This is a genomic window from Nonomuraea sp. NPDC052265, assembly GCF_044547985.1.
Lineage (GTDB): Bacteria > Actinomycetota > Actinomycetes > Streptosporangiales > Streptosporangiaceae > Nonomuraea.
The window spans coordinates 1-107,626 of the sequence record NZ_JBIUBJ010000011.1 but is presented as its reverse complement, the minus strand read 5'-3'; the positions used below and the strand labels follow the sequence as shown (position 1 = coordinate 107,626).

Below are 107,626 nucleotides of genomic sequence, written 5' to 3'. Positions count from 1 at the left end.
GGCGAGGCCGCGCGAGCGCAGGTGGGTCAGGCCGGCCAGGGTGAGCGCCCGGCCCAGGCCGGTGCCCTGCTGGGAGGGGTCGACGCCCACGACGTAGACCTCGCCGAGCGGCTCGTGCCCGTGCTCGGACGAGCCGTGGACCTTGGTCCAGTGGAAGCCGGCGAGCCGGTCGCCGCGTACGGCCAGGAAGAAGCCCTCGGGGTCGAACCAGGGCTCGCGCTCACGCCGGAGCAGGTCGTCGAGCGTCCAGGCGCCCTGTTCGGGGTGGTGGGCGAAGGCGGCGGCGTTCACCTTGAGCCACGCCTCCTCGTCCCGCCCCGGGACGAACGTGCGCAGCTGCACGCCTTCGGGAAGCGTGTGGGGCGGCAGCGGGGCGAACAGCGAGCGGCGCATCTGCCACAGCGAGCGCACGCGGTCGAAGCCGAACGACGCGGCCAGCGCCCCGGCGCCCGCGTGGTCGCCGTGCGCCCACAGCCGCACCCTGCCTCCGGTCAGCTCCAGTACGGCCCGCAGCAGCCGCGCGCCGTGGCCCTTCCGCCGGTGGGCGGGATGGATGACCAGCTCCGCGCTCGGTCCCTCGACCTCGTCGGTCGGGTCGACGTGCGCGTAACCCGCCGGAGTGCCGTCGTCGGCGTGCAGCAGGAGCGAGCGGGCACGGGGATCGCCGCCGTAGCGGAGATGGAGCATCACGTGCTCGTTGAGCGGGCGGACACCGTCCGCCTCGGTCGCCGCCTCGACGATGCGGAGAACCTGGGAGACCTCTTCGCCGTCGAGCCTTTCACAGATCTTCACAAGCGCACCCACACAAGGAACTCTAGGCGTACCAATGGCGAACAATGCCATTGGCTGTCCCGGTCAATCGTTACCTTTGCGACATTCGTTGCATAGAGAGACGTCGTAACGTCCCTGTCATGACGTCACGCACCCTCCTCCGGCTGTGCACGGCCGGCGCCGCGACCGCGGCCGGGATCGCCCTGGCCGTGGCGCCCGCGGTCGCCGCGACCAGCGGCGCGGCCGGTCACGGCCACGGAAACGGCGGGCCGACCGTCCCGGTCCGCCTGTTGAGCATCAACGACCTGCACGGCAACCTCGAACCGCCGTCCGGCTCCTCCAGCCGCATCCTCGACCCGGACGGGCCGCTGGTCGACACCGACGGCTCGCTGACCGGGCTCGCCGGAGGCAAGTACTCGATCGCCGGCGGCGCTTCGTACCTGGCGACGTACGTCAAGCAGGCGCGTACCGAGAACACGCTGCTCGTGGCGGCGGGCGACCTGATCGGCGCGTCCCCGCTGATCTCGGCCGCCTACCACGACGAGCCCACCCTGGAGGTGCTCGGCTCGCTCGGCCTCAGCGCGACCGCGGCCGGCAACCACGAGTTCGACGAGGGGTACGCCGAGCTCCAGCGCCTCATGAACGGCGGCTGCCACCCGGTGGACGGCTGCTCGCCCGCCGGCCAGTGGAAGGGCACGGACTTCGACTTCCTCGCGGCCAACGTCCTCAAGGAGGGGACGGACCGGTACGCCCTGCCGCCGTTCTACGTCAAGAAGATCAACGGCGTGCAGGTGGGCTTCATCGGCCTGGTGACGGCGACGACGCCGACCATCGTCACCGCCGAGGGCATCAAGGGCCTGCAGTTCACCGAGGAGGTCGCCGCGGCCAACCGGGCCTCGGCCTACCTGGCGCGAAAGGGCGTCAAGGCGCAGGTCGTCATCATGCACGAGGGCGACTCGACCACCCCGAACCAGAGCCCGGACGCCTGCTCGGTGAACACCGCCAACGCCGGCTCGCGCATCGCCAGGGAGCTGAACCCGCAGATCGACCTGGTCATCAGCGGCCACTCGCACCAGGCGTACATCTGCAAGACCAAGGACCCGGCGGGCCAGGACCGCTACTACACGCAGGGCTCGTCGTTCGGCCGCGTGCTGACCCAGATCGACCTGCGGATCGACAGGCGCACCAAGGACGTGGTCCGCTCCTCGGTCACCGCGGACAACAAGGTCGTCGCCCGTACGGTCACGCCGGACCCGCAGGTCGAGGCGCAGGTCCAGACGTGGCGGACGCGCAGCGCCGAGGTGGCCAACCGCAGGATCGGCGCGATCACCGGCGACGTCACCAACGTCGTCAACAACACCTCGGCCGCGACCACCAGGCCGGAGACGCCGCTCGGCGACCTCATCGCGGACTCCCAGCTCGAGGCAGCCAAGGCGGGCGGCGCCGAGATCGCGCTGATGAACCCGGGCGGCATCCGCACCTCGCTGACGTACGCGCAGTCGGGGGCGGAGGGCGACGGCGTCGTCACCTACGGGGAGGCGTTCGCCGTCCAGCCGTTCAGCAACCTCGTGCAGGTGCGGACGTACACGGGCGCGCAGCTCAAGGCACTGCTGGAGCAGCAGGTCTGGACGCCCAACCCGGCGACGGGCGCGATCAACCACCGGATGTTGCAGGTGTCGTCGTCGCTGACCTACACCTTCGACACCACCAAGCCGGTGGGGTCGCGCGTGTCGGACGTCAAGCTCAACGGCACGCCCGTCACGGACACGCAGTCGATCAAGATCGCCGCGAACAACTTCCTGATGGGCGGCGGCGACGGCTTCTCGGTGTTCACGCAGAGCACGGACACGTGGAGCGGGCCGATCGACCTGGACGCGTTCACGGCGTACCTGACCGCGCACTCGCCGATCAGCCCGTCGGCGGCCGACCGCGTCACGCTCGTCAAGTGATCCCCGGGCCGGGGGTCCCGCCGCGCGGGGCCTCCGGCTCCTCCCGCAACCGCACCAGCCACTTGCGCTCGACCTCCGCCGCCAGGTCGACGCCGTGGTGGCGGGCCATGAGCAGCACGTGGCACAACACGTCGGCCAGCTCCGCGCGGAAGCCGGCGTCGATCTCCTCCGGGGTCATCCCCCTGGTGCGCGCCTGACCGGCGCGCATGAGGTACGCCTGCGTCAGCTCGCCGACCTCCTCCTGAAGCTTGAGCAGGTACCAGGCGTCGTCGCGGACGATCCCGAGCAGCGCGGCGTAGCGGTCGGAGACGCGTTCGACGTCACGGCCCAGCCGACCCAGATCCATCAGCCGAGTCTAGGCGGGAACGGCCGTCGGACGGGCGACCCTCAGACATGGCCGGCAGGCGGGCGGCCGCTATTCGCGGTACAGCGGCAGGCGGGCGATGAGCCGGGCGCCCGGCTCGTGGTCGGCGACCTTGAGGGTGCCGCCGTGCGCGGCGCAGATCTCGCGGGACAGCGGCAGGCCGAGCCCGCTGCCGCCCTTCTCCTTCCGGCGGGCGGCCTCCAGCCGGGTGAACCGTTCGAAGACGCGCTCGCGGTCGGCGGGCGGGATGCCGTCGCCGTCGTCGGTGACCGAGACGCAGACCTGGTCGCCCTCCACCCAGACCTTGAGGTCGATCCGGCTCGCCGCGTGCCGGGTGGCGTTGTCCAGCAGGTTCGTCAGCAGCCGGTCGAGCTGGACGGGGGAGCCGAGCACGGGGGCCTGGGCGCACATGTCCACGACGATGGAGATCTTGCCGCCTTCGCGGCGGCGTACCTGCTCCTCGGCCAGGCGGCACACGTCGACGACGCGGCGGTCGGGGATGGCGCCGGCGTCCAGGCGGGCCAGCAGGAGGAGCTCGTCGATGATGCCGGTGAGGCGTTCGGCGGAGGCCAGGGCACGGGCGCCGGTCGCGGGCCAGTCGGTCTCCTCGGGGTAGGCGTTGGCGACCTCCAGCTGGGTGCGCAGGGCGGAGATGGGGCTGCGCAGCTCGTGGGAGGCGTCGGCGACGAAGCGGCGCTGGGTCTCGGCGGAGCGTTCGAGGCGGTCGAGGGTGTGGTTGGTGGTGGCCGCCAGGTCGGTGATCTCGTCGCCGGTCTCGGGGACGGGGACGCGCCGGCTGAGGTCGCGGCCGGTGATCTCGGCGAGTTCGGCGCGGATGCGTTCGACCGGGTGCAGCGCGGAGGCGACCACGACCCAGGTGATGCCGGCGACGATCACCAAGGCCATGGGCGTGCCGAGGAACACCATGGCGTTCAGCCAGGACAGCGCCCGGTTGACGTCGCTGAGGGAGGAGGCGCCGTACACCGTGACCAGCTGGCCGTCGGGGGTGTGCACCTGGATCGCCATGATCAGGTATTGGGCCTCCTTCTCGTCCCTGAGGCCGGTGAGCGTGCTCTCGGTGCTGTAGAGGGTCTCCGGCTTGTCCACCCGCATGCCGGACAGCTGCTGGCCGTGATGCAGGCCGGGGCTGGTGGCGAGGACGCGTCCGTCGGAGCCGATCACCTGGAGGAGCTGCACCCGGGCCGGGGCCTCCAGCGTCGGGGGGAGCTGCCCGCTGCGCGCCTCGCTGGCCACCCTCCGGACGGCCAGCTCCACCCGGGTCTCCACGAGCCCGTGCAGGTTGTCCGGGCCGAGGGTGAGGGCGAGTGTGCCCATGACGGCCAGGACCACCGCCGCCACCAATGTCGCGAGCGTGGTCAGGCGCCCGCGGATCGAGCGGGGAAAGAGCCTTTTCGCCATCCCCTGAGACCTACCCATAGGGATCTGAACAGGGAAAACCCCGGATCGAGATTCGGCAAGCGGCCCGCAAAGAGGGGTGTCCCGCCGGGCCGGTCCGGCGTCCCGCTCGAATAGTGGATCAGGTCGGAGGCGCGCGACAGCGGATCGCCCTGCCGGGGGCGCTCCCGGGCATCCACCACACATGGGCAAGGTGATCGATCTGTGCCGCACCACCACCTGAGCGGGGTCTGGGCCGCGCCGGCGCTCGTCGTGCTGGTCACGTACGTGGTGCTGGCCGGGCGGACGGCGTGGAGCCGGTGGCGTACCGCGAGCTTCGTCACCGGCTGCGCGCTGGTGACCGTGGCGCTCACGGATCCCGTCGTCTCGCTGGCCGTGACCGACTTCCGCGGCCGCGTGCTGCAACACCTGCTGATCGGCATGCTCGCGCCCCTGGCCCTGGTGATGGGCGCGCCGGTGACGCTGCTGCTGCGCTCGCTGCCGGTGGCCCGAGCCCGCCGGGTGACCTGGGCGCTCCGCGGCCCGGCCGTCCACCTGCCGGCCAACCCGTGGACGGCGCTGGCGCTCAGCGTCGGCGGCACGGCGGCCCTGTACTGCACCCCCCTGTACGGGCTCGTCCCCGCGCCTCTGGCGCACACGTACTTCCTGCTGGCCGGTTACCTGTTCGCCTGGGTCGTCGCCGGGCCCGACCCCGCGCCGTGCCGCCCGCCGGCGCCGGTACGGCCGGCCGTGCTGGGGGTGGCGATCGCCGTCCACGCGGGCCTGTCCCAGGCCATGTACGCCGGCCGACTGGACCTGCCGGTGCCGGCCGACCAGCTCAGTGGCGCCGCGGAGATCATGTGCTACGGCGGTGGCGGGTCGGAGCTGCTGCTCGCCCTGGCCCTGGTGGCGTCCTGGCGGCCCGGACGCGTCCCGGAGGCCGCCGGCGTGGAGCTGGTCGGCCCCGGGCTCACCGTCCGGGTGCCCGGGGAGCCCGAGCCGGTCCGGCGGGTCGCCGTCCCCGACCGGGAACCCCCGAGGCCACGCGGCCCGCTCACCCCCGCCGAGTACGGCGACGATCTGGACGAACCCGACCCCGCCGGCCTGTAGCCGTCCGGTCAGCGGGCGGCGGCGCGGGAGCGGCGGAGGTCGTAGAGGGCGGCGGCCAGGGCCACGAGCACGAACCCCAGCACCACCAGCAGGCCGTGCCGGAAGGCCGTCGGCCAGCCCTGCGGCAGCGAGCCGAAGAACGCCGAGCCCGCCGCCGCGATGCCGATCGCCGAGCCGAGCCGCTGCCCGGTCTGCAGCACCCCGGCGGCGCTGCCGCCGCCCTCGGGAGGCACCTCCGACAGCGTGATCGCCTGGTTGGGCGAGATCACCAGGCCGCTGCCGATGCCCGCGACCAGCAGCGGCAGCGCGGTCGCCGCGCCCACGCCGGTCCCCGGCACCAGCAGGGTCGCCGCCATGGTCGCCAGGAGGCCCGCGATCACCGTCCCGAGCCCCACCGCGACCAGCTTCCTGCCCGCCCGCCCGACGAGCCTGCCGCCGACCACCGACGACCCGGCGGACCCGAGCGCGAACGGCGTGATCGACAGTCCGGCCAGCAGCGCGCTGTAGCCCTCGCCGCTCTGCAGGTACAGGGTGAAGGCGAAGAAGATCCCGGTGAACCCGGCGAAGTAGAACAGGGCGATGGCCGAGCCTAGGCTGTAGGAACGCCTGGCGAACAGCGCCAGGTTCACCAGCGGTTCTCTGCGGTACAGCCGTTCCCAGAGCACGAACCCGGCCAGCACGAGCAACGCGCCCGGCACGAGCAGCCACTTGGCCTCGCCCTTCCACTGGTGCTGCTGGATGAACGGCAGCAGCAGGGCCGCCACGCCCACGCCGAGCAGCAGCACGCCGACCGGGTCCATGCTCTCCCGCCGCCCGGTCCGGGCCGGCCCGGGGGCGGGCAGCCACTTCCAGGCCAGCGGCAGCAGCGCGATCCCGATGGGCAGGTTGACCAGGAACACCCATCGCCAGCCCTGCGCGGCCCCGAACCCGGTGACCAGAGCCCCGCCGATCAGCGGCCCGGCGGCGGTGGACACGCCGATGGTCGCGCCGAGCGCGCCGAAGGCCCGTCCCCGTTCGTGGCCCAGGAACATCTGCTGGATCAGCCCGGACACCTGCGGGTTCAGCAGTCCGGCCGCCATGCCCTGCACGAGCCTGGCCGCGATCAGCACCGGCATGCTCCAGGCGAACCCGCAGGCCGCGCTGGCCGCCGTGAACAGCACCACGCCCCACATGAACAGCGTCCTGCGGCTCCTGGCGTCGCCCATCCGCCCGGCCGGGACCAGCAGCAGGCCGAATGTGAGCGCGTAGCCCGACAGCGTCCACTGGAGCCCGTCGTCCGAGGCGTGCAGGCCCGCGCGGATCGAGGGCAGGGCCACGTTGACGATGCTCACGTCCAGGCCCGACATGAACGCCGCCACCAGGCACACGCCCAGCGCCCGCCTGCGCGTGTCGAAACCGGATGCCTGCATCGCGACCTCTCTGCGGGACAGGGGCAGCGATCATGATTCCCCCCAGGGTGGGAAATATCGTCCTTGGCGGACAATGATTTCTTTGCCGGGCCCGCGTGAAGGAGCAAGTGATCATGGACACGATGGCCGTGGAGCGGAACGGCATCAACGCCGTCCCCGACAGCGAGCGGCACGGGAGGCCGTCCGATCTGTTCTGGCCCTGGGCGGGGGCGAACCTGTCCCTGTTCGGGGTGGCGTTCGGGGTGTACGTGGTCGGGCTCGGCCTCGGCGTCGTCCCCGCCGTCCTGACCGGCGCCGTCGGGTACGCCTTATCGTTCCTGCTGGTCGGCCTGGTAGCCGTCGCGGGCAGCCGGTCCGGCGTGCCGACGATGACGCTGGGCCGGGCGCCCTTCGGATACCAGGGCAACAAGCTGCCCGCGGTGCTGTCGTACGTCTCGAACGTGGGCTGGGAGATCGTGCTCGTCACGCTCTCCGCGCAGAGCGGCGCCGCCATCCTGCGGCGCGTGGCGCCCGGGATCCCCGAGACGACCGCCACCGCCGGCTGCTTCGCCGTCTCGGCGCTGGTCGTGATCGCCGTCGGCGTGTACGGCCACGCCATGATCATGGTCGTCCAGCGTTACCTGACGTACGCGTTCGTCGTGCTGACCGTCGTCTACATGATCCTCATGGCCCCCAAGCTGGGCGGCTCGCTGGAGACGACGGCGGGCCCCGGCGGCTGGGTGGGCGGTGTCATCCTGGCCATGACCCTGCTCGGCCTGGGCTGGGTCAACTGCGGCGCCGACTACTCCCGCTACCTGCCCGCCGGCTCCCGTCCCAGGTCGGTGGCCCTGTGGACGACGCTCGGCGGCGCGCTGCCGCCGATGGTGCTGCTGGTGTTCGGCGTGCTGCTGGCCGGCGGCGACCCGAAGCTGGCCGAGGCGGCGGGCGGCGACCCGGTGGGCGCGCTGGCCGCGGCGTTGCCGACCTGGTTCCTGCTGCCGTACCTGCTGACCGCGATCGGCGGCTTCCTGGCCGGGGCGATCATGGACATCTACTCGTCGGGGCTGTCGATGCTGGCGCTCGGCGTGCCGGTCCGGCGGCATCTGGCGGTGCTGATCGACGGGGCCCTCATGGTGCTCGGCGGCTACTACCTGCTGTTCGTCTCGGACAACTTCTTCGGCACCTTCCAGGCGTTCCTGGCGATCATCGGCGTGGTGATGGCCGCCTGGGTGGCGATCTTCCTGGTGGACATGTGGCGGCTGCGGGACGGCGGCCGGGCCTACGACGAGCGGCTGCTGCGTCCGGGCGCGCCCGCCCTCAACCCCGCCGGGCTGGTCTCCCTGGTGGTGGCCTCGGTCGTGGGCGTCGGCCTGATCACCTCCGCGGACGAGCACATCGCGGCGGTCGTCGGGTTCCTGATGAGCGACGAGCTGAGGAGCAGCACGTTCGGTGCGGCCAACATCGGCGTGGTGATCGCGCTGGCCGTGGCCGGGGCGCTCTACTTCGTCCTCACCCTGCGCCGCCGCTGACCTTTTCAGGACCGGAAGGCTTCCGTTACTGTTGGTGAGCAGTTATGGACTTTCCGTGGTTGTCTTCCGTATTGCGGTTGCTCAGGTGGTCCGTTCACGGCACCTTCTGGGCACTACTGGCGATCGCCCTGGCGGACGCGCTGGGCGAGGGGCGGTCCGCCGAGGTCGCCGGGGGCGCGCTGCTCGGCGTGCTCTACGGCCTGGGCCAGGTGCTCGAAGGCGCCCCGACGCACTTCGCCGGCCCGGCGCGGCCGTTGCTCGGGCGGGTGTGGCTGGGGCTGGTGACCGGGTGCTGGGCCGTCCTGGCGGTGGCGGCGGCGCCGTTCGTGTGGGCGGCGTTCCCGCTGGTGTTCGCGTACCTGCGGCTGCTGCCGCTGTGGGCGGCGACGTTCGGCGTCACGGTGCTGACGTCGGCGGCGATCATGGCGGCGGGATGGCACGCGGGCGAGCTGTCGGCGGCGCTCGTCGTGGGGCCCGCCGCGGGCACGGCGATGGTCACGCTGCTGGCCCTGGCCTACCGGGAACTGTGCGCCGAGGGCGCCCGGCCGCCGGCCGGATGACGGTCAGTCAGCGTCGGGCCGGCGCCAGATCTCGAACGGCATGGGGGAGCTCATGCGGTCCTTGAACTCGCGGGCCCTGGTCAGGCAGTCGGGGCAGACGGGCTCGGGCACCGACCGGGCCAGGGCCTCCGGGGCCGGCTCGCGCCGGGTGCCCAGCACCGTCCGGTCCGGAGGCAGGCCGGTCTCCGGGTCGATGGTCATCATGGTGACGTTCGCGGCGGTGTAGGGGAACGTGCGCTTGCACGCGAAGCAGGTGCCGATCGTGGTGATGTGGTCGTCTTCCATGGATCCGCCCTCCCTTCACCGCACCGTACCTCGCGGTCAGGGATTGCGGCGCAACGCCCACTCGACCGCGGGGCAGCGGTCCATCACGACGTCGAGCCCGGCGTCGAGGGCACGCTGCGCGGCCGCCTCGTCGATCACGCCGATGGGCAGCCACACCGCGCCCGCGCCGGCCGCGATGGCCTCGTCCACGACCTGGCCGGCGAACTCCGAACGCCGGTAGACCGCCACCACGTCGGGCTTGACCGGCACCTCGGCCAGTGACGTGTAGCCCGGCTCGCCCAGGACCGGCCTGCCCTCGGGGTGGACCGGGATGATCTTCTTGCCGCGCGCCTGGATGCGCCGGGCCTGGTCGTGGGCCGTGCGCTGCGGGTCGTCCCCCAGCCCCACGAACACCCACGTCCCGGCCTCGTGCAGCAGGTGCCTGATCACGCGCTGATCCGCGAAACGGTCGTCCATGCAGGCGTCAACACGCCGGGCGCGCGCGGGCTTCCCGGCCTACGCCTGGGCGGTCGGCAGCACGACCACCTGGCGCAGGTTGACGTGCCGGGCCCGGCTGACCGTGTAGCCGATCAGGTCGGCGATCTCCTCGGCGGTCAGCGGGGTGAACGCCTCGAACATCCCGGCGAGCTGTGCGCCCAGCTCGGCGTTGTCGATGTGGTCGCCGAGCTCGGTCGCGGTCAGGCCGGGTTCGAGGTTGGTCACGCGTACGCCCCTCGGCCCGAACTCCGGGCGCAGCGAGGCCGACAGGTGGGTCAGCGCGGCCTTGGTCGCGCCGTACACGGCGTAGTTGGGGAAGGTGACGTGCGCGCCGATCGAGGAGATGTTCACCAGGTCGGCCGTCCGGCCCGCGTCGGCGGCGGCCAGCAGGTCGGCCGTGAAGGCGCCGGTGACGCGGAGCACGCCGGCGACGTTGGTGTCCAGCATGCGCGTCCACTCGTCGAGGCGGCCGTCCTCGACGGGGTTCGGCAACATCACGCCGGCGGCGTTGACGACCAGGTCGGGACGGCCCAGCCCGGTGTGGACGATCTCCACGGCGGCGGCCACGCTCGCGTCGTCTGTGACGTCCACGGTGACGGGCAGCGCGGTGCCGCCGTCGGCGTTGATCTTGGCTGCCAGCTCGGCCAGCCGGTCGGCGCGGCGGGCGAGCAGGGCCACCTTGACGCCGTTGGCGGCCAGGAGACGGGCCGTGGCCTCGCCCATGCCGCTGGCGGCCCCGGTCACGACGGCGATGCGGCCCGAAAGGTTCTCGTAGTTCGTCATGGCTCTCACCCTGGCCGAGCCGGACGGACTTACCCAGCGCACGGCTTTTCCTGGTAACGGCGGTACTACCCTGAAGCGGTGGAAGGTGATTTGGGGCAGTTTCTCCGTTCTCGTCGGGCCCGGATCCATCCGGCGGACGCCGGGCTGCCCGCGTCGGGGCGGCGGCGGGTCAGCGGCCTGCGACGCGAGGAGGTCGCGCTGCTCGCGGGCGTGAGCGTCGACTACTACATCCGCCTGGAGCAGGAACGGGTCCAGAACGTCTCCGACGCCGTGCTCGACGCCGTCGCCCGCGTCCTGCGCATGGACGACACCGAACGCGCCCACCTGCGCGACCTGCTCCGCCCCGCCAGGCACGTGAGCAGGCCGGTCCTGCGGCCCGGACTGGGCAGGCTGCTGGACCTGGCCGACGGCATGCCCGCCTTCGTCCTCGGGCCCCGGATGGACGTGCTGGCCTGGAACGCGCTGGCCGACCGCGTCAGCGGCTTCGCCGGCGTCCCGGAGGGCCGGCGCAACCAGCTCCTCCAGGTGTTCCTGGCGCCGCACACGCGCACCCTCTACCGCGACTGGCCCGAGGTGGCCGCCGAGACGGTCGCCTACCTGCGGTTGTACGCCGGCCGCCACCCCGAGGACCCGCTGCTGGCCGGGCTGGTCGCCGAGCTGTCGGCCGCCCCCGACTTCGTCCGCCTGTGGGCCGAGCACGGGGTCGCCGAGAAGACGTACGGGACCAAGCGCATGCGCCACCCGGAGCTGGGCGACCTGGACTTCGAGTACGAGACCCTGGCCGTGCCCGGTCAGCCCGACCTGGTGATCGTCATGTACACCGCCGACCCGGAGTCGGCGACCGGCCGCACGGTCGCCCGGCTGCGGGAGGAGATCGGCTCCTCGCGGGAACTCGCCCGGTCCGGCCGTGGTTGACCCGGACCCCGGCCGGTGGGCATCGTGGGGCGGGTGACCGCCGATGACGTCGCTCTGACCAACCTCGACCAGCCGCTGTTCGACGGGTCGGGCGCCACCAAGCGCGACCTGGTCGACTACCTCGACGCGGTCGCCGACCGCATCCTCCCCGCGCTGCGCGGACGGGCGCTGTCGGTGCTGCGGGTACGGCCGGGCCAGGAACCCTTCATGCAGAAGAACCTGCCCAAATACGCCCCTTCCTGGATCAGGACGGTCAGCGTGTGGGCCGAGGCGTCCCGCAGGCAGGTGTCGTACGCGCTGTGCGACGACCGGCGTACCCTGCTCTGGTTCGCCAACCAGCGGGCCGTCGAGTACCACCCGGCGCTGTTCCTGGACGGCCGTCCCACGCACATGATCCTCGACCTCGACCCGCCCGAGGGCGGCGACTCCTTCCCGCTCGCCGTACGGGCCGCCCACCTGGTACGCCAGGCGCTCGACGACGCCGGGCTGGCGGGCGCGGTCAAGACCAGCGGGGCCAAGGGGGTGCACGTGTTCGTCCCCGTCCCGCCGGGCACGGCCATGGTGGACCTGGCCGCGGCCACCCGGGCCCTGGCCGCCCGCGCCGAGCGGTTCGACCCGGCGCTGGCCACGACGGCGTTCATCAGGGAGGACCGCGCCGGCAAGGTGTTCATCGACTCCACCAGGGCCGGTGGCGCGACGGTCGTGTCGGCCTACAGCCCGCGGGTGCGGCCGGGCGTGCCGGTGTCGTTCCCGGTCGCGTGGGACGAGCTCGACCGGGTCTCGCCCGCCGACTTCACCATCCACACCGCGGCCGGGCTGCTCGGCGACCGCGACCCGTGGGCCGAGCTCATGCCTGAGCCGCGCGAGCTGCCCGCCGACCTGGTCGCGGAGGGGCACACGATCCCGGTGGCCCGCGTCCAGGCGATGCACGAGGGCAAGCGTCGTGCCCGCGCCCGGCGAGCCGAGTCACCGTAGTGTCCGGATATTGACGCATTGGCGTAGGCCGAAAGACCTTCTCAGGGGTGCGTCGGCGGGTTACTTTCCGAATCGTTGCGGCTCGAGGGACTTCTCCGCATCTCACTCCCAGGGGAGCCTGCATGCGCAGAATCATCATGGCGTTGATCACCGCCCTCGCCATACCCGTCGCCATGGCGGTCCCGGCGAGTGCGGGCCCGCTCGACGACGTCTTCGCCAAACTGCTGGTGAAGCAGGTCGAGGGCGAGAACGTCCGGAAACACCTGGAAGCGCTTCAATCCATCGCCAACGCCAACGGCGGCACCCGCGCCGCCGGCACACCCGGCTACAACGCCTCCCGCGACTACGTGGCGGGCAAGCTGCGCAGGGCCGGTTACAAGGTCACGCTCCAGCCGATCAACTTCGTCCAGAGCTGGACCGAGAACAGCCCTCCCACGCTGGACCGGACCGCGCCGGACGCCAAGTCGTACATGCCGAACGAGGACTTCTCTACCTTCCAGCCCTCACCCGCCGGCGACGTGACCGCGCAGGTCCAGGGCGTGGACCTGACCCTGCCCCCGACCCCCGCGCCCAGCTCGACCAGCGGTTGCGAGGAGTCGGACTTCGCCGGGTTCGTCGCCGGGCGCATCGCGCTCATCCAGCGCGGAACCTGCGCGTTCGCCCAGAAGATCCGCAACGCGGGCCGGGCCGGCGCGTCCGGGATCATCGTGTTCAACGAGGGCCAGCCGGGCAGGACCGACGCGTTCCCGCTGGACATCGGCGAGTGGCGGGCGAACGTGCCCATGGTCTTCGCCGACTTCGCCGTCGGCAACGAGCTGGCCACCGGCACGCCGACCGTGCGGCTCAAGGTCGACGCCGACCTCGTCCTCGGCACCAACGACAACGTGATCGCCGAGTCCCGGTTCGGCGACCCGCGCAACGTCGTCATGGTCGGCGGGCACCTCGACAGCGTGACCGTCGGACCGGGCATCAACGACAACGGCTCGGGCAGCGCGACCATCCTTGAGGTCGCCGAGGAGATGGCGCTGTTCCCGGTCAGGAACAAGGTGCGCTTCGCGTTCTGGGCCGCCGAGGAGATCGGCCTGCTCGGCTCCGACCAGTACGTCGAGTCGCTGTCCCAGGCACAGCGCGACAAGATCAGGGTCTATCTGAACTTCGACATGGTCGCCTCGCCCAACTACGCGTACAAGCTGTACGACGGCGACGACTCCGACGGCCAGGGCTCGCCGGCCGGCCCGCCCGGATCGGCGCAGATCGAGCGGCAGCTCGCCGACTTCTACGCCTCCCGCCACCTGCCCACCGTGGGCACCGACTTCGACGGACGCTCCGACTACGGGCCGTTCATCGCCGTCGGCATCCCCGCGGGCGGGATCTTCACCGGCGCCGAGGGCATCAAGACGGCGGAGGAGGCCGCGCTGTTCGGCGGCGTCGCCGGACAGCCCTACGACGCCTGCTACCACCAGGCGTGCGACACGATCGCCAACATCAACGCGACCGCGCTCGACGTGGACGCCGACGCGGTGGCCGACTCCACGGCCAGGTTCGCCTTCGACCTGCGCGGCATCCCGCCGCGTACCGCCGCCGCCGCGAAGTCCGCTCTCACTTCGCAGTCGGCACGCTGAGCACGCGATCCCGGGCGGGCCGCCGCCCGCCCGGGGTCCTTCAGTGCGTACGGCTCGGGGAGCGCAGGGCGGCCACCGCGGCGGCGGGGTCGTCGGCGAAGAAGCGGATCGAGGTGACCTCGGCCCGCTTCCCCAGCGGCCGGACCGCGACGACCGGCTCGGTGAGCTCCACCGTCACGTTCGTCCGGGACGCGACGGCGACGCCCAGCCGCCCGCCGTCCACGCTGATCAGGCCGGTCTCGTTGTAGCTCTGGGCGGTCCGGACCGAGGCGATGAGGTCGCGCGGCACGCGGAGGTCGAAGTAGGCGGCGTACCGGACGCGCAGCTCGTCCTCGGTGACCACGTGGGGCCTGGTGACGCAGGCGGCGGCCATGAAGGCGACGAACATCAGGCCGTACAGGTCGCCGACCAGCACCGGGACCCGTATCGGCGCGGGCACGTCGTTCGCCACCAGCAACAGGTCCACGACCGCTGTCTCGACGGCCATCGCGAACGTCAACAGGCCCAGCGTGAACGCCTGCTCCTTGGCGTACGGCACGGCGGTCGCGCCCGCCGGGACGCCGTGCCGCCGCCTGGTCGCCCACAGCCCCACGCTGGTCAGGCCCGCCAGCTCGAACCTGAGAACCGCCCGCACGACGCCCATCATCACGTCTTCTCCTCTTTCGGCTCGGTCTCCGACAGCTTGCTGAACACCCGCCGGAGCACCTCCGCCTGCGCGGGCGACAGTTCCTCGGTCATCGCCTCCATCCACGACAGATCGGCCCCGGGCCCGGACGGCACCATCGCGGCCAGCTCGTCCGGGATGTGGGCGGCCATGTCCTCGGCGAGCGGCCCGACCCGCTCGTCCCCGGCCTGCGCGCCGGCCAGCTCGTCGAGCCGCCGGTACAGCGCGTGCCCGGCGTCGAGCCTCCCCGGGTCGGTCATGGGCCTCATCAGCTCGGCCAGGTTCGCCTGGCCCTGCTCGTCGGACAACATGGTGGCCAGGGTCAGCAGCTCGTGGTCGAACGCCCCGAAGACCGACCCCCCGCCGCCCAGGTCGCGCAGCACGGCCGCCGCGTCGGGGGACACCATCGACTCGGTGCTCAGGTCGGGCTGCGCGAGCAGCGCCGCCAGCCGCGCCCGCCGCGCCGCGATGGCCTCCTGCTGCCTGGCCAGATCGGCGTCCAGCTCCCGCAACGCCTCCCGGAAGTCCGCGCCCCGGTCGTCGGTCAGCGCGTCCCGCAACTCCTCCAGCGAGAGCCCGAGCCCGGCCAGATGCCGCACCCGCGCCAGCCGTACGGCGTCGCGCAGCCGGTACTCGCGATAGCCGTTGGGAAGACGTTCAGGCTCGGGCAGGAGTCCCAGGTGGTGGTAGTAGCGCACGGTACGGGTGGAAACCCCGACCAGCGCGGCCAACTCGCCGATCCGCATGCCCTCATTGAACAGTTTGACGTCGCGTCAAGGTCAAGCCGGTGGGGTTCCGGCTCTCTTGCTGCTCGGAAGGGGCTTCGGGGGTCTGTGTTGATCTTTGGGAGCCAGACGGGGAGCCACTGCTCTACCCGGCCTGCGGTTTGAAGATCTTGTCCATCACGACCGCGCCCCTGGTCAGGGCCGGCCTGATCTCTTGCCGGTAGACGGTCTCGGTCACGTGCGTTGACGAGTGACCGACGATGCGGGCGATCTCCTCGATCGCCACGTCGTGAGCTGAGAGCAAGGACACGAAACTGTGCCGAAGCTCACGCGGGCACCAGTTGGTGCCGATCCCCGCTGCATCTGCGATGAGTCTGAACTCCCGCCAGATGTAGTAGCGGTTCATCGGTGTTCCGTCTTCTCGACGGAACACGTGTGCGGTGTCTTCTCCTCGTTCTCCCGTCGCGAGGCGTTCTGCTGCCCTGGCCTTGTGCAGCTCGGTCAGCACTTGGACACCCCACTTGGGGACTTTGAGGACGCGGCGGGATTTCGGTGTTTTCGTGTCTCCGTTGACTCGCTCGGCGCGGTAAACCGCGACGGTTCCTGCTTTTATGTCTACCTCCGTCCACCTGAGCGCGCGTGCTTCCTCGGTGCGTATCCCGCAGAGCAGGCACAGGATCACATAAGCCTTGATCGGGCTTGTGAGTGCTGCGTGAATGACAGTCCGTGCCTGTGCGAGGTTCAAGGCTTTCGACGGGCGGCCTTGTTGCCCTTCCGGAACGTCGACGAGGCTCGCGACGTTTCGCTGAACTTTCTCTCTCTTCTGGGCGTGACGTATCGCCCATTTAACGATCTGATGGATGAGACGTAGCGTGCGGGTCGAGAGCTCTTCTGCTCTTTCGTCCAGCCAGTCATCAAGCTCATCGGCGGTGAGCTTCTTGAGCTTGATGCGGCCGATGTAGGGAGTTATCTGGTGCACAACCAGTGAGCGATAGCTCTTGATCGTGGACTCGGCTCTTCCCTTCAGGCCCTTCTCCAGCCAGTCGTTGATGCAGTCCTCCACGGTGTAGCCCTGCTCTGTCTTGATGCCTGCCTCTAGCTCCTGGACCAGTTCGATGAGCTTGTCTTTGACCTCAGCCTTGGTCCTGCCCTTCCGCTTGGGCCGTTGACGCTTGCCCTTCGCGTCGAATCCGAGCGACAGGGCTCCCGTGTACCCGTTCCCTTCTCGATAGATACTCGCTTGATATTTGCCTATGTAGACTGTCGCCATCCGCTCTCCTTTCGAGGGGCTACTTAGCGGGGCGTGTCCCGGCCGGCTGTCGAGGCGTACCACCCGTTTCGTGGTGACCGGGACTCTTCTTGTGGTGTTCTATGTATTCATCGATGGCCTTACGGATGACATGGGCCACGTCTCGATCCTGTCCGAGAGTGTGAGCCGGGCTGCATTGCAGTGCAGTGCACTTTCCATAATCAGTCTTGATCGATCTGTTCAAGCGATGTGATGAAGTCGGCCAGATGCTGATCGGTGATCCTTCTAGACCGCCCGATCTTTATGCTGTGAAGTTGGCGGGTTCTGATGAGCTGATAGATCTTGTCTCGGCCTACACCTAGTAGTTCGGCTACCTCCTCGACTTTGTATGCCTTCAGGTGCTTCGCCTCCCTTTGTCGGCTCTGACTTCTTCGGTGGGAGTCCACCTCAATGCGACTGGGTGCCGTCGCGGTGGAGTCGGCGAGCGTGGTTCCACAGTCGGCGGCCAAGCCTGAGGCGTAGGCCGGTGCTGTTGCAGCGGGGGCAGAAACGCCAGCCAGACAGCCCGAAGGGGTAGGGGATACGGCCGGTGCCGTGGCAGCGGCGGTGTTCACGGAATGGGCGGATGTAGCAGAGGACGGCGTAACGGAGAGTGAGCAGGATCGGGATGGCGATTGCTGCGGAAGCGATCAGCATGTCTGTGGGCAAGAAACCACCTCCTGTGGGGGTTCTGGAGCTAGCCGGCGGGCAGGCTGCTACCTGCTACATGCCTGGTCAGATGTCCTTTCGGGGTGCTAGCGAGGGTGCTTCCGGAAGCAGGCGCATCTGCTTCCGGAAGCACCACTCGGCCTACTCGGCGGAGCGGCTTTGGCTACGGTCCGCAATGGCTTGAGCGAGGTCGGCGCGGTAGATGCCGCGTCTGGTGTGCTTCTTGCCGTCGATGCGGCGGCCGATGGGACCGACCTTGACCTTGTGGGGCTTCAGGGCGCTGGTGAGCTGTTCGGAGCGCCACCCGCCGTAGACCTCTGGCCTCAACTCGGCCAACCGCTCAGACAGGATGGCGTTCCATGCAGCGTCGTCCCCGGCCGGCCAGACCCGCGCGAGATCTGCCAGCAGGTCATAGGCGGGCGGTTCGGGCCGGGGCCGGGTGTCGGGTTCGGGCATGGCGCCCGCCTTCACCCGCATCTCGATCGCGCGTGCGATCACCTGTTTGGCCTGGTCGCCGTTGACCTCGAAGCTTCGACGCGCACCGGGCTTGCCTATGCCGACGACCACGCCCCAGCCGGCGTCGCGCGGATCGGCATCGTCTCCCGGCTCGAACACGGTTGCCCGGTATCCCGCCTTGTACATGCCGGTGCCGAGGATCATGTCGTTGGCGACTTGATCGCGTACCGACATGCACACACGGGTGTTGATGTTGCGAGTGATCCCCGTGGGCAAGCTGTCCTTGTCCGGGATCTGGGTGTCCAGGAGCAGGATCACACCGAGCGCACGCCCTAGCTTGATCACCTTTTCGCACAGTTCCCCCGCCTCCGCACCGTGGTCCTTGTGCTGGAAGAGCTCTTGCGCCTCGTTCAGGAACACCACCAGCGGATGCAGGCCGCTGTCCTTGCGGGTGGCCAGCTCGGGGGTGACCTTGTTCTCCGGGGCCATGCCGAGCGCGTGGTAGTGGGCGATCTTCGCTGCTCGCTGCTGGCACTCGGTGTGATACAGCCACCTGATCAGGGCGGCGGCCCTGCCGATGGTCTCGTCGTCCTGGCCGTTCCCGTACTCGGCGCAGACGGGTTCGACGGCGCTGAAGTCGCCGACCCCCTTGAACTCATAGCCGCGCAACTCGGCGCGAGGGTCGAGAGCGGCGGCCAGCACCAGCAGTCGCAGAAGGTTCGTCTTCCCCGAACCGGGCTGTCCGCCGATCAACCAGTTCCGGAAGATCAGTACAGCGTTGACGATCTCCATACGCGGCGTGATGAACAGGGGGAACGACTTGAACACGTCCACGCTGCCGCCCCTCAGCAGCGGCCAGGACGGCGTCTGCATCTGGCCGGCGGGTTGGTAGCCGACCCACAGCGCCAGCCGTCCAGGATGGCCCTGGGCAGGCTCAGGCCACACTTGGTCCAGCGGCAGCCGCATCCCGGACGCCAGCTTGCCTCGGCGGGCCACGACGTCGGCGGCCTCCACGCCGAAGGGCAGATCCACGATGGCCAGATGCCCGGGTCCGTCCCGGTGGATCTCCTCCGGGAAGCTGATCGCATGCTGGTCCTTTGCGACAGCCTGATTGATCGCGGATATGCCGGTGCTGAGCAGGCCACGCCTGACCAGATCGGCGGTGAGCTTGCGATAGCGCGGCCCGTGGGTGACGTGGTCAGTGATCGGCTTGTCGGCCGGACGTCCGGCACGCGCCAGGATGGGCATCAATATGGCCAGCACCGCTGGCCATGCCCAGTCCGGCACTGTTACGTCCAGTGCGAGCAGGGTCGCCACCGACGCCACCGTCAGCAGGCACATCAGCAGCAGGATCGACCAGCGCCAGCGCGATTGCCGCTCTCGCTGCTTGTCCAGCTTCAGCCACGTCGCAGGGTCGTTGCGGTCTGCGGCGGCCTGCCGCAGCGCGTGGTTGCCCTCTTCAGCGCTCGCCCACCGCAGCACGCGGGCAATTCCGGAAACGATCCCGAACGGTGCATACACCCCCGCCTTGATTGCGTACTTGGGCAGGCGAATCGAGTGGTACCCGAGCACGTAGGCGGCATCCCTTGCCCACCAGGCGAGCATCGCGCGTCGACCGGCACTCGTGCGGATCCATGGCGGGACGATGGGGGCGCGCCCCTGTCCGGTCTGTGACCGGTCAGGGGGCGTGCCATCGTCGGGCGGATCAACCGGCGGCCCGGTCGCTGATCGATCTTCAGGAACCGACTCTCGATCGAAGAAGGCGTCCTCTTCCGCGCGTTGGTCGTCGTCCTGTCTGGGAGGAGCGCCGGCACTACTGGCCGAGTCTTGGTCGGGCGGACCTGTCCAGATGAACCCCGAGAGCGGGGCAGTGAAGGAGTGATCAGGCGTGTGGTCGGGGCCGGACTGCGGTCGTGTCATGAGCCGCAGTCCTTCCTGGTTGGCGCGAGAAGGCCGGCCTGCTCGGCAAGCTCGTCACGCAAGTAGGACAGAGGGTCGGGCTCGCCATCCGCGGCGGCGCTGAGGGCTGCTCGTATGGCTGCGATCAGGTTCGCGCGGTGTAGTCGCCTCCTGCTGATGTCGGTTCGGAGCCGAGAGATCTCCGCGACCAGAACGGGCGTGTCCTGTAGGGCAGCGGTAATGAGCTGCCAGAGGTCGGCGAGGGTGGAGGTGGAACGGGCGAAGTTGGCGAGTAGTTCGCGGGCGGTGTCGTTGCGGTCCAGGACCTCCTGAAGATCGGAGTCAGGGTAGGGAAGTCGGTAGGTCACTGAGGCATCACCTTCTTCGGTCGATGAACAGGTCAGGAACCGGATGTGATCCAGCCCAGGAACGCGCGTAGGGCGCGGTCGATCTCAGGGGCCAGCGTGGTCGCGGCCAGCAGAAAGCCGAACACCGCGCAGACGAGGGCCATCCACAGGCGCAGCTTCAGGTAACGCACGGCCAGCACCACGGCCACAGCGAGCAGCACCACCAGGGGAATCGAGACGGTCAAGTGTCATCACCCCCTTCCAGGCCAAGGCGTTGGATGTGGACGAACACCGGATCAGATGCCGTCGTGACGGGCCTTGCGGCGGCGCCAGCGGGAACGGGCACGGCACTTGACGCAACGCTTGCTACCGGACTCCAGCACGGCACCACAGGGGCACCCACGGGTCAGCGGGATAGTGCGCAGCAGTGATCACCTCCTTCGAGATGTGCCCTGGTGGGGGAGAGGCGTGGCTCTCGGGGGGCCCTCCTTGCGGCGGGCGTAGATGAGCACGGACCGAGCCGCGTGCTCGACTTCCGAACGGGGATCGCTGAACGGGTCCTGCCGGCGGTCGGCGCGGCGGATACCGCATGCCAGGACCACGAACACCATGAGCACGACCAGCGCGGACGCCAGTGCGAGGGTGACGATCAAGAGTGGGATGTCCACTCAGGCCCCCGGTGGAGGCGGATCGGGGCTGATGGAGTCGCGGTAGGACCACCAGGCATCCCACCGCGCCATGCCGGCGTCCATGATTGCGGTGACGCTGTATTCGACCGGGCCGAAGCACGTCGCGGCGCTGTAGTGGCCCTGGTCCGGGTCGCTGAGGTGGAGGTCCGAACCGATCAAGCGCGCGATGTGCTGGATCTCGGCCTTCTTCTCCTCGTCGGTGCCGAACAGGACACTGACGGCGACCTTGGATGCGTGCGGGACGGGCAGCTCCGGTCGAGCTTCCAGATAGCTCGCCAGAGCGTGAAGCCCTTCGATGAGGCGAGCCCGGTGACCGTCGGGAAACGTGCCGTACATCATCGGAGTTCAGCTCCTTTCGAATCGTGCGCGGCAGACAGTGAGCGCGTCCGGGCAGGTCTCCAGCGCGTCGGCCATGGCGTGAAGCGCGATGACCACCAGCAGGAGCAGCGTGGCGATGAGAACACCGGAGTTCAGCCCGTCCGTGGCGTTGTCCAGCAGTTCCGCCACGGTACGGAGAAGCGTGATCAAGCGGGAGAGTCGTGCCTCTTCGAGACCGATCACTGTTGATCACCTCCCGTCCGTCATCGGTGGCTTCATCTGCTGACCCCCTTGGCCGAGGCGCCGTGTAGGGGGCCCTACACGAAGCACCGTACAGGCCCCCCTACACGGCCGTCAAGGGGGGGCTGTACGAGTTGGGTATAGTCCCCCCTGTCCGGACCGCGTACGCTGGCGCGCATGGCTAAGGAAGGCGTGAGCGAGGCGGTACTGTCCGCGCTGGCTGACCTCGAACGCGCTTTCGATGCAGCGCTTATGGCGATTGATGCGGATACCGACCACAACCGGGCGTACAACGGCGCAACGGAGCTGGTGGAAACGCTGAGACGTCTCTTTGAGACCTCTGGCAACCAAAGAGCACTTTCAGCGGCCCGCATTTTCGAGCAAGAGGAGATGTCGTTGGCTGGACTTGCCGACCGCATCGGGGTATCGAAAGCACGTGCAGCTCAGCTGATCAAAACAGCCAAGGACACCAGGGCTCGAAACGAACGGGATGAACGTGTCTCGCTCGGTCTAACGAAAGTTGCGATATCAGCGGCGCATGCATCCCGGCTAGCCGCAAAAAAAGCCGAGGACTCCGACACCCAAGACGGAACAACGAAGGGAAACTAGGGTGAGCGAGCGGACAGAGGTAATCGTTGAAGTCTGGCCGGTATCGGCAGACGACATCGGGCTTTGGCTAGTAAGCGGAAAGGACGCATGGCGTTCCGACGCCGTTCGACAGGACAGCGATCCGCATACTGCCGTCACAGACCTTCTGTCCGCGAACGACGCTGAAGATGGAGTCAAGCTGTTGCATTCGACTTCATGGCGAGCGGAAGACACCGCAGTAGTTCTCACCTATGTCGCCGTTATCGGGTGCAACGCGTTCGTCCGGGATAAGTGGAAGAGTGCAGCGCCCATCAGTCCGGCCTTGCCGGACGCGGTAGGCAAGCCGATCCCGGTTGAAGCGACGGAAGCACCCATCCCGCGGTACATCGATGTACTCATGCATGGGCTTCGACACTTGCAGTTCCTTCTGCAAACGGACTCTGCCGCCCGGTCGGCGCTGTGCGGAAGGTGGCCGGACCATCTATCGGCGTTCCGGCCGGCACTCGCAGGGATGTATGACCACGAGCATGGACAGGAACCGATAACGCTTCCTGAAGGGCAGGAAGCTCGCTAACGATCTGCGCAGAAACGGAGGCGACAGGGGTGCAGGACGAGGAGAGGCTAGAAAAGCTCGACTTGCAGGTGCAAGCCGAGAAAGCCCGCAAGGATCACATACACTTGCAGCAGCGAGCCATAGAAGCTCTCAAAGGTCTGCTGGCACGAACGCTCAACGAAGATCTGCCGGTGATTAGCTGGTCGATTCACAGCAATCCTGCTAAGGAAGCCCTCACCGGTACATGTGACGCCGAGGAAGTCGGTCAGCGGCTCAGGGATTTCGAGGTATGGCGTGAAGCTCTCAATGCCACGCCGCAACCGGACGAAACAACGAGTCAGGGCGGAACGACAGTACACGCCGTGGTGACGGATAATTACTTGGAGCTTTCTATCTCGCTCGTTGCTGACGTCTGACTCGGGAGCAAGTCAGGAGAATCGCGGTGGTGGCAAACAGGAGAAGCCCTCAGATCTGGCACCTGACTAACGGCCAGGATGTCGGTCCAGTCTGAGAGTCCTCGTCGCCCCAGCGAGCGGGGGAGTGGCGTTACGGTCGGTTGAGGAGCCGGCACGCCGGCCAGAGGGGCTTACAGAGGTTAGTTCGCGGTTTCCCGCTTGAAGGGCGCTGCACCCAACCCCTGTAGCAAGTAGCGCAGGCATTTTGCGCACGAAAAGACCGAGTCGTTGCCACCTTGTCGCGCACAAGTATGTCCGCTGGACGGATCCTTGTGCGGCATATCATTTAGTATCAACTGTGCCAGGGTGAGAAGGAACCCTACCTGAACGATATGCGTTTTGATCTCCGGAGTACTGACCTTTCTCGCCGCTAGAGTGAGTAGGGCGCGTATTTCGGAAATTGCTATGCCCGCGACGGTGAGTACGCGATCCTCGTGCTTCAGGTTCTTCTGTGACTCGTTGAGCAGCATGTATCTTAGGGCTGATACTCCGTCGAGAGTGGCATGGGGGATATCGGAGACTACCCAGACATCGCAGTCCAAGCGATATGCGGTTACCGGCGTCGTGTGGCTGGCGATGTAGTCTTGCCTAGCAGTGATTCCCATTGACCTTGTCCTCCATGCATTCACTGGCCGCCCGAAGGAGCTGGCTAGCGCGGGATTTGGACACACCGAGCTTTGTTGCTAGGCCAGCTATCGACAGGTTGTCCGAGCGCCGCAATCGTGCAGCCGAATTAGCGCGAGCCAAGGCGGCAGCATCCGCCAATTCCCGCAGGCAATCCGCCAGTTGCGTTGCCATCTGATATGCCTGCTCGGAGTCACACATATCTCGGAGCGCCGCGTCGACCCTCTCGTAGGCACGTCGCACGGCAACGATGTCCGGAGTAAGCTCCTGAGAAGCTTCGTTATTGTCGTTCAAGCAATCACCCCCTTACGCTCTCTATGGATTAGTCCTTACGCGCCCTGGCGCGAGAATCTAAATAGATGTGCCACAGTGCAGTAGCGTTGTAGCCGTCGCGTATGTCATCGATACTTAGGCCGAAGCGGTCGAAGAACTCGACTCTGGACAACGCCGGTAGGGCTGCGTAGCGCTCTCCCAATCGGCTAGCGACATCGCGCCCAGGCAGTGCAAGTGCCGGGTCCTCCGATACCGCTTGCTCCCGCGATGCCTGCCGGTCTATGTAGTCGATGGCCTTAGTGATGATGTGAATATTTGTGCCGACTTCCTTGGCTATTTGAGCTGGATTTAGGCCCATCGCGCAAAGGTCGGCAATGTCATTCAGCACCGCGCGTGAGATTTTCGTCATGACAGGCACCCCGCCCAGCGGAGGCGACCAGTAGCGCAATGGGGGTTGGCGTCGGTGAGACGCGTGTCTCCGTCGCGCAGTCGGCCAAGAGCGGAAGCCGCGCGCCATCGAGCACCCAGGCCGTTCATGGGCTCGACTGTACTACACCATGCTATAGCTCACCAGGCATGTCGTATCTCGCTTGCCACGGTATCGCCTACCTAGCGTTGACCTGTGGCCGATCAAGAGCTGGCGTGGAAGCCCGGAATCCCCCGATGGGTTCAGGTTTATGAGGACATCAAGAGCAAGATCGAGGGCGGCGAGCTTGCGCCAGGAGATCAGGTGCCGTCTGTCCTGAGGCTTCAGCAGATCTACGGCATTGCCACTGCGACTGGCCAGAAGGTCCATCGGGCGTTGCGTAAGGACGGGCTGATCAGAACGGAGCCCGGCATGGGCAGCTTCGTGACGGAACGTCCGAGCGTAGGGTAGCGATGGGCCAGCGTCGGCGGGTGTTACCGTATGCCTCCGGCGGGGACGCTCCGGCTCCGGGCAGCCCAAGATCACGGCGAGCGGTCGATTAGTGGCTGTGGTGGAAGCCCGCCCGTGTGCCGTCGTCTAGCAGACCAGCTGCGGGGCCGCCTTCTCTCCATCACAGCCATGACATCGGACGCGCGGTCGGGGCAGCCTCGCGGCTGGCCCGCTATCTCGTGGCGGGGACGACGGCAGACGGCCACACCACTTGGTGCCTCCTATAGCCGGCGTGCCCTCTCAACGTGCTCTTCTAGTAGGGCCAACGTGTCCTCAAGGGCTTCTTTGTCTGACGGCAAAAAAGTGGTCGAATGGGCCAAACGGTTTCGGAACGAGCGCAGATTATGGAGCTGTGCACTCTCAACGCGATCCAACCCGGCGAGCCGTTCGTAACGACTTAGCGATACAAGAACATTATTTGGGCGTTCCCCTGTGTCATTTTCAATTCGATCGCGTATCGCTGTTTCTAGCTCTGCCCAGCGGACCATGAATTTGCCGACGATCTCATAATCAATTGTAAATTGTTCGGCTTGCTTTACGGTTGCATCACTCACCGTCGCGCCCAAATACTTCCGAGCATGAAGAAGGAATGATTTGACGCCGACTAGGTGAAATTTCTGGCCAGTCCTCTGTAGCATTTCCGACACAAGTTCAGGTCGAGGCCCTAGCATCTTGCCGTGCTGCTCGCGAGCCCAGTCCTCCTTGTGGTCGTTAGTAACCAGAAGAACCGACTTATTTCTGCGCCGAGCTTCTTCTAGAAGCTGTCTCCAAATCAAATAGTCGCCGATAGGGTTGTCGGACTTCTTTTTGTCGGCATAGCCCGGTGGAATCTTTTCGGCAATGCGACGCAATCCCTCTTTTCTTTCCTCCTCGACGTTGGGAAGCGGGGGCCCTACTTTGCCGTCAAGGAGGCTCTCGATCTGTCGAAGGATCGGATCGGTCCGTAAGGAGGTTTCTACTTCGAGATCGAATTTGAAGGAAGCCGCCGCCGCGTCAAAGAGGTCTGCGCGAGATTTCTCTATCAAAGATTCGAGTTCGGACATCTTGGATGGAGAGAGGCCGCGTCGGTTTCCAAACGCCCGTATGTGTTCAATAATCAACTTGTATGGGCCGCCAACATCTTCAAGCATTTTAGTTGTTGCACTAGAGCATTCTTTGATTACGTCGAGTCGTCGTTCGAGCAGCTCGCGACCAACTTGATTCGCGACCCATAGTCGGTCGTTAAGCAAACGTATTGACGCAAGATATTCTTCGCGAGCCTGATTGTTAAAACGATAGAGGTCGAAGAGGGCGTTCGTGTCGAAGGAAATCAATCCAGAAACCATGAAATGCTTGACGTCTTCATCGGTTGGAGGGAAATAACCGGGAAAATGATCTCGTAGCCCGCCCGGTTCGCCTAAGGCGTCAGCATGGGCGTTCGTGTCGGTCATGAACCTAGCCTAGCCACAACGCAAGGAACACGCCCAAGGATCGGCGATACGAGCAGCGTAAGCACCGTATCTGCCCAACATTCAGAGCGTGATTGGCTGACGAACTGGTCGGGGCCAAGTAGGGAGCCACGCAAGGCGAACGAGTCTGAACGGAGCTGGACTCTGATGTCCCGCCAACGGACTGTCGGGACCTCTCCGAGCTCACCTGAAGGCGGGATCCTAGTTCTAGTCCTCTTGCGGCAGCTGGGTAGTCCAGTGGGTGATCACGCGCACGGCACGTCCGGGGCGCATGACATCACGGTCACGCGCGAGACGTCGAGAAGCTCTGAGAGCCAAACTTGCTGGTCGCAACAGGTGCAACGACTGTGCCACAGCTTATGTCAACCCTAGGAACGAACCCAGCCCGAGGCCGGCTTGTCACTTCCTTAGCCCTGTGCGAGATAAAGATCGTAGAAGGTGACCTTTCAGGAGGGCGGCCCCTTGCCGTTGCACGATGGAGCGACGGCACACGGGATGGCGAGGAATTCGGTCGCCGTCCTCACAAGGAGAACTCCAGACAAGCTGAAGTTGTAATCTCAACGCGACTTGTGGGATAGTGGCTCGCAACCCAAGCGAAGGCGTGCAGGAAGGCGAGCTTCTTTGTCACGCCTGTTCGCTATGCGATCCCTGGAGATCTCGGGGTTGAGTCTCGTCACCGCTGCGGCCCTGGTCGTATGTGTGACCGCTGCACTGTTCTTCGCCTATCGGGCAGTACGGATGCTGCTGCAGCAAAAGGTGCACCATGGCAGTGTTGGTGTCAAAATCCTTGGTTTCGTCCAAGTAAACCTAAGCTTCGGTGATCACGAGGACTCTTCTGCTGTTCTTGACAACGAGACGCCATCTGCCCAGGTTGGGCCCGGTAACGAACAGGGAGCGATAGAGCCAGAATGCCAGAACGAGTGACCAACTGAGTGACATCCGGGGCGCTCGACGAAGTCTGATCGTACATGTCAGTGCACTGTGATCATTGTTTGCGCCCTGCGTATACGTCTGATCACATAGTTCATAATGCTTGCTTCGCGCCGAAGAGGTCACTGGTCGATCCGGTATCGCCCACCGCGGCCACGGGCCACAGCCCAATACGGGATGTGCTTGGTTCGGGGCGTTCATGGGAGCTGGCTGTAGAGGTTAGCCCGTTCAGTTTACGTCTTCCCGGCAGTCGTCTTCTTGCCATGTAAGGCCGTCGCTACCACAGTCGCAGTTCGGTGTACCGGTCGCGTCTGCAGATGATGACGGAGAAATCGCACGTCTCGTCCGGGTACTCAGACGTCCCGGGGGAGGGGCATCAGCTCCCGGCTGGGGGAGCCAGGGAGGGGAGCCAACGCCCGCCGACCAGGGGCGACGGCTCTAGACGGGCAGAGACGATGGGGCAGGTGGAAGGCTCCCCGTTCGACTCCTTCAGACCATGTCAGACCCTGTTCCCCTGCCGTCGCGTCAAGGTCAAGCGGGCCTCAGGTGGTCCGGCTGCCGAAGGGGGCGCGTTCGGTGGGCTTGTCGAGGAGTCGTAGGTCGCTTCGAGGCCGTCGACGGCCCAGGAACGTCTGGTCCGGCCCGTTCGTCGTCATTGCGTGACCCTCTCCCCGGAACTTGACGAACGGCTGCGCGAGGCGTCCGCCCGGATGCACCGCGCCGAACACGTCCGGCGCCTGCGCAGGACCGCCGCGCAGCAGATCGCGGACGTCCGCGAGGCCCTGGAGGGCCTGGAGTTCGAGCTGGTCGAGGAGGAGCGCGACGTCGCCCGGCTGGAGGGCGGGTTGTCCGCCGTCCTGGCCCGCATGCTGGGCAACCGGGAGGAACGGCTGGAGCGCGAGCGCGCCGAGGTGGTGGTGGCCAGGGAACGCGTGGACGGTCACCGCGTCCGGCTCGCGCAGCTCGAAGCCGACGTCGCGGCGGCCGACGCCGAGCTGGCCGTGCTCGATCCCGCCTCCCGCGAGTACGCGCGGCTGCTGGTCGAGAAGGAGCAGCAGCTCATCCGGAGCGGCGATCCGCGTGCGCGTGAGCTGGCCGACCTCGGCGCCGCGCTCGACCGGCTGAGCGCCGAGGTGCGCGAGTGCGACGAGGCCCATCAGGCCGGGCAGGGCGCGCACGAGGCGCTCGCCGTCGTGCTGCGCCTGCTCGACTCCGCCAGGACGGCCTCCACCTTCGACATGTTCGGCGGCGGCCTGATCGCCGACGCCTTCGAGCACGACAGGCTGACCAGCGCCGACAAGGCCGCCTGGCATGCCCAGCGGGCTCTGGACGTCTTCTCCCGCGAGCTGGCCGACACCGGGATCGCGGCCCGGCCGGTGATGCCCAAGGTGGACACGCGGTGGTTCGTGGACGCCTTCTTCGACAACATCATCAGCGATGTGCTCAAGCATCAGCGCATCGAGAAGACCCGGGCCGAGGTGCAGAAGCTGGCGCAGTGGGTGCGCGAGACCAGGGCGCACCTGAGGGGGCGGCGCGTCCAGTTGCTGGCCGAGCAGTCGCGGCTGCTGACCAGGCGCGCGGAGCTGCTGCGTCCCGCGTAGCCGCTCGTCGGGCGCCACCGATCACTGTCGTCACGGCCACGACCGGCACCCTCTACGTCAACCGGGCGAAGTACGACGCCCCCAACGGCTGCCACACCCCTCGGCCACGGCCCCACAGCGTTGTGCGGGGTCGTGGGCCGTCGTCGTTCCAGGGAAGGGTGCGTCTCACATCGAGGTGGCGCCGGAGGCGAGGGCGACGATGCCGACGACGGTCATCAGGAGCGTCGTGCCGGGGTGCATGGTGATCGAGATGCGGATGTCCTGCTTCTTCCAGGCGAGCCAGACGCCGGGGTAGAGGAAGACGAGCTTCGACAGGACCGTCCAGGGAGCCCAGAAGTGGTACACGGAGAACAGGAGGGTGTTGAAGATCGGCGCCCACTTGCCGAGTTGCGGCAGGCGGGGGAGCAGGAAGCCGCGGAAGTAGTACTCCTCGATCAGCGGCAGGGTGAAACCGGTGAACGGCCCGCAGGCGAGCAGCGTGGTGAGCACGACTGCCTGCGGGTAGCCCTGGAGGTAGGTGGTGCCGTCGGGGCCGGCGCCCTGGTAGTCCACCCAGGTGAAGAACCAGTCGTAGACGAGGTTGTCCAGCGGGGTCAGCGAGAGCGAGACCACGGTCATCCACACCAGGCACGCGGCCCCGAGCCAGATGACCTTGCCGCGTGAGACCGGCCTGTCGCGGTAGCGGACGACGCCCTTCATCGTGAAGCGGCCGGTCTGCTTCTTGCCCAGCCACAGCAGGAACAGCTGGAGCGGGAAGAGCACGACCGCGAGGGCGATGGCCCACGCCGCGAAGATCGGCGCGCCCATCGTCCGGACCAGCGGGGCGGCGGCGAACGCGTACACGGCGACGATGGCCGCGCCGGGCACCAGGTGCAGTGCGATGGAGAGCGGGACGGAGTGGCGGTCCGCGAGGAGCTTCGCGACGAAGCCTGTCGGCTGGGCGGCGGCCGGGGGCCGCGTTGCGGTGTCCATGACGGCAATCGTGGCCGGGGGACCCGACACGGCCCTGACATCGTTCTGACACGGCTTCGAGCCCCGTGAAAGGCGCAGGTCACGAGGGGGCGACGGGGGAGGCGCTCACGGTTTGAGCAGCCACAACGCGGGCCTGGTGTCCTGGGCCCACCGCTCGGAGCCGATGCCGCCGAGCGCGTAGATCTCGCTGCCCGGAGAGCAGGTGCCGGTGAGGTTCGTCATGGGCGGTCCCAGCCGGTCGGTCAGCACGTCCGGCTTGGGGGACGCGGTGGTCGCCGGGGTGGCCGGGGACACCGGTGGCGCGGGCCTGCCCGTCGCGCATGCCGCGAGCAAGAGGACACCGGCTAATGGGGCCAACCGCCGCACTCTGGCCTCCTTGTGTCGTACCTGGATTCGTGACCGCTTCAGTTGTAGCCGCAGGTGGCTCACATCGTTCAGGCGGACAGGCTCGCGGGCCAGCGGCCGGTGGTCTTGGCGGCCTCGATCGCGGCGTGGCCCGCCGGGCGCATCCGGCCGGCGGCCGTCAGCGCCTCGGCCTTGGCGACGTTGATGCCGGACCAGGGGCTCCGGCGGGTGCGCGGCGAGTAGCGCTGCAGGTAGTAGTCGCCGTCGTACGCCCTGCGGTGGCTGTCGATCCAGCCGTGGCACAGCGCTTCGTCCAGGGCCTCGTCGAGGGTGACGGTCGTGGCGTCGCTGTTCTTCTTGGCGATCAGCAGCCAGACGTCGGAGGCCGTCTCGTGGTGTTCGGCGAGCCAGGACTTCCAGGCGGCGGCGTCGTCCAGGCGCAGGGCGTCGTCGGTCATGGTGGTCAGCCCTTCCGGCCCGCGAGGACGTCCAGGTAGTGGTGGTTGATCATGATGCCGAGGATGTTGCCGAACGGGTCGCGCACCGAGGCGGTGACGAACCCGGGGCCGCGCCCGGTCGGCTTGTCGAACGGGGTGGCGCCCATCTCCAGCAGCCGCTCCCAGGTCGCCTCCAGGTCGTCGACGGCCCAGTAGGCGATGGCCCCGCCGTCCTCGGTGCTCCAGCCCCGCGGGGCGAACCGGGCGTCGATGACGCCGAGCTCGTGCTGGTAGTCGCCGACGCGGAACTCCACGTAGGCCGGGTCGCCCTGCTCGGGACGCTGGAAGTAGGCCGGCACGCCGAGGAGGTCGGCGTACCAGTCGCGGGCGGCGGCGACGTCCTGGGCGTAGAAGCTGATGGTGGTGAGTCCGCGAAGCATGTCCGTGGCCTTCCGTTCGGCGGCTTGTGAGATCGACACTTCCAGGCAAAGTGCTCACCGAATGAGCACTTTTTCTGGCATCGTCGAGGACATGAGAGCGGATCGCCTGGTGGCCGTCCTGCTGCTGATGCAGTCACGCGGGCGGGTGACGGCGGCGGACATCGCCGCCGAGATGGAGGTCTCGGTCGCCACGGCCCGCCGTGACCTGGAGGCCCTGTCGGCGGCGGGGATCCCCGTCTATCCGCAGGCCGGACGCGGCGGCGGGTGGGCGCTGCTCGGCGGCGCCCGTACCGACCTGTCCGGGCTCAAGGCCTCCGAGGCGAGGGCGCTGTTCCTGCTGCTCGGCCCGGCCGCCGCGATCGCGCCGGAGGCCAAGGCGGCGCTGCGCAAGCTCGTGCGCGCCCTGCCCTCGACGTTCCGGCAGGAGGCCGAGGCGGCGGCGGACGCGGTCGTGATCGACCCGGTCCGCTGGGGCGAGCACCGCCGTACGCGGCCCGTGCTGGTCGATCTGCTGGAGGACGCGGTGGTCCGGCGCCGAGCGGTCCGCCTCACCTACTCCGGACGGGAGCGCGTCATCGCGCCGTACGGCCTCGTCGACAAGGACGACACCTGGTATTTGATCGCCGGAACCCCCGACGGGCAGCGGACCTTCCGCGTCGACCGGGTCACCGACGCCGAGGTCACGGAGGAACCGGCCGAACGTCCGGCGCACTTCGACCTCGCGGCGGCCTGGGACGAGGTCGTCACCGCGATGGAGGCGCGGCGCGCGACGACCACCGCCACCGCGACCGTCGAGGCCCGCTACCTGCGTGTCCTGCGCGACCGCTTCGGCCGCCACTGCGAGGTGATCCACGAGGAGGAACAGGGCGGCCGGGTCCGGATCGCGCTCACCGCGCCGACCGCGCTGGACATCGCCCGCCAGCTCGCGGGCTGGGGCGACCTCGTCGTCGTGGAGGGCCCGCGGACCGTCCGGGACGAGCTGGCCAAACTGGCCGCGCAGCTCACCACGTTGTACGCCCGGTAGCGCGGCCCGCCACGACGCGGGTGGTGGCCGCCTGGGCCGCGGCGGGGAAGGCGCGGGCGGTGAGGACGAGACCGAGGCCGGCGGCCGTGCGGCGGAAGGTGTCCGTGTTGATGACCGTGGACGGAACGGTAGAAGTCGTCCCCTGGCTGGGCGTCAAAGCGTTCCTTGATTCGGTGTCCCCCTCTGGGGTGATTTTTCGCGATCGGGGCATCCGTCGCCGTCAGTGGCTCCGGACGAGGGCGAGCATCTCGTCCACCGACCCGGCCGGATCGTTGATCGGGAACTGCACCGCCCGGACGACCGCGTCGGGGTCGACCAGCAGGGTGAGGCGCTTGAAGCGGTCGGCTCCGGCCGTGCGGAAGGTGGGCAGCAGCAGCCCGGCGGCGAGCCTGTCGTCCTGGTCGGACAGGAGGGGATAGGGCAACCTGGCGTGCGTGACGAAGGCGGCCAGCTGGTCGGGCCGCTGGGTGCTGACGCCCCGGATCGCGGCGCCCGCCGCCTCGAAGTCGGCGAACCGTGACGCGTAGGTGAGGGCCTCCAGGGTGCAGCCCTTCGTGCCCGGGATGTCGCCCCAGCCGGGCGGGTGGTCGAGGGCCCCCGGGGCGAAGGCGCCGGGGAAGAAGGAGAGCACGGTCCAGACGCCGCCCGGCGCGTTGGGCGTGACCGGCTCGCCGTCATGTCGTTCCAGCACGACGTCCGGCAGCCTCCGGTTGACCAGGTCGTGCACGCGACGGCTCTCGGCGGAGCCGTCCTGGCTGGTCGCGGTCAGGGCGCCGTCGCCCATCACGTGCCGGGTGCCCCAATCCTGCAGGGCGATCAGCGTGGGCAGCAGACCTTCACCCTTCGCCGTCAGGACGTAGTCGTGGCGCGGCGGGCGCGTGGAGTAGGGCCGCCGTTCGAGCACGCCGTGCTCGACGAGCTTGGCCAGGCGTTCGGCCAGGGCCCGGCGGCTGACGCCGAGCTCGCGCTGGAGGCCGTCGAAGCGGGTGGTGCCGCCGGCGATGTCGCGTACGACCAGGAACGTCCACCAGTCGCCGATCACGCCGAGCGCTTGCGCGATGCCGCAGTCGGAGTCGGGTAGATCGGCGCGCTTCACGTGCTCCAGTATAGTGCGTTCCAGTTTGGAACTTACTAGGTGAGGAGTGCGGGGATGGGGATCGACAGCGGAGGTGGGGCGGCCGTCTTCTGGCGGTGGAGGGCGTCGGCACGCTGATCGGCGCGGCGTTGACGAGCCGGCTCACGTCCAGGTTCGGCACCGCCCGCACGCTGATCGCCGCGGGCTTCGTCTCGGTGGCCGGGGCGCTCGTCATTCCCCTCGGCAGCGGCTGGCAGGGCTTCGCCGCGTTCGCCGTCGGCAACGTGGTGTTCGCCGCCGGGGTCGTGGTGCTCAGCGTGGTGACACGGACGTACCGGCAGCTCGCCGGCCCGCCCGAGCTGCTGTCGCGGGTGATGGCCACGGTCCGGTTCGTCTCCTGCGGCGCGATCCCGGTCGGCGGGCTGGTCGCGGGGGTGATCGCCGGTATGCTCGGAGCCCGGGCCACCCTGATGATCTTCGTCGTCGCGGCCGTCTGCGTGCCGCTGGTCCTGCTGGCCTCACCGATCCGGCACCTGCGGGACCTCACCGACCATCAGTGGAGCGAGGAGACCGCCGGCACGCATGATGTATCGATCACATGATGATTCGCGGATGTGGCGGTGACGTTATGGCGATCTTGCGGCGACAGGATCACACCCATGAAGCGCATCCCCCTCTTACTCTCCGCCGCCGCGCTGCTGACTCTGGTCGCCACGCCGGCCCAGGCCGCCGCGCTCCGCCCGATCGTCGTGCAGCCCTACGCCGACCTCACCGAGGGCGTCACCGTCGCGCCGGACGGCACGATCTACGTCGGGCTGCTGACCAAGGGCGAGATCAGGAAGGTCGACAGCACGGGCACCGACAGCCTGCTGGCCGCCCTGCCCATCGGTGAAGGCAAGCTGAACGGCCTGGCCACCGACCGCCACGGCAACGTCTACGCCGCGCTCAACTCCGGCCAGGCCGCCACCAACGGCATCTGGCGGATCACCTCGTACGGCGAGGCCAAGCTCTACGCCGCGCTGCCGATCGGCTTCGCCAACGGCCTGACCTTCGGCCCCGACGACGCCCTCTACGTCACCGACACCACGAACAGCGTGGTCTACCGCGTGGCCGACGGCAAGGCCGCGGTCTGGGCGAAGTCGTCCCTGTTCGTCGGCTCGGACGGCACCGGGGCGAACGGCATCGCCTGGCGTTCGGGCGCGTTCTACGTGGCCGTGTCCGACGAGGCGCAGATCATCCGCATCCCGTACGGCAAGGGCGGCAAGGCGGGCGTGCCGACGGTGTACGTCAAGGACGCCAAGCTGGCCGGCGCCGACGGTCTGGCCTTCGACGTGCGCGGCCAGCTCTACGTGCCGAGCTACACGGGCAACACCCTGAGCATCGTCCGCACCGGCGGCGGCGTGGAGGTCCTGGCCGACAAGCTGGACAGCCCGGCCAGCCTGGCCTTCGACGGCAAGGCGCTCTACTTCGTCAACATCGGCGGCAACGGCGCGCCCAGCCTGATGAAGACCAAGGTCAAGCTCCCCGGCCAGCCGCTGCTGCGCGGCTGACCCCGCTCTCGCCGCCTCCGGCCGGCGGGCCGATCAGGCCGAGGAAGGCCGTGGCCGCCGCGGACGGGTGGGCACCCCAGATGAGGTGCTCCACCCGGGCCGGGGCGTCGTCGAGCCGGACGAGGCCGAGGTTCGGGAATCGGGGGGCGTACGCGGCGGGGAGCAGGCCGACGCCGAGGCCGTGCCGTACCAGGTCGACCATGAACTCGGCGGAAGAGACCTCGAAGGCGACCTCGCGGTGCACGCCGGCCGCCGCGAACGCCACGTCCGACTGGATGCGCCCTGCGTGACCGGCGCGGAAGTCGATGAACGGCTCGTCGGCGAGGCCGCGCAGGTCCGTCCGGCGACCGGCCAGGGGGTGGTCCGGCGCGACGATCGCGACCAGCTCCCCCCTGGCCAGCGGGCGGCTCTGGACGGCCTTCGGCTCCGCGCGGGTCGGCAGGCCCAGGAAGGCGACGTCCGTCTCGCCCCGCCGGACGCGTTCGATCAGGTCCTCGCTGCCGGCCGAGATGAGCGTGATGCGCACCCGCGGGTGCAGGCGGCGGAACTCCTTCAGCACGACCGGCAGGTCCACGGCGGCGACCGTGGGGATCGCGCCGACGGCGAGCCGGCCGCGGATCTCCCCGCTGGCCGCGGCTACGTCGGTCCGCGCCCGCTCGGCGGCCTCCAGGCAGGCGCGGGCCGCGGGCAGGAACGCCTCCCCGGCCGTCGTCAGCCGCACGCGGCGGCTGGTGCGCTCGAACAGCCGGGAGCCCAGTTCCCGTTCCAGGGCGGCGATCTGGTGGCTGAGCGCCGACTGCACGACCCGGCAGCGCTCGGCGGCCCGGGTGAAGTTGCTGGTCTCCGCGACGGCGAGGACGTACCTCAGCTGCTGAAGCTCCATGTATCAATCGTGTCATGCGATCGATCGCGATGAAAACTATGTGTTGGACTCATCGATCGAGCGTCGGCAGGCTGGTCGCATGACGCAAACTCTTTCTCCGCAGGCGGCACGCCCGGCCTTCAGGGCATGGGCGGGGGTCGCCGCGATCACCGCCAGCCTCTTCGTCTTCCTCACGACCGAGTTGATGCCGGTGGGCCTGCTGACCCCGCTCAGCGAGGACCTGGGCATCTCCGTGGGCGCCGCCGGATTGATGGTGACGTTGCAGGGCGTGTCGGCCGGCCTGGGCGTGCCGTTCATCGTGGCGTGGTCGAGACGGGTCAACCGGCGGGTGCTGCTGTCCACCTTGCTCGTGGTGCTGGCCTTGGGAAACCTGGTGACGGGCATCGCACCGGACTACGCGGTGATCTTGACGGCGCGGCTGCTGCTGGGCTTCGCCAGCGGCGTGTTCTGGGCCATCGGCGTGAGCATGGCGATGCGGCTCGTCCCGGAACGGCACGCCAGCCGGGCCGCCGCGGTCGTGATGTCGGGCATCTCGATCGCCACCGTGGTCGGCATCCCGCTCGGTACCTTCCTGGAGAGCCTCACCGACTGGCGCACCACGTTCCTCATCTGGAGCGGCCTGAGCGCGGTGGTGTTCCTGACGGTCGCCGTCGTGATCCCGTCGCTGCCGTCGGCCAACGCGATCTCGGTCCGCGAGGTGTTCGGGCTCCCGCTGCGGAACGTGCCGCTGCGCATGGTGCTGTTCACGGTGGTGCTGTTCGTGCTCGGCCACTTCGGGGCCTACACCTTCGTCCGGCCCTTCCTGGAGGCCAACACGGGCGCGTCCCCGCTGTTCGTCATGGGGGTGCTGATGGTGTTCGGGGTCGCCGGCGCGATCGGCAACTTCGTCGCCGGGCACGCCGTGACCCGGAGCCTGCGGGGCAGCTTCGTCACCGGCGCCGCGGGGCTCGTGGTGGCCATGCTGCTGCTGCTCGCGGTCGGCGACGGGGCCACGGGATCGATCGTGGCGCTGGTCGTCTGGGGGCTGTCGTTCGGGGCCGTGCAGCTCGCCCAGGTCAACATGACGCTCGCCGCCGCGCCGGAGACCTTCGAGGCCGCCATGTCGCTCAACACGATGGCGTACAACACCTCCATCGCGCTCGGCGCGCTCTTCGGCGGGCTGTTCGCCGACCACCTCGGGGTCACCAGCGTCGTCTGGTTCGGCGTGGCGCTGACGGCGGCGTCGCTGCTGCTCAACCTCGCCACCGGCCGGCGGACCTCGCGGTCCGTCCAGCCGGTCGCGTGAAGGAAGCGGACGTCCGTCTCACGGCAGTCGCCGCGCGGCGGTCGCCTCCCACGTCCGCAGGTACGATTCCGCGCCGCTCGCCAGGTCACGGACGATGTCCTGGCCGGCGAGCAGGCGCATGTCCTCGATCCAGTCGGGGACCAGGCCGTAGTTGGCCACGCCGTCCACGTTGACGTCCCAGACCCGCTGCCCGGTGCGCTGCCGGTCGAGGCGCACGCTCCCGTCGTAGGACGCGAACGGGTACGTCACCGGGTTCGCGGCGTTGCCCGCACGCGGGGCCGGCAGGCGGCCCATGCCGTTGACGTCCAGGCCGTAGCCGTAGCCGGGCACGTTGTACTGCTGCCGCAGCGGCGCCGTACGCCGCCACTCCGCGACGAAGTCCGTGGAGTTGTGGCCGTACTGGGTGATCATGCCGCCGAGGGCGTAGATCCGGCTGAAGAAGTTCGGGTCGGCCCAGCTGTGGGAGGAGATCACGCCGGGATAGCGGGCCGCCTCCAGCAGGCCGAGCGTCTGGGCCGCGGCCTTGACGCTCATGTGGTCGATCTCCACCATCATGCCGCGCCGCATCAGGCCCTGCACCATGTACGTCCCGAGCGAGGTCAGCCCCCGGGTGTTGCAGTGGGGCGCGGGCGGATACAGCGGCAGCGAGACGCCCGGCGGCAGCAGCCGCGCGATCTGGTCGGGCAGCACGCCGGCCGGGTCGATGGTGTTGTCGTGCTCGGGCCCGGTGCAGGTGCGGGCCTGCCAGAACGAGCCGGTGGCCAGCAGGTTGCCGACGTTGACGATCGCGCCCTGGGTGCCGGAGTCGAAGCGCACGCCGCACAGCGCGTTGTCGTACTTGTGGCAGACGAACATGCTGCGTACGCCGAGCGCGTACATCTCGTCCAGGCCCCGGTCGATCTGGGCCTTCGTGCACTGGGGGATGCCGAAGATCTGCCGGCAGCCGAACGGCTCCGACGTCTCGATCCCGAGGACGACGGCCAGCTTGCCGGCCGCGGCCACGGTCCTGGCCTCGGCGGGGCCGTTCACGATGCGGAACCAGCCCCGCCCGGGGCCGCCCGACTCGGCGTCGATGTGGTCCTGCAGCTCGCGGGCCCGCTGGGCCTGGAGGCGGATGGAGGTCATCTCGTCGCAGGAGTACTTCTTCAGCGGGTAGATCGCGCAGAGCTGCCGGTTGGCCACCAGGTCGTTGACCAGCACCCGGAGCCCGCCCCGCCAGGCGCGCTCGACCCAGGTGTAGTACGCCTGCTGGTGGGTCAGCGAGTCGTTGGCCGGCCAGTCGCGGAAGGTGGGATAGCCCACCGGGTCGTGGGTGCCGGTGGGCTTGCCGGTCCTGGTGAAGTTCTCGTACCAGGCCAGCTCGCCGTTCGGATAGTGGTCGGGACAGTCGGTCAGCGCGTGCTCGATGCCGTCGGGGTCGAACGGCTCGCCGCACATCAGCATGCCGCCGAACGCCTCGTACGAGAACAGGTGGCTGTGGCCGTCCACGAAGCCGCTCACGGCGGCGGCGGCGTGCGCGGCGGCGGTGGGGACGGACGGCGCGACCAGCGCGCCGGTCAGGAGAAGGACGGCTGCGGCCGCCCTGCGGGTGAGACGGTGGAACATGGGACCACCTCCCAGGCTGCGGTACCGGGGTCGCCGCAAGCATCCACCGCCGGAGGGGCCCCGGCAAGACCGAACATGAGCTGATCTCATCTAAATCCGCGACCGAAACGTCAGGCCCCCACGTCGTCGGCCACGCGGCGGAGGCAGGCGTCCACGTGCGCGACCCCGACGGCCACAGCTACGAGTTCTTCGCGGCCGTTCCATGAGTTTTCCGCATGGGAGCCGTTGAACCGCGTCCGCGCGGGACGGCGTACACCCTGACGACGAGAACCCGGCCAGAGGACGGCGATGGACAGTCAGGGATGGGGTGGCGGGCTGGCCCTCCGGCCGCGCGACTACCTGGGGATGGGCGAGCCGCTGGCCGACGTGGTCGCGGCGGCGGGACCGTACGGGGGCGGGGCGCTGCACCGGCTCGCGCTCGGCACGGCCGCCACCATGGCCAGGCTGCATCTGACCGGTATCGCGGGGCTGCGGCTCGGGCCGCACAACGTGCTGGTCGGACCGCTCGGCGAGGCGTCGTTCGCGCCGGGCCCGAGGAGCAGCGAGCTCCCGCCGGCCGACGTGCGCGAGTGGGCCGACGTGATCGTCTTCGCAGCCGCCGGGCATCCGGGGGGCGAAGCCGTCCTCGACCGGTTGCCGCCCGTGCTGCGCGGTCTGATCGACCGGTGCCGCGACCCGGACCCCGTCGCCCGGCCGACGGCGATGGAGCTGGTGCGCGTCCTGCTCGGGCATTCGGCCTCGGCCCGGCACGCCTCGGTACGCGAGCTGCTGCGCGAGGCCGAGGCGGTGGCCGGTCCGGACCAGCCGGCGCGTCCTGAGGTCCGGCCGCGAGCGGCGGGCCGGCACGGTCGCGTGTCGTCGGCCGAATGATCGGCTTTTATCGCTGAATCAACAGGTGGGGTGATTGATGCAAATCCCGTATCTTGTTCCTCGCCCGTGACTAGGGCAATAATTCAATATCAGTAGTTGTCTGGGCGACATTTCATGATGTACGCAGCGCGAGGAGTCGCCGCGTGAATCATCGTGTGACCGACGAAGCCATGGTCCGGGCCCTGTACCGCGAATACGGGTCCCCGCTGATGGCCTTCGCCGTCCGGTTGACGGGCGGGGACCGGCGCTGGGCGGAGGACGTCGTCCAGGAGACGCTGGTTCGCGCCTGGCGCAACCTCGGGGACCTGCGGACCGACAACGGCTCGTTGATGCCCTGGCTGGCCACCGTGGCCCGCCGGGTCGTGATCGACGACCGGCGCCGGGCCGGGACGCGTCCCCTCGACACCGTGGAGGAGGTCCCCGAACGCGCGAACGCCGTGGCCGCCGAGGACGACCGCCTGCTGCGTGAGATCGTGGTGACCGACGCCATGCTCGCGCTCTCGCCGGCGCACCGCCAGGTGCTCACGGAGACCTTCCTGCGCGATCGCACGCTGCAGGAGGCCGCGGAGACGATCGGCGTGCCCGTGGGCACGGTGAAGTCCCGCGTGTACTACGCGATGCGGGCGTTACGCATCGCATTGGAGGAAAGGGGGGTGGGGCTCCCATGAACGAGGTGCACCACGAGGACGTCGCGGCGTACGCGCTGGGGCTCCTGGACGACGACGAGCGCAACGCCTTCGAACGCCACCTGCACGGCTGCCCGAGCTGCGCCGGCGAGGTCGGCGCGTTCGCGGCCATGGGGGAGCTGATGCGCGGCGTCGACCCCGACGACCTGCGCGCCGAGCCGGTCGAGTCCCCGGTCGAGTCGCTGATCGTGCGCCGGGCCGCCGTGGAGCGCCGCCGCCGGACCCTCCACCGGGGGCTCATGTCGGCCGCCGCGTGCTTCCTCGTCGCGACCGGCGTCTTCCTCGCCGTCAACGCGGCCGCCTCGGGCCCCGACCCCGACAGCGTGCACAGCCCCGCCCGCGCCCTGCTCATGACCGGCCGCACCTACCCGGTCAGCGACCCCGCGACCGGCGTGTCCGGCGTCGTCGGCGTCGAGGACAAGGGCTGGGGCACCCACGTGGCGCTGGAGCTCAAGGGCGTCAAGGGGCCGCTGAAGTGCCGGCTGGTGGCCTTCGGCGACGACGGCCGCTCGGAGACCGTGGCGAGCTGGGGCGTACCCGACAAGGGGTACGGCGTGCCCGGTGCCCCCGACCCCCTGCTGCTGCACGGCGGCACCAGCCTCACCCAGGACGACCTGAACCACTTCACGATCGAGACCCTCGACGGCCGGATCCTCGCGACCGTCCAGGTGTGACCGCCTACCATCGAGCGATGCGCATCGACCTGCACAGCCACAGCACCGCCTCCGACGGCACGCAGCCGCCGGCCGACGTGGTGCGCCGCGCCCGCGAGCGCGGCCTCGACGTGCTGGCGCTGACCGACCACGACACCGTCGCCGGGCACCGCGCGGCCGTCGAGGCGCTGCCCGAGGGCCTGACGCTGGTGCCGGGCATGGAGTTGTCGTGCCGGCGGGCCGGGCAGAGCATCCACATGCTCGCCTACCTCTTCGACCCCGCCGACCCCGAGCTCCTGGCCGAGTGCGAACGCATCCGCCAGGCCCGCGAGGAGCGCGGCAGGCTGACCGTCGAGCGGCTGGCCGAGCTGGGCGTGCCGATCACCTGGGAGCAGGTGTCCACGCTGGCCGGCGGCAGCCCGGTCGGACGTCCGCACATCGCCCGCGCCATGGTCGCCGCCGGGGCCGTGGCCGCGCCCGAGGAGGCGTTCACGCCCGAGTGGATCGGCACGGGCGGCCGCGCGCACGTCACCCGCTACGCCCTCGACCCGGTACGCGCGGTCCGCCTGGTGCGGGCCGCCGGCGGGGTGCCCGTGCTGGCCCACCCGAAGGCGTTCAGGCGCGGCGAGGCGGTGCCCGACGAGTGGATCGCCGAGCTGGCCGCGGCCGGGCTCTTCGGCGTGGAGGCCGACCACCTCGACCACGACGACGAGGCCCGCGCCCACCTGCGCCGCCTCGCGGCCACGCTCGGGCTGGAGGTGACCGGGTCGAGCGACGACCACGGCGAGCTCACCGGCCACCGGCTGGGCTGCGAGACGACCGACCCCGAGGTCTACGCACGCCTGGTCAGCCAGGCGAAGGGCGCCGCCCCCGTCACGGCGCGCTGAAAGGCGCCGCCGGGCCTGTCACCGCGCGCTGAAGGGCGCCGGGCCTGTCACGGCGCCGTGAAGTGGGTGGTGAACCAGTCGCGGGCGTGTTCGGCGACGCTCTCCAGCGCGCCGGGCTCCTCGAACAGGTGGGTCGCGCCGGGCACGACCGTCAGGCGGTTGTCGGCGCGCAGGTGCCGCTGCGCCTCCTCGTTCAGGTCCACCACGATCGGGTCCCGGCCGCCGACGATGAGCAGGGTGGGCGCGCGTACCGCGGCCAGCCGCCCGCCGGCCAGGTCGGGCCGTCCGCCGCGCGAGACGATCGCCGCGATCTCGTTGTCCGGCTCGGCCGCCGCCCACAGCGCCGCCGCCGCGCCCGTGCTCGCGCCGAAGTAGCCGATCGGCAGCCCCGCCGCCTCCTCCTGCTCGCGCAGTTCCTCGGTACGCCGCAGCAGCCGCCCGGCCAGCAGAGCGATGTCGAACACGTTCGCCCGGTCGGCCTCCTCCTCCGGCGTGAGCAGGTCGAACAGCAACGTCCCCAGGCCGCCTCTGTTCAGCATCTCGGCCACGTACCGGTTGCGCGGGCTGTGCCGGCTGCTCCCGCTGCCGTGCGCGAACACCACCACCCCTCGGGCGGCGTCAGGGACGACCAGGTCGCCGGTCATGCTTCACCTCCGACGGGCGCGCTGCCCCGCTGCGCCACAACCTTGCCGCTACCCAGGCACGGCGACCTCTATTCACCGTCCGAATGGGCATTGACCTGGGAGTATGGACAAAGAGCCGGGGCGCGAGCAGCAGAGCGCCGGCGCGCCGCTCGGGCGGATCCTCTCGGGCGCGGCGGCCGGGCTGGCACGCCTGCGCGCCCAGGGGTTCCGCGAGTGGCTGGGGGCCGAGCGGGACGCGTTCGCCCAGACGGTCAAGGTGACGCTGGCCTGCGTGTTCGGGTGGTGGCTCGCCACGTTCGCGCTGAAGGTGCCGCTGCCCGTGCTGGTGCCGATCGGGGTGCTGCTCACGGTCTCGGCGACCGCCTACAGCACGGTCGTACGCGGGCTCCAGCAGGTCGGGGCGGTCGTGGTCGGGGTGGGGGCGGCGACGGGGCTGATCTGGCTGATGGGCGTCAACGCGCTGACGCTGGGCGTGCTGGTGGCGGCCGGGCTCGTACTGACCCGCCTGCTCAACCTGCCGGCCCAGAACGTGCAGATCCCGATCACCGCCCTGCTGGTGCTCTCGCTCGGCCGCGTGTACGGCTTCGCCCGCCTGGCCGACGTCCTGCTCGGCGCGGCCATCGGCATCGCGGCCAACCTGCTCATCCTGCCGCCGCGCTTCGTCGAGCACGCGGCCAGGCAGTTGTGCGACATGTCGGCCGAGCTGGCCGACCTGACCCAGGACATGGCCGACGGGCTGAGCGGCCACTGGACGGAGGACATGGCCCGCGATTGGCTCGACCGCGCCCGCGAGCTGTCCCAGCGCCTGGAGGACACCAAGGACACCGCCGACCAGGCGGCCGAGTCCCTGCGCCTGACCTTCCGCCGGCGCCGCCGCTACGACCGGCGTCTGCGCCAGTCGGCCGAGGCGGCGACCTGCCTCGACCACGCCGGGCACCAGCTCAGGAGCATCGCGCGCGGGCTGGTGGACCTGATCGCCGGCGCCCGCGGCCTGCCCGGCGAGAAGGCCGCCGACCTGCCCGAACCCCTGGCCGACGAGCTGCGCGCGCTGTCGCGCATCTTCCGCGACTTCGGCCTGATCCAGGTGGGCAAGGCCACGTCCAGGGACATGGCGGACCTGTGCGCGGCCCTGCGCGAGGGCGAGCACCAGCAGCACCACCTGGCCGCCGAACTGGCCGGCTCCCGCCCCAAGGGCCCCCTCTGGCCCCTGTACGGCGCCCTGCTCGACGACTGTGCCAGGATCCGCCACGAGTTCGACCCAGACACCGGCCCCCACCGGTCCGCCTTCCCTCCCACGGGCCCCCGACCCGTGTCGTGATCCCCCGGTGATCGAAGACGGCGGGGCGCCACCGCGGGGGTGACGGCCCGCCGTGCCCCCGTTCAGGCCAGGAGCAGCGCGGTGACGAACTGGAGCAGGTGCCAGGCCACGTACGCGGCCAGCGAGCAGAACGCCCACTCCTTGCTCCTGCCCACCCGCGCCACCCAGACCAGCACCTCCACCGGTTCGGACCGTGGCTTGACCGCCCGTACCGCGAAGTACGCCGCCATCAGCCAGGCCGCCCCCGACGCGGTGATCAGCCCGACCGAGAGGGCGAGCAGCACCCCCGGCCCCGGCGGCGGGTCACCGGGGGAGAGCTGGCGGGTCCAGGCGGCCAGCACCCCGGCCAGCAGGCCGAGCGTCACCCGCCGGTCCCTGCGCGCCGATCGCTTGAGTGACTGCAGGTCTCGACGCATATGGTTCTTGAGCATCCGGATCACCTCCGTGTCGTCGCTGGTGGCACCAGCTAACGAGAAGGTCCGGAGAAGATCTGCGACCTCACTTCCGAGATTTCCCGACTTTTAGCGGTGTTTCACGGCAGCTCCCGCAGGTCCAGCGCCGCCCGGCGGCCCTCGAAGACGTCCCCCACCTCGTCCAGCGTGCGCACCGCCTCCGTCAGGTGGGCCACCGCCGCCTCGCGGTCCCCGAGCCTGGCGGTGATCAGGCCGAGCGCCCGCAGCGCGCAGCCCAGGTCACGCCGCGTCCCGCACTCCAGGTGCACGTCCCTGGCCTGCGTGGCGTGGGCCAGCGCCTCCTCGGCCCGGTCCAGGTCGAGCAGCACCATGGCCAGCGTCGTGAGCGCCGACGCCCACCGGTCCCTGGTGCCCCTCTCCTTCTGCAGCTCGGCGGTCTCCCTGGCGTACTTCAGGGCCGCCGCGGGCTCGCCGCCCGTGTGCAGCGCCTGCGCGACCGACAGCAGCGCGCTGGCCCTGTCGTCGCCCGTCTCCTCCCGGAGCGCCAGCGAGGCCCGTGCCGCCCACAGCGCCTGCTCGTGCCACCCCAGCGACAGGTACGTGTACGCCAGCGTCTCCTGCACGTCGGCCTCCGCCCGCCGGTTCCCCAGCCCCTGGACCAGGTCCAGCGCCTCCAGCGCGTACACGAAGGCCACCTGGGGCAGGCCCTGGCGGCGTCGTACCCGGGCCAGCCGGTTGAGCATGCGGGCCTCGACGGGCTCGTCGCGGATCACCCGGCTGATGACGAGCGCCTGGTTCAGGTAGTCGTCGGCGCGCAGGTAGTCCGACAGCCGCCAGTGGACCAGCCCGATGTCGCCGAGCGTCTCGGCCTTGCCCTGCTCGTGGTGGAGCTCGACCTGCACCGTGAGCGCCTGTTCGTAGCAGGCCAGGGCCTCGTCGTAGCGCGAGCCGTTGCGCGCGATCCGGCCCAGGGCGCACAGGGCGCGCCCGCATCCGTGCTGGTCGCCGGTGGCCGTGTACCCGGCCAGGGCGCGTTCGGCGTCGCGCCGGGCGTCCTGCTGAAGGCGGAGCCGGTCGTAGATCTCGGCCAGGCACAGCAGCGTCTCGGACTCGGCGTGCTCGTCGCCCAGCTCGTGGCAGATCGACAGCGCCTCCAGGCCCTCCGACAGCGCCGCGTCCGGCTCGCCCAGGCTCTGCCGCACCCGGGCCGAGACGATCAGGCTCTGCGCGGTGCCCCTGCGGTCGCCCAGCTCCTCCCGTACGCGCAGCGCCTGGCCGGCGTACCGCAGGGCCAGGTCGTGCTGTTCCTGCGACAGGTGCAGCAGGGCGAGCGTGTGCAGGCACTCGGCCACGCCGGCCAGGTCGCCGATCTCCCGGTGCACCTCCAGCGCCTCGCCCGCGCGGCGCAGCGCCTCGTCCCTGTTGCCCGCGATGCCGTGCACCTCGGCCAGGTCGTTGAGCGCGCGGGCCAGCCCCGCGCGGTCGCCGAGCGAGGTGAAGTCGGCCAGCGCCTCGCCGATGAACCTGGCCGCCAGCGTGGAGGGCCCGATGTCGCGGTGGATCGAGCCGAGATGGCTGCGCATGAGCGCGACCGCCCGCCGGTTGCCCACCTGGATGGCCGAGGTCAGCCCGGCCTGCTGGACCTCCAGGTTGTTCTCGTAGTACCGCAGCCTCCTGAACGGCTCGAACACCGCCTCGGCGAGTTGCCAGGCCATCCCGTACGCGCCGCTCTCCTCGGCCAGCCGCACCGCCGAGACCAGCGAACGCCGTTCGGCCTCGAACCACTCGCGCGGCGTGTCCGGATCGGTCGCGACCGCCAGGTAGTGGTCGAGCAGCCGCACCCTGGCCTCGCGCACCCCCGCCTCGGCGTGCCGGCCCAGCTCCCTGGCCTGCCACTTGACCAGGTCGTGCACCCGGTACCGCGCCCCGGGCAGCGGCTCGACCAGGTACGCCCGGTGCAGCCCCTCCACCGCCGCCACCGCCTCGCCCACCGGCACGCCCAGCGCCGCCGCCAGCACCTCCGGCGCGAAGTCCCGCCCGGGAAGCAGCCCGACGTGCCGGAAGGCCCGCCGCTGCGCGGGGCTCAGCGACTCGTACGCCAGGTCCAGCGCCGACCTGAACGCCTCCTCCGGGTCCCCGGCCAGCGGCCGGTCCGGCGTACGCAGCTCCGCCACCCGCGACCGCACGTTCAACGCCGGATCCTCGGCCAGCTTGGCCGCCGAGATCCGCAACGCGTACGGATGGTACGAGCACACCCGGGCCAGCTCGGCCAGCGCGTCCCGGTCGGCGGCCCGCGGCGAGCCCTTGCCGAGCACCGACACCAGCAGCGCCACCGCGTTGCCGGGGTCGAGCACCGACAGGTCCATGAGGTCGGCGTGCCCGGTGGCCCGCAGCGGCGCCATCCGCGTCCTGCTGGTCACCAGCACCACGCAGTCCTTGCCGCCCGGGAGCAGCGCCCGCACCTGGGCCGGGTCGGCCGCGTTGTCCAGGACGAGCAGCAGCCTGCGCCCGGCGATCCTGCTGCGGTAGAGCAGCATCAACTCGGCCTCGTCGGAGGCCGGCATGTGCTCGCCGACGCCGAGCGAGCGCAGGATCTGCCCGAGCGCCTCGGCCGAGCTCATCGGCGGCTGGGTCGGCGACTGGCCGCGCAGGTCGATCATGATCTGCCCGTCGGGGAACCGGTCGGCGTGCAGGTGGCCCCAATGCGTCACCAGCGCGGTCTTGCCCACCCCGGTCAGCCCCTGCACGACCATGGTGTTCGTCCGGCGCGGCCGGTCCAGCCAGGCGGTGAGCAGGTCGAGGCTCTGCTGCCGTCCGGTGAAGTCGGACACGTCGGCGGGAAGCTGGCGCGGCTTGGGCAGCTCGCCGACCGGCAGCGGCCCGGCCTGCGCGCCCGGCCGCGTGAGGAACGGCGTCACCCGGCCGCGCCACGGCTCGGCCAGGTGCTCCCAGGCTCCCGCGGCCTCGCGCAGCGCCACCGGATCGGCGATCCGCAGCTTCCGGTAGCCCGGCCGCACCAGCCAGCCGCGCCTGACCCATTGCGTGAGCTGCCGCTGCACGACGTCCGGCGCGCTGCCCACGAGGTCGGCCAGCGTCTCCATGGACAGCGGCGGCGCATCGGGGGAGGCCAGCCCGTACCGCTCGTCCAGGTGCAGCAGCCACACGGCCAGCCGGGCCGCGACCGGCGCGCGGGCCAGCGCCTCGTGCCTGCGGGCCGCCAGGTTCCTGGCGAACAGCTCCTGGACGAGCGCCGTCGCCACGGCCGGGCCCGCCGAGGCGTGCTCGCGTAACCGCCGCAGGTCGATCGGAAAGGCCCGGACCTCGGTCAGGGCGTCCACCTTGACGCGTTCCGCCGGGCTCCAGAAGGCCAGCTCGCCCACGAGGTCGCCGGGGCCGCGCAGGTCGTGCACGACCTCCCGGTCACCGCCGGGGACGTGCTCGCGGGCGTACCCGTGGTCGATCAGGTGCACGCGGTTGACCGGCCGGACCGGCGAGCAGATCAGCTCGCCGCGGCGGAAGAGGCGGGGGCTCGCGCCCTCGTCCACGAGTGACCTGAACAGACCCACGCCGCCACCACCAATCCGGGGACGGCGGTGTCCTCGACATGACAGGTTGGAAACAGTCCCAACGACAAAGTGTCACATCGGGCGAACACGGGTCAACGGATCACACGTGCGCGGAATCGCTCCGGTCGGGCACGAACCGGTAGCCGACGTTGCGGACGGTCCCGATCAGCGACTCGTTCTCGGTGCCGAGCTTGGCGCGCAGCCGCCGTACGTGCACGTCGACCGTCCTGGTGCCGCCGAAGTAGTCGTAGCCCCAGACCTCCTGCAGCAGCTGGGCGCGGGTGAAGACCCGGCCGGGATGCTGGGCGAGGTACTTCAGCAGCTCGAACTCCTTGAACGTCAGGTCGAGCACGTTCCCTCGCAGCCGCGCGGTGTAGGTGGCCTCGTCGATCGACAGGTCGCCGCTGCGGATCTCGTCGGGGACGTCCTCGGCGCCGGCCTGCGACCTGCGCCCGGTCGCCATCCGCAGCCGCGCCTCCACCTCGGCGGGCCCCGCGGTTTCGAGCAGCACGTCGTCGACCCCCCACTCGGCGGTCATGGCGGCCAGGCCGCCCTCGGTCACCACCACCAGCAGCGGGCAGTCGATGCCCGTGGTGCGGATCAACCGGCACAGGCTCTTGGCCTGGACGAGCTCCTTGCGCGCGTCGACGATGACGGCGTCGGAGGGTGGCGTGTCGATGAGCGCCGACACCTCGGCCGGCGACACCCGGACGGAATGGAGCAGCAACCCGAGCGCCGGCAGCACCTCGGAGGACGGCTCGAGGGCGTTGGTCAGCAGCAGCAGGTTGCTCATTACGGCCTCCTCAAACACGCAAGGACCCGGGGGCGACGTCGCCCAGGTCCTGTACGCGAGGATATCCCACGGCCTGGTCGCGTCCATTGCGCGTCCACCAGGTGAACAGCGGGTCCTTTGAAACATGCGTGTTAAGGACGGCGCACAATAGAGCGAAGTCGATTGTGAGGCAACGCATGGCCACTGGAAAAGTACGTTATTGGGCGGCGGCCAAGGAGGCCGCCGGAGTCGCGGAAGAGTCGTTCGAGGCGACAACTCTTGAAGAACTCATGACGAAAATCACAGAAAACCGGGCCGAACTCGCCCTGGTGGTCGGCCGCTCGTCGTTCCTCGTCGACGGCGCTCCCGTGGGCAGACGCGCCCACGACACGGTCGTGCTCGGCGAGGGCGTCACGGTGGAGGTGCTGCCGCCGTTCGCCGGCGGGTGATCGTCAGCTCCGGCGGGGAAGGAGAACCGCCGGATCGATAGGCTCGAAACCCCCGCCGACAGGGAGCCCCATGCGCAAGCTGATCATCTTTCTGATCGTGCTGGTCGTCCTTCTCGTCGTCGTCGACCGCGTCGCCGTGGCCGGCGTGGAGCGCGACCTCGCCAACCGGATCGCCGCCGCCTCCGACCTCAGCGGCACCCCGAAGGTGACCATCGAGGGCATCCCGTTTCTCACTCAGGCCGTCTCGGGGCACTATCCCGAGGTACGGTTCGATCTCGGCACCCTCACCTACGGAGGCGTGCCGGTGAAGAACCTGCGCGGCGCCGCCTACGACGTGACCGCCCCCCTGTCCGACGTGCTGCAGAACCGAGCCGACGTCCGGGCCGGGCGCGTCACCGTGAGCGGCACGCTCACCCGGGCCACGATCGACAAGTACGCGCCCCGGGGCATCAAGATCAGCGGCAACGGGCGGCGGCTCGTGGCGTCGGGAGAGGTGACGGTGGGGGCGCAGAAGATGCAGTTCAACGCGGAGATGCGGGTCGACGTGGCCGACGGCGCCATCAGGCTCCAGGCGGAGAAGATCCAGGGCGTGCCCGACCAGCTCGCCCACTTCGTCACCTACACGATCCCGTTCAAGGGCGGGCTGCCCTTCGACGTGAAGATCACCGGGGTCCAGAGCGTGGCCGACGGATTGGAGTTCTCGGCCGAGGCGTCTGACGTGCCGATCCGTGGATGAGCCTGAACCGCTGCGGCCCCCCGTACGTGATGAGGGCGTGAGCGCAGCAGGCACCGCGGACGAGGAGCTCGTACGCACCCTCTTCGACGAGCACGCCGGGCCACTCTACGGATACGTGCTGCGACTCACGGGTGATTCCGGACGTGCGGAGGACGTGGTGCAGGAGACGCTGCTGCGGGCCTGGCGGCACCCCGACGCCCTCTCCGGCCGTCCCATCCGGGCGTGGTTGTTCACGGTGGCGCGTAACCTCGTGGTCGACCAGCACCGGGCCAGGAAGGCCAGGCCGCAGGAGACCGGCGACGAGGCGCTCGCGGTCCTGCCGGCCGACGACGAGCTGGAACGGGCGGTCGAGTCGTGGGCCGTGGCCGAGGCGCTGGCCGCGCTGCGGCCCGAGCACCGCGAGGTGCTGCAGGAGGTCTACTACCGGGGGCGATCGGTGAAGGAGGCGTCGGCGACGCTGGGCATTCCGCCGGGCACGGTCAAGTCGCGCACCTACTACGCGCTGCGCGCGCTCAAGCTGGCACTCGAAGAGCGGGGGCTGGCGCCGTGACGACCTGTGAAGAAGTGCGCATCGCCATGGGCGCGCACGCCTTGGGCGCGCTCGAACCCGACGAGGCGCTGGAGATCGACAATCACCTGGCCACCTGCGAGACCTGCGGCGCCGAGCTGCTCGAACTCGAAGGCGTCGCCGCCTTCCTCGGCAAGGTGTCCGAGCGCGACGTCGAGCTGGTGGCCAGCCCGCCGCGCCAGGTGCTCGACCGGCTGCTCAACGCCCGCGCCCGGCGGTACCGGCGCGGCCGGCTCATGCTGGCCGTGGCCGCCTCCGTCGCGGTGATCGCCGTGGGCGGTACGGTCTGGACCGTCACCCGGCAGGACGTCCCGCAGCAGAGCGCGGCCGCGCCCGCGGCCGCCCCCCAGTCATCGGTGGCCGGGAAGTCGCCGGAGACGGAGGGCTTCGTCGCCAGCGACGCCGCGCCCGACGCCCAGCTCAGGAAGGCCGTCCCGTCGCCGAGCGCGATGCCCACGACGGCCGGGCGCACCGGCGACGGCCGGGCGTTCAAGGGCGAGAACCCGGCCAAGGACTACTACGCCACGGTCTACGCCCTGCCCGGCGCCGGGAACACCGAGCTGCTGGTGACCGTGCGGAACGTGCCGGTCGGCACCGACTGCAGCCTGGCCGTCTACGACGACAGGGGTCGGCGGGAGCTGGCCGGGAGCTGGACCGTCAGCCGCGAGACCTACCGCAAGGAGACCGTCTTCCAGATGGAGACGCCGGTGCTCATGCGGGACATCACCCACTTCGAGGTCGTCGACGGAACAGGACGCGTCCTGGTCAAGGTCGACGGCCCGGCGCGGAAGTAATCGCGGGCGGTCATGGTTGCAGCCTGAGGTGACGGGCCTGTGGATCGCGCTGGCGACGCTGGCGCTCGGAACGGTGATCGGGGTGGTACGTCTGCGCCGCGACGGACGGGTGCGCGCGGCGGCCGGGGAACGGCTGACCGCGGACATGCTGGGCGCCGCCATGGGCGAGCGGGCCACGCTGGTGCAGTTCTCGACCGCGTTCTGCCAGCCCTGCCGGGCGACCAGGCGGGTGCTGGCCGACGTGAGCGCGCTCGTGCCGGGGGTGGCGCACGTCGAGATCGACGCCGAGTCCCGGCTCGACCTGGTGCGCCGGCTCGACATCATGCGCACGCCCACCGTACTTGTGCTGGATCCGTCAGGGAATGTCGTCAAGAAGGCGTCCGGCCAGCCACGGAAGGCCGACGTGCTGGCCGCGCTGGCGGTCGCGATCCCCTCCGGGGAGTCACGGCCGTCTCACGAACTGTCTCAGAACTCGGACGAGATGTGACAGATGGCGAGACGACGAGTAGTGTCGATGCCATGAACCCGTCGACAGAGCTGCTCACGAAGCGGCGCGCGGTTGATTTCTGCCGCGTCGCCACCGCGCTCTGTCGCGCTGCCTGAGGACGGTCACCGCGGACATCTGGTCCGCCCCATCCGACCCCTTCGGGAGCATCCTGCGATGCGTGCTGATCCCAGAGCTCTGCGCTTCGGCGCGGCCGTCACCACCCTGGTCCTCGCTCTCGTCCTCGTGACGGGCAGCGGGTGGCTGCTCGCCGTCCAGGCGGTGGTCTTCGCCCTGGGGATCGCGCGGCGCTCGCCGTACACGATGCTCTTCAAGGCGCTCGTCAGGAGCGCGCCGAAGGAGACCGAAGACGCTCGCCCGCCGCGGTTCGCGCAGGGGGTCGGGCTGCTCTTCGCGGTCGCGGGGCTGGCCGGGTTCGCCGCCGGGATCACACCGCTGGCCCTCGGGGCCACGGCCGCGGCTCTCCTCGCCGCCTTCCTCAACGCAGCCTTCGGATTCTGCCTCGGCTGCGAAACGTACCTGCTCACCCGCCGTCTACTGCCCGCCGCCAACATGGAGGTTTCCCAATGAGCCGCTCCGCCGCACTGGTGGACGCCGACTGGGTCGAGGCCAACCTCGACACCCCTGGCGTCGTACTCGTCGAGGTCGACGAAGACGTCAGCGCCTATGACAAGGGCCACATCCGTGGCGCCGTGAAGGTCGACTGGCGGCAGGACCTGCAGGACCCGGTCCGCCGCGACTTCGTGGACAAGACCGGTTTCGAGGCCCTGCTGTCGGACCGCGGCATTTCCAACGATGACACCGTCGTGCTCTACGGCGGCAACAACAACTGGTTCGCGTCCTACGCCTACTGGTACTTCAAGCTCTACGGCCACCAGGACGTCAAGCTGCTCGACGGCGGGCGCAAGAAGTGGGAGCTCGACTCCCGCGAGCTGGTCCGCGACGTCCCCGAGCGCGCCAAGACCCAGTACGTCGCCCAGGAGCAGGACAGCGCGATCCGCGCCTTCCGCGACGACGTGGTCTCCGCGATCGGCAAGCTCAACCTGGTCGACGTGCGCTCGCCCGACGAGTTCACCGGCAAGCTGCTCGCCCCGGCCCACCTCCCGCAGGAGCAGGCCCAGCGCGGCGGCCACGTGCCCACCGCCCGCAACATCCCGTGGTCGAAGGCCGCGAACGACGACGGCACCTTCAAGTCCGACGACGCGCTGCGCGCCCTCTACGGCGAGGCCGGCGTCGACTTCGGCAAGGACACCATCGCCTACTGCCGCATCGGCGAGCGCTCGGCGCACACCTGGTTCGTGCTGCACGAGCTCCTCGACCAGGCCAACGTGAAGAACTACGACGGTTCGTGGACCGAGTACGGCTCGCTCGTGGGCGTGCCGATCGAGCTGGGAGAGGCCCGCTGATGACCACTGCACAGGGTTGCGGAGCGCCGGAGCAGACCATCGCGCTGCCGGCCGGGATCGATCTGTCCAACCAGGCCGTCATCCAGGGCGTGGTGACGGGCGCCACCACCGCCTACGCGCGGCTGCTCGACAACTCCGGTGAGTTCACCGGTGAGGTCGTCGTCTCCGACGACGGCGTCTTCCGCTTCTTCGCCGCTCCCGGCGACTGGACCGTCCGCATCATCGCGGGCGGCGGCGTCACCCGGGACGTTCAGGTGGAGGCCAGGCTGGGTGAGGTCTCCCAGCTCGCGGTCGCCGTCTGAGCTCCACAGCGCCAAGGCGGGGCCCGTGTCCACACCGGACACGGGCCCCGTCCGCGTTTCGGGCGGACGCAACGAAACCCGGCGCGGCGGTGTTGTAGAGAGCGTGAGTGGAACCGACTGTCTCGACCCGGTGCGCAAGGCGCTCCTCGACGACCTCGACGAGGGCTTCGCCGAGCTGTACGCCGCCCACCGCGGCCTGGTCTTCTCGACCGCGCTGCGGTTGAGCGGGCGCTGGGCCGACGCCGAGGACCTCACCGCCGAGGCGTTCCTGCGGGCGTACCGGGCCCTGGCGGGCTACGGGCCCGACCGCGTGGCCGCGTTGCAGCCGCGGGCCTGGCTGATGACGATCCTCATGAACATCTGGCGCAACTGCGCCAGGGCGAAATCCCGCAAACCGCCGCCTGACCTGCGTGACGAGCCCGTGGACGAGCCCGATCCCGCCCAGGACGTCGAGGCGGCGGCGGCCCGCAGGGAGACCGGCGACGAGCTGTCGGAGCTGCTCGGCCTGCTGCCCGAGGAGCAGCGGGCCGCGGTGGTGCTCAGGCACGTCGTCGACCTGCCGGTCAGCGAGATCGCCACCGTGCTCAGGATTCCGCAGGGCACGGTCAAATCGCACGTGTCGCGCGGGCTGCGGCGGCTTCGCGAACTGGGAGGTGCCCGATGAACAATGATTCGCTACTGGCCGGGCTGGCCGGGCTGGCCACCGACGCGCCCGCCGGGCTGCTCGACCGGATCGCCGCCCGCTGGGTGAGCGTGCCCGCGCCGATCGGCGAGCTGCGCGTGGCCTTCACCGACCAGGGCGTGGCGTACGTGCACGCCGGCGACGACTTCGCCGCCTCGTTCAGGAGACGCTTCGGTCGGCCGCTGCTGGCCGCCGACCGGCCGCCCGCCGGGCTGGTGCCGGCGCTGCGCACCGGCCGTCTCGGCAAGGTGCCGCTGGACCTGCGCGGCGTCAGCGGCTTCCAGCGTGACGTGCTCGACGCGGTCAGGACGATCCCGAGGGGCGAGGTCAGGCCCTACTCGTGGGTGGCCGCGCAGATCGGCCGGCCGCGGGCCGTACGCGCGGTCGGGACGGCGCTCGGCGGCAACCCGGTGCCGCTGCTCGTGCCGTGCCACCGGGTCGTCAGGTCCGACGGCGTGACCGGCGACTACGTGTTCGGCCGGGCGGCCAAGGAACGGCTGCTGCTGGCCGAGGGCGTCGATCTCGACCGGGTGCGCGCGCTGGCCGGTGAGCGGGTGTTCTACCTGGCCAGCGACACCACCGGCGTGGTGTGCTTCCCGACCTGCCACAACGCCCGCCGGATCACCCCCGCGCACCGGCACGGCTTCCGCAGCCTCGCCCAGGCCAGGGCCGCCGGCTACCGGCCGTGCCGCACCTGCCGGCCCGCTCAGGTGGGCGGCTTGGCCGGGTAACGCATCAGGAGGGTCGCGCGCACGACGTCGGGGCCGTGCGCGCGGTAGCCGTGGGGGACGTCGGAGAGCCAGGAGATGTGGTCGCCCGGCCCGGCCGTGAGCGGCTCGTGGATCGGGCCGGCGCTGAGCGTGCCGCTGAAGACCGTGACGTGCTCGCTGACGCCCTTGTGGTGGGCGGGCGAGGTCTGGGTGACGCCCGGCGGCACGCGGATGCGGTAGAGCTCGTAGGTGACGCTGTCGTCCTCGAAGACCTCCAGCAGGTCGGCCTCGATGGCGGTGCCGCGCATGGTCTGCGGCTCGGGCGGGGAGTCGAGTATCGCCCCGATGGGCACGCCGAGCTGCGCGGTGATCGCCCAGAGCGTCTCCAGCGTGGGGTTGCGGGTGCCGGTCTCGACGCCGGACAGCGTGGCCTTGCCGATGCCCGCCCGCTTGGCGAGCTCGGACAGCGAGACCCCGCGCGCCTGGCGCAGCCGCCGCAGCCGATCACCGACGACGGCGGGGTCCTGGTCGAACGCGGGCAGCGGCTCCATAACGCCATCGTGCCGCACGGCTCGTCCGATGTGGACCGCCGATCCCTTGTCTCCCGCATTTGTCACTGCTCCGGAACGGCTCGCGGACACGCTGGTCACCGGGTGTCCGCGGGTTGCGGCTGCGGCGTAAGGGGCAGACCGCTACGATTCAGCAGATGTCCGGATCGACAGGTGTGATGGCGCCGCCCCGACCAGGGTCTACGCCGGCTCAGCGGATGCCGTCGCCGTACTCGCTGCCCCTGCACGCGCTGCGCCTCGCGGGGAGATGCGCGCTGCCGCTGATCCTCTGGTACGCGGCGGGCCAGGTCGTGCGCTTCGCCCTGCTGTACGCCGCCACCGAGCTCGCCTACGGCGACCTGCGGCAGGTCCGGCTGGTGGGCACGGTCACCTTCCTGACCCTGATCGTCCTCGCGGTGATGACGGTCACCACGGGCATGCTCCACACCCTGCGCGGCGCGCTGTGGGAGATGCGCGCGAGGAGGAACGAGGGCGTCGAGGACGAGCGCTTCTTCAGGGTGCTCGACCGGGTGGCCCCCGCCTTCGCGGTGCTCTACCTGTCGTGGGGCTGGCACGTGGAGGACGCGCGCGACCTCCAGAAGATGGACATGAACCACCACTTCTACGACATGACGTCGGCGTCCTGGTTCGGCGAGGAGACCCACGTCGGCAAGGGCCTCACCGACCTCGACTGGCGGGTGTCGCTGGGCGCGATGGTCGTGCTGTTCGGCCTGAAGTGGCTGTTCGCCAAGCTCGTGGAGCAGGGCAAGGGCAAGCTGTACGGCTTCGGCGCCGCCTTCTCCGAGTTCGCCTTCGTCTTCTACGGCCTGAACGCCACCGTCGCCATCGCCGGGCTGCGCTCGGACTGGGTGCAGCACCGCAGCGTGGTCGCCGGCACGGAGGACCTGGTGGAGCAGGCGGAGAAGAGCGTGCCGCTGTGGGAGACGGTCACGGGCGCGGTGAGCGACTTCTGGCCGTACTTCATCGACGGCGTCGCCGTCCCGCTGGCCTGGCTGACCGTGGCGATGCTCGTGTTCGGCGCCTTCTCCGACGAGACCCGCAACCTGGTCAAGGGCACCCGGTTCGAACGGGGCGTGGACCGGCTGGAGGACAGCCACGACCTCACCAAGAGGTCGTTCGACCAGCTCACCGGCGGCTTCCGGGACCGCTGGCTGCCGCTGGCCAACTCCCTGCGGATGATCGTGAAGGGCGGCGCGCCGCTGTTCGGCATGATGTGCCTGTGCTACGTCGTCCTCACCGTGGGCGCCCAGTACGCCGAGCGCGCCGTGGTGACGCTCGTCGGCTCGCAGGCCGAGTGGGCCTGGGCCTACAAGCAGGGGCCGGTGACGTTCGTGAGCGGGATGGTCGTGACCGTGCTCACCATGGCGCTGCTGGCGGCCACGTACGACCTGGCCGCCACGCGGGCCCGGCTCAAGGGCGAGCCGCTCAGCGACGTCTGAACCGCAGCACGTCCGCCTCCGGCTTGCCCGCCTTCTCGCGCTTGAAGTAGTCCGCCGTGGGGGTGTCGGAGCGGTAGTCGCTGGGCGTGAAGGAGAGCTCGACCTCGTTCGCGACCGGGGTCGGCACGATGGCCATGCCTTCGATCTTGTACTCCTTGCCCAGCTCCAGCCGGTCCGTCGGGCGGTCGCCCAGCTCGAACTCCACCGTCCAGGTCCGGCCGGCGTGGTCCTCCAGCCTGGCCTTGCCCGGCGGGGCGGTCATGGTCGCGCTGCCCTCGTCGATCAGCTTCTGCGTGATGTCCACCTTCAGCCAGGTGACCTCGGGGCCGTGCTTGCTGCCCTGGGGGGCCGGGACCGGGTTCAGGGCGGCCTTCCACTCGATGTCGTGCACCTTGCCCGACCGGCCGGGGGCGACATCGATCTCCGTGGTCTTGATCCCGTCGGTGACGGTCGTGTCGTAGAAGACGTAACCGTCGTAGGTGTTGAGGCCCATGGCCACGACGGACGCCACGGCGGCGCCCACGGCGACCAGGACCAGCCGGCCGCGCCTGGGCTGCGGCGGGTCCGGCGGCGCCGCCGGCGGCTGCTCCGCCGGCGGCACGGACGCCGCGCCGGGGGCCCGCTGCGGGGACGGCATGCTCATGCCGGGGCGGATGGCGGGCAACGGCTGCGTGCTGCCGCCTCCGGAGGACTCGCGCGGGGCGGGCGGCCAGACCTGCTGATCGGGGTGCACGAACCGGCCCCGTCCCGGCCCCTGCTGCCCGAACCCGTGCCCGGCGGACGGCTGCCCCGCGCCGGGCAGGCCCTGGCCGGGCCGTGGGCCGCCGTGACCGGCAGGCGGCGTCCCGTGGCCTGCGGGAGGGGTGCCGTAGCCGGGGGGTGGCGTGGGGTGGTTCGGCGGCGGGCTCGGCGGCGGGGTGGCGCGGTCGCGCGGGGCGCCCGTACGGCGGCGGCGCGGCCTGGGTGGCCTGGCGGGCAACGGCGCCTGCGGCGACGGCGGTCCCGCCTGCGGTGCCTGCGGTGCCGCCGGGGGGCCCGGGGGCGTCGCGGGGTCCGGTGACGCCGGGGGAGGCGGGAAGGCCGACGGGGGCGGGGGCGGGTCCTCGGACTGGTGGTCGGTCTTGGGGGCGAACCAGTCGCGCTCGTTCGTGCTCACAGTGCGATCACTTCTTGACGGTGGAGTAGACGGCCTGCGGCGAGGCCGCGAGCTTGCGCGCGGCCTCCTCGTCGAGCCCGAGGTCGATCTCGACCTCCGGCTGGAAGGGCTCCACCACCACCTCGGCCGGCAGCCCGAAGACCACCCGCGCCCCCGGCAACGCCGATGGAGGAACCTCGAAGAAGAACCGCCCGCTGACCCAGATGTCGGGCTGCACCCACGTGTTGGCCAGCGTCAGAGGGCTCGCCACGCGGTCGGTGGCGTCGAACTTCTTGCCGTCCGTGGTCAGCAGCTCCGGCTGACCCAGGTGGTACGGCTTGAGGCTCGACTTGGCCGAGGCGTTGACCACGAGGAACAGGTTGTCCGTCGTGATGGTCCGGTCGCTGTCCTGGATCGTCCTGGTCGCCAGGAACGAGTCGAGCCGTACGGTGAACCGCCGGGCGTCCACGCTCTCGCCCTTGACGCCGGTGTAGGTCACCTTGGCGCTCGCCTCGTTGGCGGACAGGTGGAACGTCTGGAGCCCGACGGCGGCGGCCGCCAGCAGCAACCCGGCGCAGGCGTTGAGCAGCGTGGAGCCGCCCCCCTGCCGGCGTCCGGTACGGCGGTCGCCGCGGTCGGGGACGGCGGAGGAGCGCGGCTGGGTGGCGGTCATGCCCCCTCACCCGCCTGGACCGGCAGCGTCACACGGGCCTTGACCACGGGGAAGAACTTGTCCTCCTTCTCCTCGGCGACCATCTGCCAGCGCAGCCGCTCGTCCTCGAAGCCGGGGGCGTACTCGAAGGTGGCCACGTCGAACGTGACCTTGTCCGGCGGCCGTTCGGTCGCGCCGAGCCGGTAGCGGACGAGGACCTGGCTGGTCACGCCCGGATGGAGCTGCCGGGTCTCGTCGCCCTTGTCCACGGCGTAGACGAAGGGCCCCGACTCCTTGGAGAACTTGGGGCTGATGGAGACGAGCGAGTCGGCGAAGAACTGGCCGAGCCACGCCTTGTCCGGCTTGGCCGGGTCGGGAGGCAGGCCGACGCTGGACGTCTCGTCCCCCTTGTTGGTGACGTCGAAGACCAGTTCCACGAACCGTTTGTCCTCGTCGAACTGGGTCTTGGCCCTCTCCACCTTGACCCGCGACTCGACGAAGCGCGTGGAGTAGCGGCCCTGGTCGAGCGTCGCGCCCTGGCCGAGCAGGTCCGGGCCCTTGTCGGGGGCCTCGTTCAGGCCGCCCAGCAAGGCGGTGATGCCGACGGCCGTGACCGCCACGAGAGCCACGATGGGCACCACCACAGGGCGTGTGGGTCTCGTGCTGCCGCCGGAGGGTTCGGTCATGGGTATGGATGGTAATAGGTCACGCTTGCCCCATCTGCCGCAATGCTCCCTTCTGGTGGGGGGAATTGCCGCGAACTCTGCCGCTACGGGGGTGGAAGCTCATACGCTGTCACGGAGCGGAAAAGGGCTGGCCCCTGCAACTAACGACATATCGCGGCCGGAGGGTCACGTGGCGGACGTGCATCCCGAGCATGCCCAGCTCCAGGCGGACCGCATCTACCTGGGGTGGCAGTACATGCTGCTGCATCCCGACCCCGGACCGCCGCCCAAGCGCCCCTCGCCGGTCCAGGAGCCCACGCCGGCCGCGGAGACGTCCGAGCGCGCGGCGGCCGAGGCGCTGCGCCGGGAGCGGCTCCAGGAGGACATGCTCAACCGGCCCGTACGCGTCATCCGGGTCATCAGCCTGACCGTGTCCGTGCTGATCCTCGTGGCCGCGTTCAGCGGCTACCTGGGGTGGTCGTTCGCGCTCCTCGGGCTGGTCGCGGCCGGAGGCGTGGCGGGCATCTGCACCTACGCCCTGCTCCAGGGCGACCGGGCCGTCCGCTACCGGGTGCTCGAACAGCAGGCCAGGGACGACCGGCAACGTCAGGAACGTGACAAGGAACTGTTCCGCGCCCAGGAGGAGCACGCCCGGCGCTACCGCGAGTGGCAGGAGTCCAAGGAGCGCCACGAACGCCAGCTCACCTGGTACGCCGTCGCCGTCCCCGACGAGATCGACCGCATCGACGTGGCCGGCGGCACGCTCCCCGGCTGGTCCGCGCTGATCACGCTGCTCGGCGCCACCCGGCTCTACAGCGGCGGCCACCTCACCGTGCTCGACCTGTCGGAGGGCGCGATCGCCAAAGACCTGATCGAGCTGGCCCGCAAGGGCGGCGACGACCCGCTGGTCTGGGTGCTGCCGGTCGACCTGCCCAAGCTCGACCTCGGGGCCACGCTGAAGCCTGAGGCGTTCGCCGACGTGCTGGCCCACGTGGTCAGCGTGAGCGAGGAGCACCGCACCACGCGCGACCTCAGCTTCGACAACGCCATCCTGGAGCGGGTGCTCGAAGTGCTCGGCGAGAACGCCACCATCAGCCAGGTCACCGCCGCCCTGCGGGCCCTGGCGCAGGTCGGCGACCCGCGGGACGACCTGCGCTTCGGCCTGATCACCGCGACCCAGCTCGAACGCATCGGCACGCTGTTCGGCCGCGGCGTGAGCGACCGGGTGGTGATCGAGCGCGCCTGGGCCCTGGAGTCGCAGCTGCGCAAGCTGGAGACGCTCGGCACCCAGGCGGTGCGGCTGCCGCCCGCCCGGCTGCGCGTGGTGAGCATGGACCGGCAGGCGGGCGTGTTCGGCAACCGGGTGCTCGGCACGTACGTGGCCACCGCGCTCACCCACATCCTGCGCCAGTCGCCCGCCTCCGACCGGCCCTGGTACCACACGATCATCGTGGCGGGCGCCGACAAGCTCCGCGGCGACGTGCTCGACCGGCTCATGGACGCGTGCGAGACCTCCCGTACGGGCCTGGTGCTGACGTACCGGAGCCTGACCCCCACCGTGAAGGAGCGCCTGGGCCGCGGCCACGCGGCGGTGGCGTTCATGCGCCTCGGCAACGCCGAGGACGCCCGGGTCGCCAGCGAGCACGTCGGCACCGAGCACCGGCTGGAGCTGGCCCAGCTCACCGAGACGATCAGCGACGCCCTGCCGGGCCTCGACGGCGGCTACACCTCCACCATCTCCCAGGTGGACGACACCAGGCAGGACCGCGGCGACGACGGCCGCGCCGACCTGGTGGAGGACATCACCGAGTCCACCGAGTGGGGCAGGACCGCCGACAAGATCTCCGAGACCGAGCGCGTGCTGCACCGTTCGCGCGAGTTCCTGGTCGAGCCGCACCAGCTCCAGCAGCTCCCCACGACGTCCGTGATCGTCACCGACGCGACCGCCCAGGGCCGCCGGGTGCGGCTGGCCGACGCCAACCCGGCCATCCTCACCTTCCCCAGGACCACGCTGGGCGACCTGGAGGAGGTGCGCGAGGCCGTGCTGGCCCTTGAGGCGAAGGACGACGAGGGGGCCGATGCGGAGCCGCCACCCAACCTCGGGCCACCACCGCCACGCCTTGACTGGCGCAAGGGCAGGCAATGACCTGGTCAAGGGCGTGGTGAGGAGCCGACGATCAGCGGGACTTTACTGAGAACCGACTGTGGGGGAATTGAAAGATGCAGCCGAGTGTCTCGCTGAGCGGGCCCTGGTATCGGATCCAGTCGATCGCCGCACCCTCGCGAAGCTCGTCGGCGGAGTGGGATTTCGTCACGGTGCTGCCCGCCGTGCTGTCGGCGGCGCAGCGTGACCGGCCGTTCGTCATCGGGTGGCTGTCGCGAGGTTCCGGCGCGCCGCTCGAACTGATCACCAACGCCGGCCCGCTCTCGCCGCCGCGCCAGCCGCGCCGGGCGACCGACGTCCCCGGCCTGCCGACCGGGCCGCAGCCGCTGCTGTTCCCCGGGGGCGCGCGGGGGATCGAGCTGGATGAGGAGTACCTGGCCGACCTGGCCGACCTGGTGTGGACGCCGTGCCCCGGCCGCCAGGCGCCGCCGCTGGGCGGGCGGGGGCGCGAGTTCGCCGGGTCCGACCCCGACGAGCTCAGGCGGCCCACGTTGTTCGAGTCGACGCTGGTCACGCTCATGTCGCGGCCGTTCGCCTGGCTGGTCGTGGCCGAGCCGACCGACCTGCTCGACGCCGAGGTGGCGCACCTGCGCACCCAGCTCAACGTCCTGCGGCAGTACGGCGACGCCTCAGAGCGCTCCCGGTTCGACGCCGAGCGGGCCGAGCGCCGCATGCAGGAGCTCGACGCCTTCCGCGAGGCCGGCCTGTGGAACGTGCGCGTGCTGGCCGGCGGGGCCACCGCCGAGGAGCTGCGGCAGATCGCGCCCGTGCTCGTCGGGTCGGTCGAGATGAGCCATCACCCGTACCGGCTGCGCAGCGCGCACGGCGCGGTCTACGCGCTGTCGGAGGCCCTGGCCGTCACCATGCAGGACCCGGCCGACAGCGCCGCCGCGCCCTTCGCCGCCACCGCCGGGGCCCTCGCCGCGCTGGCCGGGCTGCCCCGGCGCGAGGTCCCCGGCGTACGCGTGCTCGACTCCGGCTTCTTCGACGTCACCTCCGAGGCCGACGGCGGCGAGCTGGAGCTGGGCGAGATCCTCGACGGCCAGGACAGGGGGGTGGGCAGCTTCCGGGTGCCCCTGGCCACGCTCAACCGGCACGCGTTCGTCACCGGCGCGACCGGCTCGGGCAAGTCCCAGACCGTCCGGCACCTGCTGGAGCAGCTCAGCGAGGCGCGCATCCCCTGGCTGGCCATCGAGCCGGCCAAGTCCGAGTACGCGGCCATGGCCGGCCGCATCGCCGACCCGGTGACCGTGATCAACCCTTCGGCCCCCGAGGGCGTGCCGCTCAGCGTCAACCCGCTCGAACCCGAGCCCGGCTATCCCGTCCAGGCCCACATCGACATGATCAGGGCGCTGTTCATGGCCGCGTTCGACGCCGAGGAGCCGTTCCCGCAGATCATGTCGCTGTCCCTGCAACGGGTCTACGAGGCCACCGGCTGGGACGTCGTGACCGGCGGCGCCGTGCCCGGCTCGAACGTCCCGCCCAGCGTGCCGACGCTCGAACAGCTCCAGCAGCACGCCATGGACGTCATCAAGGAGATCGGCTACGGCCGCGAGGTCCAGGCCGACGTGGAGGGCTTCATCTCGCTCAGGCTGCGGTCGTTGCGGGTCGGCTCGGCCGGGCGCTTCTTCGAGGGCGGCCACCCGGCCGACATCGGCGGCCTGCTGGAGCGCAACGTCGTCCTCGCCATCGAGGACGTCGCCAACGACGAGGACAAGGCGTTCCTCATGGGCACGCTGATCATCCGGATCGTCGAGCACCTGCGCATGCGGGCCAGGAAGGAGAAGTCGGCCGGGCTGCGGCACGTCATCGTGATCGAGGAGGCCCACCGGCTGCTGCGCGACCGCGGCCACGGCCGGGCCTCCACCCACGCCGTGGAGCTGCTGGCCGGCCTGCTCGCCGAGATCAGGGCGTACGGCGAGGGCATCGTGGTGGCCGAGCAGATCCCGACCAAGCTCGTCTCCGACGTCGTGAAGAACACCGCGCTGAAGGTCGTCCACCGGCTGCCCGCCGAGGACGACAGGAAGCTCGTCGGCGCGGCCATGAACCTCAGCGACGAGCAGTCCAGGCACGTCGTCTCGCTCCAGCCGGGCTCGGCCGCGGTCTTCGCCGACGGCATGGACCGGCCCTTGCGCGTGCGGGTCCCGCTGGGCGAGTCGCGGGAGAAGCCGCTGCCGGGCCCACAGCCGCCCATCCGCGGGCGCAGGTCGGCCGCCTGCGGGGCGCAGTGCCGGACCGGCCAGGCGTGCACCCTGGTGGAGCTCAGGGAGGCCGACGTCCTCGCCGACGGGCCCGACTGGGCGTGGCTGCGCATCTGGTGCGACACGGTCGTGCTGGCCTTCGTCAGCAACCGGCCGCTGCCCGGCGTGCCGCGCGCCCTGTCGTCGGCCTGGGCCGAGCTGCCCGCCCGCCGCCGCGAGTGCCTGCTCGCCACGCTGGTCGAACGTGCCGTCCAGCGGCGGGCCTGGTCGCTGCGGAGCTGGTTCGACCCGGCGCTGCTCACCGAGAAGGCCGCCGAGGTCGCCGCGCGGCTGCTGTCGGGGGCCGAGGCCGGCGGCGACCGTCCCGGCGCGTCGTGGGTGATCCCGCAGGTGCGCTGGCTGCACGAGGTCGACCGGCTCTTCCCCTACGGCCAGCCCGCCCCCAACCTGCGCAGCCCGGCCCCGCCCATGGAGTACGCCCTGTTCCGCCAGTCCAACGGCAACGGCGCCGCCGACCTGGTGCACGCCGAGCTGCTCGGCCACCGCGCCAAGGCCCTGCGCCACCACCCGCTGTCCATGGAGGTGGACCACAACCGGGCCCTGGCCTGGCGGGTGATCCTGGGCGACGACGAGAACGAGGGCGTGCAGCGCGACATCACGAACGTCGCGATCGGCATCGAGGCGTCGGCCAGGATCAGGCACGTGGGCCAGACGATGGGCGCGGGCTGGCTGGAGGGCGTGCTGTCGTGGCCGCAGCGGTTCGTCCTGCCGTTCGAGCACGGAGGCGCCCCCGAGATCGCCTTCGTCGAGGCCCCCTCGGCCTGACGCCCGGCCCCGGGGCGGATACGTGATGCTTCGCCCGGGCTACCAACCGGGCCGCGTTTTCGTGTGCAACTCCAGAGTACGACTCAACGGCGACTAGGATCCATGTGCATGACCCAGCTTCCTCTGCGGGCTCAGCTCGCCAGCGCCCTGGGACGCAGTGCCGCCACGCTCTCGCGGATGACCGGGCGCGGTGACGGCTCGGTGATCGGCGGCAGGGTCGGCCTGCTGCTTGAGCCCGACCTCCTGCGCAAGCTGGCCCGCGACCGCAAGCTGGCCCTGGTCAGCGCCACCAACGGCAAGACCACCACGACCAGGCTGATCACCTCCGCGCTGCTGGAGATGGGCGAGGTCGCCACCAACGCCTTCGGCGCCAACATGCCGGCCGGGCACGTCTCGGCGCTCTCCCAGCACAAGGCCGCCCCCTACGGCGTGCTGGAGGTCGACGAGAAGTACCTGCCGGAGGTGCTCGACACCACCGGCGCGGGCGTCGTCTGCCTGATGAACCTCAGCCGCGACCAGATGGACCGCGCGGCCGAGATCTGGCTGCTCGCGCAGAAGTGGCGCAGGGCGCTGTCCGGCAGGCCCACCCACGTCATCGCCAACTGCGACGACCCCCTCGTCACCTGGGGGGCCTCCACGGCCGCCAAGGTCACCTGGGTCGCGGGCGGGCAGCGCTGGAAGGAGGACTCCTGGTGCTGCCCCGAGTGCGGCGGCCCCCTCGACCGCAAGGACGCCGACTGGTCCTGCCGTGAGTGCACCTTCCACCGTCCCGAGCCGCAGTGGGCGCTCGACGACGACGTCGCCGTCGACCCGCGCGGGCAGCGCTGGCTGCTCGACATCCAGCTCCCCGGCCTGGCCAACCGCTCCAACGCGGTGATGGCGCTGGCCGTGGCCGAGGCGTTCGGGCTGCCGGTCGACCGGGCGCTGCCCCGGCTGCGCGAGGTCACCTCGGTGGCCGGCCGCTACACCACGGTCGAACGCGAGGGCCGCCACGCGCGGCTGCTGCTGGCCAAGAACCCGGCGGGCTGGCTGGAGGCGTTCGACGTCGCCGACCCGCAACTGCCGATCATCCTCTCGGTCAACGCGCAGGGCCCCGACGGCCGCGACACCTCCTGGCTGTGGGACGTCGACTACCGCATCCTGCGCGGCCGTCCGGTCTTCGTCACCGGTGAGCGGCGGCTCGACCTGGCGCTCCGGCTCGACGTGGCCGACGTGCCCTTCACGTTGTGCAGCTCGTTCTCCGAGGCGCTGGCCATGCAGCCGCCCGGCCGGGTCGACGTGATCGCCAACTACACCGCCTTCCAGCTGATCCGATCGGAGTTCGGACGTGCCGTCTGACAGCGCCCTCAGCATCGTCTGGATCTACCCCGACCTGCTGAGCACGTACGGCGACCAGGGCAACGTGCTCGTCCTGGAGCAGCGTGCGCAGCGCCGGGGCATCGAGGTCGAGACCGTCTACGTCCGCTCGGCCGACCCCGTGCCGGAGACCGGCGACATCTACCTCATCGGCGGCGGCGAGGACCGTCCGCAGATCCTGGCCGCCCAGCGCCTGCGCCGTGACGGCGGGCTCCAGCGGGCCATCGCCCGGGGCGCGGCGATGCTGGCCGTGTGCGCCGGCTACCAGATCATGGGCAGCACGTTCGGCGGCGAGGAGGGCCAGCCGGTCGACGGCATCGGCCTGCTCGACATCTCCAGCACGCGCGGCCCCGCCCGGGCCGTGGGCGAGCTGGTCGCCGAGGTCGACGCCGCGCTCAACCTGCCCACGCTGACCGGCTTCGAGAACCACATGGGCGTCACGCACCTGGGCCAGGGCGTGCGGCCGCTGTCCAAGACGGTCGCCGGGGTGGGCAACGGCGACGGGTTCGAGGGCTGCTACGCGGGCCACGTGGTGGGCACGTACCTGCACGGCCCCGCGCTGGCGCGCAACCCCGCCCTGGCCGACCTGCTGCTGTCGTGGCGCGTGGGCGACCTGACGCCCCTCGACGACTCCCGTTACGAGGCCCTGCGCCAGGAGCGGCTCAACACCGTGCTGTCCGGCTGACGGGCCTAGTAGACCAGGGCCTGGGCGCCTTCGCTGACGGCCTCCTCGACGAACGCGGGCGCGCCGGCGATGCGCACGCCCTCGATCACGTCGTCGACCGTGATGCCCCGGCGGGCGGCGCACTGCGTGCAGAGCGTCACCCGGCCGGCCGCCAGCACGGCTTCCAGCAGGTCCGCCAGCGGCGCCGCGTGCGGCAGGCCGAACTCCTTGGCCCTGCCCGGCAGGGCGAACCAGGACGACTCGCCGGTCAGCCAGAGCGAGACCGGCACGCCGCTCGCCAGCGCGGCCGCCGCCACCGTGAAAGCCTGGTTGCATCGCTCAGGAGCGTCCGCCCCCGCGGTCACCTTGATCACCAATGAACGTGCCATGGCGTCACCCTAACCCCGCCGCACGTGGCCCCACACGTACGGATCGGCCTGGGCGCTGCCGAACGGCGACCAGGCGAGCCGCGTCTGCCCGGTCCTGTCCTTGGTGTCGGAGTCGTAGACGAGGACGTTCGCTCTCAGCGCGGTGGGCGGGGCGGGCAGCAGCGCGAGCGGGATGCGCACCTCGACGCCGTACCCGCCGTGGTGGGCCGCCGACGCCACGCCTACCCGGGGGGCGGGGCCCTGGCGGGCGTCGGCGTCACGGGCGGCGCACGGCCCGCCCTGGGCGGTGTAGGGCAGGACGCCCAGCTTGAACGTGGTCGAGGTGTCGTCGGAGTCGCCACGCGGGTCGAGGGCGATCTCGACCGCGTCGGTGCGCCAGTGGCGCTCGCACTCCTCAAGGGCGGCGCCGCGCGCCTCGTCGGTGACCTCGACCTGGACGTAGAGGTCGTCGCCGTGGCGGGTCAGCCGGGCGGTCGCGGCGCAGTCGGCCGCCTGGCAGCGTTCGCCCTCCCAGTGCGCGAGGCGCAGGGCGGGGCCGGCGTACTCGCCGGGCGAGGCGAGGCCGTCGAGCACGGGAGCGCGCCGGGCGACCGGGAGCGTGGTGGCGGGCGGCCGGGGATAGTCCGGCTGTGCCCGGTCGGCCAGCCAGGGCAGGCCGACCGCGCGCGCCCAGTCGCGGAACTCGGCGTACAGAGGGCGCAGACCGGCCTGCGCGACGACGGGGGCGGGCACCGGCCGCCCGCCGTCGAAGACGACCGAGAACCAGTCGCAGCCGAACGGCCCGGCCACCTTCGCCGGCCGGGAGGCGAAGCCCTGCGTGCGGTACGCGCGCTCGGCGTCGCGCTCCCGCTGGGCCCACGTGGCGCGGTGGCGCGGCGACCAGGCGCCCTCCCAGACGCCGAGCTGCGGCAGCCCGGTGGCCGGGTCGCGCATGCCGGCCGTCGCGCAGCCGGGGCCCACGGGGCCGCGCAGCCCCCAGTTCTGGGTCAGCAGCCGGGAGGCCCGCCAGGGCGCGCCCGTCCCCGGGAACGCGGCCGGGTCGGCGGCCAGCCGGAACGCCTCGACGGCCAGCCGGGCGGCGAGCTGGTGGCCGCCGTGCTGGTTGAAGGGCCGCGGGTCCATCGTCACCACGGTCGTGGGCGTGGTGGCCCTGATCGTCTCGACCAGCCGTCTGAGGGTGCCCGGCCCCCACGCGCGGGCGGTCAGGGGCGCCGACAACGTGTACCAGAAGTCCGGTCTGTCCAGGTAGAAGACCTCGCGGATGCCCGCGTGCGCGACCGCCTCGCGCTCCTCGGCCTCCCTGATCCGGCCGAGCGCCGCGCCCTTCTCCGGCCCGGCGGCGTTGCCGCCGCCCTCGCCGCGGGTGACCGTCACGACCCCCGTGGTCAGCCCCAGGCGTTCGCGCCACTGCCCGAACGTGGACAGCGACTGGTACTCGTCGTCCGGATGGGCGCCCACGAACAGCACGTCCACGTGCGGCGGCACGGCCCAGGCATCCAGCATCGCGGCTCCCCCCGATGGAACGTCTCCCCGATCCAGAAGGTTAACCACCGGCGCTAGGCTTGGTGAGCATGGAAGAACCTGAGGTGCACCCCGCTCTGGAGCAGATCGCGTTCCTGCTCGGCCGCTGGGAGGGCGCCGGCGTGGGCGGCTATCCGACGATCGAGAGCTTCAACTTCGGCCAGGAGATCGAGTTCGGCCACAACGGCAAGCCGTTCCTGACGTACGTCAGCCGCACCTGGCTGCTCGACGACGACGGCAACCGGGTCAGGCCGCTGGCCACCGAGTCCGGCTACTGGCGCCCGCAGCCCGACCGGCAGATCGAGGTGGTCCTCGCGCACCCGACCGGCATCGTCGAGATCTACATCGGCGAGGTCGTCTTCCGCAAGATCGAGCTGCGCACCGACGTCGTGGCCCGCACCTCCACGGCCAAGGAGTACACCGCGGGCCACCGCCTGTACGGCCTGGTCAACGGCAACCTCATGTGGGCCTACGAGATGGCGGCCGTCGGCCACCCGCTCACCGACCACATGTCGGCCGAGCTGAAGAAGGTGTCCTGAGCATGACCTCGCCCTTCACCCCCGAGGCCGTCGAGGCGATCAAGCGCCACATGAACGACGACCACACCGGCGACGCCCTGGTCATCGTGCGCGGGCTCGGCGGCCGGCCGCGGGCCGCCTCGGCGGTGACCAGCGACGTCGACGCCGAGGCGATGGAGTTCACGATCGACGGCGGCGAGCGGGTGCGCGTGCCGTGGGGCGAGACGCTGACCGAGCGCGCCCAGGTGCGCAAGGCGGTCGTGCGCCTCTACCGGGCGGCCTGCGCCGAGCTGGGGATCGAACCCCACGGCGAACACTGAGGGGAAAACAAGAAGGGCCCCGGGCGACACTCCGCCTGCCGAGCAGACGGGCCGGATGGACCATGGTCGGGATGCGTCATCCCGCCCTCCGGCTGCCAGGGGCCCCGGTGGTTGTCTCGGATTCGCTTGCGACACGAGACAACAGTCCGCAGCGCTAGCGGACAACCACCTCGCTAGCCCGACTATGACTATCCATTATTCGGACCACCTCCTTTCCGCGTACTCATGAAGCTATGCGGTCGCGCGCGGCGGGGGCAAGTAATTATCGGACGGCCGCGAACAGGCGATCGTGCGCTTTACACTCGGGGGCATGACCGAGACGCAGTGGCACGAGGAACTCCGCGCCAAGGGCTACCGGGTGACCCCGCAGCGGCAGCTCGTGCTCGAAGCGGTCAAGGATCTGGAGCACGCGACGCCCGAGGAGATCTGCACCAAGGTCCGCGAGACGGCGCGAGGGGTCAACATCTCGACCGTCTACCGCACGCTGGAACTGCTCGAAGAGCTCGGCATGGTCACCCACACCCATCTCGGCCACGGCGCGCCGACCTACCACCTGGCGGCCGAGGCCGACCACGTCCACCTGGTGTGCCGGGGCTGCGACGAGGTCTTCGAGGTGCGTCCCGAGCTGGCCGAGGGGCTGGTGAAGGGGCTCGACGAGGAGCTGGGGTTCGCGGCCGACGTCCATCACCTCACGGTGTTCGGGCGCTGCCGCAACTGCCGCTGACCTCCGGCGTCGGGCGCCGTCGCGCGGGCGGATAGCCTTGAGGGCATGCGTAGCCCTCTGCTCGATCTCCCCGGCGCCGTCGCGGCCGACGGGGTGGACGCCGACGTAGCCGCGCACTATGGCGACCTGTTCGCCGAACAGCGCGCGCTGGCCAAGGGTGAGGCGGTCGTCGACCGCAGCAACCGCGAGGTGGTCCGCATCTCCGGCGCCGACCGGCTGAAATGGCTCAACGACCTGACCTCGCAGAAGCTCGACACGCTGACGCCCGGCCAGTGGACGCAGACGCTCGACCTCGACCTGCAGGGCCGCGTGCTGCACCACCTCACGCTGGTCGACGACGGCGAGAGCGTGCTGGCGCACGTCGAGCCCGGCACGGCGCAGAGCCTGATCGACTATCTCGACCGCATGAGGTTCATGCTGCGCGTGGAGGTGTCGCCGGCCGACGACCTGGCGGTGCTCTCCACGGCCACCGAAGACTTCCTGGTGCCGCGCGCGGAGCTGGCCGGCCATCTGGGCAGGCCCCTGGCGGGGCTGTGGGCGTACGAGGCGCTGCGCATCGAGGCGCACCGGCCGCGGTTCGGCTTCGAGACCGACCACAAGACGATCCCCCACGAGGTCGACTGGATCGGCTCGGCGGTGCACCTGAGCAAGGGCTGCTACCGCGGCCAGGAGACGGTCGCCCGCGTCCACAACCTGGGCCACCCGCCCCGCCGCCTGGTGTTCCTGCACCTCGACGGCAGCGTCGACACCCTGCCCGTGCACGGCGACCCGGTGATCTTCGAGAGCCAGGAGGTCGGCGTCGTCGGCTCGGCCGCCCGCCACCACGAGCTGGGCCCGATCGCGCTGGCCGTGGTCAAGCGCACGGTCCCGGTCGACGCGCCGCTGCTGGCCGGTGGCGTGGCCGCCGCCCAGGAGGTCGTCGTGCCGCCGGACGCCGGCCGCAACGTCAGCATCGACCCCTCGCTGCGCCGCCGGATCCGCTGACCCCGCTAGGCGTCGATGTCGAGGACGAGCGTGATCGGCCCGTCGTTGACCAGCGAGACCTTCATGTCGGCGCCGAAGCGGCCGGTCTCCACGTGGGCGCCGAGCGCCCTCAGCTCCTCGACCACGGCCTCCACCAGCGGCTCGGCCACCGGCCCCGGGGCCGCGGCCTGCCAGGTGGGGCGCCTGCCCTTGCGCGCGTCGCCGTAGAGGGTGAACTGGCTGATCACCAGGAGCGGGGCGGAGACGTCGGAGCAGGACTTCTCGCCGTGCAGGACGCGCAGGCCCCACAGCTTGGCGGCGAGCTTGGCGGCCTCGGCACGGGTGTCGGTGTGCGTCACGCCGACCAGGACGAGCAGCCCCGGCTCGTCGACCGCGCCGACCGTCTGCCCCTCGACCTCGACGGAGGCCGAGCTCACTCGTTGTACGACTGCTCGCATGGCATCTCATTCTGGCGCAGAAAGAACTGTTCGTAGACTCGTGCCGAAAGGGGGCGCGTAATGTCGCTGATTGTCGAGGTTGTCCGGTCGGGGTTCGTGGAGTCCACGCACCACGCCCGCATGTTGACCGTGGACGCGCGGGGTGTGCCCGTGGAGACGCGGGGAGCGGTGCACGTGCCGGCCTCGCCGCGGTCGTCGATGAAGCCGCTGCAGGCGCTCGGCATGATGCGCAACGGCCTCCGACTGGAGGGGGAGCTGCTGGCGCTGGCCTGCGCCTCGCACTCCGGCGAGGCGTTCCACGTGGACGGCGTACGGAACATCCTGGCCGGAGCGGGCCTGGAGGAGTCCGCCCTGCTGTGTCCGGAGGACCACCCGTTCGAGCGCACCTCGACCGAGTTCGGCAGGGTCTACATGAACTGCTCCGGCAAGCACGCCGCCATGCTGGCCACCTGCGTGCTCAACGACTGGCCGCTCACGACGTACCTGGAGCCCGCGCACCCGCTCCAGCGCGCGATCCGTGCGACGGTCGAGGATCTGACCGGCGAGCGGGTGGCCGCCTCCGGCGTGGACGGCTGCGGCGCGCCGCTGTTCTTCGTGTCGATGCTCGGGGTGACCAAGGCGTTCAGGGCGTTCCCGCTGGCCGCGGAGGGCTCGTTCGAGCGGCGGATCTTCGACGCCATGCGGACCTATCCCGAGTGGACGTCCGGCACCGACCGGCCCGAGGCCAGGCTCATGCGGGCGATCCCCGGGCTGATGCTGAAGGCGGGCGCGGAGGCGTTCGACGCGTTCGCGTTCGAGGACGGGCGGGCCGGCACGATCAAGATCGAGGACGGCTCCCAGCGGGCCCGCGTGCCCGTCACCGTGGCGGCCCTGCGCTCGCTCGGCCTGGACGCCCCCGAGCTGGCCGAGCTGGCCAGGCCGGCGCTGCTGGGCGGCGGCCGGCCGGTGGGCGAGCTGCGGATCCGCTAGAGGGTGCGGAACTGACGGCTGGCGGAGATGGCCCCCGAGGTCGTCGTGGTGAACGTGCGCATCGACCCGGCGAACTTGGACAGGTCCCACTCCGCCGGCCCGTGGTACCAGTAGAGGTTGTCGGTCTGGTGGCCGTTGCCGGTCACCGAGGCCACCACCCGCGCCCAGTGCTCGACCCCGTCGAAGATCACCGCGTACGGCAGGTAGCGCGAGAACAGCTCCACCCGGTGCTGCTCGGGCACCTCGCCCAGGTCGCCGGAGAACAGGTACTCGCGGAAGCCCATCGTGTGCGCGAGCGCGGCCGAGCCCTTGGCGGTCTTGGCCGGCATGTACTGGCCGCCGACGGCCAGTGCGCCGCCCGCGATGACCAGGGCCAGCCCCAGCAGCCCGTACGTGGTGAACCAGGCCAGCCCGGCCGTGGCCAGCAGGCCCAGCCCGATCAGCACGACGCCGATCGTCGTCCAGCGGGTGCGCTCGGTGTCGGGACGGCGGGCGAACCAGCCCTGCGCGACCACGTCGGTGTAGAGCGCGTCGCGCACCTTGCCCAGATGGCCGGTGAACGAGCCGGACAGTTGTGAGAGCAGCACCGTGTCCCGGCCGTCGAAGACGGCGTCGTACAGGGCGCGCTCGTACGGCAGCAGCGAGTTGGCCGGCGCGTTCGGCAGCCTGACCAGCATCCAGTCGGGGGCGTCGTAGGTCTGGCGGGGCTGCTCGTCGATCCGCAGGTAGCCGCGGACGGCCAGGTCGACGATGGTGGCGGTGACGTCGATCACGTCGGCCTGCTCGTCCACCAGCGTGCCGATCTGGCCGGGACGAACGCCGTCCGGCGGGGTGAAGTGCCCGTTCTGTATGGGATCGACCGCGCCCTTCTCGTGGCCCGCGACCCGGGCGTCCCGGCCGCGCGTCCAGTAGAGCAGGCCGACGCCGCCGAGCAGCAGCACGAGCAGACCGGCCAGGGCGCCGCCGGTGACCAGGTCGAGGGTGAACGCCGAGGCCAGCGAGAAGCGCTTCTCCAGGATGGGCGCCCCCGAGCTGGAGCCCTTGGGGTAGCCGACGACCACCGTGAGGGCCTGGCCCGGCGCGATGTTCTCCTGCTCGAAGTCGGCCCGCGTTGCGGAGTGGTCCATCGAGGCCGAGGTGCAGCCGATGGCCGAGGTCAGGTCGCCGGCGAAGCACGACAGGTTCTGCACCTGGCCGGGCCCGTTGACCTGGACTGTCGCCTTGGTCACGGGGACGTTCCAGCCGCTGACGGCGAACCAGCGCAGCTCCTCGACCCCGCCGGAGGTGGCCACCACGCCCTTGACGTCGTACTCGACGGTCGCGGCCGTCACGCTCAGGACGTCGCCGTCGAGCTTGCCGCCCTTGACGTTGGTGACCTGGTAGACGCGGTCGTTGTCGTCGTCGAAGCGGGTCCTGGTGAGCAGGGTGCGCCTGAGGCCGCCGGAGTCACCGGTGATCTTCTCGACCACGTGGAGGGTGCCGTCCTTGGCGAGCGTCATCGTCACCTGGTCCGTGATCCCGGCCTCCGCCAGGGCGGGGGTGGCCAGCAACGTCAGAGCGGTGGCTCCCAGGGCGGCCAATGTGAGTCTGAAACCCGTCATGGCGGGACATCGTAGCGGTTGCGGGTGTCAATCCAGGGTGATGGCCTCGGCCGCCCGGCGTACGCTCTCGGGCGAGGCGGCCATGCCGGGGTTCTCCAGGGCGAGAGCCTGGTTCAGGGCGACGTACGGCCGCATGCGCCGCTCGTACCGGTCGAAGGCACCCTTCGGGGCCCGGCCGAGCTCCTCGGCCAGCACGTACGCTCCCACCATGGCCAGGCTGGTGCCCTGCCCCGACAGCGGCGAGGGGCAGTATCCGGCGTCGCCGATCAGCGCGACCCTGCCCTTCGACCAGCGGTCCATCTCGACCTGGGCCATGGCGTCGAAGTAGAAGTCGTCGGCCTTCCACATGGCCTCCAGCAGCTCGGGCGCCTGCCAGCGCAGCCCCGAGCAGTGCTCCTGGACCAGGTGTTTCTGCTGCTCGACGTCGCGGTGGTCGTAGTCGAGCGGGCCCGCGGCGAAGCCCATGTTGACCTTCATCACCGCCGGCTCGCGGTCGCTGAACAGGCCGAACCCGGCCTCGCCCTCGCGGTGCCAGACCTGCCAGTGGTCCAGGCCGAGGAAGTTGTCGGCGGTGTAGATCGAGACGTACATGCCGAGGTGCCTGAGGAAGGGCTGCTCCGGGCCGAAGGTCAGCTTCCTGACGTTGGAGTGCAGGCCGTCGGCGCCGATCACGTAGTCGTAGCGGTCCCGGACGCCGCTGTCGAAGGTCACGTCCACGCCTGCGTCGTCCTGGGTGAGGGTGGCGATGGAGTCGCCGTACCGGCAGGGGGCGTCGGCCACGGCGTTGACGATCGCGGTGAGGTCGTCGCGGGCGATCTCGATGTCCGGGCTGTCGAGCAGGCCGCCGCTGACCGTCTCCTCGGTGCTGCGCATGATCTCGTTGCCGTCGCCGTCGTACATGGACATGCCGCGCATGGTCGTCCGCGCTGCCCTGACCTGCTCCAGGACGCCCATGCGATCGGCCACGGCCAGGGCGGCACCCCGGATGTCGACGGCCTGGCCGCCCTTGCGCGGGCGCGGCGCGCGCTCGACGAGCGTGACCTCGAAGCCGCGCCGCCGCAGCCAGTGGGCCAGGACGGGACCCCCGACGCTCGCCCCCGAGACGAGAACCTTCATGATGCCGCTCCTTGCTGTTGACGTTGTACGCAAACCTGAATGTACGGCGTACATACAGCAGCTCACAAGGCATCGCTGATAAGATCTGTACTAGTACAGAGAGAGGGGTGTGATGACGGCTCCGCCTTACGCGCGCATCGTCGAGGACATCAGGCGGCGCATCGCCGACGGCCGGCTGCGCCCCGGCGACCGGGTGCCCTCCACCAGGCAGCTCGCCCGCGACTGGGAGGTCGCCCTCGCCACGGCGGCCAAGGCGCTGACGGTGCTGGCCCAGGAGGGCGTGGTGATCGCCGAGCCGCGCGTCGGCACGATCGTGGCCGAGCGCCGCGGCGGCGGGGCGCGGCGGGCCCCCGTCCCGTCCGGCGACGACCTGAGCCGCGACCGCATCGTGGCCGCGGCCGTCGAGATCGCCGACGCCGACGGGCTCGCCGAGCTGACCATGCGCGGCGTCGCGGGCCGGCTCGGGGTGGCGACCATGTCCCTCTACCGGCACGTCGGAGGCAAGGACGACCTGGTCATGCTCATGATCGACCAGGTGATCCGCGAGTTCCCGCTGCCGGACCCGCCGCCCGACGGATGGCGGGCCAGGCTGGAGACCGCCGCCCGGGTGCAGTGGGCGGGCTACCGCACCCACCCGTGGATGGCCAGGGTCACCTCACTGACCAGGCCGCTGCCCTCGGCCAGCCTGATCGCCCACACCGAGTGGGTCATGCGCACGCTGGAGGGCTCGCCCCTCGATCCCGTGAGCAAGATGCACGTGCACACCCTGCTGTTCAGCTTCGTCCAGGGCCTGGCCGCCAACATAGAGATGGAGCAGCTGGCCCAGGCCGCGACCGGGCTGACCGCCGACGAGTGGATGACCAGCCGGGAAGGGGAGCTCCAGGCGCTGGCGGAGTCGGGGCGGCTGACCGCCTTCTCCGGCGTCATCGAGGAGCTGGGCGGCGAGTTCGACCTCGACCTCGACCGGCTCTTCGCCTTCGGCCTCGACGCGCTGCTCGACGGGCTCGCCGGGCTGGTGGAGGGGCGCTAGTCGGAGATCGCGATGCGCAGCCGGCGGAAGCCGCGGCCCTTGCTCTCGATCTTGGCCACCTTGATGCGGCCGATCTGCTTGGTCGAGGCCACGTGGGTGCCGCCGTCGGCCTGCGTGTCGAGGCCCACGATGTCGACGATGCGCACGTCCTGGACGGTCTCGGGCACCAGGTTCGTGGCCGTGCGGATGATGTCGGGGATCTCGAACGCCTCCCGCCGCGGCAACACGCGCACGTCGATGCGCCGGTCGGCGACGATCTCGGCGTTGCAGGCGTCCTCGACGGCCTCCTTGAAGCCGGGCGGCACCTCGGGCAGGTCGAAGTCCATGCGGGCGCTGAGCTCGTCCATGTTGCCGCCGGTGACCAGGCAGCCGTAGTCCCTGAACACCACGCCGCACAGCACGTGGAGCCCCGAGTGCGTCCGCATGAGCGCCGACCGGCGGGCGTCGGCCACGGCCGCCTCCACCACCGTGCCGGCGGGCGGGATCGGGTCGCCTTCGGCGGGGATCAGGTGGAGATCGTCGCCTTTGCGCACCCCGACGATGCGCGTCTCCACACCCTGCCAGACCAGAACTCCGTGATCGGCCGGCTGGCCGCCCCCGCCTGGATAGAATGCCGACCTGCTCAGCACGATCCCCTCAGGCGTCGCGTCCAGCACGACGGCTTCGAAGTCGCGCAGGCTCTGGTCGGACAGTTCGAGCCGCTGCGTGCGTCCGTGGAGGTCGGCGGTCATATCGGCAGCCTAATGCCCCGGGGTGATAATGCGTGGCCTGATGCTTCGAGGAAGAATCGCCCCGGTCGTCGCGATAATGGGGATTTTTGCTGGAGTTTCGGCATGTAGTAGTGCAGTGGCCAATACGCCGCCGCAGCGGGCGCCCCAGGCCGCCCTTCCGGCTCGTCCGGCGGTGCCCGTGATGATGTTCGTGGGCGACAGCTTCACGGTCGGCTCCGGCCCCGTGCCGCCCTGGCGGACCTATGCCTCGGAGTCGGCGCGCCTGCTCGGCTGGCAGCCGGTGATCGCCGGAGCCGGTGGCACCGGCTACCTCAACGAGGGCAAGGTGGGCCGCACGTTCCGGCGGTCGTTCGAGGAGGAGCTGGCCTGGCGGCCGGCCCCCGACGTGCTGGTCATCTCCGGAGGCCACAACGACCAGCGCTGGAGCACCGGGCGGGTGCGCGAGGCCGCCGCCGGCCTGCTCGCCGAGGTGCGCCGCCGCTGGCCGGTCACCAGGGTCGTCATGGTCGGCCCGATCTGGCTGGAGGACACCCCGGCCAAGGCCTACCGGGTGCGCGACGCCCTGGCGGAGGTGGCGGACGCCGCGGGTGTGCCGTTCCTCGACCCGATGCGCCGCAAGTGGGTGACCGGCAGGCCGTCGGAGACGGTGCTGCCCGACGGCGTGCATCCCACGTTCGTCGGGCACGAGCGCATCGCCGCGTGGCTGGCGGCGGAGCTGGCCTGATCTACCAGGGGCCGTAGGGGCCGCTGTTGCCGCGGCCCATGCCCTTGACGGCGGGCTTCACGTCGACGATGTAGATCGTGGCGGCGATGACGGCCAGGATGGAGAACAGGCCGATCCCGTTGAGCCCGATGAACGTGATGCCGCCGACCTGCATGAAGTCGTTGAAGTAACCCAGCGCGCCGCCGCCGGACAGCAAGGTCGCCAGCCCGAGGATGAGCAGCCAGATCTTCTTCTGCAGCTTGCCCGCCGAGACGAACGCGTTGGTCGGCACGCGTGCCGCGTGGACCAGCGCGTAGACCGACATGCCGAGGATGACGGCGGCGAGCACCAGGAAGAGGAAGTTGAAAACGCCGTTGATCATATTCATGTTGCTGGCTCCACCCAACGCCGCGATGAAATCGGCCCCAGCCTAATAGGCGTCCCCGACAGGCGGGCACCGGAAGAGAAAAGGGCCCGCCTCCGGGGAGGCGAGCCCTTCTGCTCGGTCAGGCCTTGGCCCGAGGGGTACGGGTCGTCTTCTTGACGGGCTCGGCGACGGGCGGCTCGGCGGCCTCCGACACCTCCTCCAGCTCAAGGGCGGCCTCGCCGGTGGTCTTGCTGACGACCTTGCGGCCACGGCTGGCGAAGTCCTCGTAGACCTCGGTGGCCTTGTTGCTCAGCTGGTCGGCGTACTCGCGGGCCTTGTCCGGGAACTCGCGGACGAAGCCCTCGGCCTTGTCGGCGTACGCACGGGTCTTGTCGGGCAGGTCCCTGGCCAGCTCCGAGCGGCGGGACTGGAGCTGGCGCAGCTGCTCGGGCAGCTCGCGCAGCTTCTCGACGGCGAAGTCGCCGGCGCCCGCGAACGCGTAGAAGGGCTTGGAGTCGGTGAGCTTCTTGACCTCGGTGGCAAGCGTCATGGGTTAACCTTCCTTGGTTTCCTGGGTGACGGTCCCGTTGCCGGGGGAGGCCGCGTAGGGCTCGAGCGCGGCGAGATACTCCTCGGGCAGCGGCGGCTCGTCGTCCGCGGTGGAGTCGTGCTGAGGGCGGGCGTTCTGGGAGGTCTGCTCGCCCTCGGTGCGGTTCTCCTTGCGGAACGATTCGTAGATGTCGATCAGCACCTGGCGCTGCCGCTCGGTGAGCAGCGTGTCGGCGTTGATGGTCGTGATCACGTCGCTCGGCGGCTCCCGATCCTCGATGAGGCCGGCCTGCACGTAGAGCGCCTGCGAGGAGATGCGCAGACCCTTGGCGATCTGGTTGAGGATCTCCGCGCTCGGCTTGCGCAGCCCGCGCTCGATCTGGCTCAGGTAGGGGTTGGAGACCCCCGCCGCCTGCGCGAGCTGGCGCAGCGAGATCTTCGCCTGTTGCCGTTGCTCACGGATGTATTCGCCGATCGAGCCGACTTTCGGTAGTGCCATGCCCACAGTCTGCCGTCCTGTGCTTGCAATTGCAAACGGGATGGCTAACACCTGCAAGCAGTCAGAGCTGGTAGACCCACAGGAAGGGGGTGGTGGTGAGCAAGCTCACAGAGAGGGCGAGGTAGCCGTACCGGACAAATGCTGACAATTCCGGCCCTGGCTTGATCAGGCGGTCCACCCGGGCCATGACGTTGTGCGCGTGCACGCCGAGCATGCCGTGCGGGGTCGGCATGGCGCCGGCCGTACCGAACCTGAGCAGTGCCGTGGCCAGCCTGCGCGGCGAGCAGTAGCGGCGGGCACGGTCGTCGGCGGCCATCTCGATCAGCAGCTCCACCTGCGCCTGCGCGTCGGCCACGACCTTCGACCAGGGCAGCGCCCGGCGCAGCGCGGCGAACGGCAGCAGCACCAGGTCGTGCCGCTCACGCACGTGGGCGGCCTCGTGCGCCAGCACGGCCGCCATCTCGTCCTGCGACAGCAACTCCAGCGCGCCCGCGCTGACCACGACCTGCGAGCGCAACCCCGGCACGCAGTACGCCGCCGCGCTGGGATGGTCGAGCACCCGCACCCCCGGCACGCCGGGGTCGTCGCGGGAGATGAGCGCGAGCAGCACGCGATGCCGCCGCCGCGCGCGCAACGCCTGCACGCCGGCCGTCAGCAGCACCACGACCAGCACCGCCAGCGAGGTGAGACCGGCGATCATGGCCAGGACGTGCAGCGGGTCCCACGCCTCGGACGGCGTCTCCCCGCGCGCGAAGGCGATCAGCCCCGGCAGCACGCCCACGCCGTAGGGCAGGACCGCGTAGGCCAGCATGGCGCCGGTGGTGGCCAGGCCCCAGGCCACGCCCAGGGACTGCCAGACGATGATGGCGAGCCTCGGGGCGCGGGAGGTCCACCGGGCCGTCGTGAAACGCCAGGAGCCGAGCGCGCACGCCGTGGCGAGCGCTGCTAGCACCGCTGCCGTGATCACTCTTCCTCCAGCTCCGTGAGGGCTCTCCGCAGGATCTCCGCCTCCGGGCCCGACACGGCCTGGGCGAAGCGGGTCAGGGCGGCCGAGCGGTCGCCCGTCAGGTCCAACGCCTCAAGCATAAGCTCGGCGATGTAGGCGTCACGGCTCGCGGCCGGTTCGTAACGCCACGCGCGGCCGTCCCTGGTGCGCTCCAGGAAGCCCTTGCGCGTGAGGCGGTCGAGTACGGTCATCACCGTCGTGGGGGCGAGGTCGCGATCGGCTATGAGCCTGCCGACCTCGCGGGCGGTCAACGGGTTGTGCTCCGCCCAGAGGATGTCCATGATGCTGCGCTCAAGCTCGCCAAGACCCTTCACGCCCTTCAGGGTAGCTCTACAAAGCGTCGAGCTGGCATCCGGGAGCGGCAAGTGGCGGCGCGAAACCCCGGCTGGCAGGCTCGGTGAGATGAAAGTCACGTTGGTGCAGGGCGACATCACCGAGCAGCGGATCGACGCGATCGTGAACGCGGCCAACTCCTCCCTGCTCGGCGGCGCGGGCGTCGACGGCGCCATCCACCGGCGCGGCGGGCCGGAGATCCTGGCGGAGTGCAGGCGGCTGCGCGCCGGGCAGTTCGCCGCGGGCCTGCCGACCGGCCGGGCCGTCGCCACGACCGCCGGGCTGCTGCCGGCCCGCTGGGTGATCCACACGGTCGGACCGGTCTACTCCGGGTCGCAGGACCGCTCCGAGCTGCTGGCCGCCTGCCACCACGAGTCGCTGCGGGTGGCGGACGCGCTGGGCGCGCGGACGGTGGCCTTCCCCGCGATCTCCACGGGCATCTACGGCTGGCCGCTCGACGACGCCGCGCGCATCGCCGTGACCGCCGTGCGCGCGGCCGGGACGTCGGTCGAGGAGGTCAGGTTCGTGCTGTTCGACGCCGCCGCCTACGAGGTGTTCCGCGCGCGGCTCTCCTCCTGACGCGGGTCCACCGCCGACCAGGGCAGGGTGAGCTCGCCGAGCCGCCACCTCGCCGGGCCGCCGAGCGGCGGGCGCACCGCCACCGGCCACTGCCCGGCCAGCAGCCGCACGGACGCCAGCCAGCGCTGCCGCAGCCCGTGCACCCCGTAAGGGGCGCTGACCGCCCATGCATGGTCGAAGTCGCGCAGGAACGCATGGATGCGCTCACCCGGCACGTTCCGGTGGATGAGGGTCTTCGGCAGGCGGTCGGCCAGGTCCGAAGGCCGCTCGAAGGCGTCGAAACGGGCGGAGAACGTCAGCGTGCGCGGGCCGTCGGGGGACAGGCCCACCCAGACCGCCCGCCGTCCGGTCTCGGAGGAGGTGCCCTCGACCAGCACGCCGCCGGGGGCCAGCTTGCCGCGGAGCACGTCCCAGTAGTGCCACGCCTCCGCCTCGCCGTACTGGCGCAGCACGTTGAAGGCGCGTACCAGCGTCGGCGGGCGCGGGACGGGCAGCTCGAAGCCGCCGAGCGCGAAGCTCAGCCCTTCCCGTTCGTACGGCTTGGCCGCGGCCACCCTGGCCGGGTCGATCTCGATGCCGACCACCTCGACGTCGGGCGTGACCGCGCGCAGCCGGGTGAACAGCTCAAGCGTGGTCGTGTGCGAGGCGCCGTAGCCGAGGTCGACGACGAGCGGGCGTACGGCGGCGCGCAGGGCCGGGCCGTGCACGGCGGCCGTCCAGCGGTCGACCCGGCGCAGCCGGTTGTGCCACGTCGTGCCGCGCGTGATCGCGCCGACCGGTCTGGCCATCCGGCTCAGCCACCGCTGACGCGGTGCACCTTGTGCTGGGCGGCCTGGGCGCGCGGCCTGATCACCAGGCGGTCGATGTTGACATGGGACGGGCGCGTCACGCACCAGGCGATGGCGTCGGCCACGTCCTCGGCGGTCAGCGGGCCGGGCACGCCCTCGTACACGCGGGCGGCGGCCGTCTCGTCCCCGCGGAAGCGGGTGACCGCGAAGCCCTCGCTCCTGACCATGCCCGGCGCGATCTCGACCACCCGGACCGGCTGCCCGACCAGCTCAAGGCGCAGCGTCTCGGCCATCGCGGACTGGGCGTGCTTGGCCGCGCAGTAGCCACCGCCACCCTCGTACGAGACCAGGGCCGCGGTCGAGGTCAGCATCACCAGCACGCCGTCGCCGGATTCCACGAGTTTGGGGATCAGCGCCTGGGTCATGCGCAGGGAGCCGAGTACGTTCGTGTCGTACATCTGCTGCCAGTCGTCCAGAAGGCCGTCCGTGACCGATTCCATGCCGAGCGCGCCACCGGCGTTGTTGACCAGCACGTCGCAGCGGTCGAGCGAGCTCACCAGCGCGTCAACCGACTCCTGAGAGGTCACGTCAAGCGTCACCGGCCTGATCGAGGGCACCTCCGCGGCCAGCTTGTCCAGCCGGTCGCGGCGCCGTGCGCCCGCCATCACCACGTAACCTTCAGCGGCGAGCCGCCGCGCGGTCGCCTCGCCGATCCCGCCGCTCGCACCGGTCACCACTGCCGTTCTCTGCATGCCCCTCATCCTGCCAGGGCGGACGCGGTGCGACCCGCGGCAGGGAATGCCGAAAAAATCTGGATAGTTGTATTCCGCTTGGAGGTGATGTCGAGTGAGGCGACGACGGGTCAGCCGGGTCGCGACCATCAGCATGCACACATCGCCATTGGACCAGCCCGGCACGGGCGACGCCGGTGGCATGAACGTGTACATCGTCGAGTCGGCCAGGAGACTGGCGCAACTCGGCGTGGAGGTGGAGATCTTCACCAGGGCCACCGCCCGCGACCAGCCGCCCGTGGCCGAACTCGCCCCAGGTGTCCTGGTACGTCACCTGACGGCCGGGCCGTACGAGGAGATGGACCGCGCCGACCTTCCTGGCCAGCTCTGCGCGTTCCTGTCCGAGGTGCTGCGCACCGAGGCCATGTACGACCCCGGACGCTACGACGTCATCCACTCCCACTACTGGCTGTCCGGGCAGGTCGGCTGGCTGGCCAAGGAGCGGTGGGGCGTGCCGCTCGTGCACACCATGCACACCATGGCCAAGGTCAAGAACCTCCTGCTCGCCCAGGACGACAAGCCGGAGCCCCACGCCCGCGTGGTGGGCGAGGAACAGGTCGTCGAGATCGCCGACCGCCTCGTCGCCAACACCGCCGACGAGGCCCGCGAGCTCATCGACCTGTACGGCGCCCCCAAGCAGCGCGTGGCCGTGGTGAACCCCGGCGTCAACCTCACCGTCTTCCAGCCCGCCTCGCAGGGCGCCGCCCGGCAGCGGCTGGGCCTGCCGCAGGACGCGCGCGTCCTGCTGTTCGTGGGCCGCATCCAGCCGCTCAAGGCCCCCGACGTGCTGCTGCGCGCGGCCTCGCGCATGCTCATCGACGACCCCTCGCTGCGCGGCCGCCTGGTCGTGGCGTGCGTCGGCGGGCCGTCCGGCAACGGGCTCGCCCGGCCGTCCATCCTCACGGAACTGGCCGGTGAGCTGGGCATCTCGGACGTGGTCCGGCTCGTGCCGCCGGCCCCGCAGGAGGAACTGGCCGACTGGTACCGGGCGGCCGACGTGACCGTGGTGCCGTCGTACAGCGAGTCGTTCGGGCTGGTGGCCCTGGAGTCGCAGGCCTGCGGGACGCCGGTCGCCGCGGCGGCGGTGGGCGGACTGCGCACCGCGGTCCACGACGGGGTCTCCGGGGTGCTGGTGGACGGGCACGATCCCGACGAATGGGCCCGCGTCCTGCATCGTCTCGTCACCACGCCGGAGTGGCGCGAGCAGTTGTCGCGGGGGGCCCGTACGCACGCGGCCGCCTTCGGCTGGCAGGCGACGGCCGGGCGGCTCATGGAGGTGTACGCGGGCGCCGTCGCGAATCTGCACAAGGTGCCCGTGGCACTCAACTTCTAGCGGGCTTCATGGCCGTACGCCGCGCGCTCCTAAGCTGTACCCCATGCGCGATGTCGTCGAAGCCGCGCTCAAGGCCGCGGACGTCTCCTACGACGAGCCGCGGCCCGGGGCGTTCCTGGTCAAACTGCCCGGACAGCACAAGCTCGCCACCATGACCTGGCTGATCGTCGGCGAGCGGGTGCTGCACGTCGAGGCGTTCTTCTGCCGCCAGCCGGACGAGAACCACGAGGAGTTCTACCGCTGGCTCCTCGGCAGGAACGGCGGCATGTACGGCGTGCACTTCTCCCTCGACCCCGTCGGCGACGTCTACCTCGTCGGCCGGGTGCCGCTGGCCGCCGTCAGCGAGGAGGAGATCGACCGGCTGCTCGGCTGCGTGCTGACGTACTCCGACGACTGGTTCGACCGGGCGCTTGAGCTGGGCTTCGCCTCGTCCATCAGGCGGGAGTGGGAGTGGCGTGCCAAACGCGGCGAGTCCCTGGCCAACTTGCAGGCTTTCGCCCGTTTCGCCGACCCGGGGCAGTGACCTCCTGCCGCTCGGCACGGCGGCCATAGGATTGGCCGCATGGCGACTTTGGTGCTGCTACGGCATGGTGAGAGCGACTGGAACGCGAAGGGCCTGTTCACCGGTTGGGTGGACGTCAGCCTGTCGGCCAAGGGCGAGGACGAGGCCAGGCGCGGCGGCCGGCTCCTGCAGGAGGCCGGTCTGCGGCCGGACGTCCTGCACACCAGCCTGCTGAGCCGGGCCATCCAGACGGCCCAGCTCGCCCTGGGCGAGGCCGACCTGCTCTGGCTCCCGGTCAAGCGCAGCTGGCGGCTGAACGAACGCCACTACGGGGCCCTCCAGGGCAAGAACAAGGCCCAGACACGCGAGGAGTTCGGCGACGAGCAGTTCATGCTCTGGCGCCGCTCGTACGACGTGCCGCCGCCGCCCATCGCCGACGACGACGAATACTCCCAGGCCGGCGACCCCCGCTACGCCCTCCTCCCGCCGGAGCTCATGCCGCGTACGGAGTGCCTGAAGGACGTCGTCGACCGCATGCTCCCGTACTGGTACGACGAGATCGTCCCCGACCTGGCGGCCGGGCGTACCGTCCTGGTGACCGCGCACGGCAACTCCCTGAGGGCGCTGGTCAAGCACCTCGACGGCATCGGCGACGAGGACATCGCGGGGCTCAACATCCCTACGGGGATCCCGCTGGCGTACGAGTTGGACGCCGACTTCAGGCCGAAGGTGCGCGGCGGCCGCTACCTCGACCCGGAGGCCGCCAAGGCCGCCATCGAAGCGGTGGCCAACCAGGGCCGCTGACGCCCCACAGCTTCTCGGGCGCGCTCCGCGCCATGAGCGCAAGGACTTCGTTCCCGGAGCGAGCCCGGCCCTCCAGCCAAGGGCTTCGCCCCGGGGCGCTTCCGCGTGGCCGGGGCTCAGGGACGTCCTGCGAAGGCAAGCTCCCGCGTGAGGGGACTCCCATCCCCTCACGCGGGGTGTGGCGTGGGCTGGGGGAAGCTATGTCACCGATGCCGGACAGCGCAATGTGTGGGCCGTTCTGCGTCAGGGTGCCTATGCTTTCGGGGATGTGAGCACCTCTGCCAGGGCTGAGCGCTCCTGCCCTCTTCCTTCCGCCGGCGAAGCCGGTGTTCCAGGCGGGACGGTCTGACGTGCCGTCGTGGGAGCCCCACGTCACGCGCGGACTCGTACGCGTGGTTGAAGCGTCCTGTTGTGAGGAGTACGTCCTGTGCTTCGAAGCGGCGCAGTTCTTCGTGCGGCGCGTCGCCGAGCGAGGGGACTACGAGGAGACCGCCAGGGGGCCGTATGCCCGTGCCGCCGCGGTCTGGGGTGAACTGGCACGGCGGCATGTGTGCAGGAGCCGGGCAGGCGGTCTCGTGACGTAACCGGGGCGAGGCGGTCGTCAGTCGGACGTCGGGCGCAGGATCAGGCTGACGAACCCGAAGACGTCCCGATAGACGCGCAGCCATTCGGCGCGGTGGGTGTTGGCCGTCGTGATCGCCTCGCACCTGTCTGGATCGTCGGGATTGTCCAGGGCCCACGACGTCAGCGACCCCGTCCAGGCCCATTCGTAGTCGTCGAGCTCCTGGCGCGTGCTGATGTGGCCGTGCACCGGCATCCAGCCGTCGGCGGTGACGTGGTCCATCAGGGTCGGCAGGTCGGTGAGCTCGCCCAGCATCTCCACCGCCTCGGGTGACGGCTTCTGGGCCCAGAAACCGTCACCGACCAGGACGCGTCCGCCGGGAGCCAGATGCTCGCGCGCCGCCGCGAGCGTGGGGAGCAGGCCGCCGAACGCGTGCGTCGCCCCGACGCTGATCACCAGGTCGAACGCGTGCGGGGAGTTGAACTCGGCGGCGTCCTCGCGATGCAGGACGAGACGGTCCTGGACGCCGAGCTCCTCCGCGCTCTCGCGGGCGTGCGCCAGCGCGCTCTCGGCGATGTCCACGCCCTCCGCCTGCGACTTGGGGTACGTCGCCAGCGCGCGCAGCAGCCACTCCCCGCCGCCGCAGCCGAGGTCGAGCACCCGCGAGCCGCCCTGGGGGAGGGCGCGGTCCAGAAGGCGGCGCACCGACTCGTCGTCGAGCGGAGCCGCGATCGGATGATCCGCATGGGCGAGTCGGGAGATCTGTTCACGATTCACCGGCGGAGCCTGCCACAGGCGGAGACCATGCCGCATCCGCTTTTCCCCAGGCGGCGAGGCGTTTTGCAGGCATCTGTCGGCGCTTGCCACTGTTTGTCCAGCCGGATTGCCGGCCCTGCCGAGCGTCCCGCCGCCACGCCGGCCCCGCCCGCCGCCGCACGCGCGGCGCGCCCGCCACCCGGAGGGCCACGGGCAAGTGAAACGGGCGGCACCCCGGAGGGTGTCGCCCGCAGGGACCAGGTGAAGAGCCCGCCTTCCGAGGGCGTGGTGCGGGGCCCCTCTCGAAGGGAGCCCTGAAGGGAAGCGGACGCGACCGCTAGCTGGGACGGGAGCCGGTGACCAGGTAGACGACGTCCCGCGCCACCCGCACCGCGTGGTCGGCGTACCGCTCGTAGTACCGGCCGATCAGCGTGATGTCGATGGCCGGCTCGACCCCGTGCTGCCAGTCCTTGGCCAGGATGTTGCGGAACAGCCGCCGGTGCAGCCGGTCCATGGCGTCGTCGTCCTGCTCCAGCTCAAGGGCCGACTCCACGTCCCGGGAGGCCACGCAGCTACCGGCCTTGGTGACCAGGTTCTCGGCGATCTGCCCCATTTCCACGATGGTCGAGCGAGTCTCGGGCGGAATCGCCGAGTCAGGGTGCCGCAGCCGGGCCACCTTGGCCACGTGGACGGCGAGGTCGCCCATCCGTTCGAGGTCGGTGCCCATGCGCAGCGCCGTGATGACCATTCGCAGGTCCACCGCGACCGGCTGCTGCCTGGCCATCAGCTCGAAGATCGACGTCTCGATGTCGGCGAAGATGGCGTTCACCTCCTGGTCGCGGGAGATGACGCTCTCGGCGAGCTGGAGGTCGGCGTCGAGGAGGGCCGTGGTGGCACGGGAGATGGCCGAGCGGACCAGCCTCGTCATCTCGACCAGCTTGCCCGTCAGGAGATCAAGTTCTTCATGGTACGCGTCGCGCATGTCGTCACCGTACGTGCCGCTCGATGAACGAACTTCTACTGCGAGGTGAACTTTCCGGGAAAGGGCCGTTCATCCGCAGGTGAGAGGTCTGTCCCTTGGACTTCGCCACCTACCATCGAAGGCATGAGTGAGATGGCCATGAGCTTCGCGGCCCTGGCCGGGTTCGTCGTGGGAGCACTGGCGGTCCTGTTCTACAGGAACCAGATCGAGGCTCCGAAGAGGACCGATCCAGCCGACGGCGTCGAGACCGGAGCGGCGCTGCCGCAGGGCGTGGCCTCCGTGCTCGCCGTGCTCCCCTCGTCCGCCGTCGTGCTCGACGCGCACGACCGCGTGATGCGCGCCAGCTCGGCCGCGCGCGCGTTCGGGCTGGTCAAGGGCGACAGGCTGATGGCCGCGGAGCTGCTCGCACTGGCGAGACAGGTACGCCGCGACGGCGAGATCCGCGAGAGCGAGATCGACGTCGCCGGCCACAAGTTCGGCCAGGAGACGACGAACTTCGCCGTCCGCGTCGCCCCCCTCGGCTCCTACGGCCAGGTGCTGGTGCTGGCCGAGGACCAGACCGAGCGGCGCAGGGTCGAGGCCGTGCGCCGCGACTTCGTCGCCAACGTCAGCCACGAGCTGAAGACGCCCGTGGGCGCGCTGAGCCTGCTGGCCGAGACCATCCAGGACGCCGCCGACGACCCCGAGGCGGTCACCCGCTTCGCCGGGCGCATGCAGCACGAGGCCGCCCGGCTCACCTATCTGGTCCAGGACCTGATCACGCTGAGCAGGATCCAGGGGGCCGAGCCCATCCCCACCCCCGGCCAGGTCGCCATCGACGAGGCCGTCCACGACGCCATCGACCACTGCAACACCAAGGCCGTGGCCAAGGACATCACGCTGGTCACCGGCGGCACCGAGGGCCTGCGCATCTGGGGGGACGACGAGCTGCTCGTCACCGCCCTGCGCAACCTCATCGACAACGCCGTCGCGTACAGTCCCGAGCACACGCGGGTCGTGGTCAGCGTCCGGCCGGCCGGTGACTCGGTCGAGATCAGCGTCAGCGACCAGGGCATCGGCATCCCCGAGGAGTCTCTGGAGCGCATCTTCGAGCGCTTCTTCCGCGTCGACGCGGCCAGGTCACGGGCGACCGGCGGCACCGGGCTCGGCCTGGCCATCGTCAAGCACGTCGCCGCGGCCCACGCGGGCGAGGTGTCCGTCTGGAGCAAGGAAGGCTCCGGGTCCACCTTCACCCTCCGTCTGCCCGCCTTCGGCGGCACGGCGGTGGCAGTACCACCCTCGATTCCCCTGGAGACCGCAAAATGACCAGAGTTCTAGTGGTTGAGGATGAGGAGTCCTTCTCCGACGCCTTGTCCTACATGTTGCGCAAGGAGGGCTTCGAGGTGTCGGTCGCGGCGACCGGTCCCGAGGCGCTCGACACGTTCGACCGCAATGGCGCCGACCTCGTCCTGCTCGACCTGATGCTGCCCGGCCTGCCGGGCACCGAGGTGTGCCGCTCGCTGCGGCAGCGCTCGAAGGTGCCGGTCATCATGCTGACCGCCAAGGACAGCGAGATCGACAAGGTCGTGGGCCTGGAGCTGGGCGCCGACGACTACGTGACGAAGCCGTTCTCCTCGCGGGAGCTGGTGGCGCGCATCCGCGCGGTGCTGCGCCGTCAGGGCGACGTGGTGGAGGAGCTGGAGACGGCCGTCCTGGCCGTCGGGCCGGTGCGCATGGACGTCGACCGGCACGTCGTCGCGGTCCGCGGCGAGCAGGTGCAGCTGCCGCTGAAGGAGTTCGAGCTGCTGGAGGTGCTGCTGCGCAACGCCGGCCGGGTGCTCACCCGCGGCCAGCTCATCGACCGCGTCTGGGGCGCCGACTACGTGGGCGACACCAAGACGCTCGACGTCCACGTCAAGCGCCTGCGCGCCAAGATCGAGGCGGACCCGTCCAACCCGCGCTGCATCCTCACCGTGCGCGGCCTGGGCTACAAGTTCGACGCCGCCGAGGAGTGAACAACCCTTGTTCTGGTACGTGGGTCCGTACCAGAACAAGGGTTTTTTCATGCCGTCAGTGGGCCTCTTCGGTGGCCTCGGGGGTGGCCGACGCCGAGGGCGTCGGAGCCGGGGTGGCGTTGGGGGCGGGGGGATAGTCCTTGAACTCACGGCTGCGCGTGACCACAGGGACGGTCAGGGACACTGTCCCGGCGTTGGCGAACTGGAGGTCCAGGCGGACGCTCTCGCCGCCTCTGAGGCTCGTGGAGATGCTCTCCAGCATCAGCTGGGGCTGCGGCTTGCCGGTGTTGACGAGCTGGTTGGGGGGAAGCTGGATCGGCGTGGCCACCTTCACGGACCCGACCGAGCCGGCGGAGACGGCCTGGAGGGTGTCGGCGGCGCCCGCGGTGTTGAGGATGTTCAGGTAGATCGGGGCCGATCCGCGCCAGGCGAGCTGGGCGCCGGAGTCGGGTCCGAGGATGAACGCCTGCGGGATGTGAATGCCGCGCGTGCCATAAGCACCCTGGTCGATGAGTGCGACCGCCTCGTTCGGGGCATACGGCTTGTTGGTGTTGGCGTCGAATCCCGCCCCGCAGCCCGCCAGCACGGGGGCTGCCAAGAACGCGGCGGCTACGACAATCCAGCGACGGCTGGTCACGTGCGGGTTCTCCTTGGTCTTGCGCGGTAAGGCGCATGCGTGTTGGGCAGCGCCTACCATATCCACCTGAATCCATGGTCATATCCGCACCCCCGCAGGTCATTCGCTATGTCCGGAAATGCGATTCATACAGTCGAGGACTTGTCAAGCCCCAATATGCGGCTTTGACCTGCAGTTATGAGGATTTCACTGTTCCGGGAGGCTGTGGACGCGTGGTACCCTGGAGTACAGCGGAAGGGGTACTTGTCACATGACTTTCCAGGTCGGCGACACTGTCGTCTACCCCCACCATGGGGCTGCTCGGATCGAAGCAATCACGAAGCGATCCATCAAGGGTGAGGAAAAGACCTACCTGGTGCTCAAGGTCGACAAGGGCGACCTTACCGTCCAGGTGCCAGCAGAAAACGCGGAACTCGTCGGTGTGCGCGACGTCGTCGGCCAGGAAGGCCTTGAGCGGGTATTCGATGTTCTTCGGATGCCGCACACGGAAGAGCCGACCAACTGGTCGCGCCGTTACAAGGCGAATCTGGAGAAGCTCGCGTCCGGCGATGTGAACAAGGTTGCGGAGGTGGTTCGCGACCTTTGGCGTCGCGACCGCGAGCGCGGCCTGTCAGCGGGTGAGAAGCGCATGCTCGCGAAGGCTCGTCAGATCCTCGTCAGCGAGCTCGCGCTCGCGGAGAAGACCAACGAGGACAAGGCTGAGGCCCTGCTCGACGAGGTTCTCAACTCCTGAACACGAATCTTCCACGGGTGGGCGTCGGAGTCGACGTCCACCCGTTCGCTTCGGCCAGCTCAGGACGTGAGCTCAGCCTCGCCGGCCTCCACTGGCCGGCCGAGATCGGGCTCGACGGTCATTCCGACGGCGACGTCGCCGCGCATGCCGCCTGCGACGCGCTGCTGTCCGCGGCCGGCCTGGGCGATCTGGGCGGGCTGTTCGGCACGTCGGACCCTCGCTGGGCGGGGGCTTCCGGGGTCACCCTGCTGGAGGAGACCGCCCGCCAGGTGCGCGCGGCGGGCTTCGAGATCGGCAACGTGGCCGTCCAGGTGATCGGCAATCGTCCCAAGATGGCTCCTCGGCGTACCGAGGCCGAGCTGGCGCTCAGCGGCGCCGTGGGGGCGCCTGTGAGCGTCTCGGCCACCACCACGGACGGACTCGGGCTCACCGGGCGCGGCGAGGGAATCGCCGCCATCGCGACGGCTGTCGTGGCCAACCTTTCGTAGGCGTTCCGCGTCATATGTGTGGGATACGTGAGGGTGTCCCGGCGGGTCGTCGCCGAACCCGCCAACTGTGGGGGCGGCGGTTCGTCACTGGCGCGGTACGGATCGCCGCCTTCCGGGGGTAGTTTCCCCAGGTGCCGGGTATGTCCACATCTAAGACATGTGAACGTCTCGGGGGGAGCTACACATGATCGGCGCGATCGTTTCCGCGGTAGTCATCGGCGCCATCGTCGGTGCGCTGGCCCGGCTGATAGTGCCTGGCAGGCAGAACATGTCCATCGGCCTGACACTCATCGTCGGCATCGTGGCCGCGCTGATCGGCACGCTGATCGCGCAGGCGTTCGGCTGGGCCGACACCAAGGGCATCGACTGGATCGAACACATACTCCAGCTCGCGCTGGCTGTGATCGGCGTGCTCCTGGTGACCCGGTTCGGCACGGGGCGTGGCGGACGCACCGGACGAACCACGACCTGACCTGCTCATTCGTCGTACCGGCGCATAATCGTCGGCGATCGGGTAGCGAAGCACCCCGTGAGAGTGAACGGCTCACCCTCACGGGGAGGTTTCGTGTCATGACCATTCAGTCCATCCTTGGCGCCATCGTGATTGGCGCCGTCATTGGCGCGATCGGTCGCCTGCTGCTTCCCGGCAGGCAGGCCATCGGGTGGATCCTCACCATCGTCGTGGGCATCGTCGCCGCCCTGCTGGGCACCCTCATCGCCCAGGTGCTGGGCGTCGAGACGACCCCCGGCATCGACTGGATCGAGCTGGTGATGCAGGTCGTCCTGGCGGTCGTAGGTGTCGGCCTGGTCGCCGGCCTGCGGCGCGGCTCCAGGGTCTAGCGCCTTCGCGGGGCAGACGAGATAGACGCAATAGACGTACACGAAACGGCCCGTCCGGGATCATCCCGGACGGGCCTCTCAATTTTCGGATCGTTTCCCGGCGCGGCGGCTCATTCCTCGGGGTCCGGCGGGCGCGGAGTGCTGCGCAGGCGGCCGGACGGGGCCCGGGTGTCCTCGTGGACCACCGGGTGCGGTGCGGTGTCCTCAGCGTCGCTCTGGCGCGCCTCAGGCTCGTCGGCCGGACGGTTTCCGCGGTCGTCCTCGATCACGGGGACGGGCTGGGTGTCGACGTCGCGGTTGTCGGTGCGGGGGTGGACCAGGACGTCGGTCGGCTTGACCCGGTCGCCCCACCGGACCGGGCGCCTCAGCGGCTCCGGTTCGGGTTCGGTTTCGGGTTCGGGCTCCGGGACCGGCTCGGGTTCCGGTGCGGGCTCCGGCACCGGCTCGGGCTCAGGTTCGGGCTCCGGCTCTTGCGGTACGGCCTGCCACTCGGACACGTGGGCCGAGACCGGCGGCGTCTCCGGCGCGGCCGTGGGCCCGACCAGCGGCGTGGACTCCAGCACGGGCGGGGGCGCCTCCGTCACGAGCGGCGGCGGCGTGTCGGCCGCCCGGCCCGGATGGAAGGGCACGAGGTCGTCGTCGTCCTCCTCGTGCGCCGCACCCCGGTGGGCCTGAACGTGCTTGATCAGCAGCAGCCAGAGCCACAGGGCCAGGGCCAGCATGACCCAGGGGGCCAGTGCCACGCCCACGGCCACCTGGCGCGCGTCGAAGGCGAACCGCAGCGCGGTCGCCACGTTGGCCGCCGCGGCGGCCACGATGAGCAGGACCAGCACGGTGGCGGCCTGCGCGCGCACCAGGGGCCGGGCGTGGCGCAGCAGCAGCACGCCGAGCAGCGCGACCACGAGCAGCGCGTCGAAGGCGGCCGGGTAGAGGAAGGCGAGGTCCTGCCGCGCCTCGCCGGTGATGGCCAGCGCACGCAGATCGTCGAAGGACAGCGCGCAGGCGGCTCCGGTGAGAGCGGCCACCGCGAGCCCCGCCAGGGCGATGCCCAGGCGACGGAGCGTAGAGGGGGGAGTCACGTCCATGGCGCCTTCGAGACTACAGAAGAATGGGGATCAAGACCGATCGAGGGAGACAGATGCCCGAGCTGCCGGAAGAAGCGCGCGAACTCCTTGATGCCCCGAACCATGCGACGGTGACCAGTATCAACCCCGATGGCGGACCGCAGTCGACCGTGGTGTGGGTGCGCACGGACGGCGACGAGGTGCTGTTCTCGACCGTCCGGGGGCGGGTGAAGCCGCGGAACTTCGAGCGTGACCCGCGTACGAGCCTGCTGGTCATCGACCCCGGCAACCCCTACCGCTACCTGGAGGTGCGCGGCCGGGTGACGATCGAGGAGGACTCCGAGGGCGCGCTGATCCAGGAGCTCGCCCTGAAGTACACAGGCGGCCCTTGGGAGGACAAGCCGGGCACCGAGCGATTGATCATCCGGATCCGTCCGGACAAGGTCACGGTGCGAGGCTGAGTAATCGGCCTACAAGGGCCTCCGAGGCGTTAGCCTTGCCTTCGTGAGCCTGCACATCTACGACACCAGTACGCGCGCCACCCGTGAATTCGTTCCGGTCGAAGCCGGCCGGGCGTCGATCTACCTGTGTGGGGCGACCGTGCAGGCTCCTCCGCACATCGGGCACATCCGCTCGGGCGTGAACTTCGACGTGCTCAGGCGCTGGCTCACGCGTTCCGGATACGACGTGACGTTCTGCCGCAACGTCACCGACATCGATGACAAGATCATCAGGGTGTCGGCCGCGGAGTCCGTGCCCTGGTTCGTGGTCGCCGAGCGCAACCAGCGGGCCTTCACCTGGGCGTACGACACGCTCGGCTGCCTGCCGCCCACCGTCGAGCCGCGGGCGACCGGCCACGTGCCCGAGATGATCACGCTGATGGAACGGCTGATCGAGCGCGGCCACGCCTACGCCTCGGGCGGCGACGTCTACTTCAGCGTCCAGTCCTACGCCGACCACTACGGCAAGCTCTCCAACCAGAAGCTGGAGAACATGCGGGCCGCGGCCGACACCGACGACGAGACGTGCAAGCGCGACCCCCGCGACTTCGCCCTGTGGAAGGGCGCCAAGCCGGGCGAGCCGACCTGGCCCACGCCGTGGGGGCTCGGGCGTCCCGGCTGGCACCTGGAGTGCTCGGCGATGGCCACCAAGTACCTCGGGCCGACGTTCGACATCCACGGCGGCGGCATCGACCTGATCTTCCCGCACCACGAGAACGAGATCGCCCAGTCGCAGGCGGCCGGCGACGGCTTCGCCCGCTACTGGATGCACAACGGCATGCTCAAGATCGGCGCCGAGAAGATGAGCAAGTCGCTCGGCAACTCGCTGCTGATCCCCGAGATGGTGCAGAAGGTGCGGCCCGTGGAGCTGCGCTACTACCTGGCCGCGCCGCACTACCGCTCCTCGATCGAGTACTCCGAGGAGGCGTTGCTGGAGGCCGCGGCGGCGTACCAGCGGATCGAGGGCTTCGTCACCCGCGCCGCCGAGGTGATCCACGACGTCGACGCCGACGCGCCCCTTCCGCAGGCGTTCGCCGACGCGCTCGACGACGACCTCGGCACGCCGCAGGCGCTCGCCGTGGTGCACGAGGTGGTGCGCGAGGGCAACGTGGCGCTGTCGCGGGGCGACAAGGAAGCCATCGCACGGCTCCTCGCCGAGACCCAGAACATGCTCGACGTGCTCGGCCTCGACCCGCGTTCGCCGCAGTGGCGCGGCGGCGGCTCCGACCTGTCGCCGGTGGTCGACGCGCTGGTGGCGGTGGCCCTGGAGCAGCGCAAGGCCGCGCGGGCCCGTAAGGACTACGCGGCGGCGGACGCGATCCGCGACCAGCTCGCCGCGGCGGGCATCACGGTCGAGGACACGCCGCACGGGGCCCGCTGGGAGCTGGCCCGCTGACCTTCGCCGGTTCTCGACGGCGGGCTCCTTCCTTCCGCGCCCGCCGTCGATCCGGACCCGTCAGCGGCGCAGGGCCGTGACGGCGGCGTCGGTCGCCTCGATCACGATCGTGTGGTAGCCGTCGATGCGCGAGACGATGCCCTCACGCGGGCCCTGGTGCCATTCGGGGCTGCCGTAGAAGGCGTCCTCCTGCTCGTCGCGGGTCTCTTTCGTGGGGAACGCGCGGATCAGGTACGCCTCCTCGTGGCCGTCCTCGTCCACGAGGGAGGCGCCGTGGGCGACCACGTCGATGCCGGCCTTGGCCAGGAGTGGGAGGGCTTCGTCGCGCATGACCCGGAGGAAGTCGTCACGGGTGCCGGGCTTGAGGCGGTAGGTGCGGATCTCCAGGATCATGTCTGCTGTTCCTTCGGGAGGTCTTGTCTTCGGGGGGTGCGCTCGGGGGACACGTTCGGGGACGCGCTCGGGGACACGTTCGGGGACGCGTTCGGGGACGCGCCGGGGCGTGGAGGACGGCTGGGACGTTACCTGCGGTCGCTGACATCCTTCGTCAGTGGGTGGTTCTGTTTTGGGGCCGCTTTGACGGTGGGGAGGGTTCCGCTCCTCCGCTCTCCGCTCTCCGCTCTCCGCTCTCCGCTCTCCGCTCTCCGCTCTCCGCTCTCCGCTCTCCGGCTGTCCCGCTGTTCCGTTAGGCGCGGGGTTCGGGGGCTTCGGGTTTGTGGGCCAGGAAGAAGGCCTGCGGGCCTGAGCGGGGCTTCTCGCTCTCGTCGGGCTCGCGGATGAGCTGGGCGTACAGGGGCAGTCCGGCCTTGGCGAGGAGGTCGGCGATGTGCTCGGGGGGCGTCCAGTAGACGTCCAGCGACAGCTTGTGGCCGTAGCCCTGGCTGAAGTGGCGGCGCTCGTCGCCGACCTTGAACGCGATCAGCAGATGGCCGCCCGGGATCAGGACCCGGTGGATCTCGGCGAACACCGTCGGCAACAGCTCCGGCGGGGTGTGGACGGTCGAGTACCAGGCGACGGCACCGGCCACGGACGCGTCCGCCAGGTCCAGCTCGGTCATCGAGCCCACTTCGAAGCGCAGGCCGGGGTGGCTCCGGCGGGCGACGTCGATCATCTTCGGGGACAGGTCGATGCCGAAGGCGTTCACCCCGAGGGAGTGGAGGTAGGCGGTGACGCGGCCCGGTCCGCAGCCGAGGTCGGCCACCTCTTCGGCGTCCCGTCCCTGCACGTGCTCGGCGAACGCGGCAAGCATGGCCCGGTCGAGGGGCTTGGTGTCGAGTTCGTCCCTGAGCAGCTCGGCGTAGTCCGGGGCGACGGTGTCGTAGGCCGTTCGGGTGGCTTGGAGGTAGGCGGACTCAGTCATGGCCAAGGACGATAACTCGCGTACGGGGTGAGGGGTGGCGCTTGTGGGGTGTGTGCGGGTTTATGTGGTTGAGGACTCGTTTCGCGCGCTGGTCGAGGAGGGGAGAGCGATGTTGCTGAAGAGGTGTCGTGCTGGCAGTCGCCTTGGCCGGCCCGTGAGCGGAACGCTGCGTGCGTTTGAAGGCCAAAGTAGGGGTCCGCCGAGCACCTCATCTGCCGGAAAGCCAAGCCAGCCACATGGCCACAACCCCATCCCGCCAGAAAAGCCGCCCCGGTCTCACGGCCGAAGCCCCCAGCCCGTGGGGCAGCCCTGCCCGGCCATGCGGCGAAGTGTGGGGTCGGGTGGCCATGGTCGGCGGGATCGGGTGGGTCGGCGGGCCGATACTCTTGATGGCATGGCAGCAGGCGGTAGGGCATCGGGCAGGCCCGCGAAGAAGAAGGGCCCCTCCAAGGGCACCGGGGGCCAGAAGCGCCGGTCGCTCGAGGGCAGGGGCGCGACGCCGCCTGCCGAGATGCGTCACTGGTACAAGGACAAGGCCAGGGGCGAGCGCATCGCCAGGGAGGAGCGCGGCGAGACGCGCCGTCCGGGCAGCGGCCCGGCCCGGCAGAGGCGTTCCGAGGACGCCCCCGAATACGTCGGCGGACGCAACCCGGTGCTGGAGGCGCTGCAGGCCGGAGTACCGGCCAACGCCCTCTACGTCGCTCAGCGCGTCGAGAACGACGACCGCGTACGCGACTCCATCAAGATCGCAGCGGAACGCGGCGTCGCGCTGCTCGAGGTCACCCGCGACAAGCTCGACCGGCTGACGGAGGGCGCCGTCCACCAGGGCATCGCGCTCCAGATCCCGGCCTACGACTACGCTCACCCGTCCGAGCTGGTCCAACTCGCCCAGGACGCGGCCGAGGTCCCGCTGATCGTGGCGCTCGACTCGGTCACCGACCCGCGCAACCTGGGGGCCATCGCCCGTTCCGCGACCGCTTTCGGCGCGCATGGCCTGCTCATCCCGTCCCGCCGCGCGGCCGGTGTGACGGGCGGCGCATGGAAGACGTCGGCCGGCACCCTCGCCTCGCTCCGCGTCGCCCGTGCCTCCAACCTGACGGCCGCCCTGCGCGAATACCGCGAAGCCGGGCTCTTCATCGTCGGCCTCGACGGCGCCGGAAAGATCGACATCGGCGACGCCGACCTTCTCGCTGAGCCGCTGGTGGTCGTGGTGGGCTCCGAGGGCAAGGGGCTCGGGCGGCTGGTGCGGGAGCAGTGTGACGTGGTCGTACGCATCCCCATGCAAGCTGCGGCGGAGTCCCTCAACGCAGGAGTCGCCGCCGGTGTGGCACTGTACGAGGTCGCTCGTCACAGGCGCCGCTAGCGTCTACACTGGTAGGCCGTGCCGACGTAGCTCAATCGGCAGAGCATCTGTCTTGTAAACAGAAGGTCAGGGGTTCGATTCCCCTCGTCGGCTCGCAGCTCAAAGGCCCCTTCCGGCACATGGGAGGGGCCTTTGCGCGGTTGTACAGCGGACCTGTACAGCAACCGGATCCGCGACTCGGTTTCACGCGGCGCTTGGACCAAACGTTCCAGGGTATGAACCGCGTTTGCCGTGCTGCAGCCGGAGGCCACGAGTGACATGATGTTGTGGTGGTAGTCCATGTGGGCACAAAGGCGCTGCTAAAGCGACGGGTGCAGCTACGTCAGAGCGCTGACGAGTTGGAGAGGACCGGAGACTCGGCAACCGTATGTCTGCTGCTCTTCTATGCCGCAGAGTGCGGCCTGAAGGAGAGGATCCTCGTGCGAGGAGCGCATCGTGACTCCTCCGCAGTGGAGACCACGCACGATCTGCGGAAGCTAGCCAAAGATCTCGGCATGCCGCGAACACTCGGAGATCATCTCGACAGAGTTCAGACCTGCCGTCTGGCCACGCAGAACTCTGTGGCTTTCAGTGAATTACACCAAGTATGGCGCTATGGTGCAAAACTGGAGGATAAGGATGAACAGGAAGCTCAAGCCGCCCTTCGTGCATTGATCACTTGGTGTGAGCAGGACTGAGGAAGGAAGACATGGCGATGGCTGAGATGGTGGGCCCAGAAAATACTGTTCAGCCGCCTGAGCATCTCTTCACATGGGTCGATGTTGAAGAGCACCTCGCTTTGCTCGCGAGGATGGGCGAGTGGCCTCAGTGGCTCCTGGCCGTAGACGGCTGGTGGGACGCACTAGAAGTGGTCGTACTTGTTGGCACGCATGCGCAAGATGTGAAGTGCTGGCTCGACCAAGCGTTCGGCGCGGGCTCCACCGAATGGAGAGACGGAGTCCTTGTGCTGCGTCTTGATGATCCGCGCACCGAGACATTTGTCGGCCTCCCTGTCACTCTAAACTTCGAATCGAGCGACGAGCAGCGGGCCCGTCGTATTCCCTTGCTGCGCGAAAAGCACGTTTCGCGACAGATGGCCCAACCATTCCAGCGGCCGCCCAGCGATCGATTCGCAGGTGACGTGCAACTGCTAGCCTTTCACTCCTTTAAGGGAGGGGTTGGTCGGACTCTTCATGCCGTCGCCATGGCAGATGTGGTAGCAAGGCGTGGCGGTAAGACGATTTTGATTGACGCTGATCTTGAAGCCCCCGGCATAACTTGGATGCACAAGGCTCAAGGTGGGCAGTTGGACTTCAGCTACGAAGACTTTTTGGCCCTCTTGCAGAGTGCGGAAGACGGTGGTTATTCGGAAGCGGTTGATATTGCAGCAGAATATCTACCGAATCAGCAGGTTGGCCATTATGTAGGCGAAGGCAGCTTGACGGTAGTGCCGTCGACCCGTCGACTTCTTCTTGGCCCTCCGCGGATTGAGCCAACAGATCTTCTAACGCCAGGGCGGTCGCCGTACTTCTTGACAGAGGCGCTGGCGGCTCTAGCCGTTCGCGTGGGGGCCGATACCGTTATTGTGGATCTTCGTGCAGGGGCGTCTGAATTGTCGGCTCCAATTCTGCTGGATCCTCGAGTGCAGCGGATTTTCGTTACCACCATCAGTGATCAATCCCTCACTGGTACTGAGATGCTGGTTCGGCAAGTAGGACACCGTGCACCCACTTTGAAAGGGACGGATCCGGCGAGCTCGATAATAATTACTCAGTACCGACAGGATGCGCATGGGGCTCAGGTTGAGGATGCCTGTCTTAGGCTCGGCGACGCATTGTCTGTTGCGCTTAGAGAAGGTGCTGGCGGTGAAGAGGTCGTCGATGAGACCTCGCAAGTGGATACAGGGGTCCTGTCGAGACCCATCCTGAGTCCTTTCCGTGAAGAACTCCTTGCTCTGCCTGCCTCATGGGAGCCAGTCCTTCGTGTGCTGGAGCATTGCGGTATAGCCGATACGTTGGAATCAATCATCCCAACACCCTCATCTTCGGCCAAGGGGAATGAGGCATCGGGTGGGGCGGACTTGGAGTCGTTGCGTCGAAAGCTTGCAGAAACTGCAAAGCAACTCATATACGCGGAACGCAAGGGGCTATCATCGGCCGGCGGTTGCCTAGTGACCGATCCGCTTCGTCGGCTACTGAGCGATCATCGTACGGAGCCCCCTTTGGTGCTAGTGGTAGGGGCGAAGGGTGCTGGTAAGACCTTTCTATACTCGAAGGCATGCGTAGCTCGAACCTGGTCTTCCTTTGCAGAGCGGTCGGGTATTGCGGGAGTTCGCCTATCAGCGCCCGTGATCCCAGTCCTTGAGTCAGACAATCTAGAATATGGTGATCTGACGCCGCAGCAGCTACGAGAGGAGTTTGCTCGCAATCATTTTGGGCAAGTTTCGGTACCCGACAGTGGTCAAGACATTCGTGACCGGCTGAAGCATGGGCTTGCAACGCTCGGAGCGGATGATCTGGCGTGGCGGCGCCTCTGGCTCGAATGCCTCGCGGCTGCGGCGGGTATCGTGCCAGATGTCAACACTGGAGTAGAGACCGCTCTGACGGAACTCGCGAAGCAGGCGCCAGCCGTATTCGTTATTGATGGACTAGAGGACCTGCTTCAAACCCTTGATAGCGACGTAAAGCGAACGGCCCTACGTGTTTTGCTGGTGGACGTCCTTAACTGGCTGCGCTCTCTGCGGGGTCGGCCATTCGGGCTTGTGATTTTTGTGCGCCAGGACCTGGTCAGTCGAGCTGTGCGGCAAAACAGTGGTCAGCTCTTGAGTCGATACGATTCCTATGCCCTGCGATGGGATAAGGAGGAGGCGCTGCGGCTAGCTCTCTGGGTGGCAGCTTATGCAGATGCCCTCCCCTTGAAGGTACCCGTAGATCAGATCACTGAGCTTTCTCACGATGATGTAGTGGAGAAGCTCATACAGGTTTGGGGCTGGAAGATGGGAACTAAGAAGTCGAAGGAAGCTCGTTCTCATCTTTGGGTGCCAGCAGCTCTCGGAGACTACAACGGCCAAGTGCAAGCCAGAGACGTGGTGGTATTCCTTGCGGAGGCGGCACGCCTGTCCATTTCTCAAGGTGCCTACGAAGACCGCGTACTCATTCCTAGCGCAATGCGCAAGGCGTTGCTGGCATGTAGCAAGAATAAGATCGAATCTATCCAGGCGGAAAACCAGGAAGTGGGCGAGCTTCTCACTAAACTACAGCTGCTCAAAAGCCCAGTAACAGTTCCTTTTGTGCTGGAGGAGGTTGATCTTACCACCGAAGATGCGGATTTCCTTGTATCGGCTGGTGTTTTTGAGAGAGGCGCCGATGGCCGTTACTGGGTCCCAGAAATCTACAGGCATGGCTTGGGCTTCGGTAGTGAGCGCAGAGCTAAAGTTCTGTCACGTGGCTAGTGGTAGCGAGAAACTTGTCGTAATCGGTGCCCGCTGAGGGATGTCAGGGGGGATACCGATCAACGGGCCAGAGGGGTTACTGCTATTGGTCGACGCTTGATTGTCTCACTCGCTAGTCAAGCGGGCACCTAGCCGCTTGAGAGCCTTACGAGTTTCAGGGCTGGGGATCTGCGTGTAGACGTTCATCGTTACAGAGATCTGCGAATGTCTGAGGATGCGCATGGCCACGCGCGGATGGACGTCGAGGGCGGCCAGGAGCGAGGCGCAGGTGTGCCGGGTGTCATGGAAGCGGATGCGCGGGACACCGGCGTTCTTGCAGTGGGCCTCGAAGGCGCGGTTGAGGTTTCCTGGCTCGATGGGCGTGCCGTATCTCGTGGTGAACACCAGGTCTGAGTCCTTCCACTTGTCGCTGGCCTTTTCGCGGGCCAGGCGGCAGGGGTGCCCGGATGCTAGGAAACCGGGTAGGCGTCCTCTAGCTCGTGTCGGTCGGCGGGCAGCAGAACCTCTACCACTACCAAGGGCCGGCCAGAGGCGTCTCGTACCGCGCCGAAGACGGCCAGGAGCGGTTGGTTCTTCGGCATCGCGAGCTGCTTGGCCTCGTCGGCCGAGGGCATGCGGGCGGTGATCTGCTCCACGATGTGGTCGAAGCGGACGCCCTTGCGCGCCTGGAGGTGTTCCCGCAAGCCCTGTCTCAAGGGTTCCCCGCTGGTGAGATCCGTTCCTTCGGATAGCTCCAACGGCAGCCAGAGCGACACCAACTCGGTCGGCTCGCTGTCCCGTGTGATCAGACGCCGCCGTACGAAGGTCTTGCTCTTGGGCTGGAGATCGAGCAGAGCGCTGATCCGATTGGGGGCGGTCACCGCGCCCAATTCGACGACCTCACCCGTGGCGTCGGTCTCCGGCTTGGTCAGATACGCCTGTCCAGGTCGCTTCTGCTCGACGGAGGCCATCGCCGGTCGGCCGCGAACGAAGCGGCCCTTGCCCTGCTGGGACTCGATCCAGCCCTGCTCGCGCAGCACGCGGAGGGCGGCGACAACGGTGGGACGGGAGACGCTGAACTCTTGGATGAGCTGGTTCTCGCTCGGCAGGAGCGTGCCCGGTGGGTAGTCTCCCGACTCGATGCGCCTCTGGAGAGTCTGCGCAAGCTGCGCATACTTAGGCGGCACGGACTCTAGCGACATCATGACCGTCCAACAGCCGACAGGTTATTTTACCAAGTTTGAGCGTAACCGGCTTGCCGCCGACTGTCCACGTGGTTCGCCGAAACGGACGCCGCACATGAAGAACCGGCAGGCAGCGCAGCGACCGGGCTGGGAAGGGTGCCGCGGGGGACGCCACTGCAACTGCCTGCCGGCTGAGGCACGGCGAGACCAGATGATGACCCTCACCCCCCTTTGGAAGGGATCACCCCTGCCTCGCCGTGCCCGTCATCACCTGGCGACGTACTCAGCCAGGACGTTCGCCGCCCCCTCCGGGTCGCTGGTCGGATGCCGCTTCTCGGCGTTCTGCCAGGAGTGGTAGGCGCCGCCGTACCCGACGAACACCCACACCGGCAGCCCTTCCACCGGCCTGTGCACCAGAAGCGCGCTGTTGTTGTCGCGCAGCTCGGCGTTCACGCCGAGGTTCGTGAGCCGGTCGCGCAGCCGGACAAGCATGATGCCCTCGTCCTGGTCCTGCGCGAAGCCTGCGTTCACCGCCTGCATGATCGAATTCATTTCACGCTCCCTTCGGCCCGGCCGCTTCCGAGGCAGTCGAGACACTCCCGCTCCTCACTCAAGGTCTGATCTCCGTCGTCATCGCCGATGAGGAGCGCACGGCGTGAGTCACGCAGCTTGATCCCGCGTCCCCGGCAGGCGGGGCAGCACGACGTCTTGCTTGTCTCGTCTGGCCGGGTCACCGTCGCCATCTCCTCGTTCATCCGGCGTTCCCTGTGGCGGGAGGCCGCGTGACGTACCGTGGTTGCTTGATGACAAGTCCACCGGCAACCGCGTTTCTGCAGGGCCCCTGAACGGCCCCCTTGTTTCCCCTTTCGAGCCCCCAGCCGGGAGGAAGACCCGCAGATGCCCGACTACATCCCGAACGTGCGGCTACGTGCCTGGCGCAACGAACACAGGCTCACCCGCGCGGACATGGCCGACCGCATCAATGCCACGCCGGTAGGTATCGCCGAACACCTGACGTGTGACGAGGAACGGGTCCGCCGCTGGGAGGCCGGCGAAGTCCGATGGCCTCGCACGCCCTACCGACTCGCCCTGACGCAGCTGACCGGACTGGAACCGGAAGCACTCGGGTTCTTCCGGGGAAGGCAGAACGACAGCCGCCTCATCGAAGCTCGCGTCATCCCAGCCGACGCACTACGAGCCGAAGCCGATCTCTACGGGACAATGGAACTCGCCCAGCAACTCCAGGCATCCGACGTCGGAACCGGCACCCTGGAGGCCCTTGCCGAAGCCGTCGATCTTCTGTGCCGCGCCTATCCGGTCGTGCCCGCTGGCACGCTCCGTGACCGCACCCAAAAGCGCCTCGCCCAGATCAACCACCTCCTGGCCGGACGCCTCACCCTCGATCAGCATCGCGAACTGCTCGTGATCACTGGATGGCTGACCGCGCTACTGGGATGCGTTCACTATGACTTGGGTGAGAGGGAAGAGGCCGAGACAGCTCGACGGGCCGCGTTCGAGATGGGCCGCCAGGTCGGACACGGCGAACTCATGGGCTGGGCACACGAGATGTCAGCGTGGTTCGCTCTGGTCGAAGGCCGCTACGAAGATGTCGTGACCGCTTCCCGCATGGGCCAGGCTGTCGCCGGCACCAGCAGCGCCATGGTCCAACTCACTCTCCAAGAAGCCCGTGGCTTGGCCCGCATCGGAGAGCGCCGGGAAGCCGACCGTGCCCTGACTCGCGGAGCCGAAGTCCTCAGCAGCCTGCCCATGCCCGACCACCCAGACCACCACTTCGTCTTCGACCACGCCAAGTGGGTCTTCTACGCCGCCACCTGCTACACCTGGCTCGCCGACGACGACCGCGCCGAAGAACACGCCCGCGAAACCATCCAGATGCACACCCGCCCGGACGGCACCTCCAACGCCCCCATGCGAGTCGCCGACGCACACATCGATCTCGGCATCGTCCACGCCCGCCGGGGCGAACTCGACGCAGCGGTCGACGAGGGCCTGGCCGCATTCGACATCGACCGCCGATCACTCACCGACCTCGTGAACCGTGCCGGAGATCTCGACCGCATCCTCCGACAGTGCTACCGGCAAGAAGCCCTTGCCGAAGAGTTCCACGAACGCTTCGTAACCGCCCGGAGAGCGCTGACCAGCCGCCGTCCTGAACTGCTCGACTGAGCGCAACGCGGGTGTACTTGCGGTTTGCCGAATTGCCGAGTTGTTCTTTTAGGGATCAAGCGGCGGCGCGGCGCGCCGCCGTACCCCCGGCCCTCCGCCCGCCCGCCGTCCGGGCGTGCGGCCTGGGGGTCGGTCCCGGACGGCGGCGGGACACCGGGCCGGGCACCGCACGCCGGCCCCGCCGTACTGACCGAACGCTCCGGCCGGGGTTGCCGCGCCGCCGCACAGATGCAGCCCTACGATCGCCACTGCATGGCTGGACGCCGTACGTGCCTGGGGGCGATCGACGATCCGGGACTTCGTTCCTCAGCCCCGGCTCACGGAGCATCGTGGTAACCGTGATCAGTAAGCCCGCCCAAAGATGACACGCTTGCCATATGCCGATGCTTCACCGCAATGCACGCACCATCCGGTCTCCGGAGTACCGTCGAGCGGAATGCAGCGCGGAGTTGCTGCGACCTTGGCCTTGATGTCGTCCTCACAGGCGGGTCTGCCGCAGTGCAAGACCAACGCCCATCCCGATGCCACCGCCTCCGTGAAGGCGTCCCAGGTGTCCACTCTCATGGTGTGACTGTCGCGGTATTCGGTAGCCCGCTGAAGGAGGAAGGCTTGGAACTCCTCCAGTACGCCAGGAATGAGCTCCGGTGCAGAAGACAGCGAGATGCTTTGTTTGCCTTCGTCGCCCAGCCTCTTGGCCATCACTACAGTGCCAGCCTCAAGATCACGCGGACCGAGTTCCAGCCGGATAGGAACGCCGCGCAGCTCCCAGTCATTGAACCGGAAGCCAGGCGAAAGCTGTGCGCGATCATCGACATGGGTGCGTATACCGGCCGCCTTAAGTCGCCCTGCAAGCTCCAGCGCCGCAGCTGAGGTCTGCGCACCCTGATCGCCACGTCCAATCGGCACGATTACCACTTGATAGGGGGCGAGTCTGGGTGGGAGGACCAGGCCCTTGTCGTCGCCGTGGGTCATGATGACGCCGCCGATCATTCTGGTCGACATGCCCCATGAGGTGGTGTGACACAGTTCGAGACGACCGGCTTCGGAGGTGTACTGGATGTCGAAGGCTTTGGCGAAATTCGTGCCCATGTAGTGGGAGGTTCCAGCTTGGAGCGCCTTGCCGTCCCTCATCATGCCCTCGATGGTGAAGGTACGGACTGCGCCGGCGAACCGCTCCCCAGGTGTCTTCTCGCCGGGTACTACTGGGATCGCCGCGATGTCTCGCGCAACCTCCGTGTAGAGATCGAGCGCCAGCATCGTCTCGCGCATGGCGTCCGCCTCGTCGGCGTGTGCTGTGTGACCCTCTTGCCAGAGGAATTCCGTCGTGCGCAGGAACATGCGGGGCCGCAATTCCCAGCGCACGACGTTAGCCCACTGATTCAGTAGGAGCGGGAGGTCTCGATGGGATGAGACCCACTTGGCCATCATCTCGCCGATGATTGTCTCTGAGGTGGGCCGAACTACCAGCGGCTCTTCGAGCTCCTTACCGCCAGCGTGAGTGACAACGGCGAGCTCAGGCGAGAATCCCTCGACGTGATCGGCCTCTCGCCGAAGGTAGCTCTCTGGGATCAGTAGAGGGAAGTAAGCATTCTCATGACCGGTGTCCTTGATCCGGCGATCAAGTGCCTCTTGGATGAGCTCCCACAGGCGGTAGCCGTACGGTCGGATGACCATGGTGCCCTTGGCGGGTCCCCTGTCAACGAGCTGCGCCTTGGCAACCAGCTCGTTGTACCAGGCCGAGAAGTCCTCATTCTGAGGAGTCACACCACGTTCATCACGTCCCATGCACGGAGAATATCGCTCATGGGATGTCCTCGTGGCCCCGTGGAGGACGGCCTTGCGACAATTCCCTACGGGGAAGAGAGAGCAGACGGCAGTCATAGGGTCTGTGACGCCCAATACATCAACCTGGCCTCGTGCCTGCTCATGAGTGAGGCTTTTCCAACCTGATCGGGCTGATCAAGCAGGAGAGAACCGGGACGGGTTGGCATAAGAGGCTCTCGGCAGCTCGTACGCACGGGTCTGACCCCATGAAGACCTATAGGCTCCTGATTGCCAGATATGCCGGTTGAGCGGTCTTTTGACGGCTCGGATCATGTGTGGAGGGATCTCGGTGATGATGATCAGTCAGCTCGTGATCGCCGGGCTGTTGTTACCGAACCTGTCCGTACAGGCGCAGCCCCCTCTCCTCCACGTGATGACGTGGAACGTCTGTGCGGGCACCAACGCCGGGTGCGCGCTCTTTCGCCGCTCGAACGCCGAGCTGGCCTGGCACGTGGCAGTGCTGGCGACCGAGGCGGACGTGGTCTTCCTCCAGGAGTTCTGCACGGGCGCCGACGCCGACCTGGAACACGAGCTCGAACGCCGTACCGGCCGGAATTGGAGCGTCCGGTCGGCGGGGCTGATGTATTCGGACGGTTCTCCGTACCAGTGCCTGCCCGACAGAAACGGCAGGCCGCGTGGGGTGCTGAGCGTCACCCTGGCCGTGGCCGGAACGGACACCGACCTCGTCGTGCACCCGCTGACCTCGCCGCCGTGGGGAGCCCGCAGGTACGCCGTCTGCACGGCCGACCGGGCGTTCTGCACCGCGCACTTCTCGTCGGGATCGAGTTACGACGACAGGCAGAAGGGCAGGCCCTACCGGCACATCCAGTTGCGTGAGCTGTTCAAGCTCGGCCGGGGTGTGATCGGTGGCGACCTCAACCTGGTGCCGCGCGACGCCGCCGCGGCCTACAAGGGCCGCGACGAATGCGACCCGCGCCGGCGCTGGACCTACGTGACCCGCAAGCGGAAGATTGATTACGTGTTCGCCGGTGAGGGCCGCGTACGGAAATGCTTCGTCGATTATGCCCGGAGCACGTGGTCTGATCACGTCCCGCTGCACGCCTGGGTGAGAGCAGGCTCAACGCCGCCTGCACCACGCTGAGCCGGCCCAGCACCAGGTTGTTCGTCATGCCCTACCAGCGAAACCCGAATTTTGCGCATCCACGCTGCCGGCCAGGGACGAATTGGGATACGCCCTCACTGAGGCTCTTTCATGGGTCCACCGAGGATGAAAACAGCTCAGTGCACACGGGCGATCTCGGCCGGGACGGCGGCCCCGGTTTGGGAGCCACGTGGGGAGCCACCCGAACGGACGATCATGAACTGAGCCGTACGAGTCTGAACGGCGAGGCGACCTCCTACTGGCCCCACGAACGGACCTGAACGGCCCTGAAGATCGTTTGGGGACCTTGTAAACAGAAGGTCAGGGGTTCGATTCCCCTCGTCGGCTCTGCAGGTAGAAGGCCCTTTCCCGTGATCGGGAGAGGGCCTTTTCGATCTTGTGCACCAATGTTTCACAGCTACCGCGGCTAATCGAAGATGTGCTGGTCTTCGTGGCTTGATGGGGGCCAGGGTGACCAGGCTCTCATGGAGACTGAGTACGGCCCTGCGTTCCGCGCAATTCGGGGGTTCTGGAGTCCGTCCCGAGCTGAAAGTGCAGGTCAACGGAGCGGAGGCTGGTGACGCGGGCGGATATGCCT

The 107,626-nt window shown here is 69.5% G+C and carries 118 protein-coding genes and 1 tRNA gene (1 of these 119 cut by a window edge); 61 read left to right on the top strand and 58 right to left on the bottom strand.

All coding sequences use genetic code 11. The annotated features are described in order from the left end of the window. Positions 1 to 804: the 5' portion of a mycothiol synthase gene (gene mshD / locus ACIHAD_RS29230; RefSeq protein ID WP_397357835.1), read on the bottom strand. It extends 105 nt beyond the left edge of the window; only the first 804 of its 909 coding nucleotides appear in the window; it begins with the start codon at positions 802 to 804; its stop codon lies off the left edge, out of view. A gap of 107 nt (positions 805 to 911) precedes the next feature. Between mshD and ACIHAD_RS29225 the strand changes: the two genes are divergently transcribed. After that, complete coding sequence (locus ACIHAD_RS29225; RefSeq protein ID WP_397357834.1) at positions 912 to 2,720, top strand: bifunctional metallophosphatase/5'-nucleotidase; 1,809 nt, start codon at positions 912 to 914, stop codon at positions 2,718 to 2,720. On the opposite strand, the gene ACIHAD_RS29220 is transcribed toward ACIHAD_RS29225, so the two are convergent. Together ACIHAD_RS29220 and ACIHAD_RS29215 are read right to left on the bottom strand one after the other, a co-directional pair. Next, positions 2,713 to 3,066, bottom strand: coding sequence for a pyrophosphatase (locus ACIHAD_RS29220; RefSeq protein WP_397357833.1), 354 nt, complete (start codon positions 3,064 to 3,066; stop codon positions 2,713 to 2,715). The genes ACIHAD_RS29225 and ACIHAD_RS29220 overlap by 8 nt on opposite strands. Positions 3,067 to 3,135: 69 nt before the next feature. After that, entirely contained in the window at positions 3,136 to 4,503 is a 1,368-nt protein-coding gene (locus ACIHAD_RS29215) for a sensor histidine kinase (protein WP_397357832.1), read from the bottom strand. A gap of 201 nt (positions 4,504 to 4,704) precedes the next feature. Here ACIHAD_RS29215 and ACIHAD_RS29210 point away from each other — a divergent pair, with 201 nt between their 5' ends. Then, complete coding sequence (locus ACIHAD_RS29210) at positions 4,705 to 5,589, top strand: cytochrome c oxidase assembly protein (RefSeq protein WP_397357831.1); 885 nt, start codon at positions 4,705 to 4,707, stop codon at positions 5,587 to 5,589. Between the two features lie 8 nt (positions 5,590 to 5,597). Here ACIHAD_RS29210 and ACIHAD_RS29205 read toward each other — a convergent pair whose 3' ends face one another. Beyond that, positions 5,598 to 6,998, bottom strand: a complete 1,401-nt coding sequence (locus ACIHAD_RS29205) for an MFS transporter (RefSeq protein WP_397357830.1) — start codon at positions 6,996 to 6,998, stop codon at positions 5,598 to 5,600. A 113-nt stretch (positions 6,999 to 7,111) separates the two neighbouring features. Here ACIHAD_RS29205 and ACIHAD_RS29200 point away from each other — a divergent pair, with 113 nt between their 5' ends. Both ACIHAD_RS29200 and ACIHAD_RS29195 read left to right on the top strand, forming a co-directional pair. Continuing rightward, a complete protein-coding gene (locus tag ACIHAD_RS29200; RefSeq protein ID WP_397357829.1) occupies positions 7,112 to 8,506 on the top strand; it encodes a purine-cytosine permease family protein in 1,395 nt (464 codons plus the stop codon). Positions 8,507 to 8,583: 77 nt separating this feature from the next. Beyond that, positions 8,584 to 9,066 (top strand): hypothetical protein, encoded by a 483-nt coding sequence (locus tag ACIHAD_RS29195; protein WP_397357828.1) that lies wholly within the window; start codon positions 8,584 to 8,586, stop codon positions 9,064 to 9,066. A 3-nt stretch (positions 9,067 to 9,069) separates the two neighbouring features. On the opposite strand, the gene ACIHAD_RS29190 is transcribed toward ACIHAD_RS29195, so the two are convergent. From ACIHAD_RS29190 to ACIHAD_RS29180, 3 genes are read right to left on the bottom strand one after another with little or no spacing between them, the layout of a single operon-like run. Then, positions 9,070 to 9,351, bottom strand: a complete 282-nt coding sequence (locus ACIHAD_RS29190) for a hypothetical protein (protein ID WP_397357827.1) — start codon at positions 9,349 to 9,351, stop codon at positions 9,070 to 9,072. Positions 9,352 to 9,387: 36 nt separating this feature from the next. Beyond that, complete coding sequence (locus ACIHAD_RS29185) at positions 9,388 to 9,807, bottom strand: CoA-binding protein (RefSeq protein ID WP_397357826.1); 420 nt, start codon at positions 9,805 to 9,807, stop codon at positions 9,388 to 9,390. Between the two features lie 39 nt (positions 9,808 to 9,846). Further along, positions 9,847 to 10,611 (bottom strand): SDR family oxidoreductase, encoded by a 765-nt coding sequence (locus ACIHAD_RS29180; protein WP_397357825.1) that lies wholly within the window; start codon positions 10,609 to 10,611, stop codon positions 9,847 to 9,849. Between the two features lie 78 nt (positions 10,612 to 10,689). On the opposite strand from ACIHAD_RS29180, the gene ACIHAD_RS29175 reads away from it, so the two are divergent. The 3 genes from ACIHAD_RS29175 (at position 10,690) to ACIHAD_RS29165 (ending at position 14,123) form a co-directional block, all read left to right on the top strand. Then, positions 10,690 to 11,526 carry a helix-turn-helix transcriptional regulator gene (locus tag ACIHAD_RS29175; RefSeq protein WP_397357824.1) on the top strand — a complete coding sequence of 279 codons (837 nt, stop codon included), beginning with the start codon at positions 10,690 to 10,692 and terminating at the stop codon, positions 11,524 to 11,526. Positions 11,527 to 11,559: 33 nt separating this feature from the next. Then, a complete protein-coding gene (locus ACIHAD_RS29170) occupies positions 11,560 to 12,501 on the top strand; it encodes a DNA polymerase domain-containing protein (protein ID WP_397357823.1) in 942 nt (313 codons plus the stop codon). 122 nt (positions 12,502 to 12,623) lie between these two features. Then, the gene (locus ACIHAD_RS29165; protein WP_397357822.1) at positions 12,624 to 14,123 is read left to right on the top strand and encodes a M28 family metallopeptidase; all 1,500 of its coding nucleotides are present in this window, start codon (positions 12,624 to 12,626) and stop codon (positions 14,121 to 14,123) included. Positions 14,124 to 14,163: 40 nt separating this feature from the next. Here the strand turns inward: ACIHAD_RS29165 and ACIHAD_RS29160 are convergent, their stop codons facing one another. The 10 genes from ACIHAD_RS29160 to ACIHAD_RS29115 all read right to left on the bottom strand — a co-directional run bounded on the left by ACIHAD_RS29160 (position 14,164) and on the right by ACIHAD_RS29115 (position 21,388). Then, a complete protein-coding gene (locus tag ACIHAD_RS29160; RefSeq protein ID WP_397357821.1) occupies positions 14,164 to 14,772 on the bottom strand; it encodes a hypothetical protein in 609 nt (202 codons plus the stop codon). Beyond that, complete coding sequence (locus ACIHAD_RS29155) at positions 14,769 to 15,533, bottom strand: MerR family transcriptional regulator (protein ID WP_397357820.1); 765 nt, start codon at positions 15,531 to 15,533, stop codon at positions 14,769 to 14,771. Before ACIHAD_RS29155 ends, ACIHAD_RS29160 begins: the two co-directional genes overlap by 4 nt. Before the next feature lie 124 nt (positions 15,534 to 15,657). Then, positions 15,658 to 16,782 carry a tyrosine-type recombinase/integrase gene (locus tag ACIHAD_RS29150; RefSeq protein WP_397357819.1) on the bottom strand — a complete coding sequence of 375 codons (1,125 nt, stop codon included), beginning with the start codon at positions 16,780 to 16,782 and terminating at the stop codon, positions 15,658 to 15,660. Between the two features lie 200 nt (positions 16,783 to 16,982). Further along, positions 16,983 to 17,207, bottom strand: a complete 225-nt coding sequence (locus ACIHAD_RS29145) for a helix-turn-helix domain-containing protein (protein WP_397358045.1) — start codon at positions 17,205 to 17,207, stop codon at positions 16,983 to 16,985. A 403-nt stretch (positions 17,208 to 17,610) separates the two neighbouring features. After that, on the bottom strand, positions 17,611 to 19,530 hold the full coding sequence (locus ACIHAD_RS29140; RefSeq protein WP_397357818.1) for an FtsK/SpoIIIE domain-containing protein: 1,920 nt from the start codon (positions 19,528 to 19,530) through the stop codon (positions 17,611 to 17,613). A gap of 311 nt (positions 19,531 to 19,841) precedes the next feature. Continuing rightward, the gene (locus ACIHAD_RS29135) at positions 19,842 to 20,192 is read right to left on the bottom strand and encodes a hypothetical protein (protein ID WP_397357817.1); all 351 of its coding nucleotides are present in this window, start codon (positions 20,190 to 20,192) and stop codon (positions 19,842 to 19,844) included. Positions 20,193 to 20,224: 32 nt separating this feature from the next. After that, on the bottom strand, positions 20,225 to 20,416 hold the full coding sequence (locus ACIHAD_RS29130; protein WP_397357816.1) for a hypothetical protein: 192 nt from the start codon (positions 20,414 to 20,416) through the stop codon (positions 20,225 to 20,227). A 186-nt stretch (positions 20,417 to 20,602) separates the two neighbouring features. After that, positions 20,603 to 20,839: a hypothetical protein gene (locus ACIHAD_RS29125; protein WP_397357815.1), complete on the bottom strand. Its 237-nt coding sequence runs from the start codon at positions 20,837 to 20,839 to the stop codon at positions 20,603 to 20,605. Continuing rightward, the gene (locus ACIHAD_RS29120; protein ID WP_397357814.1) at positions 20,840 to 21,199 is read right to left on the bottom strand and encodes a hypothetical protein; all 360 of its coding nucleotides are present in this window, start codon (positions 21,197 to 21,199) and stop codon (positions 20,840 to 20,842) included. It abuts the gene before it with no gap. Positions 21,200 to 21,205: 6 nt separating this feature from the next. After that, entirely contained in the window at positions 21,206 to 21,388 is a 183-nt protein-coding gene (locus ACIHAD_RS29115) for a hypothetical protein (protein ID WP_397357813.1), read from the bottom strand. 207 nt (positions 21,389 to 21,595) lie between these two features. Between ACIHAD_RS29115 and ACIHAD_RS29110 the strand changes: the two genes are divergently transcribed. Then, a complete protein-coding gene (locus ACIHAD_RS29110; protein WP_397265043.1) occupies positions 21,596 to 22,027 on the top strand; it encodes a hypothetical protein in 432 nt (143 codons plus the stop codon). 582 nt (positions 22,028 to 22,609) lie between these two features. Next, positions 22,610 to 22,975 (top strand): hypothetical protein, encoded by a 366-nt coding sequence (locus tag ACIHAD_RS29105; RefSeq protein WP_397357812.1) that lies wholly within the window; start codon positions 22,610 to 22,612, stop codon positions 22,973 to 22,975. Positions 22,976 to 23,960: 985 nt separating this feature from the next. Here ACIHAD_RS29105 and ACIHAD_RS29100 read toward each other — a convergent pair. Then, positions 23,961 to 24,320: a hypothetical protein gene (locus ACIHAD_RS29100; protein ID WP_397357811.1), complete on the bottom strand. Its 360-nt coding sequence runs from the start codon at positions 24,318 to 24,320 to the stop codon at positions 23,961 to 23,963. Positions 24,321 to 24,533: 213 nt separating this feature from the next. Here ACIHAD_RS29100 and ACIHAD_RS29095 point away from each other — a divergent pair, with 213 nt between their 5' ends. Further along, a complete protein-coding gene (locus ACIHAD_RS29095) occupies positions 24,534 to 24,788 on the top strand; it encodes a GntR family transcriptional regulator (protein WP_397357810.1) in 255 nt (84 codons plus the stop codon). A 260-nt stretch (positions 24,789 to 25,048) separates the two neighbouring features. On the opposite strand, the gene ACIHAD_RS29090 is transcribed toward ACIHAD_RS29095, so the two are convergent. Then, entirely contained in the window at positions 25,049 to 26,257 is a 1,209-nt protein-coding gene (locus tag ACIHAD_RS29090) for a PIN domain-containing protein (protein ID WP_397357809.1), read from the bottom strand. Positions 26,258 to 26,974: 717 nt separating this feature from the next. Between ACIHAD_RS29090 and ACIHAD_RS29085 the strand changes: the two genes are divergently transcribed. Together ACIHAD_RS29085 and ACIHAD_RS29080 are read left to right on the top strand one after the other, a co-directional pair. Then, positions 26,975 to 27,199 (top strand): hypothetical protein, encoded by a 225-nt coding sequence (locus ACIHAD_RS29085; RefSeq protein ID WP_397357808.1) that lies wholly within the window; start codon positions 26,975 to 26,977, stop codon positions 27,197 to 27,199. A gap of 665 nt (positions 27,200 to 27,864) precedes the next feature. Next, entirely contained in the window at positions 27,865 to 28,806 is a 942-nt protein-coding gene (locus tag ACIHAD_RS29080; RefSeq protein WP_397357807.1) for a hypothetical protein, read from the top strand. A 165-nt stretch (positions 28,807 to 28,971) separates the two neighbouring features. Here the strand turns inward: ACIHAD_RS29080 and ACIHAD_RS29075 are convergent, their stop codons facing one another. The 4 genes from ACIHAD_RS29075 to ACIHAD_RS29060 all read right to left on the bottom strand — a co-directional run bounded on the left by ACIHAD_RS29075 (position 28,972) and on the right by ACIHAD_RS29060 (position 31,000). Continuing rightward, positions 28,972 to 29,778 carry a type II CAAX prenyl endopeptidase Rce1 family protein gene (locus tag ACIHAD_RS29075; protein ID WP_397357806.1) on the bottom strand — a complete coding sequence of 269 codons (807 nt, stop codon included), beginning with the start codon at positions 29,776 to 29,778 and terminating at the stop codon, positions 28,972 to 28,974. Positions 29,779 to 29,883: 105 nt separating this feature from the next. Next, the gene (locus ACIHAD_RS29070; protein ID WP_397357805.1) at positions 29,884 to 30,111 is read right to left on the bottom strand and encodes a hypothetical protein; all 228 of its coding nucleotides are present in this window, start codon (positions 30,109 to 30,111) and stop codon (positions 29,884 to 29,886) included. A gap of 101 nt (positions 30,112 to 30,212) precedes the next feature. Further along, positions 30,213 to 30,581, bottom strand: coding sequence for a YdeI family protein (locus ACIHAD_RS29065; RefSeq protein ID WP_397357804.1), 369 nt, complete (start codon positions 30,579 to 30,581; stop codon positions 30,213 to 30,215). Between the two features lie 5 nt (positions 30,582 to 30,586). After that, positions 30,587 to 31,000, bottom strand: a complete 414-nt coding sequence (locus ACIHAD_RS29060; RefSeq protein WP_397357803.1) for a VOC family protein — start codon at positions 30,998 to 31,000, stop codon at positions 30,587 to 30,589. A gap of 91 nt (positions 31,001 to 31,091) precedes the next feature. Here ACIHAD_RS29060 and ACIHAD_RS29055 point away from each other — a divergent pair, with 91 nt between their 5' ends. Further along, positions 31,092 to 32,024 carry a helix-turn-helix transcriptional regulator gene (locus ACIHAD_RS29055; protein ID WP_397357802.1) on the top strand — a complete coding sequence of 311 codons (933 nt, stop codon included), beginning with the start codon at positions 31,092 to 31,094 and terminating at the stop codon, positions 32,022 to 32,024. On the opposite strand, the gene ACIHAD_RS29050 is transcribed toward ACIHAD_RS29055, so the two are convergent. Beyond that, the gene (locus ACIHAD_RS29050) at positions 32,002 to 32,181 is read right to left on the bottom strand and encodes a hypothetical protein (protein WP_397357801.1); all 180 of its coding nucleotides are present in this window, start codon (positions 32,179 to 32,181) and stop codon (positions 32,002 to 32,004) included. The genes ACIHAD_RS29055 and ACIHAD_RS29050 overlap by 23 nt on opposite strands. A gap of 63 nt (positions 32,182 to 32,244) precedes the next feature. Then, a complete protein-coding gene (locus ACIHAD_RS29045) occupies positions 32,245 to 33,120 on the bottom strand; it encodes a winged helix-turn-helix transcriptional regulator (RefSeq protein ID WP_397357800.1) in 876 nt (291 codons plus the stop codon). An 89-nt stretch (positions 33,121 to 33,209) separates the two neighbouring features. Here ACIHAD_RS29045 and ACIHAD_RS29040 point away from each other — a divergent pair, with 89 nt between their 5' ends. Both ACIHAD_RS29040 and ACIHAD_RS29035 read left to right on the top strand, forming a co-directional pair. Continuing rightward, the gene (locus ACIHAD_RS29040) at positions 33,210 to 33,701 is read left to right on the top strand and encodes a hypothetical protein (protein ID WP_397358044.1); all 492 of its coding nucleotides are present in this window, start codon (positions 33,210 to 33,212) and stop codon (positions 33,699 to 33,701) included. Between the two features lie 57 nt (positions 33,702 to 33,758). Further along, positions 33,759 to 34,649 (top strand): SMP-30/gluconolactonase/LRE family protein, encoded by an 891-nt coding sequence (locus ACIHAD_RS29035; RefSeq protein ID WP_397357799.1) that lies wholly within the window; start codon positions 33,759 to 33,761, stop codon positions 34,647 to 34,649. Here the strand turns inward: ACIHAD_RS29035 and ACIHAD_RS29030 are convergent. Beyond that, positions 34,615 to 35,532: a LysR substrate-binding domain-containing protein gene (locus ACIHAD_RS29030; protein WP_397357798.1), complete on the bottom strand. Its 918-nt coding sequence runs from the start codon at positions 35,530 to 35,532 to the stop codon at positions 34,615 to 34,617. The genes ACIHAD_RS29035 and ACIHAD_RS29030 overlap by 35 nt on opposite strands. Before the next feature lie 79 nt (positions 35,533 to 35,611). On the opposite strand from ACIHAD_RS29030, the gene ACIHAD_RS29025 reads away from it, so the two are divergent. Continuing rightward, positions 35,612 to 36,817 carry an MFS transporter gene (locus ACIHAD_RS29025; RefSeq protein WP_397357797.1) on the top strand — a complete coding sequence of 402 codons (1,206 nt, stop codon included), beginning with the start codon at positions 35,612 to 35,614 and terminating at the stop codon, positions 36,815 to 36,817. Positions 36,818 to 36,835: 18 nt separating this feature from the next. Here ACIHAD_RS29025 and ACIHAD_RS29020 read toward each other — a convergent pair whose 3' ends face one another. Beyond that, entirely contained in the window at positions 36,836 to 38,422 is a 1,587-nt protein-coding gene (locus ACIHAD_RS29020; RefSeq protein ID WP_397357796.1) for a Coagulation factor 5/8 type domain-containing protein, read from the bottom strand. 288 nt (positions 38,423 to 38,710) lie between these two features. On the opposite strand from ACIHAD_RS29020, the gene ACIHAD_RS29015 reads away from it, so the two are divergent. The 4 genes from ACIHAD_RS29015 to ACIHAD_RS29000 all read left to right on the top strand — a co-directional run bounded on the left by ACIHAD_RS29015 (position 38,711) and on the right by ACIHAD_RS29000 (position 41,518). Next, on the top strand, positions 38,711 to 39,292 hold the full coding sequence (locus ACIHAD_RS29015; protein WP_397357795.1) for a hypothetical protein: 582 nt from the start codon (positions 38,711 to 38,713) through the stop codon (positions 39,290 to 39,292). A gap of 170 nt (positions 39,293 to 39,462) precedes the next feature. Further along, entirely contained in the window at positions 39,463 to 39,960 is a 498-nt protein-coding gene (locus tag ACIHAD_RS29010; protein WP_397358043.1) for a sigma-70 family RNA polymerase sigma factor, read from the top strand. Continuing rightward, a complete protein-coding gene (locus ACIHAD_RS29005) occupies positions 39,957 to 40,652 on the top strand; it encodes an anti-sigma factor family protein (protein WP_397357794.1) in 696 nt (231 codons plus the stop codon). The genes ACIHAD_RS29010 and ACIHAD_RS29005 overlap by 4 nt, the downstream gene beginning before the upstream one ends. A gap of 17 nt (positions 40,653 to 40,669) precedes the next feature. Further along, a complete protein-coding gene (locus tag ACIHAD_RS29000; protein WP_397357793.1) occupies positions 40,670 to 41,518 on the top strand; it encodes a PHP domain-containing protein in 849 nt (282 codons plus the stop codon). 47 nt (positions 41,519 to 41,565) lie between these two features. Here ACIHAD_RS29000 and ACIHAD_RS28995 read toward each other — a convergent pair whose 3' ends face one another. Further along, entirely contained in the window at positions 41,566 to 42,162 is a 597-nt protein-coding gene (locus ACIHAD_RS28995) for a dienelactone hydrolase family protein (RefSeq protein ID WP_397357792.1), read from the bottom strand. Between the two features lie 103 nt (positions 42,163 to 42,265). Here ACIHAD_RS28995 and ACIHAD_RS28990 point away from each other — a divergent pair, with 103 nt between their 5' ends. After that, on the top strand, positions 42,266 to 43,480 hold the full coding sequence (locus tag ACIHAD_RS28990; RefSeq protein WP_397357791.1) for an aromatic acid exporter family protein: 1,215 nt from the start codon (positions 42,266 to 42,268) through the stop codon (positions 43,478 to 43,480). Positions 43,481 to 43,542: 62 nt separating this feature from the next. On the opposite strand, the gene ACIHAD_RS28985 is transcribed toward ACIHAD_RS28990, so the two are convergent. The 3 genes from ACIHAD_RS28985 to ACIHAD_RS28975 form a co-directional block, all read right to left on the bottom strand. Continuing rightward, a complete protein-coding gene (locus ACIHAD_RS28985; protein ID WP_397357790.1) occupies positions 43,543 to 43,911 on the bottom strand; it encodes a hypothetical protein in 369 nt (122 codons plus the stop codon). Between the two features lie 101 nt (positions 43,912 to 44,012). Then, complete coding sequence (locus ACIHAD_RS28980; protein ID WP_397357789.1) at positions 44,013 to 47,459, bottom strand: tetratricopeptide repeat protein; 3,447 nt, start codon at positions 47,457 to 47,459, stop codon at positions 44,013 to 44,015. A 100-nt stretch (positions 47,460 to 47,559) separates the two neighbouring features. Then, positions 47,560 to 48,252, bottom strand: a complete 693-nt coding sequence (locus tag ACIHAD_RS28975; RefSeq protein ID WP_397357788.1) for a winged-helix domain-containing protein — start codon at positions 48,250 to 48,252, stop codon at positions 47,560 to 47,562. Between the two features lie 176 nt (positions 48,253 to 48,428). Between ACIHAD_RS28975 and ACIHAD_RS28970 the strand changes: the two genes are divergently transcribed. The 10 genes from ACIHAD_RS28970 (at position 48,429) to ACIHAD_RS28925 (ending at position 54,404) form a co-directional block, all read left to right on the top strand. Next, on the top strand, positions 48,429 to 48,680 hold the full coding sequence (locus ACIHAD_RS28970) for a MoaD/ThiS family protein (protein ID WP_397357787.1): 252 nt from the start codon (positions 48,429 to 48,431) through the stop codon (positions 48,678 to 48,680). Positions 48,681 to 48,750: 70 nt separating this feature from the next. Next, positions 48,751 to 49,416, top strand: a complete 666-nt coding sequence (locus ACIHAD_RS28965) for a DUF2993 domain-containing protein (RefSeq protein ID WP_397357786.1) — start codon at positions 48,751 to 48,753, stop codon at positions 49,414 to 49,416. A 37-nt stretch (positions 49,417 to 49,453) separates the two neighbouring features. Further along, complete coding sequence (locus ACIHAD_RS28960; protein WP_397357784.1) at positions 49,454 to 49,966, top strand: sigma-70 family RNA polymerase sigma factor; 513 nt, start codon at positions 49,454 to 49,456, stop codon at positions 49,964 to 49,966. Further along, entirely contained in the window at positions 49,963 to 50,778 is an 816-nt protein-coding gene (locus ACIHAD_RS28955; RefSeq protein WP_397357783.1) for an anti-sigma factor family protein, read from the top strand. Before ACIHAD_RS28960 ends, ACIHAD_RS28955 begins: the two co-directional genes overlap by 4 nt. A 28-nt stretch (positions 50,779 to 50,806) precedes the next feature. After that, positions 50,807 to 51,265, top strand: coding sequence for a thioredoxin family protein (locus ACIHAD_RS28950; protein WP_397357782.1), 459 nt, complete (start codon positions 50,807 to 50,809; stop codon positions 51,263 to 51,265). A gap of 174 nt (positions 51,266 to 51,439) precedes the next feature. Next, complete coding sequence (locus tag ACIHAD_RS28945) at positions 51,440 to 51,853, top strand: DUF4395 domain-containing protein (protein ID WP_397357780.1); 414 nt, start codon at positions 51,440 to 51,442, stop codon at positions 51,851 to 51,853. Beyond that, positions 51,850 to 52,689 (top strand): sulfurtransferase, encoded by an 840-nt coding sequence (locus tag ACIHAD_RS28940; protein ID WP_357706202.1) that lies wholly within the window; start codon positions 51,850 to 51,852, stop codon positions 52,687 to 52,689. The genes ACIHAD_RS28945 and ACIHAD_RS28940 overlap by 4 nt, the downstream gene beginning before the upstream one ends. After that, complete coding sequence (locus tag ACIHAD_RS28935) at positions 52,689 to 52,991, top strand: DUF1416 domain-containing protein (protein ID WP_364326453.1); 303 nt, start codon at positions 52,689 to 52,691, stop codon at positions 52,989 to 52,991. The genes ACIHAD_RS28940 and ACIHAD_RS28935 overlap by 1 nt, the downstream gene beginning before the upstream one ends. Positions 52,992 to 53,094: 103 nt before the next feature. Beyond that, positions 53,095 to 53,655: an RNA polymerase sigma factor gene (locus tag ACIHAD_RS28930; RefSeq protein ID WP_397357779.1), complete on the top strand. Its 561-nt coding sequence runs from the start codon at positions 53,095 to 53,097 to the stop codon at positions 53,653 to 53,655. Continuing rightward, positions 53,652 to 54,404: a methylated-DNA--[protein]-cysteine S-methyltransferase gene (locus ACIHAD_RS28925; protein ID WP_397357778.1), complete on the top strand. Its 753-nt coding sequence runs from the start codon at positions 53,652 to 53,654 to the stop codon at positions 54,402 to 54,404. The genes ACIHAD_RS28930 and ACIHAD_RS28925 overlap by 4 nt, the downstream gene beginning before the upstream one ends. Here ACIHAD_RS28925 and ACIHAD_RS28920 read toward each other — a convergent pair. Continuing rightward, positions 54,380 to 54,934, bottom strand: coding sequence for a helix-turn-helix domain-containing protein (locus tag ACIHAD_RS28920; RefSeq protein ID WP_397357777.1), 555 nt, complete (start codon positions 54,932 to 54,934; stop codon positions 54,380 to 54,382). The genes ACIHAD_RS28925 and ACIHAD_RS28920 overlap by 25 nt on opposite strands. 215 nt (positions 54,935 to 55,149) lie before the next feature. Here ACIHAD_RS28920 and ACIHAD_RS28915 point away from each other — a divergent pair, with 215 nt between their 5' ends. Next, entirely contained in the window at positions 55,150 to 56,391 is a 1,242-nt protein-coding gene (locus ACIHAD_RS28915) for a hypothetical protein (protein ID WP_397357776.1), read from the top strand. Here the strand turns inward: ACIHAD_RS28915 and ACIHAD_RS28910 are convergent. From ACIHAD_RS28910 to ACIHAD_RS28900, 3 genes are read right to left on the bottom strand one after another with little or no spacing between them, the layout of a single operon-like run. After that, on the bottom strand, positions 56,378 to 57,547 hold the full coding sequence (locus ACIHAD_RS28910; protein WP_397357775.1) for a hypothetical protein: 1,170 nt from the start codon (positions 57,545 to 57,547) through the stop codon (positions 56,378 to 56,380). The genes ACIHAD_RS28915 and ACIHAD_RS28910 overlap by 14 nt on opposite strands. 7 nt (positions 57,548 to 57,554) lie before the next feature. After that, a complete protein-coding gene (locus ACIHAD_RS28905) occupies positions 57,555 to 58,199 on the bottom strand; it encodes a hypothetical protein (protein WP_397357774.1) in 645 nt (214 codons plus the stop codon). After that, positions 58,196 to 58,864, bottom strand: coding sequence for a hypothetical protein (locus ACIHAD_RS28900; RefSeq protein WP_397357773.1), 669 nt, complete (start codon positions 58,862 to 58,864; stop codon positions 58,196 to 58,198). Before ACIHAD_RS28900 ends, ACIHAD_RS28905 begins: the two co-directional genes overlap by 4 nt. A 169-nt stretch (positions 58,865 to 59,033) precedes the next feature. Between ACIHAD_RS28900 and ACIHAD_RS28895 the strand changes: the two genes are divergently transcribed. From ACIHAD_RS28895 to ACIHAD_RS28880, 4 genes are all read left to right on the top strand, one after another. After that, a complete protein-coding gene (locus ACIHAD_RS28895) occupies positions 59,034 to 60,989 on the top strand; it encodes a hypothetical protein (RefSeq protein ID WP_397357772.1) in 1,956 nt (651 codons plus the stop codon). A 74-nt stretch (positions 60,990 to 61,063) separates the two neighbouring features. Then, positions 61,064 to 64,033 carry an ATP-binding protein gene (locus ACIHAD_RS28890; protein WP_397357771.1) on the top strand — a complete coding sequence of 990 codons (2,970 nt, stop codon included), beginning with the start codon at positions 61,064 to 61,066 and terminating at the stop codon, positions 64,031 to 64,033. A gap of 108 nt (positions 64,034 to 64,141) precedes the next feature. Next, positions 64,142 to 65,371 carry a MurT ligase domain-containing protein gene (locus ACIHAD_RS28885; protein ID WP_397357770.1) on the top strand — a complete coding sequence of 410 codons (1,230 nt, stop codon included), beginning with the start codon at positions 64,142 to 64,144 and terminating at the stop codon, positions 65,369 to 65,371. Continuing rightward, positions 65,361 to 66,074, top strand: coding sequence for a type 1 glutamine amidotransferase (locus ACIHAD_RS28880; protein WP_397357769.1), 714 nt, complete (start codon positions 65,361 to 65,363; stop codon positions 66,072 to 66,074). Before ACIHAD_RS28885 ends, ACIHAD_RS28880 begins: the two co-directional genes overlap by 11 nt. Positions 66,075 to 66,079: 5 nt before the next feature. Here the strand turns inward: ACIHAD_RS28880 and ACIHAD_RS28875 are convergent, their stop codons facing one another. Beyond that, positions 66,080 to 66,442, bottom strand: a complete 363-nt coding sequence (locus ACIHAD_RS28875) for a DsrE family protein (RefSeq protein WP_397357768.1) — start codon at positions 66,440 to 66,442, stop codon at positions 66,080 to 66,082. A 9-nt stretch (positions 66,443 to 66,451) separates the two neighbouring features. Beyond that, positions 66,452 to 67,945 carry a sugar-binding protein gene (locus ACIHAD_RS28870; RefSeq protein WP_397357767.1) on the bottom strand — a complete coding sequence of 498 codons (1,494 nt, stop codon included), beginning with the start codon at positions 67,943 to 67,945 and terminating at the stop codon, positions 66,452 to 66,454. A gap of 68 nt (positions 67,946 to 68,013) precedes the next feature. On the opposite strand from ACIHAD_RS28870, the gene ACIHAD_RS28865 reads away from it, so the two are divergent. The 4 genes from ACIHAD_RS28865 to ACIHAD_RS28850 all read left to right on the top strand — a co-directional run bounded on the left by ACIHAD_RS28865 (position 68,014) and on the right by ACIHAD_RS28850 (position 70,509). Then, the gene (locus tag ACIHAD_RS28865; protein WP_397357766.1) at positions 68,014 to 68,502 is read left to right on the top strand and encodes an FABP family protein; all 489 of its coding nucleotides are present in this window, start codon (positions 68,014 to 68,016) and stop codon (positions 68,500 to 68,502) included. A gap of 2 nt (positions 68,503 to 68,504) precedes the next feature. After that, a complete protein-coding gene (locus ACIHAD_RS28860) occupies positions 68,505 to 68,801 on the top strand; it encodes a DUF2470 domain-containing protein (RefSeq protein WP_397357765.1) in 297 nt (98 codons plus the stop codon). A 310-nt stretch (positions 68,802 to 69,111) separates the two neighbouring features. Further along, the gene (locus ACIHAD_RS28855; protein ID WP_357967168.1) at positions 69,112 to 69,525 is read left to right on the top strand and encodes a Fur family transcriptional regulator; all 414 of its coding nucleotides are present in this window, start codon (positions 69,112 to 69,114) and stop codon (positions 69,523 to 69,525) included. Positions 69,526 to 69,570: 45 nt separating this feature from the next. Then, complete coding sequence (locus tag ACIHAD_RS28850) at positions 69,571 to 70,509, top strand: YgfZ/GcvT domain-containing protein (protein ID WP_397357764.1); 939 nt, start codon at positions 69,571 to 69,573, stop codon at positions 70,507 to 70,509. A 5-nt stretch (positions 70,510 to 70,514) separates the two neighbouring features. On the opposite strand, the gene dtd is transcribed toward ACIHAD_RS28850, so the two are convergent. Continuing rightward, complete coding sequence (gene dtd / locus ACIHAD_RS28845) at positions 70,515 to 70,946, bottom strand: D-aminoacyl-tRNA deacylase (RefSeq protein ID WP_357967172.1); 432 nt, start codon at positions 70,944 to 70,946, stop codon at positions 70,515 to 70,517. Between the two features lie 60 nt (positions 70,947 to 71,006). Here dtd and ACIHAD_RS28840 point away from each other — a divergent pair, with 60 nt between their 5' ends. Continuing rightward, entirely contained in the window at positions 71,007 to 71,915 is a 909-nt protein-coding gene (locus ACIHAD_RS28840) for an asparaginase (RefSeq protein ID WP_397357763.1), read from the top strand. On the opposite strand, the gene ACIHAD_RS28835 is transcribed toward ACIHAD_RS28840, so the two are convergent. Together ACIHAD_RS28835 and ACIHAD_RS28830 are read right to left on the bottom strand one after the other, a co-directional pair. Further along, positions 71,912 to 73,516 (bottom strand): DUF2207 domain-containing protein, encoded by a 1,605-nt coding sequence (locus tag ACIHAD_RS28835; RefSeq protein WP_397357762.1) that lies wholly within the window; start codon positions 73,514 to 73,516, stop codon positions 71,912 to 71,914. The genes ACIHAD_RS28840 and ACIHAD_RS28835 overlap by 4 nt on opposite strands. 27 nt (positions 73,517 to 73,543) lie before the next feature. After that, a complete protein-coding gene (locus ACIHAD_RS28830; RefSeq protein ID WP_397357761.1) occupies positions 73,544 to 74,632 on the bottom strand; it encodes an FAD-dependent monooxygenase in 1,089 nt (362 codons plus the stop codon). A gap of 112 nt (positions 74,633 to 74,744) precedes the next feature. Here ACIHAD_RS28830 and ACIHAD_RS28825 point away from each other — a divergent pair, with 112 nt between their 5' ends. Beyond that, positions 74,745 to 75,662 carry a TetR/AcrR family transcriptional regulator C-terminal domain-containing protein gene (locus ACIHAD_RS28825; RefSeq protein WP_397357760.1) on the top strand — a complete coding sequence of 306 codons (918 nt, stop codon included), beginning with the start codon at positions 74,745 to 74,747 and terminating at the stop codon, positions 75,660 to 75,662. Here ACIHAD_RS28825 and ACIHAD_RS28820 read toward each other — a convergent pair. Beyond that, positions 75,659 to 76,393 (bottom strand): alanyl-tRNA editing protein, encoded by a 735-nt coding sequence (locus ACIHAD_RS28820; RefSeq protein WP_397357759.1) that lies wholly within the window; start codon positions 76,391 to 76,393, stop codon positions 75,659 to 75,661. The genes ACIHAD_RS28825 and ACIHAD_RS28820 overlap by 4 nt on opposite strands. 115 nt (positions 76,394 to 76,508) lie before the next feature. On the opposite strand from ACIHAD_RS28820, the gene ACIHAD_RS28815 reads away from it, so the two are divergent. Next, positions 76,509 to 77,117, top strand: coding sequence for an SGNH/GDSL hydrolase family protein (locus ACIHAD_RS28815; protein ID WP_397357758.1), 609 nt, complete (start codon positions 76,509 to 76,511; stop codon positions 77,115 to 77,117). A 1-nt stretch (position 77,118) separates the two neighbouring features. On the opposite strand, the gene ACIHAD_RS28810 is transcribed toward ACIHAD_RS28815, so the two are convergent. From ACIHAD_RS28810 to ACIHAD_RS28790, 5 genes are all read right to left on the bottom strand, one after another. Then, positions 77,119 to 77,478 carry a DUF2516 family protein gene (locus ACIHAD_RS28810; RefSeq protein WP_397357757.1) on the bottom strand — a complete coding sequence of 120 codons (360 nt, stop codon included), beginning with the start codon at positions 77,476 to 77,478 and terminating at the stop codon, positions 77,119 to 77,121. Between the two features lie 124 nt (positions 77,479 to 77,602). Beyond that, positions 77,603 to 78,013 (bottom strand): hypothetical protein, encoded by a 411-nt coding sequence (locus ACIHAD_RS28805; protein WP_397357755.1) that lies wholly within the window; start codon positions 78,011 to 78,013, stop codon positions 77,603 to 77,605. Positions 78,014 to 78,016: 3 nt separating this feature from the next. Beyond that, positions 78,017 to 78,511, bottom strand: a complete 495-nt coding sequence (locus ACIHAD_RS28800; RefSeq protein ID WP_397357754.1) for a helix-turn-helix domain-containing protein — start codon at positions 78,509 to 78,511, stop codon at positions 78,017 to 78,019. Positions 78,512 to 78,572: 61 nt separating this feature from the next. Beyond that, positions 78,573 to 79,478 carry a M56 family metallopeptidase gene (locus ACIHAD_RS28795; protein ID WP_397357753.1) on the bottom strand — a complete coding sequence of 302 codons (906 nt, stop codon included), beginning with the start codon at positions 79,476 to 79,478 and terminating at the stop codon, positions 78,573 to 78,575. Continuing rightward, on the bottom strand, positions 79,475 to 79,831 hold the full coding sequence (locus ACIHAD_RS28790; protein ID WP_352319711.1) for a BlaI/MecI/CopY family transcriptional regulator: 357 nt from the start codon (positions 79,829 to 79,831) through the stop codon (positions 79,475 to 79,477). The genes ACIHAD_RS28795 and ACIHAD_RS28790 overlap by 4 nt, the downstream gene beginning before the upstream one ends. An 88-nt stretch (positions 79,832 to 79,919) precedes the next feature. Between ACIHAD_RS28790 and ACIHAD_RS28785 the strand changes: the two genes are divergently transcribed. Further along, positions 79,920 to 80,429 (top strand): O-acetyl-ADP-ribose deacetylase, encoded by a 510-nt coding sequence (locus ACIHAD_RS28785; protein WP_397357752.1) that lies wholly within the window; start codon positions 79,920 to 79,922, stop codon positions 80,427 to 80,429. On the opposite strand, the gene ACIHAD_RS28780 is transcribed toward ACIHAD_RS28785, so the two are convergent. Both ACIHAD_RS28780 and ACIHAD_RS28775 read right to left on the bottom strand, forming a co-directional pair. After that, on the bottom strand, positions 80,396 to 81,217 hold the full coding sequence (locus ACIHAD_RS28780; protein ID WP_397357751.1) for a class I SAM-dependent methyltransferase: 822 nt from the start codon (positions 81,215 to 81,217) through the stop codon (positions 80,396 to 80,398). The genes ACIHAD_RS28785 and ACIHAD_RS28780 overlap by 34 nt on opposite strands. A 5-nt stretch (positions 81,218 to 81,222) precedes the next feature. After that, the gene (locus ACIHAD_RS28775) at positions 81,223 to 81,969 is read right to left on the bottom strand and encodes an SDR family NAD(P)-dependent oxidoreductase (RefSeq protein ID WP_397357750.1); all 747 of its coding nucleotides are present in this window, start codon (positions 81,967 to 81,969) and stop codon (positions 81,223 to 81,225) included. Positions 81,970 to 82,063: 94 nt separating this feature from the next. Between ACIHAD_RS28775 and mshA the strand changes: the two genes are divergently transcribed. From mshA to ACIHAD_RS28760, 3 genes are read left to right on the top strand one after another with little or no spacing between them, the layout of a single operon-like run. After that, positions 82,064 to 83,341, top strand: coding sequence for a D-inositol-3-phosphate glycosyltransferase (mshA, locus tag ACIHAD_RS28770; RefSeq protein ID WP_397357749.1), 1,278 nt, complete (start codon positions 82,064 to 82,066; stop codon positions 83,339 to 83,341). A 43-nt stretch (positions 83,342 to 83,384) separates the two neighbouring features. After that, the gene (locus ACIHAD_RS28765) at positions 83,385 to 83,864 is read left to right on the top strand and encodes a YbjN domain-containing protein (protein ID WP_397357747.1); all 480 of its coding nucleotides are present in this window, start codon (positions 83,385 to 83,387) and stop codon (positions 83,862 to 83,864) included. A 39-nt stretch (positions 83,865 to 83,903) separates the two neighbouring features. Beyond that, positions 83,904 to 84,647, top strand: coding sequence for a phosphoglyceromutase (locus ACIHAD_RS28760; RefSeq protein WP_397357746.1), 744 nt, complete (start codon positions 83,904 to 83,906; stop codon positions 84,645 to 84,647). Positions 84,648 to 85,248: 601 nt separating this feature from the next. Here the strand turns inward: ACIHAD_RS28760 and ACIHAD_RS28755 are convergent. After that, complete coding sequence (locus tag ACIHAD_RS28755; RefSeq protein WP_397357745.1) at positions 85,249 to 85,986, bottom strand: SAM-dependent methyltransferase; 738 nt, start codon at positions 85,984 to 85,986, stop codon at positions 85,249 to 85,251. Between the two features lie 316 nt (positions 85,987 to 86,302). Continuing rightward, complete coding sequence (phoU, locus tag ACIHAD_RS28750; protein WP_397357743.1) at positions 86,303 to 86,947, bottom strand: phosphate signaling complex protein PhoU; 645 nt, start codon at positions 86,945 to 86,947, stop codon at positions 86,303 to 86,305. Between the two features lie 132 nt (positions 86,948 to 87,079). Here phoU and ACIHAD_RS28745 point away from each other — a divergent pair, with 132 nt between their 5' ends. Together ACIHAD_RS28745 and ACIHAD_RS28740 are read left to right on the top strand one after the other, a co-directional pair. Then, entirely contained in the window at positions 87,080 to 88,252 is a 1,173-nt protein-coding gene (locus ACIHAD_RS28745; protein WP_397358042.1) for a sensor histidine kinase, read from the top strand. After that, positions 88,249 to 88,941: a response regulator transcription factor gene (locus ACIHAD_RS28740; protein ID WP_357706242.1), complete on the top strand. Its 693-nt coding sequence runs from the start codon at positions 88,249 to 88,251 to the stop codon at positions 88,939 to 88,941. The genes ACIHAD_RS28745 and ACIHAD_RS28740 overlap by 4 nt, the downstream gene beginning before the upstream one ends. Positions 88,942 to 88,996: 55 nt before the next feature. On the opposite strand, the gene ACIHAD_RS28735 is transcribed toward ACIHAD_RS28740, so the two are convergent. Continuing rightward, positions 88,997 to 89,578, bottom strand: coding sequence for a copper chaperone PCu(A)C (locus ACIHAD_RS28735; protein ID WP_397357742.1), 582 nt, complete (start codon positions 89,576 to 89,578; stop codon positions 88,997 to 88,999). 250 nt (positions 89,579 to 89,828) lie between these two features. Between ACIHAD_RS28735 and ACIHAD_RS28730 the strand changes: the two genes are divergently transcribed. From ACIHAD_RS28730 to ACIHAD_RS28715, 4 genes are all read left to right on the top strand, one after another. Next, positions 89,829 to 90,311: a CarD family transcriptional regulator gene (locus ACIHAD_RS28730; RefSeq protein WP_043624891.1), complete on the top strand. Its 483-nt coding sequence runs from the start codon at positions 89,829 to 89,831 to the stop codon at positions 90,309 to 90,311. A gap of 17 nt (positions 90,312 to 90,328) precedes the next feature. Continuing rightward, positions 90,329 to 90,799 carry a 2-C-methyl-D-erythritol 2,4-cyclodiphosphate synthase gene (ispF, locus tag ACIHAD_RS28725; protein WP_397357741.1) on the top strand — a complete coding sequence of 157 codons (471 nt, stop codon included), beginning with the start codon at positions 90,329 to 90,331 and terminating at the stop codon, positions 90,797 to 90,799. 184 nt (positions 90,800 to 90,983) lie between these two features. Next, entirely contained in the window at positions 90,984 to 91,271 is a 288-nt protein-coding gene (locus ACIHAD_RS28720) for a GlsB/YeaQ/YmgE family stress response membrane protein (RefSeq protein ID WP_397357740.1), read from the top strand. A 98-nt stretch (positions 91,272 to 91,369) separates the two neighbouring features. Next, positions 91,370 to 91,639 carry a GlsB/YeaQ/YmgE family stress response membrane protein gene (locus ACIHAD_RS28715; RefSeq protein WP_352355438.1) on the top strand — a complete coding sequence of 90 codons (270 nt, stop codon included), beginning with the start codon at positions 91,370 to 91,372 and terminating at the stop codon, positions 91,637 to 91,639. A 110-nt stretch (positions 91,640 to 91,749) separates the two neighbouring features. Here ACIHAD_RS28715 and ACIHAD_RS28710 read toward each other — a convergent pair whose 3' ends face one another. Then, the gene (locus tag ACIHAD_RS28710) at positions 91,750 to 92,718 is read right to left on the bottom strand and encodes a DUF2637 domain-containing protein (RefSeq protein WP_397357739.1); all 969 of its coding nucleotides are present in this window, start codon (positions 92,716 to 92,718) and stop codon (positions 91,750 to 91,752) included. A gap of 29 nt (positions 92,719 to 92,747) precedes the next feature. Between ACIHAD_RS28710 and ACIHAD_RS28705 the strand changes: the two genes are divergently transcribed. Both ACIHAD_RS28705 and cysS read left to right on the top strand, forming a co-directional pair. Then, a complete protein-coding gene (locus tag ACIHAD_RS28705; RefSeq protein WP_397357738.1) occupies positions 92,748 to 93,164 on the top strand; it encodes a PPOX class F420-dependent oxidoreductase in 417 nt (138 codons plus the stop codon). A 43-nt stretch (positions 93,165 to 93,207) separates the two neighbouring features. Continuing rightward, positions 93,208 to 94,599 (top strand): cysteine--tRNA ligase, encoded by a 1,392-nt coding sequence (gene cysS, locus ACIHAD_RS28700; RefSeq protein WP_397357737.1) that lies wholly within the window; start codon positions 93,208 to 93,210, stop codon positions 94,597 to 94,599. 60 nt (positions 94,600 to 94,659) lie between these two features. Here the strand turns inward: cysS and ACIHAD_RS28695 are convergent, their stop codons facing one another. Both ACIHAD_RS28695 and ACIHAD_RS28690 read right to left on the bottom strand, forming a co-directional pair. Continuing rightward, a complete protein-coding gene (locus ACIHAD_RS28695) occupies positions 94,660 to 94,992 on the bottom strand; it encodes an NIPSNAP family protein (protein WP_397357736.1) in 333 nt (110 codons plus the stop codon). Between the two features lie 292 nt (positions 94,993 to 95,284). Continuing rightward, the gene (locus ACIHAD_RS28690) at positions 95,285 to 95,959 is read right to left on the bottom strand and encodes a class I SAM-dependent DNA methyltransferase (protein ID WP_397357735.1); all 675 of its coding nucleotides are present in this window, start codon (positions 95,957 to 95,959) and stop codon (positions 95,285 to 95,287) included. Between the two features lie 394 nt (positions 95,960 to 96,353). Between ACIHAD_RS28690 and rlmB the strand changes: the two genes are divergently transcribed. From rlmB to ACIHAD_RS28670, 4 genes are all read left to right on the top strand, one after another. Then, positions 96,354 to 97,322, top strand: a complete 969-nt coding sequence (gene rlmB, locus ACIHAD_RS28685) for a 23S rRNA (guanosine(2251)-2'-O)-methyltransferase RlmB (RefSeq protein WP_397357734.1) — start codon at positions 96,354 to 96,356, stop codon at positions 97,320 to 97,322. A 20-nt stretch (positions 97,323 to 97,342) separates the two neighbouring features. After that, positions 97,343 to 97,415: transfer RNA gene (locus tag ACIHAD_RS28680), tRNA-Thr, on the top strand. A 326-nt stretch (positions 97,416 to 97,741) separates the two neighbouring features. After that, the gene (locus tag ACIHAD_RS28675; protein ID WP_397357733.1) at positions 97,742 to 97,999 is read left to right on the top strand and encodes a hypothetical protein; all 258 of its coding nucleotides are present in this window, start codon (positions 97,742 to 97,744) and stop codon (positions 97,997 to 97,999) included. Positions 98,000 to 98,016: 17 nt separating this feature from the next. Beyond that, positions 98,017 to 100,752, top strand: coding sequence for a KGGVGR-motif variant AAA ATPase (locus ACIHAD_RS28670; protein ID WP_397357732.1), 2,736 nt, complete (start codon positions 98,017 to 98,019; stop codon positions 100,750 to 100,752). Between the two features lie 105 nt (positions 100,753 to 100,857). Here ACIHAD_RS28670 and xerC read toward each other — a convergent pair whose 3' ends face one another. From xerC to ACIHAD_RS28655, 3 genes are all read right to left on the bottom strand, one after another. Beyond that, positions 100,858 to 101,181 (bottom strand): tyrosine recombinase XerC, encoded by a 324-nt coding sequence (gene xerC / locus ACIHAD_RS28665; RefSeq protein ID WP_397358041.1) that lies wholly within the window; start codon positions 101,179 to 101,181, stop codon positions 100,858 to 100,860. 20 nt (positions 101,182 to 101,201) lie between these two features. Beyond that, complete coding sequence (locus tag ACIHAD_RS28660; protein ID WP_397357731.1) at positions 101,202 to 101,936, bottom strand: GntR family transcriptional regulator; 735 nt, start codon at positions 101,934 to 101,936, stop codon at positions 101,202 to 101,204. A gap of 246 nt (positions 101,937 to 102,182) precedes the next feature. Further along, positions 102,183 to 102,467 carry a hypothetical protein gene (locus tag ACIHAD_RS28655; RefSeq protein ID WP_397357730.1) on the bottom strand — a complete coding sequence of 95 codons (285 nt, stop codon included), beginning with the start codon at positions 102,465 to 102,467 and terminating at the stop codon, positions 102,183 to 102,185. A gap of 345 nt (positions 102,468 to 102,812) precedes the next feature. Here ACIHAD_RS28655 and ACIHAD_RS28650 point away from each other — a divergent pair, with 345 nt between their 5' ends. After that, complete coding sequence (locus ACIHAD_RS28650; protein ID WP_397357729.1) at positions 102,813 to 104,102, top strand: hypothetical protein; 1,290 nt, start codon at positions 102,813 to 102,815, stop codon at positions 104,100 to 104,102. A gap of 342 nt (positions 104,103 to 104,444) precedes the next feature. Here ACIHAD_RS28650 and proS read toward each other — a convergent pair whose 3' ends face one another. After that, the gene (gene proS, locus ACIHAD_RS28645) at positions 104,445 to 105,887 is read right to left on the bottom strand and encodes a proline--tRNA ligase (protein ID WP_397357728.1); all 1,443 of its coding nucleotides are present in this window, start codon (positions 105,885 to 105,887) and stop codon (positions 104,445 to 104,447) included. 331 nt (positions 105,888 to 106,218) lie between these two features. Between proS and ACIHAD_RS28640 the strand changes: the two genes are divergently transcribed. Beyond that, positions 106,219 to 107,028, top strand: a complete 810-nt coding sequence (locus ACIHAD_RS28640) for an endonuclease/exonuclease/phosphatase family protein (RefSeq protein ID WP_397358040.1) — start codon at positions 106,219 to 106,221, stop codon at positions 107,026 to 107,028. Positions 107,029 to 107,626 lie beyond the last annotated feature (598 nt).

Excerpts from the sequence above, each read along its gene's own strand:
- ACIHAD_RS29225 (WP_397357834.1), top strand. The coding sequence starts at position 912 with ATGACGTCACGCACCCTCCTCCGGCTGTGCACGGCCGGCGCCGCGACC.
- ACIHAD_RS29220 (WP_397357833.1), bottom strand. The coding sequence starts at position 3,066 with ATGGATCTGGGTCGGCTGGGCCGTGACGTCGAACGCGTCTCCGACCGC.
- ACIHAD_RS29215 (WP_397357832.1), bottom strand. The coding sequence starts at position 4,503 with ATGGCGAAAAGGCTCTTTCCCCGCTCGATCCGCGGGCGCCTGACCACG.
- ACIHAD_RS29205 (WP_397357830.1), bottom strand. The coding sequence starts at position 6,998 with ATGCAGGCATCCGGTTTCGACACGCGCAGGCGGGCGCTGGGCGTGTGC.
- ACIHAD_RS29200 (WP_397357829.1), top strand. The coding sequence starts at position 7,112 with ATGGACACGATGGCCGTGGAGCGGAACGGCATCAACGCCGTCCCCGAC.
- ACIHAD_RS29190 (WP_397357827.1), bottom strand. The coding sequence starts at position 9,351 with ATGGAAGACGACCACATCACCACGATCGGCACCTGCTTCGCGTGCAAG.
- ACIHAD_RS29185 (WP_397357826.1), bottom strand. The coding sequence starts at position 9,807 with ATGGACGACCGTTTCGCGGATCAGCGCGTGATCAGGCACCTGCTGCAC.
- ACIHAD_RS29180 (WP_397357825.1), bottom strand. The coding sequence starts at position 10,611 with ATGACGAACTACGAGAACCTTTCGGGCCGCATCGCCGTCGTGACCGGG.
- ACIHAD_RS29165 (WP_397357822.1), top strand. The coding sequence starts at position 12,624 with ATGCGCAGAATCATCATGGCGTTGATCACCGCCCTCGCCATACCCGTC.
- ACIHAD_RS29155 (WP_397357820.1), bottom strand. The coding sequence starts at position 15,533 with ATGCGGATCGGCGAGTTGGCCGCGCTGGTCGGGGTTTCCACCCGTACC.
- ACIHAD_RS29150 (WP_397357819.1), bottom strand. The coding sequence starts at position 16,782 with ATGGCGACAGTCTACATAGGCAAATATCAAGCGAGTATCTATCGAGAA.
- ACIHAD_RS29140 (WP_397357818.1), bottom strand. The coding sequence starts at position 19,530 with ATGCTCGCCTGGTGGGCAAGGGATGCCGCCTACGTGCTCGGGTACCAC.
- ACIHAD_RS29120 (WP_397357814.1), bottom strand. The coding sequence starts at position 21,199 with ATGATGTACGGCACGTTTCCCGACGGTCACCGGGCTCGCCTCATCGAA.
- ACIHAD_RS29110 (WP_397265043.1), top strand. The coding sequence starts at position 21,596 with ATGGCTAAGGAAGGCGTGAGCGAGGCGGTACTGTCCGCGCTGGCTGAC.
- ACIHAD_RS29100 (WP_397357811.1), bottom strand. The coding sequence starts at position 24,320 with ATGACGAAAATCTCACGCGCGGTGCTGAATGACATTGCCGACCTTTGC.
- ACIHAD_RS29090 (WP_397357809.1), bottom strand. The coding sequence starts at position 26,257 with ATGACCGACACGAACGCCCATGCTGACGCCTTAGGCGAACCGGGCGGG.
- ACIHAD_RS29075 (WP_397357806.1), bottom strand. The coding sequence starts at position 29,778 with ATGGACACCGCAACGCGGCCCCCGGCCGCCGCCCAGCCGACAGGCTTC.
- ACIHAD_RS29065 (WP_397357804.1), bottom strand. The coding sequence starts at position 30,581 with ATGACCGACGACGCCCTGCGCCTGGACGACGCCGCCGCCTGGAAGTCC.
- ACIHAD_RS29060 (WP_397357803.1), bottom strand. The coding sequence starts at position 31,000 with ATGCTTCGCGGACTCACCACCATCAGCTTCTACGCCCAGGACGTCGCC.
- ACIHAD_RS29055 (WP_397357802.1), top strand. The coding sequence starts at position 31,092 with ATGAGAGCGGATCGCCTGGTGGCCGTCCTGCTGCTGATGCAGTCACGC.
- ACIHAD_RS29035 (WP_397357799.1), top strand. The coding sequence starts at position 33,759 with ATGAAGCGCATCCCCCTCTTACTCTCCGCCGCCGCGCTGCTGACTCTG.
- ACIHAD_RS29030 (WP_397357798.1), bottom strand. The coding sequence starts at position 35,532 with ATGGAGCTTCAGCAGCTGAGGTACGTCCTCGCCGTCGCGGAGACCAGC.
- ACIHAD_RS29025 (WP_397357797.1), top strand. The coding sequence starts at position 35,612 with ATGACGCAAACTCTTTCTCCGCAGGCGGCACGCCCGGCCTTCAGGGCA.
- ACIHAD_RS29020 (WP_397357796.1), bottom strand. The coding sequence starts at position 38,422 with ATGTTCCACCGTCTCACCCGCAGGGCGGCCGCAGCCGTCCTTCTCCTG.
- ACIHAD_RS29015 (WP_397357795.1), top strand. The coding sequence starts at position 38,711 with ATGGACAGTCAGGGATGGGGTGGCGGGCTGGCCCTCCGGCCGCGCGAC.
- ACIHAD_RS29010 (WP_397358043.1), top strand. The coding sequence starts at position 39,463 with ATGGTCCGGGCCCTGTACCGCGAATACGGGTCCCCGCTGATGGCCTTC.
- ACIHAD_RS29005 (WP_397357794.1), top strand. The coding sequence starts at position 39,957 with ATGAACGAGGTGCACCACGAGGACGTCGCGGCGTACGCGCTGGGGCTC.
- ACIHAD_RS29000 (WP_397357793.1), top strand. The coding sequence starts at position 40,670 with ATGCGCATCGACCTGCACAGCCACAGCACCGCCTCCGACGGCACGCAG.
- ACIHAD_RS28995 (WP_397357792.1), bottom strand. The coding sequence starts at position 42,162 with ATGACCGGCGACCTGGTCGTCCCTGACGCCGCCCGAGGGGTGGTGGTG.
- ACIHAD_RS28990 (WP_397357791.1), top strand. The coding sequence starts at position 42,266 with ATGGACAAAGAGCCGGGGCGCGAGCAGCAGAGCGCCGGCGCGCCGCTC.
- ACIHAD_RS28985 (WP_397357790.1), bottom strand. The coding sequence starts at position 43,911 with ATGCTCAAGAACCATATGCGTCGAGACCTGCAGTCACTCAAGCGATCG.
- ACIHAD_RS28975 (WP_397357788.1), bottom strand. The coding sequence starts at position 48,252 with ATGAGCAACCTGCTGCTGCTGACCAACGCCCTCGAGCCGTCCTCCGAG.
- ACIHAD_RS28970 (WP_397357787.1), top strand. The coding sequence starts at position 48,429 with ATGGCCACTGGAAAAGTACGTTATTGGGCGGCGGCCAAGGAGGCCGCC.
- ACIHAD_RS28965 (WP_397357786.1), top strand. The coding sequence starts at position 48,751 with ATGCGCAAGCTGATCATCTTTCTGATCGTGCTGGTCGTCCTTCTCGTC.
- ACIHAD_RS28945 (WP_397357780.1), top strand. The coding sequence starts at position 51,440 with ATGCGTGCTGATCCCAGAGCTCTGCGCTTCGGCGCGGCCGTCACCACC.
- ACIHAD_RS28940 (WP_357706202.1), top strand. The coding sequence starts at position 51,850 with ATGAGCCGCTCCGCCGCACTGGTGGACGCCGACTGGGTCGAGGCCAAC.
- ACIHAD_RS28935 (WP_364326453.1), top strand. The coding sequence starts at position 52,689 with ATGACCACTGCACAGGGTTGCGGAGCGCCGGAGCAGACCATCGCGCTG.
- ACIHAD_RS28925 (WP_397357778.1), top strand. The coding sequence starts at position 53,652 with ATGAACAATGATTCGCTACTGGCCGGGCTGGCCGGGCTGGCCACCGAC.
- ACIHAD_RS28920 (WP_397357777.1), bottom strand. The coding sequence starts at position 54,934 with ATGGAGCCGCTGCCCGCGTTCGACCAGGACCCCGCCGTCGTCGGTGAT.
- ACIHAD_RS28915 (WP_397357776.1), top strand. The coding sequence starts at position 55,150 with ATGCCGTCGCCGTACTCGCTGCCCCTGCACGCGCTGCGCCTCGCGGGG.
- ACIHAD_RS28905 (WP_397357774.1), bottom strand. The coding sequence starts at position 58,199 with ATGACCGCCACCCAGCCGCGCTCCTCCGCCGTCCCCGACCGCGGCGAC.
- ACIHAD_RS28900 (WP_397357773.1), bottom strand. The coding sequence starts at position 58,864 with ATGACCGAACCCTCCGGCGGCAGCACGAGACCCACACGCCCTGTGGTG.
- ACIHAD_RS28890 (WP_397357771.1), top strand. The coding sequence starts at position 61,064 with ATGCAGCCGAGTGTCTCGCTGAGCGGGCCCTGGTATCGGATCCAGTCG.
- ACIHAD_RS28885 (WP_397357770.1), top strand. The coding sequence starts at position 64,142 with ATGACCCAGCTTCCTCTGCGGGCTCAGCTCGCCAGCGCCCTGGGACGC.
- ACIHAD_RS28875 (WP_397357768.1), bottom strand. The coding sequence starts at position 66,442 with ATGGCACGTTCATTGGTGATCAAGGTGACCGCGGGGGCGGACGCTCCT.
- ACIHAD_RS28870 (WP_397357767.1), bottom strand. The coding sequence starts at position 67,945 with ATGCTGGATGCCTGGGCCGTGCCGCCGCACGTGGACGTGCTGTTCGTG.
- ACIHAD_RS28865 (WP_397357766.1), top strand. The coding sequence starts at position 68,014 with ATGGAAGAACCTGAGGTGCACCCCGCTCTGGAGCAGATCGCGTTCCTG.
- ACIHAD_RS28860 (WP_397357765.1), top strand. The coding sequence starts at position 68,505 with ATGACCTCGCCCTTCACCCCCGAGGCCGTCGAGGCGATCAAGCGCCAC.
- ACIHAD_RS28855 (WP_357967168.1), top strand. The coding sequence starts at position 69,112 with ATGACCGAGACGCAGTGGCACGAGGAACTCCGCGCCAAGGGCTACCGG.
- ACIHAD_RS28850 (WP_397357764.1), top strand. The coding sequence starts at position 69,571 with ATGCGTAGCCCTCTGCTCGATCTCCCCGGCGCCGTCGCGGCCGACGGG.
- dtd (WP_357967172.1), bottom strand. The coding sequence starts at position 70,946 with ATGCGAGCAGTCGTACAACGAGTGAGCTCGGCCTCCGTCGAGGTCGAG.
- ACIHAD_RS28840 (WP_397357763.1), top strand. The coding sequence starts at position 71,007 with ATGTCGCTGATTGTCGAGGTTGTCCGGTCGGGGTTCGTGGAGTCCACG.
- ACIHAD_RS28835 (WP_397357762.1), bottom strand. The coding sequence starts at position 73,516 with ATGACGGGTTTCAGACTCACATTGGCCGCCCTGGGAGCCACCGCTCTG.
- ACIHAD_RS28830 (WP_397357761.1), bottom strand. The coding sequence starts at position 74,632 with ATGAAGGTTCTCGTCTCGGGGGCGAGCGTCGGGGGTCCCGTCCTGGCC.
- ACIHAD_RS28825 (WP_397357760.1), top strand. The coding sequence starts at position 74,745 with ATGACGGCTCCGCCTTACGCGCGCATCGTCGAGGACATCAGGCGGCGC.
- ACIHAD_RS28820 (WP_397357759.1), bottom strand. The coding sequence starts at position 76,393 with ATGACCGCCGACCTCCACGGACGCACGCAGCGGCTCGAACTGTCCGAC.
- ACIHAD_RS28810 (WP_397357757.1), bottom strand. The coding sequence starts at position 77,478 with ATGATCAACGGCGTTTTCAACTTCCTCTTCCTGGTGCTCGCCGCCGTC.
- ACIHAD_RS28805 (WP_397357755.1), bottom strand. The coding sequence starts at position 78,013 with ATGACGCTTGCCACCGAGGTCAAGAAGCTCACCGACTCCAAGCCCTTC.
- ACIHAD_RS28800 (WP_397357754.1), bottom strand. The coding sequence starts at position 78,511 with ATGGCACTACCGAAAGTCGGCTCGATCGGCGAATACATCCGTGAGCAA.
- ACIHAD_RS28785 (WP_397357752.1), top strand. The coding sequence starts at position 79,920 with ATGAAAGTCACGTTGGTGCAGGGCGACATCACCGAGCAGCGGATCGAC.
- ACIHAD_RS28780 (WP_397357751.1), bottom strand. The coding sequence starts at position 81,217 with ATGGCCAGACCGGTCGGCGCGATCACGCGCGGCACGACGTGGCACAAC.
- ACIHAD_RS28775 (WP_397357750.1), bottom strand. The coding sequence starts at position 81,969 with ATGCAGAGAACGGCAGTGGTGACCGGTGCGAGCGGCGGGATCGGCGAG.
- ACIHAD_RS28765 (WP_397357747.1), top strand. The coding sequence starts at position 83,385 with ATGCGCGATGTCGTCGAAGCCGCGCTCAAGGCCGCGGACGTCTCCTAC.
- ACIHAD_RS28760 (WP_397357746.1), top strand. The coding sequence starts at position 83,904 with ATGGCGACTTTGGTGCTGCTACGGCATGGTGAGAGCGACTGGAACGCG.
- phoU (WP_397357743.1), bottom strand. The coding sequence starts at position 86,947 with ATGCGCGACGCGTACCATGAAGAACTTGATCTCCTGACGGGCAAGCTG.
- ACIHAD_RS28745 (WP_397358042.1), top strand. The coding sequence starts at position 87,080 with ATGGCCATGAGCTTCGCGGCCCTGGCCGGGTTCGTCGTGGGAGCACTG.
- ACIHAD_RS28740 (WP_357706242.1), top strand. The coding sequence starts at position 88,249 with ATGACCAGAGTTCTAGTGGTTGAGGATGAGGAGTCCTTCTCCGACGCC.
- ACIHAD_RS28730 (WP_043624891.1), top strand. The coding sequence starts at position 89,829 with ATGACTTTCCAGGTCGGCGACACTGTCGTCTACCCCCACCATGGGGCT.
- ACIHAD_RS28720 (WP_397357740.1), top strand. The coding sequence starts at position 90,984 with ATGATCGGCGCGATCGTTTCCGCGGTAGTCATCGGCGCCATCGTCGGT.
- ACIHAD_RS28715 (WP_352355438.1), top strand. The coding sequence starts at position 91,370 with ATGACCATTCAGTCCATCCTTGGCGCCATCGTGATTGGCGCCGTCATT.
- ACIHAD_RS28705 (WP_397357738.1), top strand. The coding sequence starts at position 92,748 with ATGGGGATCAAGACCGATCGAGGGAGACAGATGCCCGAGCTGCCGGAA.
- ACIHAD_RS28695 (WP_397357736.1), bottom strand. The coding sequence starts at position 94,992 with ATGATCCTGGAGATCCGCACCTACCGCCTCAAGCCCGGCACCCGTGAC.
- ACIHAD_RS28690 (WP_397357735.1), bottom strand. The coding sequence starts at position 95,959 with ATGACTGAGTCCGCCTACCTCCAAGCCACCCGAACGGCCTACGACACC.
- rlmB (WP_397357734.1), top strand. The coding sequence starts at position 96,354 with ATGGCAGCAGGCGGTAGGGCATCGGGCAGGCCCGCGAAGAAGAAGGGC.
- ACIHAD_RS28670 (WP_397357732.1), top strand. The coding sequence starts at position 98,017 with ATGGCTGAGATGGTGGGCCCAGAAAATACTGTTCAGCCGCCTGAGCAT.
- ACIHAD_RS28660 (WP_397357731.1), bottom strand. The coding sequence starts at position 101,936 with ATGATGTCGCTAGAGTCCGTGCCGCCTAAGTATGCGCAGCTTGCGCAG.
- ACIHAD_RS28655 (WP_397357730.1), bottom strand. The coding sequence starts at position 102,467 with ATGAATTCGATCATGCAGGCGGTGAACGCAGGCTTCGCGCAGGACCAG.
- ACIHAD_RS28650 (WP_397357729.1), top strand. The coding sequence starts at position 102,813 with ATGCCCGACTACATCCCGAACGTGCGGCTACGTGCCTGGCGCAACGAA.
- proS (WP_397357728.1), bottom strand. The coding sequence starts at position 105,887 with ATGGGACGTGATGAACGTGGTGTGACTCCTCAGAATGAGGACTTCTCG.
- ACIHAD_RS28640 (WP_397358040.1), top strand. The coding sequence starts at position 106,219 with ATGATGATCAGTCAGCTCGTGATCGCCGGGCTGTTGTTACCGAACCTG.